This is a genomic window from Castellaniella sp. S9 (assembly GCF_027257175.1).
GTDB lineage: Bacteria > Pseudomonadota > Gammaproteobacteria > Burkholderiales > Burkholderiaceae_B > Castellaniella.
In genome coordinates this window covers 113258-226989 of record NZ_JAPFGD010000006.1, presented here as the reverse complement: position 1 = coordinate 226989, position 113732 = coordinate 113258, and the positions used below count along the sequence as shown (strand labels likewise).

Sequence of the window (113732 nt, the reverse complement as noted above, 5' to 3'; positions counted from 1 at the left end):
GAATCGCGCAGCGCCTGGGACAGCACGGCGGACCAGGACGAGCCGGCGCAATAGCCGGCGGGCAATTCGACCACGGCGCGGGCGCGCCAGTCGATCGCCCAGCGATTGGGCCGCAGGCTCGGGACATGGCGCAGGATGCGGTTTCCGGGGCCAAGGAACACCACGTCGATCGGGCCGCGCAGGCCTAGCGTATGCACGGCGCGGCAGGGCTGCAGGACCAGGGCGCGCGGCACCCCGGGATCCGCGGGCGGCAAGCCATGCAAGCCGTACAGTCGGCCGAGGACGCCGCGGGCGACGCGGACCTGAAGCACGCCCTTCATGCCATGTCCATCAGCTTGACCGCAACCGGAAAGCCGATGACCAGGAAGGTGCAGGGGAAAATGCAGAACACCATCGGGAACAGCATCTTGACGGGCGCCTCGAGGGCGAGCTTTTCGGCCCGCAGGAAGCGTTCGCTGCGCTGCTGGGCCGCCTGCGCCCGCAGGATCGGCCCGAGGCTCATGCCCAGATGATCGGCCTGGCCCAGTGCCAGCACCAGGCTGCGCACCGCGGGCACCATGCAGGCCTGAGCCCACTGGTCCAGTGCGCGGTCGCGGGCCACACCGGCGCGCATGGCCGCCAAGGCCTCGCGCAGGCTCTGGCGCAGCGGGCCCTGGGGCGCGTGCTCGGCCACCTGGCGCAGGGCCGCATGCAGGCTGAGGCCCGCCTCGACGCACAGCGTCATCAGGTCCAGCATGAAGGGCAGCTCGCGCTGCATGCGCGCCAGCCGCGAGGCCGTGCGCCGCCGCAGGCCTTGGTCCGGCAACCATGACCCACCCAACACCGCCAAGGCCGCCAGCACCACCGACGCGGCCCCATCCAGGCCGGCCAGCAGGCAGGCGGCGCCCAGCCCGATGCCCGTCGACGCGCCGGCCAACACGCGCAACGCCATCCACTGTTCGACCCGCCAGGCATCGCCCACGCCCGCCTGGCGCATGCGCGGACCGAATCGCCGCCGCATGCGCCAGGACACCAGCCAGACGCACCAAGGCTCGAGGGCACACACCCAGGGCCAGATCCACGCCCCTCGCGACATCGGGCCGGGATCGGCCGCCCGCCATCGCGCCCAGGGTCCACCCAGGCTCCAGCATCCCGCGATGACGGCCAGCACGGCCAGGACCAGACCCATCCAGAACATGGCCGGGCCCTCAGAGATCGATCGCCATGATGCGCTGGATCAGCACGATGCCCAGGACCTCGAGGGCCAGGACCGCCGACAGCACCATCCATCCCGGCACGGTCGTCCACAGCAGCGCCATGGCCTCGGGCTCGAGGCGATGCAGGATCGCGATCATGGCCAGCGGCAAGCCGGCCATGACCCAGCTCTGCAGGCGGCCCTGCGCGGTCAGGGCGCGCACCCTGCCCTGCCAATGGTGACGCGCCCGCAAGGTCTGCGCAATGCCCTCCAGGGTATCGGACAGGCCGCCGCCGCTTTGCGCCGCAACGCCCAGGGCGGACACCACCAGCCCGCAGGCCTCCGTCGGCATGCGCGTGCGCAGGTGCGCCAGCGCCTCTTGAAAACCGAGGCCCATGCGCTGTTCGCGCAGCAGCAAGCCGAACTCCTGGGACAGCGGCGCCGGGGAGCGCGACACGATGTGCCGCAAGGCGGGCTGCAGACCGGATCCCGCCCGCAAGGCGCCCGCCAGCGCCTGGACCAGTTCGGGCAATTGCTCGTCGAAGCGGCGGGCGCGCCGCGTCCTGAAGCGCCGCAAAGCAAGCCGCGGCATCGGCAGCGCCAGCGCCACGGCGGCGGGTCCCAGCCACCATTGCCCGGCGATCCAGGCCAGCAGGATCCCGACAGCAAGACCCGCAACGGTCAAGGCCGCCCACAGGTGCGCGGGATCCAGGAACAGGAAGAATTCATCGAGCTGGACACGAGCGTCCTCCTTCAGGCTGGTTTCATAGACCCGCCAGCCGCGCGCCAGGGCGCCCAGCGCCCACCAGGCGCCGCCCGCGGCCAGGCAGAAGACCGGGACCAGTGTCCACCACAAGCTCATGGAGATTCCCCGAAAGCGGCGGCCTGACCGTCCTCGCACACCGTACGACGCGAGAATAACGAGGCCTCGAAGGCATGGGGCTGCTGCGCGAAGCAATCCGGCAGGATGCCACAGCCCGCATACAGCGCGGGCGGCCCGGCCTGCCCATGGAAGAGTTCCTGCAGCTGGATGCGCCCGCCTTCCATGCCGGTGAGCTCCACCACGGAACTCACCATGCGGCGGCCGTCCGGCGTGCGCGACAACTGGACGATGACGTCGATGCTGGAGGCGACGTGCTCGCGCACCGCCGCCAACGGCAGGTCCATCCCGGCCATGAGGATCATGGTCTCGAGCCTGCCCAGCGCATCGCGCGGACTGTTCGCGTGCAGGGTAGTGAGGGATCCCTCGTGCCCCGTGTTCATGGCGGCCAGCATGTCGAAGGCCTCGCCGCCCCGGCATTCGCCGACGACGATACGGTCCGGCCGCATGCGCAGGGCATTGCGCACCAGATCGCGGATCTCGATCCGCCCGCGGCCCTCCAGGTTGGCCGGCCTGGCCTCCAGGCTGACCAGGTGCTGGTGATTCAGGCGAAGCTCCGCCGCATCCTCGATGGTCACCACGCGCTCGCCCTCCGGAATCGCATTCGAGAGAATATTGAGGAGGCTGGTCTTGCCGGACCCCGTCCCGCCGGAGACGATCAGGTTCTTTTTATGGCGCACGCAAGCCTGCAGGAATTCGGCGATGGACGCGTCCAGGGCGCCCACGGCCAGCAGATCCGCCATGCCCAGCCGCCGCGCGGGGAATTTGCGTATGGTGAGGCTGGCGCCCCGCAGGGCGATCGGGGCGATCACCGCATTGACCCGCGAACCGTCGCGCAGGCGCGCATCGACCATGGGCGAGCTGTCGTCGATGCGCCGGCCCAGAGGCGCCACGATGCGCTCGATCACCCCCAGCACGGCCTGCTCGCTGCTGAAGGCGCGCGGGTGGCGCCGCAGCCGGCCGCGGGCCTCGATGAAGATCTCGTCATGCCGGTTCACCATGATCTCGGTGATCTCTGGATCGGCCAGCAAAGCCTCCAGCGGTCCCAGACCCACGGCCTCGTCGAGCAGGTCACGCACGAGCGCGCCGCGCTCATGGTCCGGCGGCGGCGCCTCGTCCTCGGCAATCAGGGCCGACAGGACTTTTGCCGCCTCGGCCCGCAAGGCTTCGTCGCTCATCAGGCCGATGTCCCGGCGCCTGAGCTGCAAGGCCTCGATCAGGCGATCATGCAAGCGGCGGCGCAACGCCAGCCCCTCGGCCGCCGGCAAGCGCCTCTCGTGCGGCTCGGCGATCGGCGCCGGCGCATCCTCGGCAGAGATCGGTGTCGCCGGATCATTCCCATGCCGGGAGTCAGGACCGGGGACGGGGCCGGATACCGCAGCGCCGGAGGGCGCCCGCAGCGGACGACGCGACGAACCGGGCAAGGCCAGCACGCGCAACAGGCAAGGACCGATGACGATCTCGTCGTTCACATCCAGAGGGCCATACAGGGCGACGCGCCGTCCATTGACCTCCGTGCCCGCCAGCGAACCGAAATCCTCGATCCAGACTTCGCCCTCGCGCATCATGATGCACGCGTGGCGCCGGGCGACGCGCCAGGCGCGGATCCGCAGGCCGCTGTCCTCGTCCCGGCCGATGGACAAGGGCAGCGCGAGGCGTTGGGGAATCCGCCGGCCGTCCTCGAATTCCAGGACGACGTCCATCATGGTCCGCCCCCCGCGCGCCATTGGGATCCGGGACCACGGCCGCGCGGATCCCACCGGGCACCATCCCCGGTCGGCTGCGGCTGCGGCAGATCCGACATGGCCGGCAGCATGAGGCGCGTCGGTTCGGGAAACGCCTGGCGCAGAATCGAGGCGGCCCGCTCCGCGCGCAAGCGCGTACCGGGATGCTGGGCCGAAACCAGCACCGGCGTCACGAGAATGGCGAGCTCTGTTTCGTTGCGCTGGAAACGGGTCGACCGAAACAGCGCGCCCAAGACCGGCAGGTCGCCCAGGCCGGGAATCTTGTCGATATTGCTGGAAACATCACGCGACAGGAAGCCGGCCAATACCAGGGTTTCACCGGAGCGGACGTTGAATTCGGTGGCGGCGCGCCGGGTCTTGAGCGACGGGCCCTCGGGCACCGACAGCGTGGTATCGATGGAGCTGACTTCGACCTCGATGCGCGAGCGCACCGCGCCGCCGCGCTCGACCGAGGGGGTGATGCGCAAGGATACGCCGTAGGGCTTGAAGGCGGTGCGGGTCTGGCCATTCTGGTCCACCGTGCTGTAGGGCATTTCGCCCCCCGCGAGGAACTCGGCGGTGGCGCCGCTGCGCGCCAGCAGTTGCGGCTGTGCAAGCACCACGGCGCGCCCTTCCTGCGCCAGCGCCTCGATGCGGGCCGAGAGCAGCGCGTTGACCCCGAAGTAGCCCGCCAAGGCCCGCGCCGGGAAACCGATGGGCACCACGGTCTGGCCCGGGCGGTCCGCGTGGCGCGTGGAACCGCCGTCCCAGGCCAGCGATGCATTCACCCCGCCCTCGGGCGCGGCGGACCAGCGCAGCCCCAGTTCGCGCGCCAGCGAACGCGGGACCTCGACGACCTGCACATCGAGCAGGACCATCCGGTCCCAGCCGACCGTGCTGGTGAAATCCAGCAACTGGGGATAGCGCCGGCCGAGTTCGGCCACACGTTGGCGATCCGCATCGGACAGGTCATCGCCTTCGACCACCAGCTTGTCCCCGACGACACTGACCCGCGCGCCGGGAATGCGTTCGATCATGCCGCGCAGTTCGTGCTGCAATTGGCGTGCGCCCTCGGCGGCGACTTCGACCATGTAGCGATGGACGTGGCCATCGGCCGCCCAGACGTGCAGGGCGCTGGAACCCTGGCGGCGCGCGAAGACGATGACCTCGTGATCGTCCGTGCTGATGGCCTTGAGCACCTGCCCATCGCCCACGGCCACCCGCAGCGCGTCGGGAATGCCCAGCACGCGAACCTCGCCCACCTGCATCGGCAGCTGCGTATCGGCGAAGGCGACCGCCATACGGGCAGCCACGCATGCACAACACAAGAGGCCCAGCCAGCGGCCGCGCGCGCGTTGCGCGCGGCGCGGGATCCCGCCCGCGAGGCGGGGAGCCGCAATCCGGCGGGCGATCATGGTTCGGCCTCGTCGGACATGTCGCGCGCCGCCTGCATCCAGGCGCTGGCCAGCGCCTGGGCCTCGGGCAGGTCGAACAGGCCCGCCGGCCGCGCCGCGGAGGGCGCCGGGCTGTTCAGGCCCGGCACGCGTCCGCCCGCGTTCGTGCCATAGACGACCGTGGCACCCTTGCGGCGCGGCGGTGGCGGCGCCGAGGCCACGCCCAACAAGGCGGCCAGGTCGCCGCGTACCGCACGGCGGTCAGCCAGCGGATCGTCCGGATGCCGGAGGATGGCCGTGATCGAACCGCCCTGCCGGGCGGCGACGAGCTTGACCACATCCTCGGGCGCCGCATCGAGCGTCACAGTGGAATACGTGCCTTCCGCGCCCCCGTCGAAACGAGTGGCGCGGCCGGTCGCCAACACCAGCACCCCCTGCAGCAGCGGTGCCGTCATCCGGCGCCGCTGGTATTCGAAGGAGACATACAAATCGATCAGGTCCCCCGGCTGCAGCAGGCCCGACAAGGAATTGATCTGGTCGACCGGCAAGGTGATGGCACGCCTGCCCAGAGCCAGCTGGCTGGAGAACGCGGGGCCGGCGGCCTGGGTGTGTGCCAGCAGGACCGGATCGCCCGCCTTGAGCGGAGCCGTCAGTACGGTATCCAGCAGGCCGGCGTGGCGCGCGGCCGGCACACTGTCGCTGCTGAGCCATTCGAGCGGCATGCGACGCAAGGCCAGATGTTCGGCACGCAGGCGGGTGCCGGCCGGCAGATCGTGCGCAGCCACGACGCGTTCGGCCATGGGTACGCGGGCCCGCGCCTCGATGCCGGCGACCCGTTCGCGCACGTGGGCGTCGAGCGCCCAGGCCGCCAGCAAGCCCGCAGACAGGGCCAGCACGCCCAGCACGGCGCTGCGCGGCATCCGAAACCGTCTCATGGTTCGTCCCCCTCGCGATACCAGGTCCAGATGATCGAATGCGACCCCTGCGGCTGGATGCGCACCTGCAGGAATGCCCCCGGCCGCCGCCAGGCCTCGCCGCCGGGCCAACCGGCCTCGGCGGGACGCCAACCGTCATGAACCAGCAGCCGCCGGATCGCGGGCCGCAGGCCGGCCGCCTCGTCCGGATGCGCATGGCTGGCGATCGTGAGCCGTGCCGCGCCTTCGCGCTGGGTCACCCGGGTCAGTGTTCGCACGCCCGCGGGCAAGGGGACGCCGGCCCCCTGCCCGGAAGTCGGTATGGGCGTCAGCACCGACACCATGCCCCGTGTGCCTCGGGCGCCCGGACGCAACCAGCCGAACCAGTGGGCGCCGTCCCGGACACCGGACAGGACAATGCCGCCCTCGATGATCGCCAGTCGATCGAACACCATATCGCGTAGCCCCGCGAGCCGGCGGGCCGACTGGGCGGGTGGCGAGTCGGCCTCGAACGGGTGCTGGGTCAGCCGCGCGCCCGGGAGATCGACATCCTGCCGCGGCCCCCAGCGCCAATCCGGCCACGCATCGCCCGGCCCAGTCGTGAGCGCGCCGGCATGGGCGCAAAGGCTTGTGAGCGTCAACACGAGCACAAGGCCGCGGGACAGCCGGATGAGCCTCATGGCTGTTCCCCGATACGCAGGTGGCGGGCGGGCAGCATGCCCGCCCAGGGCGTCAGCCAGTCGTCCTGCAGGCCGGCCCGGCCCCAGGGCGCATCCACCGGCCGCATCCGCGCATCGACGCTGCGCCCAAGCCCCGCTGAATGGCCCGCCGCATCCGCCCACAGCGTGCCTGCGCCCGCCAGCACAGCCTGGACCTGCGCATCCCCCGGCGCCGCCCCCTCACCCCGCAGGATCGCGGTATGGCGCACCCACCGTAGCGCGCGGCGATCAAAGTCGCGCAGGCCGCCCTCGACGCCCTGGACGCCTGCGGTCGCCAGGTCGACCTCGGCGATCCGGACGGCCTCATCCCCCAGCCGCAGCTCGCGGCGGATCGCCGGCCCGGCAGCGACGGAATCGCCCAGCTGGCGATGAGGAGCCTGCGCCGCCTGGAGCCATCGAGCGCCGACGCCGGCAAGCACAGGGGCATCATGCCGGCTTGCCCAATGCTGCCCCGCACCCGTGAAATATGAATCCGCGGGCATCATCGCAGGCGCCGCCACGCCTTGATGCGCGTGAGCAAAAGCCTGATGGCGGCTCGCATGCAAAGCCTGCAAGTCGATGTCGCGCAAGCGGCCGAGCCAGGCGGCGGCCAGCCAGCCGCCGGCAAGAACGCCCATCACCACCAGGGCTTCGACCAGGGCCTGCCCGCGCTGCGCCGTCATCGCCATGTCAGCTCTCCGGCGGACGAGGCCGCGGACCGCATCGGCGCAAGCCGCGCCAACCAATAAGGTTGAAAGAGATTGGGGGCCTCGTCCAGGCCGTCCGCGCGGGGACCTGGCCGGACGAAGTAGCTGTGGGCGGCGCTGCGCGTCTGCACGACCAGGCCTTCCGGACCGTCGATGGACAAGTGCAGCTCGAATCCCGCCACGCCCTGGGGGCCGGTCGACGCCATGTCGTAATACGGCGCCAGGCCGCCGGCCTGCCATTTTGGCCTGGTCCGCACCGCATAGGAATTGGCGATCGGGTTGTCGCTTTGGTCGAGCAGGCTCCAGTCGGTGGCATCCTGGACCCAGCGCCAGAAGTCTTGTTCGGAGAAATCCTCGGGCGCGGCGTCCGAGTATTCCCCCGCCATGATCGCGCCGGCCTGCGCGGGGATCCAGGCCCAGCCCATGGCATATTCGCGGTAATAGCACCCTATCCAGCGATTGGCCCGCAAGGCATGGAAGGACTGGGTGTCCGTCGCCTGCCAGCGGCCGGCGGCATCCATGGCCGTCTGGCCGCGCCGCCGAAGCTGGTGGCGCAGCATCGGGCAACGGGCATCCACCGCCCAGGCGTTGCGGGCCGTATGATCGCGCGGTCCGAGGAAGGGATACAGGCCGGCGATGCCCTGCACCAGCTCGCGCAGATCCTGATCGGGTGCATGCCGCCGCAGCAGCGCGGGCCATTCGTCATGCAAGAGCGCCACGCGCAGGTCGCCCTCGGGCCGCTCGGGATAATGCGCCCGAAGAACCGCACGGATGGCCGCCATACGGGCCTCGGGCGCCGTCGTCGCGACATCGCGGGACAGCCCCGCATAGAGAGCGTGGACTTGGCGGTCATGGGCCGCGTGGGCGCGTCCCAGTGCCCCCTCCTCACGCGCCCATTCATCCAGCCCGGCCGCCCGGGCGGCGGCCAGGTAGGCCCGCCCGTGGTCGGCCCCGAACAGCATCCCGATCAGATGGGCCGGGGGATTGCCGCGCGCCACCTGCCCCGCCTCGGCCCCGCCGAACAAGGCCCAACTGCCCAAGGTCACCAGGTGCGCCATGGCCAGTTGGTGGGCAAGCTGCGCGCGGTTCAAATAGGCCAGCATGTTCAGCGCGCGGGCCTGGACCAGCGCGCCGCTATAGGCCGCGGCATCCAGGCCGTGAACCTGCCGCACCTTGGCCGCGAGCACCTGGCCCGCCGAGAAATAGCGCAGCAGCGCCAGCGACAGGGCGGCGGCCAGCAGCATGCCCAGCACCAGCACCTGGCCGTCCTGGCGACGACACGCAGCCATGTCACTGCGCCGCACCGGCGTTGCCGGTGAAGGACTTGAGGGTCTTGGCTGCTGCCTGCTCGGCCCCCGCCTCGGCGGCGGCCTGTGCCGCGCGCGATTGCGCCGTGCCGTCCTCGCCGGCGATTTCCTTGGCCATGGCGGCGGTCTGCGCGCGAATCACCTGACCGAAGGTCTGGTACACCGCGATGGCGGCCACCGCCACGAGGGCGACGACGATCATGTATTCGACCATGCCCTGGCCGCGCTGCCGTTTGCCTGTCTGGATGCGCCGCATGTCGGGCCCTCCTCGATCCTGTGAGGAGCCCAGTGTGCATCGCCCGCCACCGGCCGGCTATTCGCGCAAGCCGAGGCGGCCGCAAACGACACGGGGCGGCGCGCGAACGGATCGCGCCCCGCCCCGTCAGGGACCGGCCTAGCCGAAATCAGGCGCCGATGCGCACCTGCAGGGCGCCCAGCCCCTCGATCGTGCCCTCCAGCAGGTCGCCGGGCACCACCGCGCCCACGCCCGCGGGCGTACCGGTGAAGACCAGGTCGCCGGCCTTGAGTTCAAACAGGGTCGACAGGTAGGCGAGTGCCTCGGGCACCGACCAGATCATGTCGGACAGGTCGCCGACCTGGCGTTCCTGGCCGTTGACGGTCAGGGCGATGCGCCCCTGCGACAGCGCGCCGGTGGCGGCGATCGGGTGGACCGGGCCGATCGGGGCGCTGTGGTCGAAAGCCTTGCCGACCTCCCAGGGCCGGCCGGATTTCTTGGCCGCGCCCTGCAGGTCACGGCGCGTCATGTCCAGGCCAATGGCATAGCCCCAGACGCAGGCGGCCGCCTGCTCGGCCGTCAGGTCGCGCCCGCCCGAGCCCAGCGCGGCGACCAGTTCGATCTCGTGGTGCAGGTCCTGGGTGCGTGGCGGATACGGCATGGTGCCGACCTCGCCGTCGGCGATGCTGAGCACCGCGTCGCCCGGCTTGGCGAAGAAGAACGGAGGCTCGCGGCCCGAATCGCCCATTTCACGGGCATGATCGGCATAGTTGCGGCCCACGCAGTAGACGCGCCGCACGGGAAAGGCGGCGTCCGACCCCGCCACCAGTAGTGTGCCCCCCTCGGGCGTGGGGAATACGGTATTCATGCCGCCTGCCCCGATTGTTGATAGCGCGCCGCGGAATCGAGGATCTCGCGCTTGGCGGCGTCGATGCCGGCCCAGCCGGACACCTTGACCCACTTGCCTTTCTCGAGGTCCTTGTAGTGCTCGAAGAAGTGTTGGATGCGGGCCAGTTCCTCGGCCGGCAGGTCGTCGGTGGATTGGATGTCGCGGTAAGGGGGATAGAGCTTGTCGACGGGACGCGCCAGCAGCTTGGCGTCACCGCCGGCCTCGTCCTCCATCTGCATCACGCCCAGGGCGCGGCAGCGGATGACGGCGCCCACCTGGATGGGAAACGGCGCCATGACCAGCACGTCGACCGGATCGCCGTCGTCCGAGATCGTCTGCGGGATGTAGCCGTAATTGCAGGGGTAATGCATGGCCGTCATCATGAAACGGTCGACGAACACCGCGCCCGAGGTCTTGTCCACCTCGTATTTGACGGGATCCGCATTCATCGGGATCTCGATGATGACGTTGAATTCCTCCGGCACTTTTTCGCCGGCGGGTACGCGATCTAAACTCATGATTGACCTTGCTGTGATGATGATGGAAATGAGTGTGACGATGGGCGGGCGCGATCCTCAGCGCTTGTGCAGGCTGCGCGAACCGCCGTCCGAGGTCTGGGACATGTCCACGCCGGGGATCGGTGCGGTATCGAAGTAGTCGTCGCCGTGCGAGGCCTTGGCGGCCGGGGCGGATGCGGTGCCCGGCTCGGGGGGGCCGGCCACCGGCTGCGGCGTGCCGGATGGTTCCCCGTCATCGACGTAGACGCCGCTGGCGGCCTCTGGAATCCGCGATTCAGGCGCCTGCGGGGCCAGGGGATCCTGCCGCGCCTCGTCGAACCTGGGATCGCCGCGGGTATCGGCCGCCGGCAGCAGGCGGCCGACGGCCGGCACCGCCACACCGGCCTCCTGCGAGGCCTTGCGCCAATGTTCCAGCGCCAGGTCTGGGCGCCCCAGGGCGTCGTCCAGTGTCGCCAGCAGCGCATGCACGTGGGTGTCGGAACGCAGCGCGAGGCTGCGCTCGAGGTAGTGTTCGCCCTGTCCCCACAGCTGCGCGCCCAGGCAAAGCTGGCCCAGCGCGGCCAGCAGACTCGGATGATCGGGATTGGATTTCAGCCAGATTTCGGCGCGCGCCAGGCGATGCGCGGCCTGGTCGGGCTCGCACTGCGCGTAGGCGCGCAGCAGCCCGTCGTCCAGCGCGCGCCCCAGGGCCGCCTCGAGGATGCGCGCGGACTCGACGGCGTGCCCGAAACGGGCCTGGGCCTGAGCCGCCGCGAGGGCGATCGCCGGATCCAGGCGCTCGTCGGCGGTCAGGTCGGCCCACAGGGTCTTGATCGCCGCCTCGTCGTCGCACTGCGCGAAGCGCCGGGCGACCGCGCCGCGAATGAAGGTGTGCGCCTGGGTCGGGTCGATGGCGCTGCGGCGCAACAAGACCCGCGTCAGGGCATAGACCTGCTCGTCGTGGCCCAGTTGGCGATGGGCGCGCAACAGCAGGCGGGTGGAATGGAAATAGCGCGAGGAGGCATCCTGCAAGGGTTCGAGCAGCGCGAGCGCCTCCGCGGCGCGGCCCTGGTCCAGGTACATCTCGGCGGTCACGGTGTCGACAGCCTGGCGCAGGCGGTTGTCCTGGCCCGCGCCCTCCTGGGCCAGGCGCAGGACCTGGTCGCGGCGCTTGTATTCGCCCAGCAGGTGCAGCGCGCGCGCCGCGCTGAGGCCGGCCAGGACCTTGCGGTCGGCCGAGCGCGTGCGCGACAGCAGGTTGGACAGGTCTTTCTCGGCCTGCGCATAGCGGCCCTCGAGGACATTGATCCAGCCGCTTTCGAGGAGCTCGACGTCGCGGGTCTGGGCGCGGCGGCCGCGCCAGGCGCGAAAGCGCTCGGGCCCGGCGCCCAGCCAGCCCGCGCAGCGCAGCAGCCAGTGCAGGGCGACGAAGCCCGCCAGCAGCAGGACGACGGCCAGGGACAGGGACAATTCGATGCGCCAGGGATGGGCGACGATGAGGACGTTGCCGCCGTGTTCCCGCAGCACCAGGGCCAGCGCCACGGCGGCGACCAGCAGGATCAGGGTCCAGAACCAGCTCCGCATGGCCGTCCCCTATTGCCCGCCGTCCGCCGGGGCGCCACCGGGCGCCGCGGCGGGGGTGTCGGTCTCTGGCTCGGTGGACGGTGGATCCGCGGCATCCTGGGCGCTGAAGGCGTCGCGCGCGGCGGCGATGGCCTCGAGGCTGTTGTCCACCGTCGGCAGGCGGGTCTCGATCGCCGTATCGAGCAGGCCGCGGGCCAGGTCCAGCGCCTCACGCGATTGGCCGGAACGCATGTCGAAGCGGCGGTCGATGGCATCCGCGACGCGGCCCAGTTCGGTCTGCCAGATCTTGGACTGATGCATCAGCAAGGCCAGTTGGGCGGTCAGGGTGCGCTGCTGGAGGCCCTCGCGAAAACGCGCGGCCTGCTCGGGCGAGATCAGCAGCGCGGCCGCATCGTCGACGCGCCGCACCTCGAACAGGCCGCGCAGGTCATGCGACAGCATGGTCCCGGCGTTTTGCGTCCAGTCCCAGGCCTCGTGGCCCATGCGCCGCCACCACGGTGCGTCCGCGGCAAGGGGATCGGCGGCGGCCGGCGCCGGCGCGGGCTCGGCGGCGGGCGGCGTCGTCTGCGGCGCGGCGGCATCGGGCACCAGCAAGGGCGCCTCGCCCAGCAGGGTATACAGACGGTCGAGCCTGGCGGACAGGGTCGGCACGTCGACGGTGACCACGGCGCGCAGGCGGTCCACGTCGCCGTTGATGGTCTGCTGCAGGGATGCCAGCGCCGGACGATTGGCGCGCGCCAGCCTGGCCTGCGCGACCTCGAGCGAAATGATGGCGTTGGCGACGTTGCCCTCCAGGCCGAGCTGCTGCTGGGCGATGGACACCAGCCGGTCGATGTCGTTGAGCAACAGCAGATCCGAGCCGCTGTCGGTCATCATCTGCAGGGCCTGGTCCAGATCGTCGACCTGGGCCTGTGTCTCGTCCAGGACCTTGCGCAATTGGTCCAGCTGCGTGGCCTGGCTGCGCGCCTCCGCGCGCGCCTGGTCGGCCGCCGCTTGGGCAAGCTGCGCCGCGCGCGCCGCCTGGCCGCCCTGTTCGACCATGTCGGTGCGCAGGATCCGGTATTCGCGATTCTGATACCACAGGGCGCCGCCCAGCACGATCGCCAGCACCACCAGCAGCAACACGGCAACCGCCAGCGACGAGGACCTGCCCTTGCGCGGCGTAGGTTCGGCCACGTCGCCGGCCGGCGTCGATTGCGTAGGGGGCGTCTCGGGTTCGGCGGAATGCGTGCTGCGGTCTGGGTCGGTCATGACGGCGTAATGTTCCTTCTAACAACGCGAGCGCGATGCTGCCAATATAGCCTGAAATATCGCCTGCTCGTCAGGCGCGCAGATTTTTATATCGGGCGCCCGCCGGTGGCCGGGGCCCGGCGAATCGGCATCGATCAGACATTGTAGCCGCCGCGCAATACGCGCGTGGATCGTCACGACGCGCAGATGGGACGGCCACCCCTGACCATGGGTCTGGAAGCTGGCGGCGATCGCCTCCAGACCCTCCAGGCTGCTGACCAGCAGAATACAGGGGCGCGCGCCCAGGGCCGCCTGGCACTGGGCCGGGGTCCAGCGCACCGCATCGCGGCCATACAGGGCATGGCGCCGCACCTGGCAGCCGCGGCGCTCGAGCTGAGTGGCCAGCCATTCCCGGCCGCGCTGGCCGCGCAGGATCAGCGCGCACGCGGGCCGCAGGCCGCGCGCATCCAGCAGTGCCATCAAGGCCTCGGAATCCTGGGCGCTGTCGGCGGGCGGCGCGAGGATCCGGTCCGCCGGCACCCGCCGGCGCAGCGCGCGAGCCGTGGCCTGGCCGACCGCGGCGGCGAAAGTCGCTGCCGGCCACGCGTCGGCATGCTGGGCAAAATACTGGTCGGCCGCCTGGCGGCTGACGAACACCACCAGGTCATAGCCAGCCGGCGCCGGGGCCGGTTCGTCCAGTGGCCGCAAGACCAGCGCGGGCGCGATGATCGCCGCCAGACCCTCGGCCTCGAGGGCGCGGGCGATCGACTCGTTGCGTCCTTCGGGCCGTGTCAGGACGGCAAGGGGCAGGGCCGGCTGCGGCATGCGGCCGGCGCCTTCAGTGGGCGTCGGGCGCGGCCAGCAGGCGCGCAAGAATCACGTCCGCACCCTGCTCGAGCAAAGCCTGCGCCACTTCCGCCCCCAGGGCCTCGGCCTGGGCCGCAGCCCCCTGGGCACCGGCCCGCAACACGCGCGAGCCGTCGGGCTCGGCCACGAGGGCCTGCAGGTCCAGCCGTCCGCCGGACTCGGTCGCGTAAGCCGCCAGCGGCACCTGGCAGGAACCGCCCAGCGCCCGCGAGACGGCCCGCTCGGCCAATGCGCAGGCGGTGCTGCGATCGCAGGCCAAGGGGGACAGCCAGGCCTGCACATCGGTCCGATCGGCCATGATTTCGATTCCCAACGCACCCTGGCCCGCCGCCGGCAGGCTGTGTTGCGCGGGCAAGACTGCGCGGATGCGATCGCCCAGGCCCAGGCGGCGCAAGCCGGCCGCCGCCAGGATGATCGCCGCGTATTCGCCGCGATCGAGCTTGGCCAGGCGGGTATCGAGGTTGCCGCGCAGGGGCCGCACCCGCAGATGTGGAAAGCGTTCGCGCAACTGCGCCTCGCGCCGCAGGCTGGAGGTGCCGACCACGGCGCCGGCGGGCAGGTCCTCGAGACGCGGGTAATCGTTCGAGACCAGGGCGTCGAAAGGGTCCTCGCGCGCCATGATGGCGGCCAGCGCGAACGGCGGCCCGAGGTCGACGGGCACGTCCTTGAGGGAATGGACCGCCAGGTGCGCCCGGCCGTCCAGCAGCGCGGTCTCGAGTTCCTTGACGAACAGCCCCTTGCCGCCGATCTTGGACAAGGTTCGGTCCAGTATCTGGTCGCCGCGCGTGGTCATGTCCAGCAATTGGATGTCGCACTCGGGATACAAGGCCTGCAAGCGGTCGCGCACGTGCTGCGCCTGCCACAGCGCAAGGCGGCTGGCGCGCGTGGCGATCACGAGGCGGCTGGGCGATAGGGAAACAGTCATGCGGTGCACCTGGACAATAGGAGGCTGGCGACGATGCCCAGCACAGCCAGGATCGCCAGCCCCTGCAAAAGGGACAAGCGGGATTCGCGGGGCTTGCGGCCCGGTTGCGGATCGGTTGGTTTCATGAGCGATTCTCCGTCGAGGTCTGCGCGGCCTTTTTCCGGCGCGCGATCCAGGTGCCGATGGCCACCACCACCACGGCGCCGAGGGCCTCGGCGGCAAATTTGACCGAGGCGTCCTGCGGTCCCAGCCAACGATGCACCGCCACGTCGGTCACCAGCATGCCGCCCGCGATCCAGCCGAGCAGGGCCGCGCCCAGCGTCACGACGATGGGGAAGCGGTCGATGAGCTTGAGCACCAGTGTGCTGCCCCAGATGATGATGGGCACGCTCATCAGCAGGCCGAAGATGACGTAGCCCAGCTGGTGGTCGGGGATGGTGTTCTGCGCGGCGCCGGCGATGGCGATCACATTGTCCAGGCTCATCACGAAATCGGCGATGATGATCGTGCGGATGGCCGCCCACACCGAACTGGCGCCCTGGATGCTGTCGTGGTGCGTGTCGTCCGGCAGCATGAGCTTGATCCCGATCCACAGCAGCAGCAAGGCGCCGACGACCTTGAGGTACGGGATGGCCAGCAGCGTGAGGGCAAAGGCGATCAGGACGATGCGCAGCACGATGGCGCCGGCCGTGCCCCACAAGATGCCCTGGATGCGTCGCTTGTGATCGAGCTTGCGGCACGCCAGGGCGATCACCACGGCGTTGTCCCCGCCCAGCAGGATATCGATCAGGACGATCTGGAAAACCGCTCCCCAGTGCAGTTGCTGGATCAGTTCAAGCATTCATGGTCCTCGATGCGACGCCCCGCCCCGCGAAGCCGGCCATGCCGACAGCCGACAGCCGGCAGCGACGGCCGGCGTCGAGGCCGGCGCTGCCGGGATTGGTGCGCGCCCTGCCGTCCCGAGGGCTACAGGACGGTCTTGAGCAGCTTGCCCATCTCGGACGGATTGCGCGTGGTGCGGATTCCGCAGGCTTCCATGATCTCGAGCTTGGCGTCGGCCGTGTCGGCGCCGCCCGAGATCAGGGCGCCGGCATGCCCCATGCGCTTGCCCGCCGGCGCGGTCACGCCGGCGATGAAGCCGACCACCGGTTTTTTCATGTTGTCCTTGGCCCATTGCGCGGCTTCGACCTCGTCGGGCCCGCCGATCTCGCCGATCATGATCACCGCATCGGTGTCCGGATCGTCGTTGAACATCTTCAGCACGTCGATGTGCTTGAGGCCGTTGATCGGGTCGCCGCCGATGCCCACCGCGCTGGATTGGCCCAGGCCCAGTTCCGTCACCTGGGCGACGGCCTCATACGTGAGGGTGCCCGAGCGGCTGACCACGCCGATGCGGCCCTTGCGATGGATGTGTCCCGGCATGATGCCGATCTTGATTTCATCGGGCGTGATCAGGCCGGGGCAGTTGGGCCCCAGCAGCAGCGACTTGCGGTTCTCGGCGCGCATGCGGTTGCGCACCTCGAGCATGTCGCGCACGGGGATGCCTTCGGTGATGCAGATGACCAGGTCCAGATCCGCCTCGACGGCCTCCCAGATGGCGCCGGCCGCACCGGCCGGCGGCACGTAGATGACCGAAACCGTGGCGCCGGTCTGAGCCTTGGCGTCCTTGACGGAGGCATAGATGGGGATACCCTCGAAGTCCTCGCCGGCCTTCTTGGGATGCACGCCGGCGGCGAAGGCGGCGCGGCCGTTGCCATAGTCGCGGCACATGCGCGTGTGGAACTGGCCGGTCTTGCCGGTGATCCCTTGCGTGATGACCTTGGTGTCCTTATTGATCAGAATCGACATGTTTCTTCCTCGGATATGCTTATTTCGCGGCGGCGACGACCTGCGTCGCGGCTTCGGCCATGGTGTCGGCGCTGATGATGGGCAGCCCGGATTCGGCAAGCATGCGCTTGCCCTGTTCTTCGTTGGTGCCCTTCATGCGCACGACCAGCGGCACACTGAGGTTGACGGCCTTGCAGGCTGTGATCACGCCTTCGGCGATGACGTCGCAACGCATGATGCCGCCGAAGATATTGACCAGGATCGCCTTCACGCCTTTGTTCTTGAGCATGATCTTGAAGGCTTCGGTGACTTTTTCGGCCGAGGCGCCGCCGCCCACGTCCAGGAAGTTGGCGGGCTCGCCGCCGAACAGCTTGATGGTGTCCATGGTCGCCATGGCCAGGCCCGCGCCGTTGACCAGGCAGCCGATGTTGCCGTCCAGCTGGATGTAGGCCAGGTCGAACTTGCTGGCCTCGATCTCGGCAGGGTCTTCTTCGTCGAGGTCCCGGTACTCGAGAATCTCGGGATGGCGATACAGCGCGTTGGAATCGAAGTTGAATTTCGCATCCAGGGCCTTGATGCCGCCGTTGCCCTCGAGGATCAGCGGATTGATCTCGGCCAGCGAAGCGTCGGTGTCCCAATAGGCCTTGTAGAGCTTCTGGAATTCAGCGGCCGCGGCGGACACCGAGGCCTCGGGCACGCCGATGCCGCGCGCCAGGCCGGCGGCCTGCTCATCGGTGAGGCCGGTGGCCGGATCGACGAATACCTTGAGGATTTTTTCGGGGGTCTTTTCGGCGACCACCTCGATTTCCATGCCGCCCTCGCTCGAGGCCATGACGCAGACGCGCTGCGAGGCGCGGTCGGTCACGATCCCGACGTAGTATTCCTTCTTGATGTCGGCGCCTTCCTCGATCAGCAGGCGGCGCACCTTCTGGCCCTGCGGACCGGTCTGGTGCGTGACGAGCTGCATGCCGAGGATCTCGGATGCCAGCTGGCGCACCTCGTCGATCGAGCGCGCCAGTTTCACGCCGCCGCCCTTGCCGCGCCCGCCGGCATGGATCTGGGCCTTCACCACCCAGACAGGCCCACCGAGTTTTTCCGCCGCAGCCACCGCCTCCTCGACGGAAAACGCGGGAATCCCGCGCGGTACGGTCACGCCAAACTTCTTCAGCAATTCCTTGCCTTGATATTCGTGAATTTTCATGTGTTACCTGTCAAAGGAGAAAAAAAGAAGCCTCAATCCTCATGGCCGGCCGATCCTTTGGGGGCATACCATTGCGGATAGAACAGCCTGACGGCGGGAGCGTCCAGGTCCAGGGCGTGGCAGCCGCCGAGCTGGAAGGGGCGCTGCGAGGACGGCGGGGCCGCGCGGCGGCGCACGGCCATGGTCTGGATCGCGACGGTCGGCAGCACGGTGGTGAGCTCGGTGACGTGCGTGCAGCCTGCGGAGCGGCCAAAGCGCTCGCGCACGCGCTTGCGGAACTGGTCACGCAGGTTCAGGCCGACCAGCTCACCGTAGGCCGGCGCGATGGCGCTGCAGTATTCCCCATACGGCGCCGCCTCGTAGGCCGCCTCGGCCTCGAGGATATTGAGATCGTCGTCGATGGTGACGCGCAGGCGCATGTGATGCACCGGATCGCCCGCGCGGTGGGTGTCGCCGTTGCGGATCGGGAAATCGTAGGCCTTGGTGTCGACGAGTTCCGCCTCGAGGTCCCACAGGCCGTCCTCGCGCAAATACGAATCCACGCGGATGGACCGCGTGTGGATTGGCTGGCGAGCGCGAACGGGCGCGGACAGGGACATTGGCTTTTGTGTGGTACTGACGACATGCAGAACCCATCAAGTATAACGCACGGCCGGCGGCGGCCGCCGCCCCCGGCCCCGCCCCGCCGGCCGTCCCGCCCTCAGGCCGCGGCGCGCAAAGTCCGCGCGGCCTGCACCATGGACGCCAGGGCCGCGCGGGTCTCGGGCCAGCCTCGGGTCTTCAGCCCGCAGTCGGGATTGACCCAGAGCCGCTCCGCCGGCAGGCGCTGCGCCGCCCGGCGGATCAGGTCGACCATCCAGTCCTCGCGCGGCACGTTCGGCGAATGGATGTCGTAGACGCCCGGGCCGATGTCGTTCGGATAGGCGAAATCCTCGAACGCGCCCAGCAGCTCCATATTGGAGCGCGAGGTCTCGATGGTGATGACGTCGGCATCCATGCGGGCGATCGCCTCGATGATGTCGTTGAACTCGGAATAGCACATGTGCGTATGGATCTGCGTATCCTCGCGCACGCCCGAGGTCGAGAGGCGGAAGCAGTCGACGGCCCAGTCCAGATAGGCCGGCCAGTCCGCGCGGCGCAGCGGCAGGCCCTCGCGGAATGCGGGCTCGTCGATCTGGATCACCGTGATGCCCGCCTGCTCGAGGTCCTGGACCTCGTCGCGCAGCGCCAGCGCAATCTGGCGGCAGGTCAGCGCGCGCGGCTGGTCGTCGCGCACGAAGGACCATTGCAGGATGGTCACCGGCCCGGTCAGCATGCCTTTGACGGGCCGCTCGGTCAGGGATTGCGCGTAGGCGGACCAGGCGACCGTCATCGGCGCCAGGCGCGCCACGTCGCCGTAGATCAGGGGCGGCTTGACGCAGCGCGAACCATAGCTCTGCACCCAGCCGTATTCCGTGAAGGCGAATCCGTCGAGCAGTTCACCGAAATATTCCACCATGTCGTTGCGCTCGGGTTCGCCGTGGACCAGCACGTCCAGGCCGATGTCCTCCTGAAAACGGATGACGCGCTCGATTTCCGCGCGGATCGCGTTCTCGTAGGCCGCATCCGATATCCCGCCGCCACGCCAATCGCGGCGCAACGCGCGGATCTCGGGCGTCTGCGGAAAGGAACCGATGGTGGTCGTGGGATAGCTGGGCAGGCCCAGGCGCGCCTGCTGGCGGGCGATGCGCTGATCGAAGTGCGCCCGCTCGCGGCTGAGCGAGGCGGCCTCGTCCAGGCGCCGCGCCACCGCCGGGCGATGGATGCGCGGCGAGTCGCGGCGCGCCTGCAGGGCCGCGCGCTGCCGCGCCGCCGCCGCCAGCTCATCGCTGGTGGGCCGGCCGTCCGCAAGCGCGCCGAGCAGGCGCAACTCGTCGAGCTTCTGCACGGCAAAGGACAACCAGCTCTTGAGCTCCGCATCCAGCCCGCCTTCCCGCTCCAGGTCGATGGGCACGTGCAGCAAGGAGCACGAGGGCGCCAGCCACAGGCGCTCGCCCAGGCGCGCCTGCGCCTGCGTGGCGATCCGCAGCGCGGCATCCAGGTCCGTGCGCCAGATGTTGCGCCCGTCGACCAGGCCCAGCGACAGCACCTGATCGGCCCGCAGGGCGGCGAGGACGCCCTCGAGCTGGCCGGGCGCGCGCACCAGATCCACGTGCAATCCATGCACCGGCAGGCCGGGCAATAGATCCAGGTTCAAGTCCAGCCCCTGGAAATACGTGGCCAGCAGCACGCGCACGCCCTGCCCGGCCAGACGGCCGTAGACGGCGGGCAGGGCCGCGCGCCAGGCCTCGGGCAACTCCAGGCCCAGGATGGGCTCGTCGATCTGCACCCACTCGACCCCTTGTCCCGCCAAACGCCGCAACACGGCCTCATACACCGCCAGCAGGCCGGGCAACAGGGCGAGCTTGGCCTCGTCGGCCGCACCATGCGGGTAGGCGTCGCCCTTGCCCAGCCAGAGCCAGGTCAGCGGCCCGGGGATCACGGGCTTGGGACGATGGCCCAGGGCCAGCGCCTCGGCCACCTGCTCGAACAGGTCCTCGCGGGCGATCCGATAGGTCTGATCCGGGTGCAATTCCGGCACGATGTAGTGATAGTTGGTGTCGAACCACTTGGTCATCTCGCAGGCGGCGGCGGGCGTGCCGGAGGGCGCGCGGCCCCGTGCCATCCGGAACAGCGTATCCAGGCCGACCGGCTCGCCTTCGGGCTGGCCGAAGCGCGCCGGCACGGCCCCCAGCGTCGTCGTCCATTCGAGTATGTGGTCGTACCAGGCGAAATCCCCCACCGGCACGGTGGCCAGGCCGGCCCGTGCCTGGATGGCCCAGTGGCGGGCGCGCAATTCACGCCCCGTTTCCCGCAGCGCCGCCTGGTCGCCGCGCCCGGCCCAATAGGCCTCCTGGGCGCGCTTGAGTTCGCGGTCCGACCCGATCCGGGGGAAACCCAAATTATGAATAATCGTCATTCTTAAGCCCATTAATATAAAATTTCCTCAATGAACAGCATTGTGCATGGAAACACTCCCAGTAAAAAATCAAATGCACCATTCATAAGTTGAGGAAAATTCATGCTAGAGGTCAGGCATATGGAAACCCTGGTGGCCATCCGCGATGGCGGCAGCCTGCAGGAGGCCGCGGAGCGCCTGCATCTGACGCAATCGGCCCTGTCGCACCAATTGCGCGACCTCGAGGTTCGCCTGAAGGTGTCCCTGCTGAACCGGCGGACCCGGCCGGCGCGGTTGACGACGGCGGCGCTGCGCATCATCGAGCTGGCCGAGGACGTCCTGCCCCGGATCCGGGCCGCGGAGCGGGAGCTGCAGCGCCTGGCGGCGGGCCGCACGGGCCGCCTGCATGTGGCGATCGACTGCCACTCGTGTTTTCAATGGCTGATGCCGGCGCTCGACGCCTTCCGCCAGGCCTGGCCGGATGTGTCGCTGGACCTGTCGGCGGCATTTTCCTTCGGGCCCCTGCCCGCGTTGCTGCGCGGGGACCTGGACGTGGTGATCACCTCGGATCCGCAAACTTCCGAGGCGATCCGCTATGCGCCCTTGTTCAGCTACGAGCTGGTGCTGGCCGTCGCGCGCGGCGGGCCGCTGGCCGGCCTGTCCCACGTGGAGGCTCATCAATTGGCCGACCAGGTGCTGATCGCCTACCCCGTGGACCGCGACCGGCTGGACGTATTCACGGCCTTCATGGATCCGGCGGGCGTCGAGCCGGCGGCCTTGCGGACCGCCGAACTGACGCCGATGATCGTCCAGCTGGTCGCCAGCGGCCGGGGCGTGGCCGCCCTGCCCAACTGGGCGCTGACCGAGTACCTGGACCAGGGCTGGCTGCACGTCTGCCGCCTGGGTGCGGGGGGCGTCTGGCGCACCCTGTATGCGGCCACGCGCGCCGAGGATGCCGATGCGGGCTACGTGCAGGCGTTCCTGGCCCAGGCGCGCGAGACCTGCTTCGACACCTTGACGGGCATCCAGCCGGCATAGGCCGGATCGTCGGCGGGCATCAGTCCTCGATGTCGCGCCCGCCAAGGATCCGGCGCACGCAATCGGCCGAGAAGCCCCGGCCCGCCAGGAAGCGATATTGGCGGGCATAGTCCCGCGCGTCCGCCGGGGCTTGCCCGAATTTGCGCTGCCAGACCTCGCGCGCCCGGCCGGCCTCGGTGTCGGTCAAGCGGTCCGCGAGGGCGCGCAGGGACTCCTCGTCGACCCCCTGCCGGCGCAGGGATTGCAGGATGCGGGCCGCGCCCTGCCGCGGCGCCTGGCGCTGGGCGTAGGACTCGGCATAGCGCTGGTCGGATTGCCAATGCTGGCGCTGGATCTCGTCCAGGACGGCCTCGATCCGGTCGGGATCGTCACAATGGGCGGCGAGCTTGCGCCGCAGTTCCAGGCGCGAGTGTTCGCGCCTGGACAGGTAGGCGATGGCCCTGGCCTTCAGGCTGGGTCCGCCGCCGGGTGTGTCCTCATTGCCCATCGGCCTGCGCGGCGGGCGCGCGCGCCACGACGCCAAGCTGTTCGCGCACGCGGTTTTCGATCTCGAAGGCCATGTCCGGGTGCTCCTTGAGGTAGTCCCGCACGTTGTCCTTGCCCTGGCCGATGCGCTCGCCGTTGTAGCTGTACCAGGCGCCGGCCTTGTCCACGATGCCGGCCTGCACGCCCAGGTCGATGATCTCGCCCTCGCGCGAGATGCCGGCGCCGTACATGATATCGAACTCGACCTGTTTGAAGGGCGGCGCGACCTTGTTTTTCACCACCTTGACGCGGGTCTCGTTGCCGACCACCTCGTCGCCCTTCTTGATCGAGCCGATGCGGCGGATGTCCAGGCGGACCGAGGAATAGAACTTGAGCGCATTGCCGCCGGTGGTGGTTTCCGGGTTGCCGAACATGACGCCGATTTTCATCCGGATCTGGTTGATGAAGATCACCATGCAGTTGGCGCGCTTGATCGTGGCGGTCAATTTGCGCAGGGCCTGGCTCATGAGGCGGGCCTGCAGGCCCGGCAGCGAATCGCCCATGTCGCCTTCGATCTCGGCCTTGGGCACCAGCGCGGCCACCGAGTCGATCACGATCAGGTCCACGGAGCCCGAACGCACGAGGGCGTCGGTAATTTCAAGAGCCTGCTCGCCGGTGTCGGGCTGGGAGATCAGCAGGTCGGACAGGTTGACGCCCAGGCGCGCGGCATACTGCACGTCCAGCGCGTGCTCGGCGTCGATGAAGGCGCAGGTGCCGCCGATTTTCTGCATTTCCGCAATGACCTGCAGGGTCAGCGTGGTCTTGCCCGAGGATTCGGGACCGTAGACCTCGACCACGCGGCCGCGCGGCAGGCCGCCCACGCCCAGCGCGATGTCCAGCCCCAGGGAGCCGGTCGACACCACCTGGATGTCGTGCTCGACCTGATTGTCGCCGTAGCGCATGACCGAACCCTTGCCGAATTGCTTTTCGATCTGGGACAGCGCCGCGGCGAGCGCCTTGGCGCGCTCGGGGTTGGCCTTGCCGGTTTGTTCGTCCATGAAGGTTCCTTGAGTAGCGGTTTGGGCCGGCGGGGGGCGCCCCCGGCCGTGGTTTTCGACGATTATGGCATTAAATTATACTGTATGGAAATACAGATGTCGCAGGCGGCGGACCGGGACGACGCGGCGCCGGAACCCGCGCCCATCGTTAACCCCTAATGACCGTGCGCGCAGGGCGTGACAGAATGAAAGCACCGGCGCGCGGCGCGCCCTGCGCCCCGCCCTCGTCACCGTATCTCCCTAGTATCAACCTGCCCCTGGATGTCACTCCCGCCATGCGTATCCTGATCGCCGAAGACGACAGTATTCTTGCGGATGGACTTTCACGTTCACTGCGCTACGAAGGCTATGCGGTGGACGTGGTGCACGACGGCTCCAGCGCGGACTCCGCCCTGCAGCTCCAGACCTTCGACCTGCTGATCCTGGACCTGGGACTGCCCCGCATGAGCGGCCTGTCGGTCCTGCGCAAGCTGCGCCAGCGCCACACCGCCCTGCCGGTGCTGATCCTGACGGCGGCCGACTCCGTCGAGCAGCGGGTCGAGGGCCTGGACCTGGGCGCCGACGACTACATGTCCAAGCCCTTCGCCCTCAGCGAGCTCGAGGCCCGCGTGCGCGCCCTGATCCGCCGCAACGGCGGCGCCCGGACCTCGGTCCTGCACCACCACCGCCTGGCCTTCGACCTCAACGGACGCGTGGCCTTCATCGACGACCAGCCGCTCGAGCTCTCCGCGCGCGAGACCAGCCTGCTGGAGATATTCCTGTCGCGCAGCGGCCGCATGATCAGCAAGAGCCAACTCGTCGACCTCCTGTGCGAGTGGGGCGAGGAAGTCACCACCAACGCCATCGAGGTCTACATCCACCGGCTGCGCAAAAAGCTCGAGCCCAGCGGCGCCCGCATCCTCACGGTGCGCGGACTGGGCTACTGCCTCGAGCCCGAAACCAAGAGCGAATCCGCCGATTCGACGGCGACGATCTGACCCGGCGGCGGCATGTTTCCCTCACCGACCACCGGCCGCCGGAAGCGGCGCCGCACGCTGCTCAGCCGAATCCTGTCCTGGATGATCGTGCCGCTGTTCGTCATGTGGTCGATCGGCATCGTCATCACCTACTTCATCGCCCAGAACATCGCCAACGCGCCGTATGACCGCACGCTGGCGAGCCATCTGCGCCTGCTGCGCCACGAGGTCGAGCAGCAGCGCGTGCACGAGGGGGTGCGCCTGTCGGAATCGGCGCGTACCATCCTCGAAGGCGACACCGACCAGACGCCGACCATCTGGCAGATCCTCGACGCCAACGGCCATTCGCTGGCGGGCAATGCCGACATCCCCATTCCCGAAACCTGGGCCTACGACATCGACCAGATCCGCTATCGCAACGCCACCATGCAGCACCGCTCGGTGCGCGTGGCCTATGTATGGGGCGGACGCGACCGCGACGGCGTGGGCTTTCTCGCGGTGGTGGCCGAACCGGGCGAGGCGCGCGCCACCCTCCAGCAGGAGATCCTCACCGGGATGCTGACCCCGCAGCTGATCATCCTGCCCCTGGCCGCCATGCTGGCGGGCCTGGGTCTGACCCAGGGTCTGGAGCCGCTCAGCCTGCTGCAGGAACACATGCGCAGGCGCAAGCCCAGCGACCTGTCGCCGATCCGCGATGACCTCGCACCGGCCGAGATCGCACCGCTGATCGCAGCCATGAACAACGTGCTCAAGCGCCTGGCGGCCTCGCTGGAGTCCCAGCGGCGATTCGTCGCCAATGCGGCCCATCAGCTCAAGACCCCCCTGGCGGGCATCCGCACCCAATGCGAACTGGCCCTGCGGGAGCGCGACCCCGCTCTCATGGGCGACAGCCTGCACCAGCTCCTGGTCGGCTCGCAGCGCGCGACGCGCCTGGTCAATCAGTTGCTGCTGCTCGCACGCGCCGAGAGCATCGACGACACCGTGCCGCGCGCCACCGAGTCCCTGGACATCCGCCAGCTCGCCCAGCAGTGCACCACGCAATGGGTGCAAGCCGCCATGGACAAGCGCATCGACCTGGGCTTCGACGCCGCCGATGAACCGCTGCCCGTCTTCGGCAACCGGACCATGATCGGCGAGATGCTGAACAACCTGATCGACAACGCCCTGCTCTACACCCCCGCCGGCGGACGCGTCACCGTGCGCGCCATCGGCAACGGCGACGACGTGGCCCTCGAGGTCCAGGATACGGGCCCGGGCATCTCGCCTGAACACCAGAACCGGGTCTTCGACCGATTCTTTCGCGTGCTGGGCAATGAGGCCGAAGGCAGCGGCCTGGGCTTGTCCATCGTCAAGGAGGTCGCCGAGCATCACCAGGCCACGGTCCAGTTCCTGCCGCCAGGCAACCACCACGACTTCGACAGCGGCGGCACGCGCATCCGCGTGACCTTCCCGCGCGACAACGTTCCCAGGACCAGCCTATGAATCCGCCGACACGCAAAGGCGCGCTGAACGAGATTCCGGCAGACGCCGCGGACCGTCCGATGACCCACGAGGAACGCCGGGTGATCCTGGCCTCGTCCATGGGCGCCGTCTTCGAGTGGTACGACTTCTACGTCTACGGCTCGCTGGCCTCGATCATCGCGCTGCATTTCTTCTCCGGCCTCAACCCGACGGCGGGCTTCATCTTCGCCTTGTTGACCTTCGCCGCCGGTTTCGCGGTGCGCCCGTTCGGCGCCCTGGTGTTCGGCCGGATCGGCGACATGGTGGGCCGCAAATACGCCTTCGTGATCTCCATCCTCATCATGGGCCTGTCGACCTTTCTGGTGGGCGTCCTGCCCTCGTCGGCGTCGATCGGATCGGCCGCGCCCATCATCCTGCTGGTCCTGCGCCTGCTCCAGGGCCTGGCCCTGGGCGGCGAGTACGGCGGCGCGGCCGTCTACGTGGCCGAGCACGCGCCGCCGCACCGGCGCGGGTTCTTCACGAGCTGGATCCAGACCACCGCCACCACCGGCATGTTCCTGTCCCTGGTGGTGGTGCTGGGCACGCGGGCGACCCTGGGCGAGGAGGCCTTCACGTCCTGGGGCTGGCGCGTGCCCTTCCTGATCTCGGTGCTGCTGCTGGTGATCTCCGTCTGGATCCGGCTGCGCCTGCACGAATCGCCGGCCTTCAAGCGCATGAAGAGCGAAGGCAATATCTCCAAGGCCCCGATCAAGGAGTCCCTCGGGCGCTGGAAGAACCTGCGCGTCGTCCTGCTGGCCCTGATCGGCCTGACCGCCGGCCAGGCGGTGGTCTGGTACACCGGCCAGTTCTACGCGCTGTATTTCCTCACCCAGACGCTGGGCGTGGACGCCAACATCGCCAACATCCTGGTGGCGCTGGCCCTGCTGCTGGCCTGCCCGTTCTTCATCGTGTTCGGCTCGCTGTCCGACCGCGTCGGACGCAAGCCCATCATCATGGCGGGCTGCCTGATCGCGATCCTCACCTACTTCCCGGTGTTCAAGGGCCTCACCCATTACGCCAACCCCGCCCTCGAACGCGCACAAAGCCTCGCGCCCGTGGTGGTACAGGCCGACCCCGCCGATTGCTCGCTGCAATTCAATCCGGTGGGCACGGCCTCGTTCACCAGCTCCTGCGACCTGCTCAAGGCCTTCATGGCCACCAACTCGGTCAACTACGTGAACCAGCCGGCCGAGGCGGGTTCGGTGGCGCGCGCCGTCATCGGCGAACAGGTGGTGCTGTCCTTCGACGGCACCTCGCTCAGCCGGGTCGAATTCGCCGCCCGCAACCGCGTGCTGCAGTCCAGCCTCATGCAGGCGATCCGCGACCACGGCTATCCCCAGCGCGCCGACCCTTCGCAGATCAACTACATCATGGTCCTGCTGCTACTGTTCTTCCTGGTGCTGCAGGTGACGATGGTCTATGGCCCGATCGCGGCGATGCTGGTCGAGATGTTCCCCACCCGCATCCGCTACACATCCATGAGCGTGCCCTATCACATCGGCAACGGCTGGTTCGGCGGCTTCCTGCCGCCCGTGGCCTTCGCCACCGTGGCGGCGACCGGCAATATGTACGACGGGCTGTGGTATCCCATCATCATCGCGCTGATGACGCTGGTCGTCGGCACGCTGTTCGTCAAGGAAACCTATCGCAACGACCTGGATGCGACGCCCGATTGACACGCGCCAAGGCCCTGCGCATGCTGGGCCGATCGCTTGAAACCCAGACTATTCAGGTTTCAGATTGTCGTCAGCAAACCCTTGCTAGAATGGCCTCGCAGGGCTAGCCTGTCGTCTGGAACTTCGTTCCCCCTTGGCTTCTGGACGAAACTCAGGGCTGACCTGTCGCCGCCGCGCACTCCCCGCGAGCCTTACCTGTGCAACGGCGTGCGTTAATTGGCCCGGCCCCAGTGCCCGGGCCATTTTTTTCGGGCGGGGCCGCAAGCCCGGCACGCAGGAGGGCCAGTCATGTTCGACCTCAGCGCACTCGACCTTGCCCGCATCCAGTTCGGGTTCACGATTTCCTTCCACATCATATTCCCGGCCATCACGATCGGCCTGGCGGCGTATCTGACGGTGCTCGAAGGCCTGTGGCTGTGGAAGAAGGACGACGCCTATCTCGAGCTCTATCACTTCTGGTCGAGGATCTTTGCGGTGAACTTCGCCATGGGCGTCGTATCCGGGCTGGTCATGGCGTACCAGTTCGGCACCAACTGGAGCTTCTACTCGCAGTTCGCCGGCAGCATCACCGGCCCGCTGCTGGCCTACGAAGTACTGACCGCATTCTTCCTGGAGGCGGGCTTTCTCGGCGTGATGCTTTTCGGCTGGAACAAGGTCGGGCGCGGCCTGCATTTCTTCGCCACGGCGATGGTGGCGCTGGGGACCATGATCTCGGCCACCTGGATCCTGGCCTCCAACAGCTGGATGCAGACGCCCCAGGGCCACGAGGTGATTGACGGCGTGGTGGTCCCGGTGGACTGGCTGGCGGTGATCTTCAATCCATCCTTCCCGTATCGGCTGGCGCACATGCTGACTGCGGCGATGCTGGCGACCGCGCTATTCGTCGGCGCGTCCGGCGCCTGGCACCTGCTGCGCGGCAAGCGGCAGCCGGCGGTCAGGCGCATGTTTTCGATGGCGCTGTGGATGGTGCTCTTTACCGCGCCGCTGCAGATCTTCATCGGCGACCGGCACGGCCTCAATACGCTGGAGCATCAGCCGGCCAAGATCGCGGCCATCGAGGGCCACTGGGAGAACACCCCCGGCGAAGGCGTGCCGCTGATCCTGTTCGGCCTGCCCGACATGCAGGCCGAGACCACCCGCTACAAAATCGAGATCCCCGACCTGGCCAGCCTGATCCTCACCCACAGCTGGGACGGCCACTTCCCGGGCCTCAAGGCATTTCCCCCGGAAGACCGTCCGAACTCGCTGATCCTGTTCTGGTGTTTCCGGATCATGGTGGGCCTGGGCATGCTGATGCTGCTGCTGGGCGTATGCGGCGCGTGGATGCGCTGGCGCGGACGCCTCTATGATTCGCCGCTGCTGGCCCGCTACGCCTTGTGGATGGGGCCCTCGGGGCTGATCGCCATCCTGGCCGGCTGGTACGTGACCGAGATCGGCCGCCAGCCGTGGGTGGTCTATGGGCTGATGAGGACGGCGGACGCCGTCTCCAGGCATTCGGCCGCCACGCTGTCCGTGAGCCTCGCGGCCCTCGTGGTGATGTATGTGGCGATCTTCGGACTGGGCATCGCCTACGTGCTGAAGCTGGTCAAGCGGGGCCCGGCCGCGCTCGGCGAGGACGTGGCCGCGCACGGCCCCTCCCTCAACCAGCGGCCCGCGCGGCCGCTATCGGCGGCGGGCGACGAGCCCCCGCCGTCCAACCGAGACGCCTCGTAGAAAGAGGGATTGCCATGGACATCGACCTCCCCCTCATCTGGTTCCTGGTCATCGGCTTCGGCATCATGATGTACGTGATCATGGACGGCTTCGACCTCGGCATCGGCATTCTGTTTCCCTTCATCCCGGGTCGGGAAGACCGCGACACCATGGTCAACACCGTCGCGCCGGTCTGGGACGGCAACGAAACCTGGCTGGTCCTCGGAGGCGCCGGCCTGCTGGCCGCCTTCCCCAAGGCCTACGCCGTCCTGCTCAGCGCGCTCTACATTCCGGCCTTGTGCTTTCTGGCCGGCCTGATCTGGCGCGGCGTATCCTTCGAATTCCGCTTCAAGGCGGACGAGGCCCACAAGCCGTTCTGGGACAAGGCCTTCATGGCCGGCTCGTTCGTTGCGGCGTTCTTCCAGGGCGCGATGCTGGGCGCCTTCCTGGACGGGCACACGGTCGTCGACGGCGTCGCCCTGGGCGACGCCATGAGCTGGCTCACCCCCTTCAGCGTCTTCACCGGCCTGGGTGTCGTGGTCGCCTACGCGCTGCTGGGCGCCACCTGGCTGGTGCTGAAGACCGAAGGGGCGCTGCAGCGCCGGATGATCGCCATGGCACATCCCATCCTGCTGGGGATGCTCGCCATCATCGCGCTCGTCAGCGTCTGGACGCCGCTGCGGCATCCGGCGATCGCGGCCCGCTGGTTCGACCTGCCGAACATCCTGTTCCTCGCGCCGGTGCCGCTCCTGGTGCTGGTCTCGGCCTACGCCATGCTGCGCTCGCTGCGGCGCACGCCCCACGCCGCACCGTTCGTGTGGTCGCTGGTGCTGGTGTTCCTGGGGTATTCCGGCCTGGTCATCAGCATCTGGCCGAACATCCTGCCGCCCGACATCTCCATCTGGGACGCGGCCGCGCCGCCGCAAAGCCTGGGCTTTGCCTTGGTGGGCGCGCTGCTGATCATCCCCTTCATCCTCGCCTATACCGCCTGGTCCTACTACGTGTTCCGCGGCAAGGTGAAGGCCGGCGAGGGATATCACTAGGTTGATGAAAAAACCGGTGCCCCCGCCCTACGGCTGGCTCAAGCGGCTCTTGTGGCTGGGAGCGATCTGGCTGTGCAGCGTCGCGGCGCTGGGCGTGGTCGCCTTCCTCATGCGCCTGCTGATGCAGGCGGCCGGCATGACGCGCTGAGCCCTGTACAATCGGAACCCGACTCCCGGGGCGCCGCCCCCTCCTCTATCCGATATTCTCATGTGGTTCAAGAATCTCAAGCTCTACCGCCTCGCCCCCAATGCCGCCCTGACCGCCGCCGATCTCGAAGCCGCCCTGGAGCCGCTGGCCTTCCGCCCCGGCGGCAGCCAGGACAGCCAGTCTTCGGGCTGGATGCCGCCGCGCGAGGACGCGGGCCTGGCGTACGCCTCGCATGGCCAGGTCCTGCTGCGGCTGCACACTGAAAAGAAACTGCTGCCGGCCACCGTCATCAACCAGGCCAGCCGCGCCCGCGCCCTGCAGATCGAGGAACAGCAGGGCTACAAACCCGGGCGCAAGCAGATGAAAGAGATCAAGGAGCAGCTCACCCTCGAACTGCTGCCCCGCGCCTTCGTGATCGCGCACGACACCCACGTCTGGATCGACACCGTCAACGGCTGGGTCGCCATCGACGCGGCGGCCACCGCCAAGAGCGACGAGGTCCTGGGCCTGCTCGCCAAGACTCTCACGCCCTTTCCCATCGTGCCGCTGCACGTGGAAATGTCGCCGGCCGCGGCCATGACGCAATGGCTGTACGAGGACGAGGCGCCGGCCGGTTTCACCATCGACCAGGACACCGAACTGCGCGCCTCGGGCGAAAGCCGGGCCACGGTGCGCTATGTGCGCCAGAGCGTGGAACTGGAGGACGTGCGCAAGCACGTGCAGGCGGGCAAACAATGCACGCGCCTGGCCCTCACCTGGAACGATCGCGTCTCGTTCGTGCTGACGGAAAACCTGGACATCAAGCGCGTGGCACCCCTGGACGTGCTGAAAGAGCACCAGGACGCCCAGGCCGCCAACGAGGCCGAGCAGTTCGACGCCGACATGGCGCTGATGTGCGGCGAACTGGCGCGCCTGCTGGCCGACCTGGTGGCGGCGCTGGGCGGCGAGCGCGGGACGCGCTAGCGCGCCTCAGTACATCCCGTGGAACACGCTGTCGTCGGGGCCGATGTGCGACGGCGGCGTCCAGGTGACGTCACGCAATGAATGCTGCACCAGGCCTTCGACGCCCATCAGCACGGCGAAGATCGCCATGCGCACGGGGATGCCGTTGTCCGTCTGGCGGAAGATCGCCAGGCGGGGATCGTGATTCAGGTCGGTGCTGAGGTCATTGGCGCCCTCGCGGCTGTCGCGCGGCAGCGGATGCATGACGATCACGTCGGGTCCGCAGCAGGCGTCGACGATCGCGCGATTGACCTGGAAGTCCGCGGAATAACCTTCCAGCGCCTCGCCGGCGAAGCGTTCTTTCTGGACTCGTGTGGCATAGATCACGTCGGCCCCTTTCAGGCCTGAAAGGAGGTCGTGCGTCTGCTCGATGGTGTGGCCGTTGCGCCCGGCCTGCTCGACGATATGGTCGGGCATCTCGAGCCCGGGCGGCGAGATGAGCGTGAAGCGCATGCCGCGATACAGGGCCAGCAGCTTGATCAGCGAATGCACGGTGCGCCCGTACTTCAGGTCGCCGGCCAGGGCGATGTGCGCGCCGTCCAGCAGCTTGCCCAGGCGCGAGAACTCGGTGAGGATGGTGTAGAGATCCAGCAGCGCCTGGCTGGGGTGTTCGCCCGCGCCGTCGCCGCCGTTGACGACCGGGATATTGGTGGCTGCCGCGAATTCCGCCACTGAACCCTGCTCGGGGTGGCGGATCACCATGGCGTCGACGTAACCGCTCATCACGCGGCTGGTGTCGTAGATGGACTCGCCCTTGGCCATCGAGGAAAAGGTGAAACCGGTGGTATCGCACACCGAACCGCCCAGCCGGCAAAAGGCCGCGCCGAAACTGACGCGGGTGCGTGTACTGGCCTCGAAGAACAGGTTGCCGAGCACCGCACCCTCGAGCACCCGCGAGACTTTCTGGCGCCGCGCGATGGGCTGCATCAGGTCGGCCACCCGGAACAGCTCCTCGACGGATTCCCGCGTGAACTGGTCGACCGACAAGAGCTGGTGCTTGTTGTCGATCGCGATCCGGTCACGCAAGGGGCCCGATTGTGCGCTTTGCGCATACTTCTGCATCAGGGTGTCGTTTTCGACGATCTCGGTGACGAAGCGGCCGACCACCTCGGGCATGGCCCGCGCCTCTTGCGAGCCTTCAGGCAGCAGCCAGGTGTCCAGGGCCCGCCGCTTGACACCGATGCGGGCGGCAAAGACGTCGCGCGTCAGGTTCAGCCGACGCATGGCGTCGCGCAGGAAGACTTGTTGAGAGACGGCCATGTCGGGCTCCAATATACGCAATGCGTATATTTTCCAGGAAGCCGCCCTCAACCTGCAAGCGAAAAATAGCCTCTCATAGAAAAAACAACAGCCGGCCAGGCCGGAGACCGGATCTTACAGCCCGGAGTCGGGCACGGCAGCAGGCTCTGCACCAGGCGCGGCCGCGGGCCCCACACCGGCCACCGCGCGCGCGGCGATCTCGGCATTGCGACGGGATCCCACGCCGAAGGCCAGCTGCTGTTCCCGGATCGGTGCCGTATAACCCGGCGCCGCCAGCATGGTGTGCCCCACCACGAGCGCCAGCCGCAGGCCCGGATTGGCCGCCGTGGCGGCATGGAGCTTGCGCAAGCCCTCGTCGCTGAGCACGACCACCAGGATTCCGCCGCCCGACTGGTCCGTACCGGACTGGATGCCGATCAGATCGTCGCGTGTAATCACCGGCGTGGTGCGGACGTACAGCACGCCGGAGGGTTTGAGGCTGACTGCCGTCCACCCCGGACGCGGCTGGGTATCCGCCAGGAATATCCGCAGATCGGCCGCTTGCGCATTGTCGTGGATGGGCTGGCGCTCATCCGTTGTGCGCGGCGCGGATTCCAGCTGCGTTTGCGCCTGGCTTGCCGTCGAAGAACCCTGGGGCGCCGTCTGGCATCCCGAAATCGCCAGGGCCACCCCCGCCATCACCATCCAGTTACTCGCCATCGACATACGACGTCCTCCAACTGACTGCAAACCTGTATCCTCATTGAGCCATCGGCGGCTCGCCGGCGGGTGCCCCGCCCAGGAAACGACCGCCGCGCACGACGACCCGCGCATGATCGAGCACCTGGTCGTCAGGGCCGCGCAGCTCGAATACGTGGCGTCCGGGCCGGGGCAACCACTCATCCCCCTGCAAACGCTCCCCATCCAGGACCCAGCGCGCCGTGGCGACCCGGCGGGCCGCTGCATCGATCGCCCGTAGCCGCAGGCGCTGCCGCTCGATGGGAATATCCGGATCCAGCGCCATGATCGTGCCGTCCATGGGCTCGGCGATGCGCAAGGCGCGTGCCTCCGCCGCCGCCACCCGCCCGACTGCCCGGTTCGCATCCTCCTCGAACGACTCGCGGGTCGGTCCGGCCGCGAAGATCGCCTGCGCGGTATCTCCCAGGAAAAATTCCTCGCGGTCGGGTTCCAGGCCCGGGGAAAAATGCACAGGGGCATGCACGACGCCAGCGGGCTTGGGAGGCGGGGCGGCGCCGCGGCCGCGGTGCAGCCAGGCCATCAGGTCGTGCCAGATCGGGCCTGCCCCGCTGACGCCGGACACCTCGCGCATGCTTGCGCCCGCGCTGTTGCCCACCCAGACGCCCACGGTGTAGTCGGGCGACCAGCCGACGCACCAGTTGTCACGCATGTCGCGGCTGGTGCCGGTCTTGACCGCCGTCCAGAATGGGGTCGACAGAGGGCTGTCCAGTCCGAAGGTCCGGGCGCGCGCCTGCCGGTCGGCCAGGATGTCGCCCACGATCCAGGCCGCTCCCGGCGAAAAGAGCGGCGTGCCGGTCTGCGGACCTGCGCGCCCGGCCCATGCGGCGGCATCCAGGTCCACCGGCGCATGGCGGCCGCCGCGCGCCAGCGTGCGGTAGGCATTGGCGAGCGACAGAAGGCTGACGTCCGCGCTGCCCAGCGCCAGGCTGTAGCCGTAGTAATCGCCATCGTGGGTCAGCGGCAGTCCCAGGGCCGACAGGCGGCGTGCCAGGGCCTCGGGCGTCACCATCATGGCCACACGCACCGCCGGGATGTTCAACGACGAGGCCAGTGCCAGCCTGGCGCTGACCCAGCCGCTGAAGCGTCCGTCGTAATTGCCGGGAATGTAGAGGCCGCCACCACCGTCCAGGTCCAGGGGACGGTCATCCAGCAGTGAGGCGGCCGTCAGGCGCGCCTCGTCCAAGGCCATGCCGTACAGGAAAGGTTTGAGCGTCGAGCCCGCCTGGCGCAGGGCCCGCGCATGATCCACCGCGCGGGCATCCGAAAATTCGCCGGAGGATCCCACATAGGCCAGGACCGCGCCGCTGCGATTGTCCAACACCACGGCCGCCGCATCGGTGACGCCGGTCCCCCGCAAGTCCCGCAGGTGCCGGCGGATCGAGGCCAGGGCTGCCTGCTGTAAATCCCGGTCCAGGGCGCTGGGCAGCACATCGCCGCCCCTTGCCGTCCGATGCGCGACCAGCAGGCGCGCGAAATGCGGCGCCAGGCCAGGCGCATCCCGACGGTGCGCCGCCGTGCGGCGCAGGGCGCGTTCGACGAGGTCGCGCAGTCCGGCGCAATCCCCTGGATGTCCGAGTTCGCGCAATAATGCGCAGCCGCGCCGGGTCAGAACCGTCGGTGTAGCGTTCGGCCCGCGCAGCATCACCGCGGCCAGGGCCGACTCCCGGTCGTCCAGCGCCGCGGCGCGCTTCTGGAACATCACCCGCGCCAAGGCATCGATCCCGACCAGCTCGCCTCGAAACGCGACCAGGTTCAAATAAGCCTCGAGGATCTGCTGCTTGGTCCAGCCGTCCTCGAGTGCCCGGGCCGCCAGGACCTGGTCGATCTTTTGCATGAGCCCCCGGCCCCCGGGACCGCGCCGCAGATCATCGTCCAACAGCGCGGCAAGCTGCATGCTGAGGGTCGAAGCCCCCTGGACATCGCCGCTGACCACGGTGCGCCAGGCGGCGCGCGCCATGGCCAGCCAATCCATGCCGGCGTGCTCATAGAAGCGGCTGTCCTCGGAGCGCAGCACCGCCCGCTGCAAAGCCACGGAGACATCCTCCAGCGCCACCCAGTCCCCGCGACGGCCGGAAAAATCCATGCGTACCCGCTGGACGACCTCGCCATCGGAGGCCAGCACGCGCACGTCGGACGGCCGATGGGCCGCGCGCACCGCCTCATAGCCGGGCAAGGCCCACCCCTGCGCCGCCCATACGCACAGGGCCAGGCCCGCCAGCAGACGGGCGCCCGCCATCAGGGCGCCTCGACATCGAAGGGCGCATTGGGCACGCTGCCATGGACCTCGGGCTGGTACAAGGCCTCGATGCGCGTGGGCGGCATCTGGAAACGTCCGGGCGCGTCGACCCGCACGGTGTACTCGACGTCGTGGACCCCGCGCGGCAGCACCTCGAAATACGCCCGGTACATGCCGGCATCGCGCTCGACGAAGGTGGGCCTGATGCCCTCGTCCGGCGCCTGTTCGCCGCGGGTGGCGATGGCGGAATCGCGCCCGAGGCCGCCACCCAGGATGGATGCGCCGGCGGGCACCGGATCGCTGAGCACCGCCCACACCGTCGCAGCCCCGGCCTCGATGCGCAGGTGGACGCGATACACATCGCCCGGCGACCAGCGCTCGGGGTGCGCCCGCGACACCGCCGTGATCCGGCGCTCGAGGCGCAGGCCGGCATCTTCGGGCTGATCGGCCGCCACGGCCGTCAATGTGCTGACGGTGGCCCAGCCGCCGCCCGTGCCGTGCGCCTCCAGGCGCAGCACATCCCGTCCGGGGCCGGCCCACGGCAGGTCGATGGTTTGCGTGCGCACGCCGTCGTGCTCGGGCATCGCCTGCCAGGAGAGCGTCTGCGGCGGCGCACCGCCCACGAGACCGATGCGGATATCCCCCTCGCCCGCCTGCTGTTCGAAGGCCTGCGCAAAACGCGCCATCGCCAGGGTGCCCAGCGCGTTGGACGTGGTGGTCGGCCATGCGCCCTGCCGCTGCATGCCCACCAGGCCCATGGCCAGGCGCGGCAGATCCTCGCGCCAGTCCGCCTCGCCCAGCAGCGCCATGATCAGGCGTGCCTGGGTGCCCTCGGCGGAACTCATCAGCCACCAACCGCTGTCGGCCGTGGGGTCGTTCAGCACCAATGTGGTGCCGTGGCGTGCGAGGCGTCCCCGCAGCAGGGCCTTGACCTCGGCCAGACGCTTGGCATGCCGGTCGATGCCGGGCGCATGGCGCAGGATCGACAGCCAGTCCACGAGGGCCGGGCTGGGCCAGTCCGCCACGTGGAGGTCGATACTGTCGAGCATGCCCGGCCGATAGCCGCCGTTGCGCGCCAGGGCCTCGATGGCAATCACCTTGCGCCAGGCCTCGTCGCGCACGGGCGCCCAGGCGGGCGATTCGATCCGGCCCAGCACGAAATCCTGCAGGGCCGCCACCATGCGCTCGCGCAGCGCCGCGGGCAGCTCGTAGGGCCATCCCAGCGCGCGGGCCTCGGCCGTGATCGACAGCAGGTGCGCCGTCAGGGCCACGCTGCCCGTTCCGCCGGGAAAATACGCCGCCAAGCCATGCGCGTCCAGGTAGCCGGGCAGGCGCTGCATCAGGGCCTCCCAGGCCGCCGGATCGCGCAGGCCCAGGGCCTTGGCGCTGAGCTGTTCCACGCAGGTATAGGGATAGTCGGCCAACCAGGCGCGCACGCCGGGCATGACGCCCGCCAGGCTGGATTGCAGGCCGACCCGCACCGCGCCGCGAACCTGGCCGGCCGCATCCTCGAGCGCCGCCGGCGTCGGGTCCACGGGAATCCGCAGCGGCTCGCCGGCCCGCAGCGGCATCAGGCTGGCCTGACGCACCCGGATCGGCACGGCCGGGACCAGTTGCTGGGTGACGACGAGACGGTCCGCCGCGCCATCGCCCCCGCCCGCCGGGGCGCCACGGGCCCGGATATCCCACTCGAGCGTCCCGCGGCCGGCATCATCGGACGCCGCCGGCGCGGTGACCGGCCATTCGAGGACACCGGCCCCACCCGGCTGCAGGCTGAGCGAGCGGGCCTCGAGATCCCGCGCCGCGCCCCCGGCGAGCCCCATCCTCGCCTCGGCATGCACCTCCATGGCTTGATCGGTCCGGTTGCGCACCGTCACGCGCGCCGTGTAAGCATCGCCGCCGCGCACCAGCCGGGGCAGACCGGCGATGAGCTGCAGGTCTTGCGTGACGACGACGTCGGCCTGCCCGGTGCCGAACAGCGAGGGCCCCGAATCGGCGATCGCCACCAGCCGGAAGCGGGTCAGGGAGTCGTTCAGCGGCACTTCGATGCGGGCGCGGCCGTCGCCATCCAGCACCACCTCGCCGCGCCACAGCAACAGGGTGTCGAAGAGCTCGCGCGTCGGGCTGAAACCCCCGCCGCCGCCGTCAGGCACCGCCTTGCGGCCGTAGTGCCGGCGCCCCACGACCTCGCCCATCCCGGTGGCGGTCTCGACCCCGTAGCCGCGCGGGACGCGCATGGCCGAGGACACGTCCCAACTGGCGTTGCCCATCAGCTCCAGCAGCGCCTCGTCCACGGCGGCAAAGGCGACGCTGGCGCCCGCCGCCGGCGCGCCGTCGGGGAGTTTGACCTCGACGTCCACCTGCGCCGTCTCGCGGACCTGATATTGGGGCCGGTCCGCGCGTACCGCCACCTGCAGGCGGTCGCTGCCGTCATCGACCCGGATCTCGGCCAGCCCGAAACGAAACGAGGGCTTGGCCAAATCCACCAACCCGGTCGGCGCGGGGACGTCCTCGGCATCGCGAGACCAGGCCCGGTACCAATCCAGCGGCTCGCGCCAGCCCCACGACAGAAAGGAGGACCAGGGAATTTCGCGGATGCGGCCGCGGACCGCCAGCACCGAGACATAGACATTCGGTCCCCATTCGGCCTTGACCGGCAGCCGGATGACGGGCTGCTCGCCGTCGAGCTCGACCACGCGGGTCTCGAGCACGCCCTCGCGCTCCACCGCCACCAGCGCCTGCGCATGCCTGAACGGCATACGGACCTGGAACTGCGCGGTCTCGCCGGGTTTCCAGGTCTTGCGCTCGGGGATCACGTCGATGCGATCATCCTCGCCACCGCCGAACCAGGTCTCGCCCCCCCAGACCCAGACCGAGGCGGCCGCGCGCGACGCGCGGCCCTGCGCATCCGCGGCGGTGGCAAAGAGCTGGATCTCGCCGGACCGGTCCATGCGCAATAGGCAGGCGAGCACGCCGCGCTCGTCGGTCCTGCCCTGGCACAGCGTGCCCAGATCGTCGACCTTGTCGTAGGAGTCGTAGCGGTAGAAACCGCCCACCAGGCGCTTGCGCGTCGAGTAGACCGTGCGCACACGGCCGTCCAGACTGACCTCGACATCCCGCAGCGGACGACCCGAGGGGTCCAGCGCCACGACGGTGATCTGCGCCTCCTTGCCGCTGGCCACGGAGCCGCCGGCGCGCAGGCCGACCACCACCGCCGAGGGCCAGACCGGCACCGCCCGCGCAAGGGTCTGGACCCGGCCATTGGGATCGGTGAAACTGGCCTCGACCAGCCAGGACTGGGGCTCGAGCGGCACGGGCAGATCCGGCAGGTCGACCCGCGCACCGCCCTGCTCGTCGAGCCGCAGCGCGCGCTTGTCGAGGATCAGCCGGCGCAGGCCCTGGATGCTGTCCCGATCCTCGTCGGTACGCATGCCGTCGGGCACGCCGAATGCAAAATCCTCGTAGCCGTCGAATTCGACATCCCGCGGCCGGGAGACCGCGGACAGCAGGACCTCCTGCCCGGCCGCCGGGCCGCCCGACACGTAGGCGAGCTGCACGTCGGCCCGCACCGATTCGGGCGCAATCAGGGCGCCTGCGGATGCCTGCGGGCCGTCGAGCTTGAGGCTGCCCGTCAGCACTGGCAGTTCGAAAGACTCGACCCGGAATTCACCGGCCTCGTAGGCGGGCGCACCCATCCAGCGGTCCGCCTCGTCCGGCGGCGGTCCCTCCAGCCTCACGGCGTAGCGCCCGAGTTTGGCCGTGGGCGGCAACGCGTAGTGCGCCAGCGCATACTGACCGCCGCTGGGGCTCAAGACCCAGTCCAGGTCGATCTCGGTCCGCTCGCCGGAGCCTTCGTGCTCGATCACGGCCTGCGGCGGCAGGCGCGAGGCCGGGGGATTGTCCAGGCCGGCACGCGTCAGGGTGCGCGCAAAGAGCTTCATCGACACGGTTTCACCCGGATGCAGCAGGGTCCGGTCAAATACGGCATGCGCCGCCAGGTCGGGCGTGTGCGACGTGTCGGTCGACACCGGGAAGCGCCAGGATTCGATGCCGCGATTCCAGGACGTCCAGGCGAAGGAAAAATCCGCCTGGCCATCGGCATCGGGGTGGCCGGCGGGTATGCGCGCCGTCACGAACAGGCCCGAGGACTGGCCGAGGCAATCCCTGGATTCTTCGAGGGCCCCCATGCGATGCCACAGCCCGTCGGCGTCGGTTTCGCCCCGGTCCAGCCGCGCGCCGGCGCAATCGAGGACCGACACCCGCGCATTCGCGACCGACCGCCCGTCATCCAGCGAGGTCACCCACACCAGCATGTCGTCGCGACCGGTCTTGATATGCACGGCTAGATTGGTCACCAGGACGGCGGTGCGCACATGGACGGATGCCTGCTCGCCCAACAGCGCGGCGCCGAGCTGCGGGGACTCGACCTCGATCACGTGAAAGCCCGGTTCGGCCACAGGCACGCCCACCACCTCGATCGTCGGATCCTGCGACACGCCCGGCAGCCGCAGGGTGCGCGCCGCATCCGCCGCATCGAACAGCGACACCTTGCGCAGGTCGATGCGGGGCGCCTCGGGCGCCTCGTCGCGCAGCGGCCGCAAGGCGCGCGCATCCTCGATCTGTCCGGCGGTCAGCGCGCCCCCATCGAACAGCGCGACCTTGGCATACCAGCGCAACGCCTCGACATCATCGGTGGTCACATGGTCCCGTGCCGTCCCTGCCGACAAGGTCAATTCGCGCGTCAACAGGTCCGGCCCGACGCGGCGCAGCGCCAGCGGCACCGCGGCGATCGCCTCGTCGGAGGCGGCCGGCGCCTCGGCAAATCGTTCGATGAGCCCGAAAGTCCCCGACGCGAATTTCACCAGAGGCGGCAGGGCCGCGGTCCGGATCGACAGCGGGAACCGGGAGCGGTTCGTCAGGCGGCGGCCCGCATCGTCGCGGACATCCGCGGGCAAGGCCAGGCGCAGGGCCGCGTTCTCGGGGAACGGCGCCTCGAAACGCAGCTCGTCGACGACGTCGGGCGCGTCCTCCCCCAGGGCCGCCGGGCGGCGCTCGCCCTGCGGGGTCTGCAGCGTCGCGGCCATCGCCAGCTCAGCCGGCACCGGGGCGGAGAACCGGAGCACGATATCGCCCAGCGGCGAGCAGTCGGCCTGCGCATGCTCGCGCAGGCAGCGCATGCCGGCCGAAAACGACTCGCGCACCTGGAAATCGAAACCGCGGGCTTGCGTGCCGGCCACCGCCGCACCCCCGGCGGCCGCCAGCGTCCGGACCCCGCGCCCCACCTCCAGCCTGACCCCGCCCTTTGCGGGCAGCATGCGCTTGCACTGCACCAGTTGCGTGCCGGCATCGGCGACGGCGTCCTCCATGCCTGTCGCGGAAAGAATCTGGCGCCGGGCCTCCCCCTCGATCAGGCGCACCGCCACGGCCTCGCCCATGCCCTGCACGCGGCACACCGTATGCGCGGCCACCGACTGCGCGGCCACCGGCGCATCAAAGGACAGGACGAACACCTGGTCCTCGTCGATCGTCGAGCCCCATGGCCGGCGCAGCGTAGGGCGCGGCCCCCCTGTCGTGAACGCATAGGGCGCCGCCTGGGGGAGCGGCCAGCCGTCCAGGTCACGAAAATCGGGGTTGACGCTGGCCGAGCACGACGCCGCAGCGGCCAGCGGCTTGCGGAAGGTATAGACCCAATGCTGCGGATCGACCCAGCGACCCGTCCCGGCGGACGCCCCGGCATCGCACTGAATCAGGAACGGGTCGAGGGCCTCGTCGTCGCCCAGGGCGACGGCCGGCGCCGTGAAATCGGCCTGGACTTGCGCCACACGGGCGGCCACGCCTTGGGGGGTGAACCGGGCGACTTCGACGGCGCCGGCCGCGCAGGCCCCCGCCATGGCCAACACCCCTGCCAGGAGTCCTCCGGCAATCCGCCCCATATGCCCTCCGTCCTTGTTGTTCCGGCGAGCTTACCATCCATGCGGGGATGGCACGCAAGCCAGTGGTGACAGATTGCGAGACGCCCGGCGCCCAGCCGGCGCTTGCCCGTAGGGCATCGTCTTGTGCCATAATTGCCTGCTTCGCCCTGGCGTCTGGCAGCAGGCAGACAGTCGCCGAGCGGCGGATCCGGGCCTCTAGCTCATGCTTGGTTAGAGCAGCGGACTCATAATCCGTTGGTGCCGTGTTCGACTCACGGGGGGCCCACCAGGATGCGCAGGGAATTCAGCCGCCGATGGCTGGTTTCCCTTTTTTGTGCGCGGCGTGATGCCGCGGCGCCTGCGCCTGCCCCACCCCTCGATGCGACTTGTTTCCCGGCCAAAATTGTAGTAATGCAACTACATAAATTGGTGCAGGAGGCGCCCTATGACCATCACACCCTATCCAGTCGCGAGCTGAACCAGGACGTGACGCGGGCAAAGAAGGCCACCAAGAGCGGCCCGGTGTTCATCACGGATCGCGGCAAGCCCGCGCATGTACTGTTGAGCTTCGAGGACTATCAGCGGCTGACGCAGCAGCGGCGCAACATTGCCGATGCGTTGGCGATGCCGGGTGTCGCGGACATCGAGTTTGAACTGCCGCGCGTGACCATTGGAGTCCGGCCGGCCGATCTCTCATGATGTACGTGCTTGACACCAACGTGCTGTCGGAACTGCGCAAGCTGCGGCTTGGCAAGGCCGATGTGAATGTGGCGGCATGGACGGAAGGCGTTGATACCGCCGACCTCTTCGTATCGGCCATCACCGTCATGGAACTGGAACTCGGCGTTCTATCGATCGAACGCAAGGACGCTGCCCAGGGGGCCCTGCTGCGCTCGTGGCTGGAGCAGCACGTGCTACCCGAGTTCTCCGAGCGCACCTTGCCTATCGATACCGCTGTGGCACAGCGCTGCGCCCGCTTGCATGTACCAGACAAGCACGGCGAGCGCGACGCGCTCATCGCGGCAACGGCGCTGGTGCACGGCATGACAGTGGTCACGCGCAACGTGGCGGACTTCGAGCCGACGGGTGTGGCCGTCGTCGATCCATGGGAATCAATCAGCGCGTGATTGGTTTCCGGCTCTTTCGTCGGGCAACCCGACTTCGCCCGCGCATCAGTCCTGGATCTCGGCCGGCGAATAAAAGCAGTAGCCCCGGTTGCGCAGCATCTTGACCGGCAGGATCTGGCCGCAGTCGTCCTGGATCTTGCGCCGCAGCCGGCTCATCTGGGCATCCAGGCGCTGTTGCTCGTCGTCGCGGGCCTGCGCGCCGAGCGCCCGGTTGATTTCCTGGTGGCCCACGACCGTGCCGGCCTGTTGCATCAGGCAGTGCAGCACCGCCGCATCCTGTTGCGACAGCGTGACGGGCGGCGCCGAGGGGGCATGCAGGCGTCTGGCACCGACCTCGAGCCGCCAGCGCTCCCGCGGGCGCAGGTCCAGGCGCTTGGCCAGGGCCGACAGCGTCGAGGCCAGCTCGTCCAGGTCGCAGCCTTTGCCCAGATAGTGGTCGGCCCCGACGTCCAGACCGGCGATCTTGTCCGTGCTGGTTCCGCGCGCGCTGAACACGACGATACCCAGGCCCAGGCCGGTGGCGCGCAGGCGCTCGATCAATTGCAAGCCGTTGCCGTCCGGCAGCCCGATGTCTATGATGGCCACCCGGTGGCGCCCTGGATCGAACCGCTGCTCGAACTCGGCCATGCTGGCGGCACACGTCGCCTCATAACCGCGCGATTCCAGAAATTCCGCGATCTCCTCGCGCAAGGTGGGCTCGTCTTCGAGCAGGATCAGATCGACCATGAGCGCGTCGTCGATGTTAAAAATGAATGCGCACCAAGCATGCCATCGATTACAACACGAATTTCGCATCTTGTCGGATCAGGAGGAGCGCGCTGGACATGCATTACTTTCATGCGATCGGGGGGCTTCGGCGCCTGGCCCTGGGCGGCCTGCTGTGGGCCGCCCTGACGGCCGTCGCGGCCTCGGCCCCGCTGCGCCTGACCAGTGAGGAACCTGTTTTCCATGCGGCCGGCCACCTCGAGATGCTGGTGGATGCGGGCGGCAGCCTCGATGCCGCGCAGGCCCGGCAATCCGACGCCTGGACCGCCCTGCCCGGCAGCCTGAGCGCCGGTTTCACCGACGCGGCGATCTGGCTGCGGCTGCCGCTGGACGTGGGGTTCCGGCCCCCCGGCGGCTGGATCCTGCGCCTGAACAATGCCCTGATCGACGACGTGCGGCTCTATGGCGAGCGGGACGGCGCATGGACATTGCTGGGCACGGGCGGCGAGAACGTGCCGCGCGACCGCTGGTCGGTCGGCTACCGCAGCCCGGCGTTCCTGTTCCTGCCCCAGCACGAGGGGCCCCAGACGCTGCTGGTCCGGCTGCAGTCCAAGAACGCGCTGGCCACGCAGGCCGAGATCTGGCAACGATTGGATTTCGACAATGTCACGCGGCGCGAAGGCCTGTTCTTCGGCCTGTACTTCGGCTTTTACCTGCTGCTCATCTGCGTGCATGCCGTCTTCTGGCTCGCCACCCGCGCGCCCCTGAGCGGCCTGTTCCTCGCCTACCTCGGCGGCTGCGTGTTCAACGAGGCCATGTCGCTGGGCCTGATCCAACAGATCACCAACCTGCCGGTCTGGCTCAGCGACCGCCTGCTGGGCGTCAGCATCGCCTGCAGTCTGGTCATCGCCTCCCTGATGACCCTGCGCCAGCTGGCGCTTGAAACAGTCTATCCGCGCCTGGACCGAGCACTGGCGATCACCGTCGCCGTCATCGCCGCCGGCTGCGCGCTACTGATAGTCGTGGGCCGCTATGCGGCGGGGATCCTGCCGGTCCAGTGGGCCGCCCTGCTGCTGATCCTGGTCTTCAGCGCACTGGCGGTGCATCTGCTGATGCGCGGCCATCGACCCGCGCGGGCCTTCCTCCTGATCTTTGGCGTTTTCTACCTGGGCGTGCTGATCAGTTTCCTGCGCAACCTGGGCATCCTGCCGGTCAATGCCTGGACCGAGCACGCCTCGGCCCTGGGGACCATGCTGCACATGGTCCTGCTGGGCAGCGCCATCATCGGCGGCCACGAGCGCGCCCGCCGCGCCCGCGAGCGGCAACAGGCCAACCTGGTCGCGGAACTGGCCATGCAGGACAACCAGCGGCTCGAGCAAAAGGTGACGCGCCGCACGGCCGCGCTGCGCGATGAAATCCGGCGCCGCGAGGTCCTCGAGGAGGAACTGCGCGCCGCCCTGCAACTCGAGCGCAGGGTGCGCGAGGAGCAGCGCGACTTCGTCGCCATGGTCTCGCATGAATTCCGCACCCCGCTGGCCGTCATCGGCACGTCGGCCCAGCAGCTGGGCAACAACCTGGACGCCCCCGCCGAAAAAAACCTGCAGCGCTGCCAGAACATCCGGGACGCCGCCAAGCGCCTCCTCACCTTGGTGGACGACTACCTCACCGACCACCGCATGGGGGAAACCCAGGTGGAGCCGCTGCTGCAGGCCTGCGACCCCCATGCCCTGATCGAACGTCTGCGCCTGGAATTCCCCGCCGAGCGCCTGGCCTGCGCGCCCGCGCCGCGGATCGAGGGCCTGGTCAGCGACGCCAGCCTGCTGCACATCGCCCTGCGCAACCTGCTCTCCAATGCCGACCGCCACGCCCCGCCTGCCACGGCCATCGACGTCACCCTGCGGACCGAAGGCGGCCGGGTCTTGTTCGACGTGGCCCATCCGGGCGCGCCGATCTCGCCGCAGGAGCGAGACCATCTCTTCCAGAAATACTTCCGCGGCCGCAACGCCCAGCACCGCCCGGGCGCCGGCCTGGGCCTGTATCTGGTGCGCACGATCGCCCGCAAGCTGGGGGGCGACGTCGAGCTGACGGGCTGCGGCGGCCAGGCGCCCATTTGCTTTCGCCTGAGCGTGCCATTGACGGCCCAGGGCGGCTCGCCGCCAAGCCCCGCCGCGCCGGACTGAGCGTGCGCGAACCCGGACGGCCGCCCCCGGCCCGGCCCTTCACCCGATTGCCCACTCGACTGATACTAAATCTATAATATGCAACCGCCTCATACGGACACTCAAACACAGCATGAAGCGTAACAACAGCATAATGACCCGGAGACACGCCCATGGGGCCGACAGCCACGCTCGCTGAAACTGGCGCACCCAGCCAGGAATCCGCCCCGCCGCCTTGCGTGATGCGGCGCGAGCCCCTCCTGGACAAGAACCGCGGGCTGGTCGGATACCTGCTGCAGCCCCTGTGGCTGGAGGACGGACGGCACGACCCGGGCGAGGCGATCATCGCGCACTGCCGGACCCACGACGTCAACCGGGTCCTGGGCTTCCTGCCGCATCAGTTCGCGGCCAGCCCCGGGCTGCTGCGCCAGTCCTTTACCCACATGCTGCCCCACAATCAAACGCTGCTCGAGATCCCCGAGGGGCTCGAGATCACGCCGGAACAGGTCCAGGCCTTTGCGGGAATCTCGCGCTCGGGGCTGCGCTTTACGCTGCGCGCGGACCTGGCTGCCAGCCCGGCCTACGAGCCCCTGCTGCCGTTCTGCCGGGCGATCTGGTTCGATCCCGAGCGCAGTTCCAAGGCCGAGATCTTTCGTCAAAGCCTGCCGCACAAGCAGGCGGGGCGCCAGCTGCACCTGGGCCAGGTCCGCTCGCACGAAGAGTTCGAAACCTCGCTGCTGCTGGGCTTCACGCGCTTCCAGGGCGCCTGGCCCGCGCCCGGACAGGCGGCGGGGACGGCCATCAGCGCCCGGCAGAAACTGCTGCTCAAGCTCGTCACCCTCATCATGGGCGACAGCGAGATTCCCGAGATCCAGGCCTGCCTCGAACAGGATCCGGAGCTCGTCAGGACCTTGTTGAACATGGTCAACACGCCGGCCTTCGGCCTGCCCAAGGAAGTCGAGTCGCTGAACCAGGCGATCATGCTGCTGGGCCGCCGCCAGTTGCAGCGCTGGATCCAGATGCTGATGTACACCGAGGCGGGCCAGCCCAAAGGCTACCTCTCGCCCATCCTGGTCCAGGCCTGCGCCCGTGCCCACTTCCTCGAGCACCTCTCGCTGCTGCGCCATCCCGAGCAGCACGTGCGCGCCGAGGCGGCCTTCACCACCGGCATGCTGTCGACCATGGATCATCTGTTCGTCGGCCTTTCCATGTCCGTCCTCCTTGGCCAGATCACGGTCGACGCCCCGATCCGCCAGGCCCTGATCGACCGCTCGGGGCCGCTGGGGCCGGACCTGCGCCTCGCCGCCCTGGTATTCCCCATGGCGGGCGATGCCGCCGAGGATCCGGCGCCGCTCACGCAGGCGCTGGGCGTCGATGCCGGAGCACTCGCAGGCCTGATCCAGCAAGCCTTCGAATGGAGCCACGCCATCACCCAGGCGGCGCAATAGGCGGACGGACCCTTCATGCAACAAGCCCTGGCGTTCCTTGGCCGCTGGCTGCGGATTTCGCACGTCTCTTCAGGCTTCATCGCCGTGCTGGTCGGATACACCAGCTCCGTGGCCATCGTGTTCCAGGCCGCCAGCGCCGCGGGCGCCGATCCGGCTCAATTGGGCTCGTGGATGTGGGCGCTGGGCATCGGCATGGGCGTGACCTGCATCGGGTTGTCGCTGGCCTGGCGCACGCCCGTCCTGACCGCCTGGTCCACGCCGGGCGCCGCCCTGCTGGCCACCAGCCTGGGCGACATCGGCATGTCGCAGGCGATCGGCGTGTTCCTGTTCTCGTCCGCATTGATCACGCTCAGCGGAGTCACCGGATGGTTCCAGCGGATCATGGACCACATGCCGCGCAATCTGGCCAACGCCATGCTGGCGGGCATACTCCTGCAATTCGGCCTGGCGCTGTTCGGCGCGGTACGCGAGCAGGCGGCGCTGGTCCTGCTGATGTTCGCGACGTTCATCGTCGCCCGTCGCCTGCTGCCGCGCTATGCGGTGCCGTTGGCCTTCCTGGCGGGCATCCTGTGGGCCGCCGGTGCGGGCATGCTGCACCTGGGCGGCCTGGACTGGACGCCGACGCGGCCGGTCTGGATGGCGCCCGAATTCTCGTGGCCGGCGCTGCTGGGGATCGGCATCCCGCTGTTCATCGTCACCATGACGTCGCAGAACGTGCCGGGCCTGGCCGTGCTGCGCGCCAACGGCTACGACACGCCGGCCTCGCCGCTGATCACCTGGACCGGCCTGGCGGGCGTCGCGCTGGCGCCCCTGGGGGGGTTTTCCTTCAACCTGGCGGCGATCACAGCCGCCATCTGCATGAGTCCCGATGCCGATCCCGATGCCGCGCAACGCTACAAGGCCTCGGTCTGGGCGGGCTTGTTCTACCTCGCCACGGGTGTCTTCGGCGCGACCGTCGTCGGCCTGTTCGCCGCTTTCCCGGCGGCGCTCGTGGCCGCCATCGCCGGCCTCGCGCTGCTGGGCACGCTGGGAGCCGGCATCTCGGAAGCCTTGCGCGAGCCCGAGGGCCGCGAGGCGGCGCTGGTCACGTTCCTGGCGACCGCCTCGGGCATGAGCCTGCTGGGCGTGGGCAGCGCATTCTGGGGACTGGTGCTGGGCGGCCTCTGCCACGCGCTGGCGCGCCGGCGCCGCTGAGCGCCCGGACGCCCCGCCGATGGGCGGGCGCATGATCCGAACGGAACAGGCGGCGCGGAAAGATCCGCGCCGCCTCGGACATCAGGCGTCGCCGGCCGGTGCCGTGCCCAGGCCGAGGGGCGCGGGCGCCAGGTTGGCGATGCGCTTGAAGAGCTCGGCATACTGGTTGTGCTCGCCCTTCCAGGGGTCGCCATTGCGGGCGAAATCCTGGTTGATCACCCGCCAGTCCTCGGCGCTCAACAGCCGTCGGGCGGCGGGCAGGATGTAGCGCTCTTCCTTGCCCAGGTGCACCCACTCGTCGGCGATGTAGGCGCGCACCGCGTCGCGAAAGACGCCGAATCCCTCGGCGCCCGCCTGCACATAATGCACCAGTGCGCGGTCCATGCTGGCGGTGGCCTTGGTCGCCACCGCGTGCTCGGCCTCGAGCTGATCCAAGTGTGCGTCGACCTCGCTGGTGTACTGGCGCAGGCGCGCAAAGATCTGGTCCTCTTTGGGATGGTGGATCTTGTCGGGCATCTCGGAGATGTATTCGATCAGGCTCGCCAGCAGCTTGAAGTCGGGCTCGAGGCGGCCCGCCTCGATCTCGTCGATCAAATGGGTCAGGCATTGCAGCACGGCGGCCAGGGCGCGGTGTTCCTCGCGGATCATCTCGATCGCGGGGATGCGGGCGGGCTGGCCATCCGGCTCCGGCGCCTCGGCGGTCTGCGCGTCGGAGGATACGACACCCAGCCAGCGATCCAGCGCCCTGGGATTGTCCAGCAGCTCGGCGCTGGCCCCCTGGTAGACGATGCGTCCGCGCTCGAGGATGAGGGCCTGCCGGGTGATGGGCAGGATCTGCCGGGCATGCTGTTCGACCAGGATGACGGCCATGCTGCCCTCGGCGACCATGCGGTCGATGATGTGCAGCAGTTCCTGGGCGATCAGCGGCGCCAGCCCCTCGAGGGGTTCGTCCAGCAGCAGCAGGCGGGGATTGAGCATCAACGCGCGGCCCATGGCCAGCATCTGCTGCTCGCCGCCCGAGAGCTGGCTGCCGAGGTTGGCGCGGCGCTCGCGCAGCCGCGGAAACATGTCGTAGACGCGATCCAGCGTCCAGTCGCCCGGGCGCGCGATCACCTGCAGGTTTTCCTCGACGGTGAGGGAGCGGAAGACCTCGCGTTCCTGCGGGACCCAGCCCAGGCCCGCGTGGGCCCGCTTGTGGCTGGGCACCTGCGCGATGTCCCGGCCTTCGTAGACGATGCGCCCCTTGCGCATGCGCGTCGCCCCCATGAGGGTGGCCAGCAAGGTGGTCTTGCCCATGCCGTTGCGGCCGAGCAGGGCCAGGCTCTCGCCGGCATTCAGGGACAGCGAAATGTCCTCGAGGATCGTGGCGTCCCCGTAACCCGCCCAGACGTTCTCCAGGCGCAGCAGCTCAGCCATGGGTGTTTTCTCCGAGATAGACTTCCTTGACGCGCGGATGATGCGCGATCACGTCGGGGGTGTCCTCGACCAGCAGGGCGCCGTTGACCAGCACCGAGATGCGTTCGGCGAACTTGAATACCAGATTCATGTCGTGCTCGATCAGCAGGATGGTCACGTCCCGGGGCAGCTGGGCGATCGTTTCGAACAGTTCCTGGCTTTCGCTGGTGGGCACGCCGGCCGCGGGCTCGTCGAGCAGCAGCACCTTGGGTTGCAGCGCGAGGGCCAGGGCGATCTCGATCAGGCGCTGGCGGCCGTAGGCCAGGTTGCGCGTGACCTCGTAGGCATCGTCGATGAGCTTAAGTCGGCGCAGGATCTCGGCCGCCTCGTCCACCGCCTCGGCATACGAGCCGACGGGATTCCACCAGCGGCTGCCAAGGCCCATGCGCTCGCAGACCGCCATGGTGACCGATTCCAGCACCGTCATGCCGACGAACAGCTGATTGATCTGGAACGTGCGCACCAGCCCCTTGCGGCAGCGCTCGTGCTGCGACATCTGGGTGACGTCCGCGCCCATGAGCTCGATGCTGCCGGAGGTCGGCGCGAGGAACCCGGTCAGCAGGTTGATCAGCGTGGTCTTGCCGGCCCCGTTGGGGCCGATCAGGGCATGGCGCGCGCCCTGCTGGATCGACAGGCTGACGTCGTCGGTCACGACGAAGCCGCCGAAACGCTTGACCAGATTGTGGGTCTTGAGAACGGTGTTCATGATTGACCCTCCTGGCCACGGTCCCGGTCCCGGGCCCGGTGTCGCGCGTTCTCGATCCATTGCAGCGCCGTGCCCATGATGCCGCCGCGAGCGAACAGCACCACCAGGACCAGGATCAGGCCCAGCCAGAACTGCCAGTACTGCGGATTCATGTCGGACAGCAGATAATTCATCACCACGAACACGATCGAACCGAAGATCGCCCCATAGAGATACCCCGCGCCGCCCAGGATCAGGATCAGCAGCAAGTCGGCCGAGCGCTGGAAGCCCAGCACGTCGATCGAGACGAACTGGTTGGTCTGCGTGAGCAGGGCCCCCGCCACGCCGGCATAGGCGGCGCCGATCGTATAGACCTTGACCAGGCGGCGCGTGACCGGCACGCCCAGCGCCGGCATGCGCAGCGTGTTCATGTGGATGCCGCGCAGGCTTTGTCCGAAGGGCGAATGCACCAGCCGGCGCGCCACCCAGAACAGCACGAACAGCACCACGGCCGAATAGACGTAGGCGACCCGCCCGTACATGTCGAACTCGAACAGGCCCAGGATGGGCTTGACCTCGACGCCCGGCAGCCCGTCGACGCCGCCGGTGATGTCGGTGAACTTGTTGGCCAGCTCGTAGAGCATGAGAGCGACGCCCAAGGTCACCATCAGGCGCGAGAGGTCGTTGCCGCGCAGCAGCAGGAAACTGCTGAGAAAGCCCACGAAGCCGGCGACGATCGCCCCCAGCAGCAGGCCCAGCAGCGGATCGCCCAGGCCGTAGATTCCGAGCATCCCGGCGACATAGGCGCCAACGCCGAAGAATGCCGCATGGCCCAGGGAAATCACGCCGGCATAACCGAAGATGAGGTCCAGCGATATGGCGAACAGCGCCGTGATCGCGATCTGGCTGAGCAGGAGATAATTGTCGGTGAACAGGAAATAGGCCGCCACCGGAATACACCAGAACAGGTATTCCAGGGGGTGCCAGCGCGCCCCCTGGCGGAAGCGCCTCAGGAAGTCCGGCCGGTCGGCAGCGCGGGGGGCCGCGCCCGTCGTCGTTGCATTGGTAGTCATTTGTCTGGGCCCTATTTATGAGAGCGACCGAACAGGCCTTGGGGACGGAAGATCAGGGTCGCGACCATGACGGCGTAGATGATGAATGCACCGATCTGCGGGACGTAGTATTTCCCCGCGACGTCGGCGACACCCAGGATGATGGCCGCGTACAGCGAGCCCATGATGTTGCCGCTGCCGCCCACCGACACCACGATCAGGAAGTACACCAGGTACTTGGCCGGAAATTCGGGATCGAGGCCGAGCATTTCAACGCCCAGCGCGCCGCCCAGGCCCGCCAGGGCCGAGCCCAGTGCGAACGTCAGGCTGAATACGCGGTTCACGTCGATGCCCATGCCGCGCGCCACGCGCTGGTTGTCGACCGAGGCCCGCAGGCGCGCGCCGAACGGCGTGTTGACGACCGACCATTGCAGCATGACGGCGATGATCAGGCCGACGATGATCAGGAACAGACGATAAATGCCGACATCCAGACCCGGCAGATGGATCTGGCCCGTCAGGAAATCGGGCAGATGCAGCGGCTGCTGCTGTGCGCCGAAGAAATAATGCGCCGCCGCGATCGCCATGAACATCAGGCCGATGGAGAACAGCACCTGGTCCAGTTCGGAGGCGGCGTACAGGCGCCGGTACAGGGTGCGCTCGAGGATCATGCCGGCGATCGCAGGCAGGAGTATGGCCACGGGCAGCGTTGCAAGGAACGGCACGCCGTAGCTGTTGAGCAGCACCACGGAGGCATAACCGCCCAGCATGGCGAACGCGCCATGCGCGAGATTCACGAAGTTCATCAGCCCGAGGGTCACCGAGAGCCCTACGCTGATCAGGAAAAGCAGCATGCCCGAGGCAATGCCGTCAAAGAATATAGTCATTTGGATCGTCCCCTGCCATGAGACGGGCGGGCCGCCGGTTCCCCGATGGCGTCCCGCCCGCGGGCGATGTGTTTACTGCTTGCCCGGGTCCTTCACCGCTTCGATCTTGTCGAATTCGACGTTCTGCAGCACGCCGTCGACGCGCTCGACCTTGCGGATATAGACGTCCTGGATGATGTCGCGGGTGTCGGGATCGATCTGGACCGGACCGCGCGGGCTCATCCACTTCATGCCCTTGACGGCCGCCATGAAGGCGTCGGCGCTGGCATCGCCCTTGGTCTGCTCCAGGGCCTGGTAGATCATGTGCATGCCGTCATAAGCCGCCACCGCCATGAAATTGGGCCGGTCGTTCGGATAGGCCTTGGCATAGGCCTCGGTAAAAGCCTTGTTCTCGGGCGACTCGTGCACCTGCGAATAGTGGAACGAGTTGATCATGCCGATGGCGGCATCGCCCATCGCGTCGATGACGTCCTCGTCGGTCACGTCGCCGGTGGCCAGGGCCTTGATGCCGGCCTCCTCGAGGCCGCGTTCTTTATAGCCTTTGGCCAGGGCCACGCCCTGCTCGCCGTTGGGCACGAACAGGAACACCGCCTCGGGCTTGAGGTCCTTGATGCGCTGCAGGTACGGCGCGAAGTCGGGGTTCTTGACCGGCGTGCGCACCTCGCCGACGATCGTGCCGCCGAGCTCGGTGAAGGTCTTCTTGAATTGCTTCTCGGCATCGTGGCCCGGGCCGTAGTCGGCGACCAGGGTGTAGATGTTCTTGATGCCGTTGTCATAGGCCCACTGCGCCATGGGCGCGGTGACCTGCGGGAGCGTCATCGACACGCGCACGATGTTGGGCGACTTTTCAGTGATCGAGGACGTGGCGGCATTGAGGATCACCATCGGCACCTTGGCTTCGGTGGCCAGCGGCGCAACCGAGAACGCGTTCGGGGTCAGGGTGAAGCCGGCCAGGATGTCGACCTTGTCCTTGATCAGGAGTTCCTGGGCCTGGCGCTTGGCCACCGCCGGCGCGACGCCGGTGTCGTCCTTGATGATCAGCTTGACCTTGCGGCCGGCGACCGTGTCGCCGTTCTGGGCGAGGAACAGGTTCAGGCCGTTGGTCATCTGTTTGCCGTGCGAGGCGAAGGGCCCGGACATCGGGATGACGACGCCGATCTTGAGGTCATCGGCCGCCTGCGCGCCGGTGGCCATGGTCATGGCGCCCAGCGCCAGTGTCAGCATGCCGAATTTTTTAGTGAAATTCATGTGGGTTCTCCTGCTCCTTGTGGAAACGATGTTGCTTGGGGGGGGGGCTTCGGCCGGACCGTTACTGCCGAAGTTGTTGCTCGAGTTGGTGCAGAACGCGGTAGCACGGCAGCACCTGGCGCACGCTGGCGTTGGGCTCGCGCCCCTCGCGGATCGCGGCGAAGAATTCGCGATCCTGCAGCTCGATGCCGTTCATCGATACCGCCACCTTGCTGACGTCGATCGCCTCTTCCTTGCCGTTGAACAGATCGTCGTAGCGCGCGATATAGGTCGCCGTGTCACCGATATAGCGGAAGAACGTGCCCAGCGGACCGTCGTTGTTGAAGCTGAGCGACAGCGTGCAGATCGCGCCGTTCTCGGCCTTGAGCTGGATGGACATGTCCATCGCAATGCCGAGTTCCGGATGAATGGGGCCCTGCAAGGCGTTGGCCTGCACGACGGGGCTACCCGCCTGGTAGGCGAACAGGTCGACGGTGTGCGCCGCATGATGCCACAGCAGGTGGTCGGTCCAGCTGCGCGGCTCGCCCAGGGCGTTCATGTTGGTGCGACGGAAGAAATACGTCTGGACGTCCATCTGCTGGATATTGAATTCGCCGCGTGTCACCCGGCCGTGCACATACTGGTGGCTGGGGTTGAAACGCCGGGTATGGCCGCACATCGCGACCTTGCCGCTGCCGGCCGCCAGCGCGACCAGCGCCTCGGCGTCCTCGAGACTGTCGGCCATGGGGATCTCGACCTGCACGTGCTTGCCCGCGCGCAGGCAGGCCATGGCCTGAGAGGCGTGCATCTGGGTGGGCGTGCACAGGATCACCGCGTCGACCTCGGGGCGCGACAGCGCCTCGTCCAGCTCGGTCGTGGCGTGCCCGATGCCGTACTTGTCGGCGACTGTGCGGGTCTTGTCGATGTCGCGGCTGACCAGCGAGACCACCTCGACGCCCTCGATGTTGCGGATGCCGTCCAGATGCTTGATGCCGAAGGCCCCGGCCCCGGCCAGGGCGACCTTGATCGTTGTTTGGCTCATGCCTGTTCCTCCAGAATCAGGTGCCCCACCGCCGTGTTGGACGCCGGGACATGATAGAAACGGTGGACGACCTTGGGCGGCGGGCCGCCGACGCCATCGGCCATCGCGCCGCGCGCGATCAGCCACATGACCAGTTCGATGCCCTCGGACCCGGCCTCGCGCACGTAATCGATGTGCGGCACTGCGGCCTGGCCCTCGGGGTCGGCGATCAGGCGGTCCAGGAATGCCTGGTCGAAGGCCTTGTTGATCAGGCCGGCGCGTGGTCCCTGCAGTTGATGGCTCATGCCGCCCGTGCCCCAGATGTGGACGTTCAGGGGCTCGTCGTAGGACTCGATGGCGCGGCGGATCGCGCGGCCCAGTTCAAAGCAGCGGCGGCCCGAGGGCACCGGATACTGCACCACGTTGACGGCGAACGGGATCACCGGGCAGGGCCAGGCCTCGGGCTGGCCGCACATCAGCGACAGCGGCACCGTCAGGCCATGGTCCACGTCCATCTTGTTGACGATGGTCAGGTCGAAATCCTGCTGGATGACCGACTGGGCGATGTGCGCGGCGAGTTCGGGGTGGCCCACCACGGTGGGCACCGGACGCGGGCCCCAGCCCTCGTCGGCGGGTTGGAATTCCGCCGCGCAGCCGATGGCGAAGGTCGGGATGAATTCGAGGCTGAAGGCCGTGGCGTGATCGTTGTAGACCAGGAAGATCACGTCGGGCTTGTTGTCGCGCATCCACTGCTTGGAAGGCTCGTAGCCCTGGAACAGCGGCGCCCAGTAGGGCTCGGCCGTCTTGCCCAGGTCGAGCGCCGCCCCGATGGCCGGCACGTGCGAGGTATAGACGCTGGCGCTGATGCGCGCATGCTGCTTGGTCATGACTTGGATTCTCCCGTCCTGCGATTGCCTTCGATGCTGCGGCCGCCCGCCACCATCATGTCGCGGTATTCCTCCTGGGACATGCCGGTCATGCTGGCCGCCATGTACTGGAAGGAGCGGCCGTCGGTCGCACCGATCTTGGCCAGAAAATAGATGTTCCCGCCCAGGGCCAGGCAGCGGTTCAGGTCGCGGTCCAGCACGGCCTGCTTCTGCGCCTCGGTCATGGGCCACTCGTCCAGGTAGGCGCGCTCGTCGGCCTTGAAGCGCTCGCGGTTCTCGGCCTTCATCAGCGACATGCAGAACTGGTTCAGGTGATAGCCCTCGCGCGATCGGTCGGCGTCGAAAATGATCGTGCCGGGGACATCGGTATAGGGTTTATCGAGTGACATGGCTCACCTCCAATACAAGCGGTTCGGGTTGTCGACCAGGAGCCTGCGCTGCAGTTCCCCGGTCGGCGCAATCTGGGGGATGTAGTCCACCAGCAGTCCGTCATCGGGCATGTGGTTCTTCAGATTGGGATGCGGCCAGTCGGTGCCCCACAGCACGCGGTCGGGAAAGGTCTCGACCAGGCGGCGCGCGAACGGCACCACGTCCAGGTAGGCGTGCTGTTGCCCGTCCAGCGCCGGGGGGCCGGATTTGCTGAGGCGTTCCGGGCAGCTGACCTTGCTCCAGATGTTCGGATGGTCGTGCATCATGCGCACGAAGCGCTGGAACTCGGGGCCGTCCACCGGCTGGGCCACGTCGGGCCGCCCCATGTGGTCGACCACCACCGTGGTGGGCAGGGTGGTGAAGAAATCATACAGTTCGGGCAGGTCCTGGGCCTCGAAGTAGACGACGACGTGCCAGCCCAGCGGCGCGATGCGCGCGGCGATCTCGGCCAGGACCTCGCGCGGGGTGAAGTCGGCCAGGCGGCGCACGAAATTGAAGCGCGTGCCGCGCACGCCCGCCTCGTGCATGTCCTGCAGTTCGGTGTCCGTGACGTCGCGCGACACCGTGGCCACGCCGCGCGCGCGGCCCTCGGAGGCGCGCAGCGCATCGACCAGGGCGCGGTTGTCGGTGCCGTGGCAGGTCGCCTGGACGATCACGTTCTTGGAAAATCCCAGGTGGTCGCGCAAGGCGAACAAGGCCTCCTTGGGCGCGTCGCAAGGCGTGTACTTGCGCTCGGGGGCGTAGGGAAAGACGGCGCCCGGCCCGAAGACGTGGCAGTGCGCGTCCACCGCACCCTCGGGGACGCGGAAACGGGGCGTGCTGGGACCGTCGTAGTAGTCCAGCCAGCCCGGGGTCTTGGTGAAAGTTTCGATCGCGGTGTGCGGCATCGTGCGTCCTTGGGGTCGTTCAGTCGATGTACTTGAGGCCGGCCTTCTCGAGGCCCTCGCGCATCTTGTAGTAGTCCAGCCCCAGCACGCCCGAGGCGAAGATGTCGCGCTTGCCACCCTCGTTGTCCTCGCGGGCCTGGGCGCGATCGGCCACCTCGCCGGCGATCGCCGCGGGCACCACCACCACGCCGTCGGCATCGGCGATGACCACGTCGCCCGGCATCACCTGGGCGCCGGCGCACACCACGGGCACGTTCACCGAACCCAGGGTGGCCTTGACGGTGCCCTTGGCGCTGATGGCGCGGCTGAAGACCGGAAAGTCCATCTCCTCGAGGGTGTCGACGTCGCGCACGCCGCCGTCGATGATGAGGCCGTGCGCGCCGCGCGCCTTGAAGGACGTCGCCAGCAGGTCGCCGAAGAAGCCGTCGGTGCTGTCGGCCGTGCAGGCCGCCACCACCACGTCGCCGGGCCGGATCTGCTCGGCCACCACGTGCATCATCCAGTTGTCGCCGGGCTGCAGCAGCACGGTGACGGCGGTGCCGCACATGCGCGCGCCGCGATAGACGGGACGCATATAGGGTTTCATCAGGCCGACGCGCCCCATGGCCTCGTGGATGGTGGCCACGCCGAATGCCGAAAGGCGCTTGGCGGCGGCCGGATCGGCGCGCTGGATGTTGCGGTAGACGACGCCCAGGTTGTTCAGGGGAGGTGCCATGTCAGTAGTCCTTATTCGTGATGCCGAGGGTCAGAGGCCCTTGGCCTTCAGCGCGGCATCGAGCCGCGGATAGACGCGTCGCGCATTGCCTTCGTAGATCTGGAACCGGTCCGCGTCGCTGAGCGTGGTCGCAGCCTCGATGTAGCGCTTGGTGTCGTCGAAATAGTGGCCGGTCTCGGGATCGATGCCGCGCACCGCGCCGATCATCTCGGAGGCGAACAGCACGTTCTTGACCGGAATCACCTTGGTCAGCAGGTCGATGCCCGGCTGGTGATAGACGCAGGTATCGAAATAGATGTTGTTCAGCAGGTGCTCGTCGAGCAGGGGCTTTTTCAGGGCCTGGGCCAGCCCGCGGAAGCGTCCCCAATGATACGGCGCGGCGCCGCCGCCATGCGGAATGACGAAGCGCAACGTAGGGAAATCCTTGAACAGGTCCGAGGTCAGGCACTGCATGAAGGCGGTGGTGTCCGCGTTCAAGTAGTGCGAGCCGGTCGTGTGGAAGCACGGATTGCAGCTCGTGGACACGTGGATCATGGCCGGGATGTCGTACTCGACCATTTTTTCGTAGATGGGATACCAGGACCGGTCCGACAGCGGCGGCGCGGTCCAGTGGCCGCCCGAGGGGTCGGGGTTCAGGTTGATGCCGACCGCGCCGTATTGCTGCACGCATTTCTCGAGTTCGGGGATGCAGGTGGCCGGGTCGACGCCGGGCGACTGGGGCAGCATGGCCGCCGTGGCGAACTGGTCGGGAAAGAGCTGCGAGACGCGATAGCAGAGCTCGTTGCAGATCGCGGCCCAGGTGCTGGAGACCTGGAAGTCGCCGATGTGGTGGGCCATGAAGCTGGCGCGCGGCGAGAAGATCGTCAGGTCGGAGCCCCGCTCGCGCATCAGCCGCAGTTGATTGGCCTCGATCGTTTCGCGCAGATCGTCGTCGCTGATCCGCAGGTCGGACGCCTTGGGCATGACCGAGGGATCCGCGATCCCGGCGATCTGGCGGTCGCGCCAGTCGGCCAGCGCCTGGGGCGCCGTCGTGTAGTGGCCGTGACAGTCGATAATCAGGGGATTTCTGCTCATCTCAAACGTGTCCTTCTAAGCTAGCGGGTTTCAGGATATGCGGACGCCGGCACCATGACCTCGCCGCGCATGATCAGGCGCGCGGTGCGCAACAGGGCCGCGCGCGACACTGTCTGGTCGTCGTCGGGATCGAGTTCGAGTTCGACGCTGAACTCGCCGCTGGGGTGTTCGATCGAGACGGTCTTGCGGGCGCCCTCGGGCATGCGCGCGATCCCCTGGGTGACCGATCCCTCGAGCACGCAGGCCGTGCCGACGGTGACCGCGGCCAGCACGCCGATGGCCTCGTGGCAGACGTGCGGGATGAAGCAGCGCGTGCTGATGCTGCCGCCGGCGCGCGGCTCGGACACCATGGTCATCTTGGGATAGTTGCGGCTGCGGACGTCGCCCAGGCCCATGAGCTCGCTGGCGCGCAGGCGCAGGGCCTCGATGCGGGCCTTGAGCGGGGCGTCGGCATTGAGCTCCGCCGGGGTCTCGTAGCCGCTGCGGCCCAGGTCGGCCGCGCGGAACATCACCAGCGGCATGCCGTTGTCGATACAGGTCACCTCGATGTCGAAGGCCTCGAAGTCCTCGCCCTCGCCGGGTTCCACACGGACGGTGTCGAGCACCCGCCCCGTGGGCAACAGGCCGGAGCAGACGGAGCCGGCGGTGTCCAGGAAATTGATGGTGATGGGCGCCGAACGGCCCGGCACGCCGTCGATGCGCGCATCGCCCTCGTAGCTGACGCGGCGGCCCTCGGGCGTCATCGGCGTGCGCACCGTGATGTCGCACTGCATGCCGGTATTGCGGGTCAGCACCCGCACCGTGGTCTCGTCGCCCTGGGGCAGGACCAGGCCGCGCTCGATGGCGAAGGGCACGACCGCCGCCAGCATGTTGCCGCAATTGGGGGTGGTGTCCACGGTGTCCCGATCGGGCTGCAGCTGGGCGAACAGAAATTCCACGTCCACGCCCGGCGCGGTGCCGCGACGCACGATGCCGACCTTGCTGGTCAAGGGGTGGGCACCGCCCAGCCCATCGATCTGGCGCGGGTCGGGCGAACCCATGACCGCCAGCAGCACCCGGTCGCGCGCGGCCGTGTCGGCCGGCAGGTCGGACTCGAGGAAAAAGGGCCCGCGCGACGTGCCGCCGCGCATGAACAAGGCAGGAATGGCTTTTTGCATGATGAGGCCATTATGGGCGCAAGCAGACATTCGGATAAGGCCTGTTACTCACTATCAGCTATGCCGAGATGTTATGATACGCCGCAGATCATGCCGTTCATAGACAGATGATATGGACCTCAAGCAACTCGAATATTTTCTCCGGGTGGCCGAGCTGGGCAGCTTCACTCAAGCCTCCCGCGCCCTCAACATCGCGCAGCCGGCCCTCAGCCGGCAGGTGCGGATGCTCGAGGTCGAGTTGCGGCAGAACCTCCTCAATCGCAACGGCCGCGGGGTGACCACCACCGAGGCCGGCAAGCTCCTGCTCGAGCACTGCCGGGGCATCCTGCACCAGGTCGAGCGCGCCAAGGAGGACCTGGGCCGTGTACAGGGCGCGCTGGCCGGGCGGGTCGCCCTGGGGATCGCGCCCAGCGCATCAAAAATGATGACGGTGCGCCTGACACGCAAGGCGCGCAAACACCTGCCCAACGCCTCGCTGTCGATCAGCGAAGGGCTGTCCTTCGTCATGCAGGAATGGCTGCTGGCGGGCCGCCTGGACATCGCCCTGCTCTATAACCCCAGCCCCTCGGCAGAACTGGACATCGCCCCGCTGACCTGCGAGTCGCTGTACCTGGTGGGGCCGCGCGGTCCCCACCCCTCGGACAAACCCATGGCGCTGGAGTCGCTGACCCACATCCCGCTGGTGATTCCCAACCGTCCGCACACGATCCGGATGCTGCTCGAGGCCGAGATGTCGGCCATCGGCCACAAGCCCAATATCCGCCTGGAGATCGACGGTGTGCCGGCGATCCTGGACCTGGTGGCGGACGGCGCGGGCTATGCGGTGCTGACCGAGCACGCGGTGCTGACCTCGGCCCGCCCCGAGCTCTATCACATCCGTCCCATCGTGCGGCCGCAACTGATCAGCCGCTTGTGCATGGCCACGGCATCGGGCCGCATCACGACCCTGACGCAAAACGCGATGCTGGGCCTTATCCGCGAGACGGCGCGGCAAGTCTATCCGCCGACGATGATTCAAACAGCCTGAACGAATTGACCAGCGCGCCGAGCTTTTCCGCCTGATGGCGGATATTGCCCGCCGCCGCCGCGGCCTGGGCCACCAGCGCGGCATTGCTGCGGGTCGCACCGTCGATCTCGGTCATCGCGAGGTTGACCTGCTCGATGCCCTGCCCTTGCTCCTGGCTGGCCAGCGCGATCTCGTGGACGATGGCGACGAACTGCTGCACGGCCTCGCGCGCCTGGCCCGAGATCCGGCCCGCCTCGCCGACCATGTCGGCCCCCTCGCCGATGGCCTGCACCGACTGGCTGATCAGGGTTTCGATCTCGCGCGCCGCCTCGCCCGTGCGCTGGGCGAGGTTGCGGACCTCGGCGGCGACCACGGCGAAGCCCCGCCCCTCCTCGCCCGCCCGCGCCGCCTCGACAGCCGCGTTCAGCGCCAGGATGTTGGTCTGAAAGGCGATGCTGTTGATGACACCCGAGATGTCGGCCACCCGGCGCGCGCTGTCCTGGATGCGCGTCATGGTGTCGACCGCCCTGCGCATCGAGGACTCGCTTTGCGAGACCTGCTGCTCGGAACCCGAGGCGAGTTCGCTGGCCTGGCCGGCATGGGCGGCGTTTTGCTTGACGGTGCTGGCGAGCTGTTCGATCGAGGCCGCGGTTTCCTCGAGGGAGCTTGCCTGGGTATCGGTACGCCGCGACAGGTCGTCATTGCCCTGGGCGATCTCGCGCACGCCATGGACGACGATCGAGGCGGATTCCTTGATGCGCACGATCAGCAGTTTCATGTTGATCTGCAGGATGCGCAGGCCGTGGGCGAGGTTCGAGAGTTCGGCCGCCCCGTCGACACGGACCCGCCCGGACAAGTCGCCGGAACTGATGCGCTCGATGTCGGCGCGCATGTGGCGCATGGCGCCGGCCATCGGGCGATACAGCGCCAGCCCGCCGAACAAGGCCCAGGCGGCACCGGCGGCCGCCAGCCCAAGGGCCGGCGGGCTGCCGGCGCCCAGGACGCCGAGCGCCGCGAACAGGCCCGCGCCGACCACGGCCTGCACCGCCACCCGGGCGCGCAAGGATATGCCCGCCATGGCGCCCAGGAGGCGCGTCAACGGACCCGCCGTCGAGATCGCGCCCTCGCGGATGCGGACCCCGCGCCGCCCCTCGGCCATGGCCCGGTAGGCCTGCTCGGCCGCCTCGACCTGGTCGCGTGACGGTCGCGTGCGGATGGAGGTGAAGCCCGCGACCTGGCCGTCCTGGAAAATCGGCGCCGCCTGGATGTCGACCCAGTAGTGATCCCCGTTTTTGCAGCGGTTCTTCATCAACCCCGACCAGGATTTGCCGCGCCTCACCGTGCGCATCAGGTCGGCAAAGGGCTCGCGCGGCATCTCGGGATGGCGCAGGATGCTCTGCTGGGCGCCGATCACCTCGGCGGGCTCGTGCCCGCTGATGCGCAGGAAGTCCTCGTTGACATAGGTGATGCGGCCTTCGAGATCGGTCGCCAGCACGATGGTCTCGCCCTCGCGCAGCACATATTCCCGGCCGCTGACATGCAGGTCTTCGCTCATTTCCCCCCCTTCGCGCAGGCCTTTTTATCGGCCCTTTGCGTGCGCGATCAGCCGATCGGCATACGCCTGCCAGCCGCCGGCCTTGTCGACGTCGGCGAACAGGCCCTCGGCGGCCAGGCCGGCCACCCAATCCTGCTTGGCCGCGGTCGCGCTGGCCATGAATGGTTCGAACCCCGCCTCGCGCACCGTGTTGGCCACCTCGCGCATTTCCTCGGCGCGCCGGCGTCCGTGCTGGACGACACGGCTATAGAAATAAGCGCCCTGCCCGGACCAATCGATCGAGGGGAAGGTTTCCTGCAGCGTCGGCAGCACGTGATCCTCGACACCGTAGGCCCGCGCGGCGGTGTAGCTTTCGATCACCAGGGCCTCGAGGCCCTTGATCATGACGCTGCGGCACATCTTGATCGCCGAGGCCACCCCCAGTTCGGGCGACACGGCGGTCGCATCCATGCCGGCGTCGCGCAGGCGCGCAGCCAGGGATTCGGCATGGGATCCGCCCAGCAGCATGGGCACCCGGATGCCGTAGGGCGGCACGGAAGTCATGACCCCCGCCTCGACGTACAGGCCGGCGGCCGCCTCGATCAGGGCGGCGGCCTCGCGCTTGGCGCCCGGCGAGGCGGAATTCAGGTCGAGGAAGACGGTGCCCGGCCGGATGTGGCGCGCGACTTCGCGGGCCACGTCGACGGTGCTCGAGGCGGTCACCGCGGACATGATGAGGTCGCTGCGGCTGCACAGTTCGGCCGCCGAGCCGCACAGCGGCACGCCGTCGTGCTCGGCGCGAGCCCTCAGCGGCGCGCCCGCGCCGTCGGCGGCGAGCTTGATGTCCCAGGCCTGCACGCTGGCCGCCTGGTCCTTCAGCCCGGCGCAGAATATGCCGCCGACCTCGCCATAGCCCATCAAACCCAGATTCATGCTTTGCATCACGGTGCTCCTTGAAACGATTCGGTGTCGACCTCGGCGATATTCGCCGCGCCGTGGCGCGCGCCCTCGACCGTGCGATCGTTGATCAGGGCGTCGAGCTCGGCCAGCGTGGCCTCGTCGAGCACGATGTCGGCCGCGCCCAGGTTGTCCGCCAGGTGATGGAGGCGGGTCGTGCCGGGAATCGGGATGATGTCCTCACCCTGGTGCAACAGCCACGCCAGCGCCAACTGGGCGGGCGAACACCCCACGCGGGCAGCGATCCGGCGGTAGGGCTCGAGCAGGCGCAGGTTGCGGGTGTAGGCCTCGGGCTGGAAACGCGGCATGCGCCGGCGCAGATCGCCCTCGTCGAGCACGGCCGGATCCGGCAGGCCGTCGGCCAGGAACGCGCGCGCCAGGGGACTGTAGGGAACGAACGCCGCGCCGATCTCGCGGCAGGCGGCGAGGACCGCGATCTCGGGATTGCGCGTCCAGAGGGAATATTCGCTCTGCACGGCGGCCACCGGATGCACGGCATGCGCCCGGCGCAAGGTCTGGGCGGACACCTCGGACAGGCCGATGTGGCGGATCTTGCCGGCCTGCGCCAGTTCGGCCAGCGCCCCGACACTGTCCTCGATAGGGACGGATTTATCCCACCGGTGCAGATAATAGAGGTCGATCACGTCGGTGCGCAGACGGCTGAGGGCCTCCTCGCAGGTGCGGCGCAAGGTGTCCGGCCGGCCGTCGATGCGCCGCTTGCCATCCTCGCGGAAGATCCCGCATTTGCTGGCCAGCACGTAGCGGCTGCGGTGCGGCGCCAGCACCCGGCCCAGCAATTCCTCGTTGTGGCCGAACCCATACAAAGCAGCGGTATCGAACAGCGTCACGCCGCGGTCCAGCGCACCCAGCAGCAGCGCCTCGGCCTGGGCCGGATCGGCGGACGGGCCGTAGCCATGGCTCAGGCTCATGCATCCGAGGCCGATCGGAAAGACCTCGAGGTCGGCGATTTTACGTAATGTCGTCATATCGAATCATTATGCGGACAAGCCCACCAATTGTTAAGCCGGCCTTGGGGACTAGCAGCTATGCCGGACCGCTATGGAAAGCAAATCGCAGCCCCAAAATGCAGCACACCCGGCTGCTAACCGGGTGTGCTGTTTTGTTGCGAGACGATGTTACGACATGAATACCGCCCGAGGCGGCAAAGCCTACTCTTTGCCGGGGTCTTTGAAGTCGGCGATCTTGTCGAACTCGACGTTCTGCAGCACGCCGTCGACGCGCTCGACCTTGCGGATGTAGACGTTCTGCACGATGTCGCGCGTGGCCGGATCGATCGAGACCGGGCCGCGCGGGCTCATCCAGCTCATGCCCTTGACCGCCGCCATGAACGCCTCGCCGCCGGCATCGCCGCCGGTCTTTTTCAGTGCCTCGTAGATCAGGTGCATCCCGTCGTAGGAGGCGGCGCCGACCATATTGGGTCGCACGCCCGGATAGGCCTGGGTATAGGCCGCCACGAAGGCCTTGTTCTCGGGCGAGTCATGCGCCTCGGAATAATGGAAGGACGTGATCATCCCGACGGCGTTGTCGCCCATGGCCTCGAGCACGTCCTCGGTCACCACGTCGCCGGTGGCCAGCAGCTTGATCCCGGCCTCGTCCAGGCCGCGTTCCTTATAGCCCTTGGCGAAGGCCACGCCCTGGTCGCCGTTGGGCACGAACAGGAACAGCGCATCGGGGGCCGCGTCCTTGATCTTTTGCAGGAAGGGCGCGAAGTCGGGCTTGGTCATCGGCGTATGCAATTCGCCGATGACTTCGCCGCCCGCGGCGGTGAAGGTCTTTTTGAACTGCGCCGCCGCATCATGGCCCGGGCCGTAATCGGCCGTGATGGTGTAGACCTTCTTGATGCCGTTCTGGGCCGCCCAGGTCGCCATGGGCGCGGACACCTGCGGCAGGGTCATCGACGTGCGCACGACGTAGTCGGACTTGGTGGTGATCGAGGAGGTGGCGGCATTGAGCACCACCATCGGCACCTTGGCCTCGGTGGCCAGCGGCGCGACGGCGAAGGCCGCGGGGGTCAGGCCAAAGCCCGCGAACAGGTCGACCTTGTCCTTGATCAGCAGTTCCTGCGCCTGGCGCTTGCTGATGGCCGGATTGACGCCGGTGTCGTCCTTGGCGATCAGCACGACCTTGCGGCCGGCCACCGTGTCGCCATGCTCTTTCAGATAGAGCTGCGCGCCGTTCATCATCTGCTGGCCCGTCGAGGCGAAGGGCCCCGACAACGGCACGATCATGCCGATCTTCAGGTCCTGCGCCTGGGCCGCGCCGAGCGCGCCGCCGGCCAGCGCAAAGGCTGCCAGCGTCTTCAGTAGATTGAATTTCAAGCTTGTCTCCTTGGTTTTGGAAAGCGCGCATGCGCCGGACTAGAGGTCGATGACCAGCATCGGGGTTTTCGAGCGGGAACAGCACGGGGTGAACTGGTCGTTTGCCGCATGCTCCTCATCGGTCAGATAGCTGTCGCGGTGGTCCGGGTCGCCCTCGACCACGCCGGTCAGGCACGTGCCGCAAATGCCTTCCTCGCAAGACACCGGGATGAAGACCCCGTGCCGGTCGAGGGCCTTGGTCACCGGCTCGTCGGCCGGGATGTCGAAGACCTCGCCGGTGCTGGCCAACCGGACCTGGAAGGCCTGGTCGCCCTGGACCGGCGCCACCGGTTCGGAGGCGGCGAAGCGCTCGAAGTGAATGCGCGAGTCCTCGAACCCGGCCGCCCGGGCAAGGGCGACGACATGATCGATGAAACCCGCCGGCCCGCACACGTACACGTGGGTGTCCGCGCCGGCCGAGGCCAGCAGGGCCGGCGCGTCCAGCGCCGTGTCAGGCTCGTCGTCGAAATGCAGCCGCGTACGCGCGGCCAGCGCGGAGCCGCCGATGTCATCGAGGAACGCGGCGCGCGCCCGGGTGCGGCAACTGTAATGAAACTCGAAATCGGCGCCCGCCGCGTGCAGTTGGCGGGCCATGCACAGGATCGGCGTCACGCCGATGCCGCCGGCCAGCAGCAGGCTGCGCGGCGCCGCCTGCAGGGCGAAGCGGTTGCGCGGCTCGCTGATGCGCAGGACGTCGCCCACCTCGATGCGGTCGTGCACGACAAGCGAGCCGCCGCGGGAGGCGGCCTCGCGCAGTACGCCGATCCGGTAGCGCGTGCGTTCGGCGGAATCGTTCAACAGGGAATATTGGCGGATCAGCCCGCCGGGCAGATGCACGTCGATATGCGCGCCCGCCGTGAAGGCAGGCAGCGGCGCGCCTTGGGCGTCGACCAGCTCGAGGCTGACGACGTCCTGCGCCTCGCGGCGCTTGTCGGCGACTCTGACGGACAATTCTTGCATGTCGAAGGCAACCTGTATGTGGGAATCGCGCGGCGCGCCGTCGTCCGGGCGCCTCGAGTATACGTCAAGCATACGTCAGGCGAGCTGCGCCTCGGCGGCATCCGCGGCCGTCGTCATGGTTTTTTCCGCCTGCACGAGCCGATCGATGATGCGCCGCGCCTGCACGCCGCCGGCATCGATGTTCAGGGCCAGCAGGCGCCGGTCGGGAAAGGTCCGCAGGTTGCGCTGCTGCGCCTCGAGCACGTCGAGGTCCTGGCTGAAGATCCGCCCCTGCCCTTCGCGGATCGTTGCGGTGAGCGCCGCGTCCTCGGGCTTGAAATGCCGCGCCATGCCCCAGAAATACCAGTGCGAGGTCTCGGTCTCGGGCGTCATGAAATCGACCACCACCGCCGACGCCTTGTATTCGGGCGCAGCCTCGAACCCGCCCTTGCCCGCCAGCGCGACACCCACGTCGATCAGCACGTGGCTGGGCGCGGTAAAGCGCGAAATCTGCCAGCGGTCCACGGGCGCATCGGGATCCAGGCCGTTGGCCCGCATCGCATCCTGCCAGAAGGGCGGCGCGGTGACGTTCTGCATGATCCGGCTGGTGACCACGGTCTCGCCCTCCATGCGCGTCCTGACCGGCGAGGCGTCGATCTCGTCCTGGCCGATGCTGCCGACGTGCACATAGGCCTCGTGCGTCAGGTCCATGAGGTTGTCCACCATCAGCCGGTAGTCGCAACCGATGTGGTAGAGGCCGCCGCCAAAGGCCCATTCCGGATTGTCCGACCATGGCAGCGCCGGGATCGCCGCCTCATCGGCCAGGGCCGCATCCCCGGGCCACAGCCAGACGAAACCGTGGCGCTCGACCACGGGATAGCTGCGGATACAGGGGAAGCCGCCCACGCGCTGCATGGGCATGGACACCGTCTTGCCGTCGCAGCCCATCACCAGGCCGTGGTAGCCGCACATCAGGTTGTCGCCCACCACACGGCCCAGGGACAGCGCGGCGCCGCGATGCGGACAGAAATCCTCGAGCGCCGCCACCTGACCGCCGGCACCGCGGTACAGGGCCACCCGCTGGCCGCACAAGCTGCGGCCCAGCGGTCCGTCGGCGAGTTCGTCGGGGGTACAGGCGATGTACCAGGCATTCTTCGGAAACATGTGATTCTCCTTGCATTGCGCCCGCCGTGGCCGCTCCCCGACCGCCACAAGCTTCAATATCTAATATTCAGCACACTGAACGTTAAGATCAATTCTATTTTTTCGACAGGGATATGCCATCGGTATAAACCCTAGATCACCGGCCGGCGCGCGGTGTCGGCACCAGCGGCGCGCGGCTCTGGTGATTGTTGACGTCGACGAGCTTTTGCAAGAGGTCCATGAACACCGCCTCCTCGTCGGCGGTGAATTTTTCGAAGATCCGGCGGTGCAGGCGCTCGATGGCGTCGTTCGCCTCGACGAGCAGCGCCCGCCCCTGCGCGGTCAGTTCGAGGATGCGCTGGCGGCGGTTGGCCGGATCGACGCGGCGCGTCAGCAAGCCCTTTTCCTCGAGCCGCATCGCCACGCTGGCCGCCGTCGAGGTGTCGATGGCGGCCAGGCCCGCCAGCGAGACCTGGTCTATGCCGGGATGCGTCAGCAGCACGCACAGCACCGCGTATTGAATGGGTGTGGCGAGCGTCCCGAGTTCGTCATGGAAGATGGATGCTGAAATCTGCTGGGCCCGCCTGAGCAGGTGGCCGGGCTGGACGTACAGGGGTTCGCGCAAAACGGGATCTGACATGAAAGGCCTCGCAGGATGTCGCGGCATAGAGTAGCGTATCCTAACGTGCAACACGACCACTCTGGAGCATGCCATGGCGGCATCCACGCCCACCCCCACCTTCGTCCTGCTGCATGGCCTGCTGTGCGACGGCCAGACCTGGTCCCACCTCGCCGGTCCGCTGTCGCGCCTGGGGCCGGTCCTGATTCCGCGCCTGAGCGGGCTGGACTCGCTGCCCGGCGCCGCCGCCGAGACGCTGGCGCACACCCGGGGCCCCCTGGTCGTGGTGGGCCATTCGATGGGTGGGCGCATCGCCTTCGAGATGGCGCGCCAGGCGCCCGGGCGCTGTGCGGGCCTGGTGCTGATGAATACCGGCTACCGGGGACTGGGCGACGGCGAGACGCCGCGCCGGATGGCCCAGGTCGAGGCGGCACGGGCCGGCGGCATCGAGGCCATCGTCGACGCCTGGCTGGACGGCATGATCGCTCCGCGCACGCGCAACGATGCGGCATTGATGCGCTCGATGCGCGACATGGTCCTGCGCTCCAGCCCGGAATCCTTCGCCGGCCAGATCCAGGCCTTGATCGGACGCCCCGATGCCACGGAGGTGCTGGGCCGCATCGCCTGCCCCACCCTGCTCATGAGCGGCGAGGAAGACAGCTGGAGCCCGCTGGCCCAGCATCACGACATGGCCGCGCGCATTCCCGATTCAGAGGTGGCGGCGATCCCGGCGGCGGGCCACATGGCGCCCTTCGAGGCGCCCGAGGCCGTCACGCGGACCATCCTGGAATGGCTGGACCGCCGGGGACTGGCGTCCGCGGCGGCCCGTTAGGGATCCCTCGAGGGATCCCCGACCCCAGGCTCGACGGCTGTCAGGCGGCTTCGAGGACCAGCAGTCCGGTCGCCGTGTTCGAGATGGGGATGTGGTAGTTGGAATGCTTTTTGGTGACGGAGGCGGCCCCGTCCAGGGCGCCGCGCGCCGCCACCCACATCAGCAGCTCGATGCCTTGGGTGCCGGTGAGCTCGACCAGTTCGTCGTTCGAGTACTGCGTGACCCATTCCGGATCGTGGACCAGGCTGTCCATGAACTTCAGGTCGAATTCCTTGTTGAGGAAGCCCGCGCGCTCGCCGTCGAGCTGGTGCGACAGGCCGCCGCTGCCGATGATGAGGACGCGCTTGTCGCTGTCCCAGGATTCGACGGCGCGGCCGATGGACTGCCCCAGGCGCCAGCAGCGGGCGGCCGAGGGGTACGGGGCCTGCACGGTGTTGATGCACACCGGGACGATCTCGACCGGCCACTCGCCGCGCGCCTGATGCTCGGGCCACAGCAGCGCCAGCGGCAGCGACACGGCATGATCGATCTGGGCCTCCTGGCAGGTGGTGATGTCGAACTCGTCGGCGACCAGGGACTCGACCATGTGCCAGGCCAGTTCCGGATTGCCGGGTGCCGGCGCCAGCGCCGGAATGCCCCAGCCTTCGTCGGCGGTATCGTAGACCGCGGCCGTGCCCACCGAGAACGTGGGCATCTTGTCGAGGAAGAAATTCAGGCCGTGGTCGTTATGGATGATCACAACCACGTCGGGACGGGCCCCCTGCACCCATTCGCGCGCGGCGGGATAGCCGTCGAAGAAGGGTTTCCAGTACGGTTCCTGCTGGAGGTTGCGGGCGATCGCCCCCCCGATGGCGGGGACGTGGGAAGTGCTGACGCTGCCGATGATGTGAGCCATGATTATTGCCCCGCTGCGATGAGTTTGGCCTTGAAGGCGTCCTTGGTCATGCCGGTCTGCTGAGCGCCGATGTCCTGCATGTCGAGTTTGAAGATGCCGGCGAACTTCGCCAGGTAATAGGGATGGCCGCCGGCCGCGATCAGCTCGAGCACGTTGCGGTTGCGGATCGCCTGTTTTTGCGCGTCGTTGAGCTTGTATTTGCTCATGTAGGCTTCCTCGTCGCGCTGGAACGCCTCGCGGCATTCGGCGGAATTGAAACTGAAGCACATCTTGTTGAGGGCATAGCCGATGCGGGCCTGGTCGCCGTCGAAGATGACGGTTCCCGGGATGTCCCGCTTGAGTCGGGGGGTGCTCATGCGTGTCTCCTGGTGGGTGCCTGCGGCACGGGGTTGTGAACACCGTCATGATGCGCCAGGCCCGGGTTGTACAGAATGGACTTTTCTGTTTTAAAAAAGTACATTTCGCGTATATGAAGATATTAAGGGGAAAACCCTTGGACGACTTGCGCCCCGGCCCGCCCGCTCACGACCACACGTCGATTCCCATATACAAGCTGTATGGTTATGGCAATGTCTGGACCACCCCGGATCCGATGTACTGCGAAACGATCGCTGCGCAGCAAAAACTGCACAATTGGCATGTCAAGCCGCACAAGCACGCGGACCTGTTCCAGATCCTCTGCCTGATATCCGGGAACGTCGTCGTGCACCTGGACGGATCGATCCACACCATGGGCGGCGGCCAGATGGTCCTGGTGCCCCAGATGGCGGTGCACGGCTTCCAGTTCGACCCGAACGCCGAAGGCTACATCCTGACCATGACCTACGGCCTGATGGCCGAAGTCTGCGAGCGCATGGGCCTGACCCTGACCGCCCTGTCGGAGCCGTCGTTCCTCACCCTGGGCGAGGATGACGAAAGCCGCCACACGCGCCTGGCCTTCACGCGCCTGGACCAGGAGTACCGCAGCCCGTATTCGCCGCAGCGCGGCGCGCTGCTCGAAGCCCTGCTGTCATGCATTCTCGCCTGGGTGCACCGCCGCAGCCTGGCCGGACGCGCGGCGCCCTCGGCCGCGGCGCCCGGCCAGGACGTCGGCAGCCCGCACCTCGCCCGCTTCACGCAATTGATCGAGGCCCACTACAAGACCCGGCACCAGGTGGCCTGGTACGCCTCGCGCCTGGGCATCACCGCGGCGCACCTCAACGTCGTGTGCCAGGCCCTGGCCGGCAAGTCGGCCCTGCGCCTGATCCACGAACGCCTGCTGCTGGAGGCGCGGCGCGAATTGATCTATACCCCCCGGACCGTCAGCACCATATCCGATTCGCTGGGCTTTGCCGATCCGGGGTATTTCACGCGCTTTTTCAAGCGCGTGTCGGGACAGTCCCCCAAGGCGTTCCGGCGGCTTACTCTTTCTCCGGATCCTTGACCGCCTCGAAGGTGTGGAATTCGACGTTCTGCAGCACGCCGTCGACGCGCTCGACCTTGCGGATGTAGACGTTCTGCACGATGTCGCGCGTGGCCGGATCGATCGAGACCGGGCCGCGCGGGCTCATCCAGCTCATGCCCTTGACCGCCGCCATGAACGCCTCGCCGCCGGCATCGCCGCCGGTCTTTTTCAGCGCCTCGTAGATCAGGTGCATCCCGTCGTAGCCGGCCACCGAAATCATGTTGGGACGGACCTGGGGGTAGGCCTTGGCGTAGGCGGCGACGTAGGCCTTGTTCTCGGGCGAATCGTGCGCCTGGGCGTAGTAGTACGAGGTGATGATCCCCAGGGCGCTGTCGCCCATGGCGTCGATCATGTCCTCGGTGGCGATGTCGCCGGTGGCCAGCAGCTTGATTCCGGCCCGGTCCAGGCCCCGTTCCTTGTAGCCCTTGGCGAAGGCCACGCCCTGGTCGCCGTTGGGAATGAACAGGAACAGCGCATCGGGGGCCGCGTCCTTGATCTTTTGCAGGAAGGGCGCGAAGTCGGGCTTGGTCAGCGGCGTATGCACCTCGCCGATGATCTCGCCGCCCGCCGCGGTGAAGGTCTTTTTGAACTGGGCGGCCGCGTCGTGCCCCGGCCCGTAATCCGCGACGATGACGTAGACTTTCTGCACGCCGTTGTCCTTGGCCCAGGTGGCCATGGGGGCCGCGACCTGCGGCAGGGTCGTCGAGGTGCGCGTGATGTAGTCCGATTTGGTCGTGATGGCCGAGGTGGCCGCGTTCATCACCACCATCGGGGTTTCGGTCTGCTCGGCCAGCGGTGCGGTGGCGAAGGCGCCGGGCGTCAGGCCGAAGCCGGCCAGCACGTCGACCTCGTCCTTGATCAGGAGCTCCTGCGCCTGGCGCTTGGTGATGGCCGGGGACACGCCGGTGTCGTCCTTGACGATCAGCACGACCTTGCGCCCCGCCACCGTGGCGCCGTGCTCCTGGACGTACAGGTTCACGCCGTTCATCATCTGCTGGCCCGTCGAGGCGAAAGGCCCCGACAAGGGGACCACCAGTCCCACTTTCAAGTCCTTGGCCTGGGATACGCCCGAGGCCATGGCGGCCAGCGTGAACGCAGCCAGCGCACATTTCAGCGTTTGCTTCAAGGTTGTCTCCTTTGATGTACGGCCGGCGCCTGTCGCCGGACCGGTCCGCCCCACCGGGTCCGCGGCCGCCGTGTCTGCGCACGATCCGGGCCGCGCCCGCGGCAAAAATGCTAGCCTATGCGCGCTCGGTGCGCCAGCCCGAGGCATAGTGCTCGCGCGCCACCTCCGAATAAGGGGCTGAGCTGACGACCACGCGGATCTCGGTCTGGCGATGGCGCTCGACCGTCGCCTTGCGCGTGCCGCCGTCCTCCTCGCCCCAGACGACCCGCAGCTCGGCGCCCAGGGGCACCTCGTGGTCGACGACGGCCAGGGACAGGCCGCTGCGCTCGTTGTAGCTGTAGCCCGTGAACATCGACAGCCCGACCGTGCGGCCGCCGGCGTCGACCACCCGGTCGTAGTTCGAGAATGCGTAGTTCGCCTGGGGCAGGTCGAAGTATTTGAAATTGTGGCCCTCCGGCTCGAACATCGAGGCCAGGACGCGCGTCAGGTCCTCGCGATTCCAGGCCAGCGTGACCTTCTTGCGCTGGGTCGCCGGATCCAGGGCCTCGAGAGCGTCGCGGCCGTGGAAGTCGTGATCGAACTTCATGAAGGAGCCGTAGCCGAGCTCGTAGGGATTGAGGTAGTAGTCCTCGATGTTGTCCGACACGAAGCTGCCGCCGATGCTGCCGGTGGCCTCATAGCTGTCCGCACCCAGCCAGCGGCGGTAGTCCTCGAGCTTGTCGCCGGTATAGATGGCGGGCAGCGGCGAGGGAATCCAGCCGGACTCCAGGGTATTGGTGGAATATGCGCGCGCGCCCACCGGCAGCAGGCCGTGGTCGGCGCCGGCGTCCAGAATGGCCTGGCGGATCTCGTCGCCCTCCTCGTACGGCCCCCAGACCTCGAGGCCGGGCTCGCCCGCCATGCCGTGGCGCAGGGCGCGCACGCGGCGCCCGGCGATGTTGATCTCGCCGATGTGGAAGAACTTGATCGGGTCGATCTTGCCCCCGTTGAGCTGTTCGAGGATGGGCCAGGCGTTCGGGCCCTGGACTTGATAGCGGTACAGGCGGCGCAGGACCGGCTTGCCCATCGGCCGCGAGGGCGAGCGGCCGTCCCTGACGAGTTCGACGTCATATTGGCCGGTCTGGGCCTGGTACATCAGCCAGTTGGTCACGGGCGCGCGTCCCACATAGATGAAGGTGTCGCCGGGCTCCCAGAACAGGATGCCGTCGCCGATCACGTGCCCGTACGGGGTGGTGGGGACGTATTGCTTGGCGCGGCCCGGGTTGAAGTTCGAGAACGTGTTGATGGTCGTCTCGGACAACATCTTCAGTGCGTCGCGCCCGCGGATGAACAGATTGTCCATGTGATGCGACTGGTCGTACAGGACGGCGGTTTCACGCCAGGCGAGCTGCTCGCTGCGCCAGTTGGAGAACTCTGGCGCAACGACCGGGTACACATAGGCGCCCACGCGCGAATTGCGCAGCATGTCGACGGTATTGCCCTGTTGCCGCAGCAGTTCTTCGAGGTTTTTGGCAGTCATCTCTCTCACCTTTGATTGTCGGTATGGAACGTTGGGGGGATGGGTACGGATGGGTGGAACCGGGTCCTAGAACACGACCGTCTTGCCGCCGTTGAGCAGCACGCGGTCCTCGAGGTGGTAGCGCACGGCGCGCGCCAGCACGCGGCGCTCGATGTCGCGCCCCTTGCGCACCAGGTCGTCGGGGCCGTCGGCATGCGTGATCTGCTCGACCTCCTGGGCGATGATCGGCCCTTCGTCGAGGTCGGCGGTCACGTAGTGCGCAGTCGCGCCGATCATCTTGACCCCGCGCGCATGGGCCTGGTGATAGGGCCGCGCGCCCTTGAAGCCCGGCAGGAAGCTGTGGTGGATGTTGATGCACCGGCCCTCGAGCCAGGCGGCGAACGCATCCGACAGGATCTGCATATAGCGGGCCAGGACGACGAGCTCGGCGCCGGAGTCCGCGATCAGGCGCATGACCCGGGCTTCCTGCTCGGCCTTGCGGCCGGGCTCGACCGGCAGGTGATGAAACGGGATCGCCCCGATCAGCGAGATATTGAGGGATTCCCGCGGATGATTCGAGACGATGCCCACCACCTCCATGTCGAGCTCGCCCACGCGGCAGCGATACAGGAGATCGCCCAGACAGTGGTCGAAGCGCGACACCATGAGCAGCACGCGGCGGCGCTGGCCGACGGGACGGATGCGCCAGCTCATCGCGCCCGCATCCACCGCGCCGGGGAATTCGGCGCACAGGCGCTCGAGCTGTTGGCCGCCGTCCAGGTCGAACACCACACGCATGAAGAACCGGCCCGACAGCAAGTCGTCGAACTGCTGGGCCTCGAGGATGTTGCCCCCGTGGCGCGCCAGCGTCCCGGCCACGGCGGCCACCAGCCCCGGCCTGTCCTCGCAGGACAGGGTGAGGACGTGGCCGCGCGCCGAGGCCGCATCGGCCTTCGGGTGTTCAGCGGGCGCCGCTTCGGGCACGGCCGTTGCGCGCGCGGGCACGGCTGCCGGGGGCCTCAGCGGGCTATCCATGGCGAGCCTCGCGAAAGGAACGGATCCATTCAGCGGTGTTCTGGAAGCCGCCGAAGGCATAGAAATGCAGGGCTGTGTCCGGCGCCCCGCCCAGGCCAGCCATCAGGTCGGCCACCAGGGTGGCCGGACCGACGGTGTTGACCAGGCGCGTGATGGACAGGCCATAGCGGCTCATGACGCGTGCCGACGCGCCCACGCCGCACTGGGCCGCATAGCGCAGCAAAGTCCCCATCCGCGCCGGACCGGGCACGCCGATGCGCACCGGGCAGGTCATGCCTCGCGCCCGCAATTCGCTGTACCAGGCCAGGATGGGCGCGGCCTCGAAGCCGAACTGCGTCACGATGAAGGGGTGGATGTCCTGCTGGGACAGCGCGGCGGACTTGGCCGCCAGCGCGTCCCACAGGCGGTCGCACGGGATCGCGGGATGCCCCTCGGGATACGCGGCGATCCCAGCCTGGCGTATGCCGTGGCGCACCAGCGTGCCGCTGCGGATCAGCGCCAGGGCGTCGGCATACGGCCCGAGCGGACGGTCGGGGTCGCCGCCGACCACGAAGACGCGGTCGACCTGCGCGGCGTCGACGAGCGCCCCCAGGAAATCGTCGAGCTCGGCCGCCGCGCCAATGCGGCGCGCCGATAGATGGGGGACCGGCGTGAAACCCAGGCGGCGCACCCCTCGCGCCGCCGCCACGCGCGCCGCGTAGTCCTCACCGGGGAGGAAGGTGATCGCGATCGGCGTACCGGGCGCGATCGCATAGGCGGCCTTTTCGAGCGCCGACAGGCCGTGCGCGGTCATCTCGAGGGAATATCCCGTGAGCAGGACGGACGGGGCCGGGCCGTCGCAGACCCGGGAACGGGTCAATTCCATTTCCATGGCTGTCTCCTTTTATTGTATACAAGTAGTATACATTCAATTGGAGCGGGTGCAAGCCCTTTCGAACCTCATCCCGGCGCTGGTTATAATTCCTCCAATCGCTCGCGCGCCACGCCCGGCCACCGGCCGGCGGCGCCGAACGCAATCACGCACCGGCCGGCACACCGACCCGGCCCCGACGCAATGGCCGCTACCGACTTTCCCTCATCGACCCCCAACCAGACCACCCGCGCATTGCTGGAATTGCGCAATCTGATCCTGAATGGCGAACTGGCGCCCAACGAGCGCCTATCGGAACTGGCGGTGGTCGAGCGCCTGGGAGTGTCGCGCACGCCGGTGCGGGCCGCCCTGCAGCGGCTGGCCGAGGAAGGCCTGCTCGAAGAGATCGTGGGCGGCGGCTATGCCGTCAAGACCTTCACCGAACGCGACGTATACGACGCGATCGAGCTGCGCGGCACCCTGGAGGGCATGGCGGCGCGTTTTGCCGCCGAACACGGCGCCAGCCCCGTGCTGCTGTCCAAGGCGAACGAGATCGTCGCCGCGGTGGACCGGATCATCGGGCAGGCCGAGATCACGGCCGAGGATTTCGAGCGCTACATCAAGTACAACGAACAGTTCCACAAGCTGTTGATCGCCATGTCGGGCAGCGAGCTGCTGGCCCGCGAGTTCGACCGCATGACGCGCCTGCCGTTCGCCTCGCCCAGCGGCTTCGTCAAGGCGCAGGTCGACGCCCCCCAGGCGCGGCTGATCCTCACACTGGCCCAGGAGGGCCACCGCGCCGTGGTCGAGGCGATCGAGCTGCGCCAAGGGGACCGGGCCGAGTCGCTGATGCGCGAGCACGCCCGGCTGGCCCATCGCAACCTGCGCTATGCGCTGGCCAACCGCACGGCCATCCGGCTGGTGCACGGGGGCGCGCTGATCCAGGCGCCGGTCGCGCCCTGAAAAGACGAGCGGGCCGCCACGGCGGCCCGCTCGTCTTGCGATCCGGCGGTTTCGATTATTCCTTGCCGGGATCCTTGAAGTCGGCGATCTTGTCGAATTCGACGTTCTGCAGCTGATCGCCCACCCGTTCCACCTTGCGGATGTACACGTTCTGGACGATGTCGCGCGTCGCCGGATCGATCGAGACCGGGCCGCGCGGGCTGGTCCAGCGCATGCCCTTGGCCGCTGCGATGAACGTGTCGCCGCTGGCATCGCCGCCGGTCTTCTTCAGTGCCTCGTAGATCAGGTGCATGCCGTCATAGCCGGCCACCGACATGAAGTTCGGACGATGGTCCTTGCCGGGATGGGCCTTGAGATAGGCCGAGACATAGGCCTGGTTTTCCGGCGAATCATGCGCCTGCGAGTAGTGGAATGACGTGATCACGCCCACCGCCGCATCACCCATGGCATCGAGCACATCCTCGTCGGTCAGGTCCCCGGTGGCGATCAGGCGGATGCCGGCCCGGTCCAGGCCGCGCTCTTTGAATCCCTTGGCAAAGGCCACCCCCTGCTCGCCCGCGGGAATGAACAGGAAGACCGCGTCGGGCTTGGCATCCTTGGCCCTTTGCAGGAAAGGCGCGAAGTCCGGCGTCTTGACCGGGGTGCGCGATTCGCCGACGATCGTGCCGCCGCCGGCCGTGAAGGTCTTCTTGAATTGCGCCTCGGCGTCATGGCCGGGGCCGTAATCGGCAACGACGGTATACACCGACTTGATGCCGTTGTTCAGGGCCCAAGTGGCGATGGGGGCCGTCACCTGCGGCAGGGTCATCGACGTGCGGACGATGTAATCGGACTTGGTCGTGATGGCCGAGGTCGCGGCGTTCATGACGACCATGGGGGTCCGGGTCTCGGTCGCGAGCGGCGCCACGGCAAAGGCCGAGGGCGTGAGGCCGAAGCCGGCCAGCACATCGACCTTGTCCTGGATCAGGAGGTTCTGCGCCTGGCGCTTGCTGACGGCCGGGGCCACGCCCGTATCGTCCTTGGTGATCAGCACGAGCTTGCGGCCGGCCACCGTATCGCCGTGCTCGGCGATGTACAGCCGCGCGCCGCGCTCGATCTGCTCGCCGTAGGCCGCGAAGGGGCCGGACAGCGGCAGCACCATGCCGACCTTGACATCGGCGGCTTGAGCCGAAGCCGCCGCGGCCACGACGGCGAGTGTCGCGAACGACCTCAGTGTAGTTTTAAGCATGTTTCCTCCTGTAGTAATATGCCCGGCCTCGAAGGTGAGCCCGGATTGTTGCCCATGCCCCGGAAAACGGGATGCAGGTGGCCCCGCATCGATCGTCGTTTACTCGATGATCTCGTAGGGCAAGCCCACGTAGTTCTCGGCGATGCTGGTGCGCGCGGCCACCGTGCTGATGCAGTACGCCGCCTCGGCCTGCTGGATGCGCTCGGAAAACGGGTCGTGGTCGAACCGATGCAGCACCGAGGTCATCCACCACGAGAAGCGCTCGGCCTTCCAGATGCGCCGCAGGCAGATCTCGGAATAGCGCCGCAGCATCTCGGGACGATCCTCGAAGTAGGCCTTGCACAATAGCTTATACAAAGTATAGACGTCACTGGCTGCCAGATTCAGGCCCTTGGCGCCGGTGGGCGGCACGATGTGAGCCGCGTCGCCCACCAGGAACAGCCGTCCGTGCTGCATGGGCTCGACCACGAAACTGCGCAGGGGCGCGATGCTCTTTTCCAGGGAGGGGCCGGTTTCCAGCTTGTCCGCCACGTCCGCGGGCAGGCGCGCGCGCAGTTCGCCCCAAAAACGCTCGTCGGACCAGTCCTCGACCTTCTCGGTCAGCGGCACCTGCACGTAGTAGCGGCTGCGGGTGGGCGAGCGCATGCTGCACAGAGCGAAGCCGCGCGGATGGCTGACGTAGATGAGTTCGTCCTCGACCGGGTGGGTGTCGGACAGCAAGCCCAGCCAGCCGAAGGGATAGACGCGCTCGTACTCGCGAATCACGTCGTGCGGGATGGCCTGCCGCGAAGGTCCGTGGAAGCCGTCGCAGCCGGCAATATAATCGCACTCGAGCGAGAGTTCGCGCCCGTCCTTGCGGAAGGTGACCCTGGGATGCCCGGAATCGATGTCATGCAGCGCCACGTTCTCGGCTTCATAGAACGACGGTGCGCCGCTTGCGGCGCGCGCGGCCATCAGATCGCGCGTCACCTCGGTCTGGCCGTAGATCATCACGGTATGGCCGCCGGTCAGGCCCTTCAGATCGATGCGTTCGCGCCGGCCGTTGAACAGGATCGAGAACCCGTCGTGGATGTGGCCCTCGCGTTCCATGTGCTCGGTCACCCCGGCCTCGCGCATCAGGTCCACGAAGCCGTGCTCGAGCACGCCGGCGCGGATCCGGCTCAGGACATAATCGGGGCTGCGCCGCTCGAGGACGACATTGTCGATGCCGCGCTTGTGCAGCAGCTGGCCGAGCAGCAGGCCCGAGGGCCCGGCGCCGATGATGGCGACTTGAGTTTTCATGGTGATCTCCGTGGGAACGGGCTTGCGTCCCGCCTGGATCACCATCTTGCACCCGCCCCGATACTTTTTGAATGGATTTTTGACAGTTAAAATTGTGAATATGGAATACGCGCGCCAGGTTCCGATCTTCAAACTGTACGGCGGCCATGACGAATGGCCGACGCCGGACCTGGTCCATTGCGAAACCATCGCCTCGCGCAGCAAGTTGCACAATTGGCATATCCGCCCTCACCGGCACACCGGGCTCTACCAAATCCTCTACCTGCACCAGGGCAATGCGGTCGTGCAGCTCGACGAGCGTCGTCACCGGCTGGCGGGGCGCCAGGTCGTGGAAGTCCCGCAGACCATCGTCCACGGCTTCGAGTTCGACCACGACTGCCAGGGCTATGTGATGACGATCGCCTATCCGCTGCTGACGCAGCTGGCGCGCAATCTCGACGAGAGCGCGCCCCTGCCCACCCTGCCCCACATCCACGTGCTGGAGCGCCGCCTCGACCAGGACGCCATACGCAATGCCTTTACCCGCCTGAACGCCGAGTACACCGCGCAGGCGCCTTACCGCGGCATCCAGATCGAGGCCTTGCTGACACTGGTCTATGTCTGGCTGCGGCGCAATCGGCCGATCGGCCAGCGCATCGCCCCGCGGCCGCGCAGCCACGAGCATTTCAGCCGCTTCGGCGAATTGCTGGATCAATCCCACACGGCCCATCACGACGTGGCCTGGTACGCCCGCAGCCTGGGGATCACCCCCGCCCACCTGAACGTGGTGACGCGCGGCCATGCCGGCAAGTCCCCGCTCGAGCTGATCCATGAACGGCTGCTGCTGGAGGCCGGCCGCAGTCTGGTCTATACCTCGATGACCATCAGCGAGATCTCGTACGAGCTGGGATTCTCGGACCCGGCGTATTTCACGCGCTTCTTCAAGAAAGCCTCGGGCCTGTCGCCCAAGGCCTTCCGCCTGCGCGCCGGCACTTGAAGGCGCGCAAGGCGCCCGGGCGGGCGGCCCGGGCCCGCCCTCAAAAGAAGCCGAGGGCGTCGGGGCTGTAGCTGACCAGCAGGCACTTGGTCTGCTGATAGGCGTTGAGCGCCATCTTGTGGTTTTCCCGGCCGATGCCGGACTGCTTGTAGCCGCCGAAGGCGGCGTGCGCCGGATACAGGTGATAGCAGTTGGTCCAGACGCGGCCGGCCTGGATGGCGCGGCCCATCCGGTAGGCGCGTGATCCATCGCGCGTCCAGACACCCGCGCCCAGGCCGTAGAACGTGTCGTTGGCGAGTTCCACCGCCTCCTCCTCGTCCTTGAACGTCATCACCGAGGCCACCGGCCCGAAGATTTCCTCCTGGAAGACGCGCATGCTGTTCTCGCCGAACAGCAGCGTCGGCTTGACATAGAAGCCCTCGTCCAGGCCTTGGCCGGGGGCATTGCGCGCCCCGCCCGTCAGGCAGCGCGCGCCTTCCTCGCGGCCGATGTCGATGTAGCCGAGGATCTTGTCGAGCTGCGCCTGGGAGACCTGGGCCCCCACCATGGTGCCCGCATCGAGGGGATGGCCGGTCTTCATGCCCTCGACGCGCTTGACGGCCCGTTCGATGAAGCGCTCGTAGATCGATTCCTGGATGAGGATGCGCGACGGGCAGGTGCACACCTCGCCCTGATTCAGCGCGAACATGCTCAGGCCTTCGAGCGCCTTGTCGAAGTAGGCGTCGTCCTGGTCCATCACATCGGCGAAAAAGATGTTGGGGCTCTTGCCGCCGAGCTCGACCGTGCTGGGGATCAGATTGTCGGCGGCCGCATGCAGGATATGCCGCCCCGTCGGCGTGGAGCCGGTGAAGGCGATCTTGGCGATGCGCTTGCTGCCGGCAAGCGCCGCGCCGGCCTCCTTGCCGAAACCGTTGACGATATTGAGCACGCCGGGCGGCAGCAGATCGCCCACGAGTTCCATCAGGACCAGGATGGAGGCCGGGGTCTGCTCGGCCGGCTTGAGGACCACGCAGTTGCCGGCGGCCAGTGCGGGGCCGAGCTTCCAGGCCGCCATCAGCAGCGGGAAGTTCCAGGGAATGATCTGGCCCACCACGCCCATGGGCTCATGGAAATGGTAGGCGACCGTCGTCTTGTCGATTTCGGAGATGCCGCCTTCCTGGGCCCGGATGCAGCCGGCGAAATAGCGCAGGTGATCGATGGCCAGCGGCAGGTCGGCGGCCATGGTCTCGCGCAGGGGCTTGCCGTTGTCGATGGTTTCGGCCACCGCCAGCATGCGCAGGTTCTGCTCCATGCGGTCGGCCACACGCAACAGCACGCCCGCGCGTTCCGTCACGGAGGTTTCGCCCCAGGCCTTGCGGGCGGCATGCGCCGCGTCCAGCGCGGCATCGACGTCCGCGGCATCCGAGCGCGGCACCTCGCAGAACGCCTGTCCGGTGATGGGCGAGAGGTTGTCGAAATACTGACCGGCCGAGGGCGCCACCCAGCGCCCGCCGATATAGTTCTCGTAGTGCTTCTTGTAGGGGAAGCCGATGTCGATGCCAAAGTTCTGCAGATCGCTCATGTCCATAATGGGTCTCCTGTTCGAATGACCGGCCCGGGGGCCGGGGCCCGGCCGCGCCTGCGGCGGGTCGCGTCTTCATTCAAAGCAATAAGCGTGCCGGGTCTTGGGCACCAGGCGACAACGCCGGCGAAATCCCGGACCCTGCTTCCCATCGAGGGTCCCGGATGGCATACTTGTCTTGCAAAAACAAGGAATTAACTCAAAACGCGACACCGCGCTGCCGCATTCTGCGACACCCTGCTGTCGCAATCCTGGACCTGGGAGGCCCCATGCCGACACCCCCGCCCTTGAGCCTGTCGCCCCGCGCACACCAGGATCCGCTGGCCCGCATTCAACAATCCTGGGCGCGCTGCGCCCAGCTGGACCCGGCCCTGCTGGCCGATCCCAACCCGCTGGCGCGTGCCGACCTGAGCGCGCGCCGCGAGGCGAACCGGCATCTGCTGCATCATGCCGGGCCGGGGATCGGCGCCTTGGGCGCCATGGCCGGCGCGGCACGCGGCATCGTCCTGCTGACCGACCCCAGCGGCCTCATCCTGCACGAGGAAGGCTGCAAATCCTTCCTCGACAAGGCGCGGCGCGTCGCACTGCAGCCCGGTGTGAACTGGGCCGAAACCATGCGCGGCACCAACGCCATCGGCACGGCGCTGCACGACGGCAGGCCGGTGCGTGTGCACGGTTCCGAGCACTTCCTGCGCTGCAACAGCATCCTCAGCTGCCACGCGGCGCCGATCTTTTCGGCCACCGGCGACATCCTCGGCATCCTGGACCTGTCCGGTCCCGCCGACGACGTCCAGGACTACGCATTGGGCCTGGTCTGGACGTACGCCCGCCAGATCGCCGACCGCCTGCTGTGCGACACCGCCTACACCCGCCTCGAATTCGCGCCCGAGGCCGCGCGCCATGGCGAGGCCGGCCGCGCCATCCTGCTGCTGGACGACGACCGTCGCATCACCGGCGCCAATGAGGCGGCGCTGGCGGCGCTGGAGACGGACTGGGGCCTGATCGGCACCCCGGTGGACCGGTGGCTCGACGGCCAGCTCGATACGCGCGAAGGCCTCTTGCGCCGGCAGGACGGGCGGCGCATGGCCGGCCGCCTGCACGCCTCCGCCCCCGCGCCCCTTCGAGGCTCCACTGCCGCGCGCCCGGCCCGGACGGCACCCGCCGCGCACGGCCTGCCCGCGCCCGATGCGGTCAGCCGCCCCTTGCTCGAGCAGGCCGTGCGGGCCGTGGACATGGGCCTTGCCGTCCTGCTGCAAGGCGAAACCGGCACCGGCAAGGAGGTCCTGGCGCGCCATGTCCATGCGCACAGCGCCTGGCGCGCCGGCCCCTTCGTCGCCATCAACTGCGCCGCCCTGCCCGAACACTTGATCGAGTCCGAGCTGTTCGGCTACGAACCGGGCGCCTTCACCGGCGCGCGGCGCGAAGGCGCGCGCGGCCTGCTGCGCCAGGCGCAAGGCGGCGTGCTGTTCCTGGACGAGATCGGCGACATGCCGCTGGCGCTGCAGACCCGGCTGCTGCGGGTCCTGCAGGAACGCGAAGTCCAGCCCCTGGGCTCCGACAAGCGCGTACCGCTGGAATTCGGCCTGGTCAGCGCCAGCCATCAGGACCTGAAGGCACTGGTGGCGCAGGGCCGGTTTCGCGCCGACCTGTACTACCGGCTGCAGGACATGCCGATCCAGCTGCCGCCCCTGCGTAGCCGGCCCGACCTGGCCACGTACCTGGACCAGGGCTATGCCGCGCTGGGCGGCCGTTTGACGCCCGCCGCGCTGGCGCTGCTCTCGGGATTGCCATGGCCCGGCAACTACCGGGAAATGCGCAGCCTGCTCAGCCGCCTGCGCTGCCTCCATCCCGGGGCCGAGCCCGTCGACGTCCACATGCTGCCCACGGACGTGCTGGATCCGCTGCCGGCCGGCGCGGCGGCCGCGGCGCAGGACGGGGCACCGGCCGGCAGCGCCGCCCGGATGCCGGACGCCGGCGCGATGCCGGCGGCGCCCACCCTGCGCCAGATCGAACACCAGGCCATCGAGCAGGCCCTGCAGGCCTGCCAGGGCAACATCAGCCGCGCAGCCCGGCTGCTGGGCATGCACCGCAGCACGCTGCACCGCCGCCTGCGCCGCTGACGCCGGTGCCGTCCGTAGACGCGGAAAGGCCGCCCGATTGAGCGGCCTTTCTACTTTCCAGCACATGCCGAGGCAACCCGCCCCGGCGGGCCGCCGTCACTGGCTCTCGAGGAAGCTCTTGAGTTTGTCGGCGCGGCTGGGATGGCGCAGCTTGCGCAGGGCCTTGGCCTCGATCTGACGGATGCGCTCGCGCGTGACGTCGAACTGCTTGCCGACTTCCTCGAGGGTCTGGTCGGTGCTCATCTCGATGCCGAAGCGCATGCGCAGCACCTTGGCCTCGCGCGGCGTGAGCGAGTCCAGGACCTCTTTCACCACGTCGCGCATCGAGCCGTGCAGGGCCGAGTCCGAGGGCGACACCGTGCCGGTGTCCTCGATGAAGTCGCCCAGGTGGGAATCGTCGTCATCGCCGATGGGCGTTTCCATCGAGATCGGCTCCTTGGCGATCTTGAGGATCTTGCGGACCTTGTCCTCGGGCATGTCCATCTTTTGCGCCAGAGTGGCGGGATCGGGCTCGGCGCCGGTTTCCTGCAGGATCTGGCGATTGATGCGGTTCATCTTGTTGATGGTCTCGATCATGTGCACCGGGATGCGGATGGTGCGCGCCTGGTCGGCGATCGAGCGGGTGATGGCCTGCCGGATCCACCAGGTGGCGTAGGTCGAGAACTTGTAGCCGCGCCGGTATTCGAACTTGTCCACGGCCTTCATCAGACCGATGTTGCCTTCCTGGATCAGGTCGAGGAACTGCAGGCCGCGGTTGGTGTATTTTTTCGCGATGGAAATCACCAGGCGCAGGTTGGCCTCGGTCATCTCGCGCTTGGCCTTGCGGGCCTTGGCCTCGCCGGTGGCCATGCGCTTGTTGACGTCCTTGAGATCCTTGAGAGGCAGCACGACGTTGTGCTGCAGCTCGATGAGCTTTTGCTGGATCTCCTGGATGGCCGGCACGTGGCGCTCGAGCGTCTCGGAGTAGCCATGGCCCGCGGCGACTTCCTCGAGCACCCACTCCAGGTTGGTCTCGTTGCCGGGGAACACCTTGATGAAATGCGCACGCGGCATCCCTGCGCGGGTCACGCAGATGTGCATGGCGGCGCGCTCGTGCATGCGCACCTCGGCAACCTGGGCGCGCAGGGTATCGGCCAGGCGCTCGACCATCTTGGCGGTGAAGCGCACGCCCATGAGTTCGTTGAGGATGGCCTCGCGCGCGGCGATGTAGTTGGCCGACTTGTAGCCCTCGGTCTCGAAGGCGACGCGCATCTTGTCGAACCAGGCGGCGATCGTCTCGAATTTCTTGAGCGACTTGGTGCGCAGGTACTCGAGCTGCTTGCTGCTCATGCCGCCGGCCGGACCATCGTCCTCGTCGTCGCCGCTGACCCCCGAGCCCGCGTAGTCCTCGCCTTCCTCGTCGATCAGGCCGTCGACGACCTCGTCGATCTGCGCCGAGCCGTCGCGCACGCGCTGGATGTGGTCGAGGATCTCGTTGACCGTGGTCGGGCAGGCGGCAATCGCCATCACCATGTGCTTGAGCCCGTCCTCGATGCGCTTGGCGATCTCGATCTCGCCCTCGCGGGTGAGAAGCTCGACGGTGCCCATCTCGCGCATGTACATGCGGACCGGATCGGTGGTGCGGCCGAAGTCGGAATCCACCGTCGTCAGCGCGGCCTCGGCCTCGTCCTCGACATCGTCGTCGCTGGAGGCCATGGGCGCGTTGTCGCTCATCAGGAGGGTTTCGGCGTCGGGCGCCTGGTCGTAGACCGAGATCCCCATGTCGCTGAAGGTGCTGATGATGCCGTCGATCGCCTCGGCGTCGACCAGGTCGTCGGGCAGGTGGTCGTTGATCTCGCCGTAGGTCAGGTAGCCGCGGTCCTTGCCGAGCTTGATGAGGATCTTGAGGCGGTTGCGGCGGGCTTCCTGTTCCTCGGGGCTCATCTGGCTGCGCGAGGGCGCGTCCTTTTCGGCCTTGCCGCGCTTGCCGCGCTTGGGCAAGGGCTTGAGGTCGGGAATGACCTCGCCGTCACCCGCGTCGTCGTCGACGAAATCGCCGGCATCGCTATTGGCGTTCTTGGCCGGGCGGCCCGGCTTGCGGCCCGAGGGCGCCTTGGCGGCGCGCTTGGCCGCCTTGGGCGCAGCCGCGCCCTGGTCGGCCGCCGCGGCGGTCTTGCGCGCGGCCTTGGCCGTCGTGGTCTTGGCGGTCGCTGTCTTTGCGGCCGCCGTCTTGGCCGTCGTCGTCCTGGCCGCCTTCACCGCCGCCTCGAGCTCGGCGCTCGCCGCTTTGGTTTGCTTGGCTGCCGTTTTCTTGGCGGCCTGGGAGGTCTTGCCAGTTCCTTGGGTCATGAGTGCCTTTCCATAGATGCTTGCAAGGGCGCGACGCGCGCGCCCGGCCCGACCGCAATGATCGGGGCCAGCATGCCGAGCCCGGCATGCCTAAGACGCAATGACGAAAAACGCGCACGGCAGCGCCGCCCAAAAGACGGCAATCGGCGCGGGATTCGCACATTACTCATTGAAAACTCTGCATTTTACTTCACTTGCATAGAAGATTCATCCTTGTCCCGCCTTCAGCCTGGCCAAACGGCGCGACAGGGCCTGGTAGCGCCGCTGGTCGTCCTCGGTCAGCAGCCCGCCGGCGATGAGCTGGCTGCATTGGTCCTGCACCGCCTGCAGCTCGATCTGACGCAAGGCGTCGTTCCATTCGGCCTGCGGGTCGGGCAGGTCCTGCCCCAGAACCTCGCCGGACAGATCGAGCATGGCCTGTGCGAGATCGGAATCCGGATCGGCGGCCTCGATGAGCGCGCCGGCATGGGTCGCGCCCAAGGTGCTGGCCAGTTCGATCAAGTCCCGCACAAGAACCAGATGGGGGCTGCGGGCCAGAAGTTCAAGCTGCTGGTCGCCCAGCTCGGCGACCAGCTCGGGATGCGCCAGCAGCAGGCGCAGCAACCGGCGCGCCATCGGCGTGACCATGCGCGAGCCCCGACGCCCCGCGCGGGGGCGCGGCGGCTCGCCGGAGGGTGCGCGGCCCGCCGCCCGCCCCTCGATCGGGGGAAAGGCGAACGGCGACTCGTGCGCCGCGTCGGGCGCCTCGGCGCCGGTGGACCGTGCCTCGGGCGCCCCGCCGGATGGGCCCGCGCGTTCCATCGCGGCGCGCCGCGCCTCGGAGAAGTCCCGGGCGAGCTCCTCGGGCGTCAGGCGCACCCGCGCGGCCAGTTCGCGTTCCATCTGCAGGCGGAACCCCCCTTCGGGCATCTGCACGAACAGGGGGCGCGCCTCGTGCATGCACGCCGCGCGGCCCTCGGCCTCGTCCAGGTCGTGACGCAGGGCGAGCTCATCGAGCATGAAGCGCGACAAGGGAATAGCCTCGTCCAGCGTGGCACGGAATGCCTCGACCCCGTAGGTCCTGACGTAGGAATCCGGATCCTGGCCCTCGGGCAGGAACAGAAAGCGGATCGCCACGTCCTCCGCCACCCACGGCAGGCAGGCATTCAAGGCCCGCCACGCGGCCTTGCGTCCGGCCGCATCGCCGTCGAAGCCGAAGACGATGCGATCGCTGGCGCGCCGCAATTTCTGCACGTGGTTCGGCGTGGTGGACGTCCCCAGCGTCGCGACCGCATTGCGCAACCCATGCTGCGCGAGGGCCACCACGTCCATGTAGCCCTCGACCACGAGGACGCAGCCTTCTGTGTGGATGCCCGCCCGCGCCTCGTACAGGCCGTAGAGTTCCTTGCCTTTTGAGAACAGGCCGGTTTCGGGGGAGTTCAGGTATTTGGGCTCGCCGGCCTCGATCAGGCGGCCGCCGAAGCCCACCAGCGCGCCACGCGTATTGCGGATGGGAAACATCACCCGGCCGCGAAAGCGGTCGTGCCGGCGCCCGTCCTCGGACTCGACCACCAGGCCGGACTCGAGCAGGGCCGGATCCTCGTAACGCTCGAAGACGGCGGCCAGGCCGCGGCGGTCACGGCCGGCCCAGCCCAAACCGAAATGCGCGGCGATCTCGCCGCTGAGCCCTCGGCGCTTGAGATAGGCCACGGCCTCGGGCGTGTCCTTCAGGGCGCGCCGGTAGTGCGCCTGAGCCTGGTCGAGGATCTGCTGCTGGCGCGAGGCTTCCTGACGCCGCTGGCGATCCGCCTCGCGCTGCCGGGGACTGCGGGGTTCCTCGGGCACGGTCATGCCCACGCTCGCGGCCAGGCTGCGAACGGCCTCGGGAAAAGAGGCGCCGGTGTGCTCGGTCAGGAAGCGAATGGCGCTGCCGTGCGCGCCGCAACCGAAGCAGTGATAGAACTGCTTGGTGGGGCTGACGGTGAAGGAGGGGGTCTTTTCGTTGTGAAAAGGGCACAAACCCAGCAGGTTCGCGCCCCCTTTTCGTAGCTGCACATGCCGGCCGACCACGTCGGCGATGTCAATGCGCGCCAGCAGCTCCTGGACGAAAGACTCGGGGATCAATCAATAGAGGCGCGGCGGCAGTTGCTGGCTGCGGATGCGCTTGTAGTGGCGCTTGACAGCGGCGGCGCGCTTGCGCTTGCGCTCGGCGGTGGGCTTTTCGTAGAACTCGCGCGAACGCAGTTCGGTCAAGAGGCCGGTCTTTTCGATGGTGCGCTTGAAGCGGCGCAGTGCAGCCTCGAAAGGCTCGTTTTCTTTCAGGCGAACAATAGGCATGTATTTCCTTGAGCCCTTGGATAATGTGTTGGAGACGATTTGAGGTAACACGAGATTCTAGCATAAAAACCGCTGGAATCATCAGCCGCCCGTCCCCATCAGGCTTGCCTATTTCGGGTGCGCGGTGCGCAAGCCCTTGCGGATCCAGGATTCCAGCTGATGCGGACGCAGGCTGTCATAGTCCTCGAACGGTTGGTGGATCCAGGGATTGGTGGGGAGCTGTTCGACGTAGTAGTCGGGCTGGATCTGGGCGTGCCCCTTCCACCACAATACGCCGGTGCGCAATTCCGTCACGCCGGGGAACTGCCGAAGCAGATGGTCATGCACGCGGCTGAAGGTCAGGCCGGTGTCGACCATGTCGTCCAGCAGCAGGACCCGTCCGTCCAGGGTGCCGCGCGTGATCGTGATGAACTGGGCAATGTCGAGCTGGCCCTGGACGGTGCCGGCCGCCTCGCGATAGCTGCTGGTCGCCAGGATGCCCAGCGGCACGTCGAAGATGCGCGACAGCACGTCGCCCACCCGCACGCCGCCGCGCGCCAGACAGAGAATCTTGTCGAAGACCCACCCCGACTCGTGGACCTGCAGTGCCAGGCGCTCGATCAGGCCATGGTATTGCTCCCAGCTGACCCAGAGGTCGCGGTCGGTGCTCGGCGGCAGATTCATGATGGATTCCGATGGTCGATGGTCGATGACGGTCAGCCCTGGAACGGATGCCGCAGGACGATGGTTTCGAGGCGGTCGGGTCCGGTGGACACCATATCGATGGGCACGTCGCAGATCTCGGCGATGCGCTCGAGGTAGCGACGGGCGTTGACCGGAAGCTTGTCGTATTCGGTGATGCCCACCGTGGACTCGGACCAGCCCGCCATTTCCTCGAGCACGGGTTCGGCCTCGGCCGCGGCGTGCGCCCCATAGGGCAGCACGTCGAGGAATTTGCCTTTATAGCGATAGCCCACGCCGATCTTGATGTGCTCGACGCCGTCGAGCACGTCGAGCTTGGTGATGCACAGGCCGGTCACGCCATTGATCATGACCGAGCGTTTCATCGCGGCGGCGTCGAACCATCCGCAGCGGCGGGGACGGCCGGTGACCGAGCCGAATTCCTTGCCCACCGTGGCCAGGCGCAGGCCGGTGTCGTCGAGCAGTTCGGTGGGAAACGGCCCCGAGCCCACGCGCGTGGTGTAGGCCTTGGCGATGCCCAGTACATAATCCAGGATCTGTGGCCCGATCCCCGCGCCCGCCGAGGCGGTGCCGGCCACGCAATTGCTGCTGGTGACGAAGGGATACGTGCCGTGGTCGATGTCGAGCATCGAGCCCTGCGCGCCCTCGAACAGCAGGCCATGGCCCGCGCGATGCGCCACGTGCAGGCTGCTGGAGACGTCGGCGACCATGGGCTCGAGTTCGGGGGCGAGCGCCATCACCCGGTCGCGCACCTCGTCGGCCGACAGCGCCTTGGCCCCCAGGTATTGCGTCAGCACGAAATTGTGGTAATCCAGGACCTCGGCGAGCTTTTCATCGAAGATCTCGGGGTCGTACAGGTCCTGGACGCGCAGCGCACGGCGCGCGACCTTGTCCTCGTAGGCGGGGCCGATGCCGCGGCCGGTGGTGCCGATCTTGCCCTCGCCCTTGCGCGCCTCGCGCGCCTGGTCCAGCGCCACGTGATAGGGCAGGATCAGTGGGCAGGCGGCCGAAATCTGCAGGCGCGGCCGCACCTCGAGGCCGGCGGCCTCGAGTTCCTTGATTTCGGTCAGCAGCGCCTCGGGCGACAGCACCACGCCGTTGCCGATGTAGCAGGTCACGTGGGGGTGCATGATGCCCGAGGGGATCAAGCGCAGGATGGTCTTGTGGCCGTTGATCCAGAGGGTATGGCCGGCATTGTGCCCGCCCTGGAAACGCACCACCCCTTGGGCGGACTCGGCGAGCCAGTCGACGATCTTGCCTTTGCCCTCGTCACCCCACTGGGTCCCGATCACGACGATGTTCTTGCTCATATGCACCAATCAATAGGCGACGAATGACCGCCGCAGGAAACGAAGTAGTTTAAACCATTGAGCCGGATCTTCAATCCGGACGGAATCCTGGGTTTCCCTCAAATATCCTTGAGAATCCAGGCACCGCCCTCGAGAACGAGTTCGCGGTCGACGAGGAACTCGTCGAGCGGCTGCGCCTGACCGGCAGGCGTCTGGATGACGATCGCGCCTTGCGCGCGCAAAGCATCCACCGCCTCGGCAAGCGCCGCGTCGCGCCCCCATGGCGCCCGGACGGCCCGCGCGGGCCGGGCCTCGGGCAGTCCCGACGACAATTTCCGCAGGTCGAGGCTGAAGCCGGTCGCCGGACGGATCCGGCCGAACTTGCGGCCGATGCCGTCGTAGCGCCCTCCCCTGACCAAAGCGTCATGCCAGCCCTGGGCGTAGATCGAGAACACGACACCCGAGTGATAGCCGTAGCTGTCGCCCATGTCGGCCAGGTCGATGGCCAGCGCATGGTCGGGCAGCGCGGCGCACAGGCCGGCCAATTCGTCGAGTGCGGCGCGCACCGCCGGCAGCGGCGGCAGGCATTGCGTGGCCCGCTCGATCACCTCGATGCCGCCATACAGCGTGGTCAGCGTCCGCAGCGCCTCGATGCTGTCGGGGCGCGCACCCCGCTCGGCCAGCAGGGCCTCGATCCCCGGCACGTCCTTGGCGCTGAGCAGGTCGTAGATCTGGCCCGCGGCCTCGGCGAGCGCCGGATCGTCATCGACCAGCGCACGGCCTACGCCCCGATGGTTCAGGTCCAGGCGCGCCTCGCGCACGCCCGCCCGCCGCACGGACTCCATGGCGAGCTGTATGGCTTCGATATCCGCCTCGACCCCGGCATGGCCGAAGATCTCGGCACCGATCTGCAACAGTTCGCGATCCGACAGCAAGCCCGAGGGGCGCGCATGGATGACCGGCCCGCAATAGCACAAGCGCGTGATGCCCTCGCGATTGAGCAGATGGGCGTCGATGCGCGAGACCTGCAGCGTCATGTCGGCACGCACGCCCATGGTCAGGCCCGAGAGCTGGTCGACCAGTTTGCAGGTGCGCAGCCTGAGCGCCTCGTCGTCGGCGAACATCAGCGAGTCCAGGTATTCGACCATGGGCGGCGCCACGAGCTCGAAGCCGTAGGTGCGATACAGGTCGAGCAGGTCGCGACGCAGTTCCTCGATGCGGCGCGCCTCGGCAGGCAAGACGTCCGACAGGTTTTCCGGCAACAGCCAGTTCGACATCATGGCAGCGGTCCGATTCGTCCTCAACGCGCCGGCGCGGCGTCCAGCGCCCCGCCGCGGGCATCGTTCCAGAATCGGAAGAACTCGGAATCGGGGCTGAGCACCAGGGTGTTGCCCTGCTCGGCAAAGCTCGAACGGTAGGCCTCGAGGCTCTTGTAGAAGCTGTAGAACTCCTCGTTGCGCCCATAGGATTTCGCATAGATCGCCGCGGCCTGCGCATCGCCTTCGCCGCGCGTCGCCTGCGCCTCGGCATAGGCCTTGGCGAGGATCTCGAGGCGCTTGCGGTCGGCCTCGGCGCGGATGCGCTCGCTGTCGGCGGCACCGGTCGCACGCAGACGGTTGGCTTCTTGTTTGCGCTCGGCCTCCATGCGCCGATAGACCGATTCGGAAATCTCGGGGGCGAAATCGATGCGGCGCAGACGCACGTCCACCACGTCCACGCCCAGCGGCGAGGCGCGGCGCGCCACCGAGGTCTGGATTTCCTTCATGATGGTGTCGCGGTCGCTCGAGACGACCTGCTTGACCGTGCGCACGTTGACCGCCGCGTTCAGGGCATCGCGGATCTGCGCCTGCAGGCGCTCGACCGCGGCGCTGCTGTTGGCGCCGAAAGTCACGTAGTACTGACGCGGATCCGAAATGCGCCACTTGACGAACGAGTCGATCAGCAGGTTTTTCTTTTCGGCCGTCTGGATGCGCTCGGGATCGCGGGTCTCGATCGTCTGCAGGCGCTTGTCGAGGTAGACCACGTTCTCGAACGGCGGTGGATACTTGAAATACAGGCCGGGCTTGGTGATGGTCTCGCGCACCTCGCCCAGGGCGAAGAGCAGCGCGGAGTCACGTTCGCGCACAATGAACATGCACGAGGACAGCACCGCGATCACCACGAGGAGGCCGACCAGGACAGGAAAGAAACGTTGCATCGAAGGGCTCCTAGCGCGAATACGGGCTGACCATCAGCGAATCCAGGCCGGACGGCCCGGTGCCGCGCCGCGCCGCCGAACCGTTGTTCGCCGATCCGCTGGCCTGGGCGCCGGCGGCCGCCTGCGCGGGCGCCGTGTTCGCCCCCGAGCCCGAACTCGATGAGTTCGAGCCGGCCGAGGCGCCGTGCGCGGAGGTGCCGGCCGCCTGCTTCATGATCTGGTCCAGGGGCAGGTACAGCATGTTGTTGCCCACCTCGGCATCGATCATGACCTTGCTGCTGGCCGTCATGATGTCCTGCATGGTTTCCAGGTACAGGCGCTCGCGGGTGATCGACGGCGCCTTGGCGAACTCGGATTCGATGCTGTCGAAGCGCGCCGTGTTGCCCTGGGCCTGGCCCAGGATCTGGGCGCTGTAGCCTTCGGCGTCCTGGATCATGCGGGCGGCCTGGCCTTCGGCCTCGGGCACCACGCGGCTGGCATAGGCATTGCCCTCGTTGATCTGGCGCTCGCGGTCCTGCCCCGCCTTGACGGCGTCGTCGAACGCCGCCTGCACCTGTTCGGGCGGCTGGACGTTCTGGATCGCCACGGTGCTGATCTGGATGCCGGTCCGGTAGCGGTCGAGGATGCTCTGGGCCAGGGCCTGGACCTCGGAAGCCACCTCGGTACGGCCCGAATACAGCACGAAGTCCATGTGCTTGCGGCCGACGATCTCGCGCATGGCGGTTTCCGCCGCCTGCCGCACGGACTCGTCGGGCTGGCTGGTGTTGAACAGATAGGCCGGCGCCCCGTCGGGCAGCAGGCGATACTGGACCACGAACTGCACGTCGACGATGTTTTCGTCGTGCGTGAGCATGAGCGATTCCGGCAGGACCTTGTTGCGCGCCGAACCCCGGAAGCCGACCTCGAAGGTCCGCAACTGGGAGATGTTGACGTCCTGGGAGTCCTCGATCGGATACGGCATGCGCCACTGCAGGCCGGGATTGAGGGTATGGGTGTACTTGCCGAAGCGCGTCACGACCGCGACCTGGCCTTCCTGGACGATCATGAAGCCGCTGGCGAGCCACAGCAGCACCGCCACCATGAACAGGCCCAGCAGGAACTTGGGCGAGGGACCGGGCAATTGGGGCAGGCCGCCGCCACCGCCCGAAGGCGGGCCGCCGCGCCGGGAAGAACGTTTGCCCAGCAGGCCGCCCAGGCGCTTGTTGAAGTCGCGCCAGACCTCGTCCAGGTCCGGCGGCCCGCCCGACTGGCCGGGCTTTTTGCGCGAAGAATCGGGATCCTCGTTGTTGCCCCGGCCCCAGCCCGGGTCATTCAGATTGAATAATTTCATTGACCGTATCGTTTCCCGTCATTCCTGCCGACTCGGCGATCGCCTGCCGCAAACCATCCAGTCCGCTGCGTTGCAGCGCACTCACAAAGACTCGCGCAATCGTACCATGTTCGTCTCGCTCGACCCGGGGTTCATATCCCGCGGTGTCGATTTTGTTATAGACCAGGATCTGCCTGATCCCGTCGGCGCCGATCTCGTGCAGCACCTTGTTGACCTCGGCCACCTGTTCGTCGCGCTGCGGGCTGGCGGCGTCGATCACGTGCAGCAGCAGGTCCGCGTGCACGGTTTCCTCGAGGGTCGCCCGGAAGGCTGCGATCAGCGTGGTCGGCAGGTCGCGGATGAACCCCACGGTGTCGGACACCACGACCTGGCCGGCGCCCTCGATCCAGGTGCGCCGCGTGGTGGTGTCCAGGGTCGCAAAGAGCTGGTCGGCGGCGTAGGTGTCCGCGCGGGTCAGGGCGTTGAACAGCGTCGACTTGCCGGCGTTGGTATAACCGACCAGGGACACGGACAGGGTCTGTCCGCGCGCGCGCGCCCGCCGCTGGGTCAGGCGTTGGCGCTGGACCCGGACGAGGCGCTCTCGCAGGGCGCGCACGCGCATGCCGATCAGGCGGCGGTCGGTCTCGAGCTGCGACTCGCCGGGGCCGCGCACGCCGATCCCCCCGCGCTGACGCTCGAGGTGGGTCCACATCCGCGTCAAGCGTGTCGAGAGGTGCTGGAGCTGGGCGAGCTCGACCTGTAGCTTGCCCTCGTGGCTTTTGGCCCGCAGGGCAAAGATATCCAGGATGAGGCTCACGCGGTCGACCACCCTGACCTCGAGGCGGCGCTCGAGATTGCGCTGCTGGGCCGGGCTCAGGGGCTGGTCGAAGAGCACGACTTCGGCCTCGACGGCCTTGACCAGCGCCGCCGCCTCGTCGATCTTGCCCGAGCCGATGAAGCCCGCGGCGTCGGGGCGGGCGCGCCGCACCGTCAGCACCTCGAGAACCTCGGCGCCCGCCCCGCGGGCAAGCATGAGGAATTCTTCGGCATGCGCCGCGTAATCGGGTTCCCCTAGGTCGACGCTGATGACCAAAGACTTCATGGATATCTCATTAAAAGCAACGCCCGCCGGCGCGGTCCGCGCGGCGGGCGATGCGATCCGGAAGGGACGAAAGGATATCAGTCCGCCGAATCATCAACCTGGAACGCAACGGGGCGCGCCGGCACCACGGTCGAGATGGCGTGCTTGTAGACCATTTGAGTCACGGTATTGCGCAGCAGGACGACATACTGGTCGAAGGACTCGACCTGGCCCTGCAGCTTGATGCCGTTGACGAGATAGATGGATACGGGCACGTGATCCTTGCGCAAGGCGTTGAGGAAGGGATCTTGTAGTATTTGCCCTTTGTTGCTCATGGATGAGGCTCCGGTTATTTAATTTATAGTCAGGGATTCCACTGTACAGGGTTTTCCCGCATCCTGCTTGCGCAATATGCGGCCCATACCGCCGGAATCAATTTTAATGCGATTCGGACAGGATTTGAGCGAGCGCGCGGCACAGGCGCGCGCATTCTTCGGGCGTGCCCACGGTGATCCGCAGAAACTGCTCGATCCGCGGCGATTTGAAATGCCGCACCAGGATGGCCTGTTCGCGCAGAGCCCGCTGGATGGCCGCCGCATCCCGGGCGGGATGGCGCGCGAACACGAAATTGGCCTCGGACGGCAAAACCTCGAAACCCAGTGCGCGCAGTTCGCCGGCGAGGGTCTGGCGCGCGTCCATCACCGCGCGGCGGCTCTGTTCGAAATAGGCCTCGTCCTCGATGGCCGCCTGCGCCCCCGCGAGCGCAATGCGGTCCATGGGATAGGAGTTGAAGCTGTCCTTGACGCGCGAGAGCGCCTCGACCACCGGGGGATGCGCAAGCGCGTAGCCCACCCGCAGACCGGCGAGTGAACGGGACTTGGACAAGGTATGGATGACGACGAGGTTGTCGTGGCGGTCCATGAGCGCGGCGGCCGAATCGGCGCCGAAATCCACGTAAGCCTCGTCCACCACCACGGCGGAATCGGGGCGCGCGCGCGCGATGGCATCGATCGACGCCAGGGGCAGCGCACAGCCGGTGGGGGCGTTGGGATTGGCGAATATGATGCCCGAGGGCTCGACCGCCATCGGCCCGGCGTAATCCTCGACCCGGATCGCAAATTGCGCGTCCAGGGGAACCAGCCGGTGGGGCACCTGGTAGAGCCGGCAATAAGTCCGGTAAAAGCTGTACGTGATGTCGGGCACCAGCAGCGGACGGCCCGCGCGCAGGAACAGGGCGTTGAACACATGCGCGAGGATCTCGTCGGAACCGTTGCCGAGGAAGACCTGGCCGGCGTCCAGCCCGTGATGCCGCGCGATCGTCTGGCGCAGCGCCAGCGCGCTGTAGTCCGGATACAGGCGCAAGTCGTCGCCCAAGGCGGCCCGCATGGCCTCGAGCGCCCTGGGCGACGGCCCATAGGGGTTTTCATTGGTGTTGAGCTTGAGCAGGTTGGGCATGCGCGCCTGCTCGCCCGGGACGTAGGGCACCAGTCCGGCGACGTGGTCGCTCCAGAGCTTGCTCACCTCATTCATCCTTCAGATAGGGGTTGCGGGAAGACTTGAATTCGATGGACAAAGGCGTGCCGGCGAGCTTGAACGCCTCGCGGAACTGTCCCTCGAGATAACGGCGATACGAATCCGGCACGGCGTCCAGGGCGTTGCCGTGGATGATGATGCGCGGCGGATTCTGGCCGCCCTGGTGGGCATAGCGCATCTTGGGGCGGAAGATGCCCTTGCGCGGCGGCGGCTGCTGCTCGACGGCGGCCTGCAGCGTGCGCGTCAGGCGCGGCGTGGAGAGCTTGGCGAAGGCCGCGGCGTGGGCCGCGTCGACCGCCTGCATCACCGGCCCCAGGCCCTGCCCCTTGAGCGCCGACAGGTGCAGCACCTTGGCGAACGACAGGAAGCGCAGCTTGCGCTCGTATTCGCGCTGGACCCACGCGCGCTGCTCGGCGTCCACGGCGTCCCATTTGTTCAGCCCCACCACCAGCGCCCGGCCCGCCTCCACCGCGAAACCCGCGATATGGGCGTCCTGGTCCGAGATGCCTTCCCGGGCGTCCAGCAGCAGCAGGACCACGTTGGCGGCCTCGATGGCCTGCAGGGTCTTGATGACGGAGAATTTTTCGACGGTCTCGAACACCTTGCCGCGGCGGCGCAGGCCGGCGGTATCGATGAGGGTGTAGCGGCGTCCCTTGCGCTCGAATTCGATCTCGATGGCGTCGCGCGTCGTGCCCGGCAAGTCGTAGGCAATGACGCGTTCCTCGCCGACCAGGGTATTGATCAGGGTGGATTTGCCGACGTTCGGCCGGCCGGCGATGGCTAGCTTGATGCGATGGTCGACCGCCTCGTCCGCCTCATCCGCCTCATCCGCCGCATCGGCCTCCTCATCCGGCGGCGCCGGATGGGCGGCCGCCAAGGGCGCCAGGGCCAGCTCGATCAGGTCGGCCACCCCGTCGCCATGGGCCGCCGAAATCGGCAGGGGTTCGCCCAGGCCGAGTTCGTAGAACTGGGCCATGTCGGCATGATGGCGCATGCCCTCGGCCTTGTTCACCGCGAGCACCACGCGCTGCCCGGTCTTGCGCAGCAAGCGAGCGATCTCGTGGTCGTGCGCATTGGCCCCCTCGCGCGCATCGACGAGAAACACCACGACGTCGGCCTCGGCAATGGCCTGCTCGGTCTGGCGTGCCATCTCGACGAGAATGCCGCGTGTGGCGACAGGCTCGAAACCGCCGGTGTCGACGACGATGAATGGGTGGTCGCCCACCCTGCCCTCGCCATAATGGCGATCGCGGGTCAGGCCCGAAATATTCGCCACCAGCGCCGCGCGCGAACGCGTCAGGCGATTGAACAGCGTGGACTTGCCGACGTTCGTGCGCCCCACCAGGGCCACGACGGGCTTGAGCAGCGTGTCAGTCACGGACGCCCACCAGCATCACGGCACCGCTGCCGGTCTGCACCAGCGCGCCCTGGTCGGTCGTCTGGGGAGGCGAGGTGAGCGCGCCCCCGCCAACCTGCAACCGGGCCATCAGGCGGCCATCGGTGCGCGACAGGAAATGCAGGTAGCCCTCGTAATCGCCCATGGCAATGGCCGGGCCGACCACGGCCGGCGCGCTCAGGCGCCGGTTCAGCAGCGCGGATTGTTTCCAGAGCTCCTCACCGCCCCGGACATCGAGGGCGTACACCACGTCGCGGCCTCCGGGAACGTAGATGCGCTGGCCATCGGTGGCCATGCCGGTGGAGGTGGAAATCTGGCGATCCCAGATCAGCCGTCCGCCCTGGGACACGTCGAAGCACGCCACCCTGCCCTGGTAGCTGGCGCCGCATAGCAGCGGGCCCAGGGGCAGCGGCGCGCCGACCACGTCGCTGATGCGCTCGAGGTCGGAGGCGCCGCGCGACACCGAGACCGAGCCCTCCCAGCGCACCGCGCCGGACGCCGCGTCGATCACCATGAGCCGCCCATTGGGCATGCCGGTGATGAGCACATTCTGCACGATCAGCATCCGCATGCTGGTGCGCAGGGCCAGCGCCGGTCCCGGACGCTGGACCTCCCAGCGCAGCTTGCCCGTGTCGGCATCGAACGCCTGCACGCGATAGTCGGTGCTGCGCACCGCCACGATCCCGCTGCCGACGACCGGCGGAATGTTGACCGCGCTCGCGGCCTGCGCGCGCCAGCGCTCGGCGCCCTGCTCGGCATCCAGGGCGATGACCTCGCCGGTGTCGCTCACGACCGCCACGGTCCGGCCGTCGCTGCCCGCCCCGGCGCTGAGTTTGTCGATGTTGGCCTGCCAGCGGACCGCGCCGGTGGACAGCGCCAGCGCCGCCACACCGCCTGAAGGCGTCGCCGCATACACGGTGTCGCCGATCGCCTGCGGCGCAAATCCATAGCCGCCGCCGCTGCCGATCGAGGCGTTCCAGCGGACCGCCACGGCGAGTTCGGGCGCATACTCGGTCAGGGGCGCAGGATCGTAGCGTGCATCAGTATGCGAAAACAGGCCGCAGCCCGACAGGATCGCCAGACCCAGGCCGAGTGCGGCGATGCGAAACAGACGAGCGGGGGTACGCATGGGGTCAGGCTCCGTTCAGGGCGTCGATCTTCAGTTGCACGATCTGGGTGGCGGGGTCGGCGCCCAGGGCCTGGATCGCGTCGCGCCAGGCCTGGACCGCTTCGGCGGCCTTGCCCTGCGCCGCCAGGATGTCGCCGCGCCGATCGGCATACAAGGCGGCAAAGCCCTCGGGCGCCTCGCCCTGCACCAGCGACAGGGCCTCATCGTATTTCTTTTCCTGCAACAGCACGCCGGCCAGGCGCAAGCGCGCCACCGGCGCCAGCGCGGGCGCGGACGAGTTCTTCGCGAGCCACTGCAACTGCTCGCGGGCGCCCTCCAGGTCGCCGCGCTGCTCGAGCGCCCAGGCCGCCACCAGGACACCGCGCGCGGCATAGCCGGAATCGGGATAGTCCTCGCGCAGCGTGGCGCTGGCGGCCTTGACGCGCGCCACGGCATCCTCGCCTTGCTGGCCGGCGGCAGCCTCGAGCGCCTCGAAATAGCCCATGGCCTGGCTGGCCTGGTGACCCTGGTACCACTGCCAGCCGCGCCACCCCGCAAAGCCGGCGACCACGACGAACACCAGCGCCATGCTGATCGTGCCGTAGCGGTCCCACCAAGCCTTCAGCGCGTCCAGTTTTTCCTGTTCTTCGAGATCGTATGCCATGCCTTTTCAAATCCTCGATTGCAATTCTTCGGCCAGTCGATCGAAGGGGATCGACTCTTGCTGTTCGCCTTCGGGCGCCCCCCGGCGCAGCCACTTGACCGTCGCCCGGCCCGAAGCCAGCTCGTCGCCGCCGACGACGACCGCCACGGCCGCGCCACTGGCGTCGGCGCGGCGAAATTGTGATTTAAACCCAGTCGAACCCGCGTGGACAAGTACCCGCAGTCCGGCGTCGCGCAGGGCCTCGGCCAGGGACGCGGCGCGGCGCTGGCCGTCCTCGCCCTGGTGCGCCACGTAGACCTGGCACTCCGCCGGATGCGCGTACTGGTCCTTTTGCGACCAGAGGTCGAGCAGGCGCTCCATGCCGATGGCGAAGCCCACGGCCGGCGCGGGCTTGCCGCCCAGGAGCTCGATCAGGCCATCATAGCGGCCGCCGCCGCAGACCGTGCCCTGGGCGCCCAGCCGATCGGTCACCCACTCGAACACGGTGAGGTTGTAATAGTCCAGGCCGCGCACCAGGCGCGGATTGAGCGTATAGGTGATGCCCGCGTCCTCGAGGCGCGCGCACAGGCCGCGATAATGGGCCAGGGACTCCTCGCCGAGGAAATCGAACAGGCGCGGCGCACTGTTGGCCATGTCCTGCATCGCGGGATTCTTGGTGTCGAGCACGCGCAGCGGATTCGAGTGCATGCGGCGGCGTGCCTCGTCATCGAGCACGTCGACGTGGCGCTGCAGGTGCTCGATCAGGGCGGCCCGGTGGGCCGCGCGCTCGGCCGCCTGGCCCAGGGAATTGATCTCGAGCCGGATATCGTCCAGGCCCAGCCGCCGCCACAGGCGCGACAGCATCACGATGAGTTCGGCATCCACGTCGGGGCCGGGGAAGCCCAGCGCCTCGACGTCGATCTGGTGGAATTGCCGGTAGCGCCCCCGCTGGGGGCGCTCGTGGCGGAACACCGGCCCCAAGGCATAGACGCGGCGCGGCCGGTCATAGAGGACGTTGTGCTCGATGACGGCGCGCACCATGCCGGCGGTGAACTCGGGACGCAGGGTCAGGCGCTCGTCGTTCAAGGGATCGACGAAAGAATACATTTCCTTTTCGACGATGTCGGTGACCTCGCCGATGCCGCGCGCAAACAAGCGCGTGTGCTCGAGCACCGGCGTGCGCAGGTTCTGGTAGCCGTAGGCGGCCAGCCAGTCCCGCACGATGGCCTCGAGGGCCTCCCACTGGACGCTTTCGGGCGGCAGCGCATCCTTCATGCCCGTCAGGGCACGGACTTTCTTGAAATCGGACATGTCGATCAATCCGGATGGCGCGCCACGACGCCCGGACGGCGCGCGGGCGGCTCGCCCGGCTCCTGTCCGAAACGCCGGGCGACGTAATGTTCCACGATCGCCTTGAATTCCTCGGCGATGGTATCGCCCTTAAGGGTCACCGTGCGCTCGCCGTCGACATAGACCGGTGCGGCGGGCACCTCGCCGGTGCCCGGCAGGCTGATGCCGATATCGGCGTGGCGGCTTTCGCCCGGGCCGTTCACCACGCAGCCCATGACGGCGACGTTCAGCGTTTCGACCCCGGGATAGCGGGTCTTCCAGACCGGCATCTGGTCGCGCAGGAACCCCTGGATGCTGGCCGCGAGTTCCTGGAAGACGGTGCTGCTGGTGCGCCCGCAGCCCGGACACGCCACCACCATGGGGGTGAAGGCGCGCAGGCCCATGGTCTGGAGGATTTCCTGGGCGACGACGACCTCGCGGGCGCGGTCCCCGCCGGGTTCCGGCGTGAGCGAAATGCGGATGGTGTCGCCAATGCCGCGCTGCAACAGCACGGCCAGGGCGGCGGTCGAGGCGACGATGCCCTTGCTGCCCATGCCCGCCTCGGTCAGGCCCAGATGCAGCGGGTAGTCGCAGCGCGCCGACAGGTCGGTATAGACGGCGATCAGGTCCTGCACGTGGCTGACCTTGCAGGACAGGACGATGGCGTCGCCGCGCAGGCCGAGTTCCTCGGCGCGGCGCGCGTTGCTGATGGCCGAAACCACCAGGGCCTCGCGCATCACGGCGTTGGCCGTCAAGGGCTGCGCGCTGGCGGCGTTCTCGTCCATCATCCGCGCCAGCAGCTCGTGGTCGAGGCTGCCCCAATTCACGCCGATCCGGATCGGCTTGTCGTGACGGCAGGCGACCTCGATCATCTGCGCGAAATTGTCGTCGCGCCGCTTGCCGCCGCCCATATTGCCGGGGTTGATGCGGTATTTCGAGAGCGCCTGCGCGCAATCGGGAAACTGGGTGAGGAGCTTGTGGCCGTTGTAGTGGAAGTCGCCCACCAGCGGCACCTGGACGCCCATGCGGTCCAGGGCGTTGCGCAGCGCCGCCACCTGGGCGGCCGCCTCGGGCGTGTTGACCGTCACGCGCACGATCTCGGAACCGGCACGCGCCAGGTCGCGCACCTGCAGCGCGGTGGCCTGCGGATCGGCGGTGTCGGTGTTGGTCATGGACTGCACCACCACGGGCGCCCCGCCGCCGACCTGAACGGCATGGTCGCCCCAGCGCACGACGACCGCGCGGGTGGGCCGGCGCGCAGCCGCGCAGGGCTCGGCGCCCGATACAGTGGAACTCATGGCTTCAAGGCCTTCAACCAATCGAAAATCAGCCATTCATCGGGCACCCAGCCGCGATTGATCGCATAGAGGCCGGCTACGCACAGCAGCACGAGGATCAGCAGCAGCCAGCTCCAGGTGCGATGGGCGGGTTCGCCTTTGGGGGCCATGTCGGCGGCACGCAGGGTCTGCGAGGCGCCCAGCGAGGCGACCGTGGGACTGGGCCGTGTCGGCCCGACCTCGTCATCGAGCAAGCGCAGCATGGCCTCCACGTCGGCATCGAGGAAACGGGCGTAGTTGCGAACCAGCCCCCGCAGCGGCACGCCCCCCGGCAGACGGGCCCATTCGTGGGCCTCGAGGTATCCCAGCTGCACGGCGGAATACTTGATGCGCGCGGAAACCTCCTGAAGGGTGAACCCCCGGGCCTCGCGCATGCGCCTGAGAGCCTCGCCGATTCCCAGCGGCGCGTCCTCGGGCGCCGACTCCCGCATCCGCATATCGAACTCGGGGACTTGGTTCATCCATGCTCCTTTTTTCTGATGACGATGCGCGCCCGATCGGGCAGGCGTTCGTCGATGCGCGTGCGGTCCCGAACCTCGCCAGCCAATTGGCCACAGGCCGCATCGATGTCGTCGCCGCGCGTCTTGCGCACCGTCACCACCAAGCCGGCGTCGACGAGACGCTGGGAGAACAAGCGGATCCTCGCCGCCGGCGAGCGTCGCAGCCCGGATTGCGGAAAGGGGTTGAACGGAATCAGATTGAACTTGCAGCGCACTTGCCGTGCGATCTGAATCAACTGGCGCGCGTGCTCGTCCGTATCGTTGATGCCATCGAGCATAATGTACTCGAATGTAATGAAGTCGCGGGGCGCATGCTCCAGGTATCGGTTGCACGCAGCCAATAACTCAGCCAGCGGGTGCTTGCGATTCAGCGGCACCAGCCGATCGCGCAATTCATCGTTGGGCGCGTGCAGGGACACCGCCAGCGCCACCGGACAGTCGCGCGCGAGGCGGTCGATCATGGGCACCACCCCCGAGGTCGACACCGTCACGCGGCGCCGCGACAGGCCGTAGGCATGGTCATCGAGCATCAGGCGCAAGGCGCCCAGGACCTGGTCGTAATTCAGCAGGGGCTCGCCCATGCCCATCATGACCACGTTGCTGACGGCGCGCCCGGCCTCGCCCGCCGCCCCCTCGAGGCGTGCCGCCGACGGATCATCGCGCAGGGCGCGGTTCGCATGCCAAAGCTGGCCGATGATCTCGGCCGTGGTCAGGTTGCGGCTGAAGCCCTGGTACCCCGTGGAGCAGAACGGGCAGGCCACGGTGCAGCCGGCCTGGCTGGAGATGCACAGGGTGCCGCGGTCGTCCTCGGGAATGAAGACGGTCTCGATGGCATTGCCCTGCCCCATGTCGAACAGCCACTTGCGCGTGCCGTCCGCCGAGCGCTTTTCCAGATTGACCACCGGCCCGCCGACCGTGCAGTTGGCCTCGAGGCGCGTCCGGAAATCGCGCGCCAGGTCGGTCATCGCCTCGAAACGGTCCTCGCCGCGCTGATGGATCCAGCGCGAGAGCTGGCGCGCGCGAAAGGGCTTGCCGCCCCACTGGGCGACCAGGCTGGTCAGGGCGTCGGGATCGAGCCCGAGGACATTGATGGATGGAACGGCGGACATGCGGTGTTCGGCGATGCGGGGGCGCCCAACGAGGGGCGCCCGGCCGCGTCAGCGGCTGTGGATGTTGCTTTCGGGGAAAAAGAAGGCGATCTCGACGGCCGCGGTCTCGGGCGCGTCGGAGCCGTGGACGGCATTGGCGTCGATGCTCTCGGCGAAATCGGCGCGGATGGTGCCCGCGGCGGCCTTCTTGGGATCGGTGGCACCCATCAGGTCGCGGTTCTTGGCAATCGCGTCCTCGCCTTCGAGCACTTGGACGAACACCGGACCCGAGACCATGAAGTCGACCAGATCCTTGTAGAAGGGGCGTTCCTTGTGGACGGCATAGAAACGCTCGGCCTCGTCGCGCGAGAGCTGCTGCAGGCGGGCGGCGGCGACCTTCAGGCCGGCCTGTTCGAAACGGGCGACGATCTGGCCGATCGCGTTCTTGGCGACGGCATCGGGTTTGATGATGGAAAGAGTACGTTCAATAGCCATGAAGAATCCGCAATGAAGGTTGGGACGGCGGGAAATCGGTTTTCCCAATGAAAACAATCACTTTATTCAAGTTTATGTCAACCGCGCATTTTACCATGCCACACCCGTCTCCCCAGCGCATAAAATGAGCCTTTTTGCGTCCATCGCGCCCCGCGCACAACTTCCCACCGACATGACCGCCTCAGCCGAATCGCCCAGCCAGTTGCCCAAGAGTTTCGAACCGCAGGACATCGAGTCCCGCTGGTATGCGCAATGGGAACGCAGCGGCGTATTCGCCGGCGGCCGGCATGCGCCGCCGCCCGACGGCCGCGCGCCGGCCTCTTTCGCCATCCAGTTCCCGCCGCCGAACGTCACGGGGACGCTGCACATGGGGCATGCCTTCAACCAGACCATCATGGACGGCCTGATCCGCTATCACCGCATGCGCGGCGACGACACGGTGTTCATCCCGGGCACCGACCACGCCGGCATCGCGACGCAGATCGTCGTCGAACGCCAGCTGGACGCGGAAAAGATCTCGCGCCACGACCTCGGCCGCGAAAAATTCCTCGAGCGGGTCTGGGCCTGGAAGGAAAAATCCGGCAGCACCATCACCGGCCAGTTCCGCCGCCTGGGCTCGTCGTGCGACTGGTCGCGTGAATACTTCACCATGGACGAGCGCCTGTCGCGCGGCGTGGTCGAAGTCTTCGTGCGCCTCTACGAACAAGGCCTGATCTACCGCGGCAAGCGCCTGGTGAACTGGGACCCGATCCTGGGCACTGCGGTGTCCGACCTCGAGGTCGTCAGCACCGAGGAAGACGGCCACATGTGGGAAATCCGCTATCCCCTGACCCAACCCTCCGGCGGACTGGATCACCTGGTGGTCGCCACCACGCGGCCCGAGACCATGCTGGGCGACGTGGCCGTCATGGTCCACCCCGAGGACGAGCGCTATGCGCACCTGATCGGGCGGACCGTGACCCTGCCCCTGGTGGGACGCGAAATCCCGGTCATCGCCGACGATTACGTGGACCGCGAGTTCGGCACCGGCGTGGTCAAGGTCACCCCGGCCCACGACTTCAATGACTACGCGGTGGGCCAGCGCCACGGCCTGCCGATGATCAGCATCCTGACGCTGGACGCCCGCATCTCGGACGAGGCGCCCGAAACCTACCGGGGCCTGGACCGCTTCGAGGCGCGCAAGCGCGTCGTCGCCGACCTCGAGGCCCAGGGCCTGCTGCAGGCCGTGCGGGCGCACAAACTCATGGTGCCGCGCGGTGACCGCACCCACTCCATCATCGAGCCCATGCTGACCGACCAGTGGTTCGTCGCCATGAGCCGTCCGGCGCCCGAGGGCAGCCTGCATCCGGGCAAGAGCATCACCGAGGTCGCCCTCGAGGTGGTGGCCGACGGCCAGGTGCGCTTCGTGCCCGAGAACTGGACCACCACTTACAACCAGTGGCTCGAGAACATCCAGGACTGGTGCATTTCGCGCCAGCTCTGGTGGGGCCACCAGATCCCCGCCTGGCATGCGCCCGACGGGCGGATCTTCGTCGCGCGCAACGCGGACGAGGCCCAGCGCCAGGCGCGCGAGGCCGGCATCGAGGGCCCGCTCACGCGCGATGCCGACGTGCTCGACACCTGGTTCTCGTCGGCGCTGGTGCCCTTCACCGACCTGGGCTGGCCCGAGCAAACCCCCGACCTGGCACGCTATCTGCCCTCGGCCGTGCTGGTGACCGGCTTCGACATCATTTTCTTCTGGGTCGCCCGCATGATCATGATGAGCATGCACCACACCGGGCAGGTCCCCTTCCGCACCGTCTACGTGCACGGGCTGGTGTGCGACATGGAAGGCAAGAAAATGTCCAAGTCCAAGGGCAACACCATCGATCCCGTCGACCTGATCGACGGCATCGGCGTGGACGCCCTGGTTGAAAAACGCACCGCGGGCCTGATGAATCCCCGCCAGGCCGAGGCCATCCGCAAGCGCACGCGCAAGGACTACCCCGACGGCATCCCCGCCTACGGCGCCGATGCGCTGCGCTTCACCATGGCGGCCTACGCGACGCTCGGCCGCAACATCAATTTCGATCTCAAGCGCTGCGAAGGCTACCGCAATTTCTGCAACAAGCTCTGGAACGCCACGCGCTTCGTGCTGATGAACGTCGAGGGCCACGACCTGGGCCGGGCCCAGGCCGGCGACCTGTCCTTTGCCGACCGCTGGATCATCGACGGCCTGCAGGAGCTGATCGACGAGGTCCACACGGGATTCGAGCAATACCGCTTCGACCAGGTGGCCGACCGCCTGTACCACTTCATCTGGGACGAGTACTGCGACTGGTACGTCGAGCTGGCCAAGGTCCGTCTGCAATCCGGCGACGCGGTGCAGCAGGCGGCCACGCGCCGCACCTTGATCCACGTGCTCGAGACCCTGCTGCGGATGATCCATCCGATCATGCCCTTCATCACCGAGGAACTTTGGCAAAAGGTGTCCGTGGCGGCCGGCCTGCGCGGCGGCCAGGCCGAGGCCAGCATCAGCACCCAGCCCTACCCGACGGCCCGCGGCGACCTGCGCGATGCGGCCGCCGCGGCGCGCATGGCCGAATTCAAGTCACTGACCGACGCCATCCGGGCGCTGCGCGGCGAAATGGGCCTGGCCCCAGGCCAGCGCGTGCCGTTGCTGATCCAGGGTGAGATCACCGACCTCGACGATCTACGCCCCTACCTGATGGCCCTGGCGCGGCTCGACAGCGTCCAGGCGGCGGCGCAACTGCCCGACCTGGGCGCGCCGGTCCAGGTCCTGGGTGCCGTACAGCTCATGCTCCACGTCGAGATCGACGTGGCGGCCGAACAAGCGCGTCTGGACAAGGAAATCGACCGGCTGGACAAGGAAATCGCCAAGGCGCGCGGCAAGCTCGGCAACGCCAGCTTCGTCGAACGCGCGCCCGCCGCGGTGGTCGAGCAGGAAAAGGCCCGTCTCGCCCAATTCGGCGACATGCTGGACAAGGTCCGCGCCCAGCGCGCGCGCCTGGACGCGTAACAGCGGGCGCGCGCAGCAACCCCGGGCACCCCTCGGCGCACGGGGCGCCCGGGCGGCCCGGGGGGCATCGTCATACGCCCTGCGGCATCAGCCCCGCGGCTTCAGCCCCGCAGCATCAGCCCCGCGGCTTCAGCGGGCACGTCCGGATGCCCAGCAGAGCATACATGGGGCAAAAGCGAAACAGGCCGGTGGCCAGCGGGATCACGCCCAGCCAGCCCCACCAGCCCACCGTTCCGGTTGCCGCGAGCGCGATGAGGACGATGCCGACGATGATCCGCAGGATGCGGTCGGCCGTGCCGATATTGAATGTCATGGTGACTCCTTCGTGGGGGGGGAATCGTCGGCGGCCCCGCGCATCGAGGCAAAGGCCGCGCGTTGCCGCGCACCCTCCTCGATCTGGCGCAGGATGCTGCCGCAGACCAGATCGCACAGCGCCTCCACAGACGGATCGGCAATCTGGTAATAGACACTGTTGCCGCGCGCCGCGCGCACGACCAGGCCGTGTTTTTTCAGCACGGACAAGTGGCGCGAGACGTTGGCCGTGGTATAGCCGCATAGCTCGGCGAGCTCGCCGACATTGTGCTCGCCTTGCCGCAGCAGGCTGAGAATGTGCAGTCGCGTCGGCTCGGACAAGGCGCGGAAGTAAGCCGCGACAGGCTCGAGCACTTCGGGCGGAAGTAGACCCATGTCAATAAAGTCGGAAGGATATGAGCGCATAGTGTACGCCAGGCGTTCAACTGAGTGACTTATATATTAATTGACTATTTGCGTAATTAGTTAAATAATAACATGCAATCGCAGGTTTGTCTTCCACGATTTTTCGACCCTCCATGAGAGCAGACGATCACCCCGCACTCCCGCCACCGGCCACGCTCCGATGGCCGATCCCCTGGATGCCCGGCCCCGCCTGGCTGCTGGCCGTCCTGCTGGGGCTCGGCGCCGGGGCCCAGGCCGCCACCCTGGAAACCGCCGCCGTGGAATCCGTCATGGCCGCCGATCGGCTGGAGGTCGACGGCACGGTCGTAGCGGTGCGCGACACCACGATCTCGGCGCAGGTCGCCGGCGAGGTCGCGGACGTCGGGGCGCGGGCCGGCCAGGCCGTGCGCGCCGGCCAGCTCCTGCTGCGCCTGGACGCCGAGGGCGCCCGGCAGGCCCGGGCGGCGGCCGACGCGCAGGTGCGCGAGGCCGAGTCGGCCCTCGCCCTGGCTCGGGCCGACCTCAAGCGTCAACAGGCGCTGCGCGAACAGCAATACATCAGCCAGGCCGCCTACGAGCAGGCCCGCGCCCGCTACCAGGCCGCGCAGGCCCGGGTCGCTGCGCAGCGGGCGCAGGCGCTGGCCGCCGGCGCCCAGGCCGATCACTTCCTGATCCAGGCGCCCTACGATGGCGTCATCGCCTCCTTCGAGGCCCATCAAGGCGACATGGTGATGCCCGGCCGTCCGCTGGCGACGATGTTCGATCCCTCTGCCCTGCGGATCGAGGCCCGGGTCCCCCAATACCTGCTCCATCGGCTGGCCGGCCGGGCCTGGATCCGCTGGCCGTCGGAGCTCGCCCCGACGCTGCCGGACACGCTGGCCATCGAGGTCCTGCCCACCCGCCAGGCGGCCAGCCTGACCGGCACCATACGCCTCGAACTGCCCCGCGGCGCCGCGGGCCCGGTTCCCGGCATGCCCGTGCGCCTGTCCATCGAGATCCCGGACAGCCTGCGCGAGCGCCTGCGGATCCCATCGGGCGCCGTGCTGCGCCGCGGCGAGCTGACCGGCGCCTACGTGCTGGACGGCCAAGGCGCCGCACACCTGCGCCAGATCCGCACCGGACCGGCGGACGGTCCATGGGTCGAGGTGCTCTCGGGTCTGCAGGCGTCCGAACGCGTGCTCGTCGACCCGGCACGCGCCCCGGGCGGGGGTTGAGGCCATGGGGACCAGGCTCGGCATCGCAGGCCGGATCACGGCCCTGTTCCAGGACAACCGCCTGACCCCGCTGCTGGCGGGCGCGCTGCTGCTGATGGGCGTGTTCGCCCTCCTGGCCACACCACGCGAGGAGGAGCCGCAGATCGACGTGACCATGGCCACCGTATCGATCGCCTGGCCTGGCGCGTCGGTGGGCGAGATCGAACGGATCGTCGCGGGCCCGGCCGAGCGGATCCTCGCGCGCATCGACGGCATGGATCACGTCATGACGCTGTCCACGCCGGGCCTGGCGGTGCTGACCGCGCAGTTCCAGGTCGGCGTCCCGCGCACCGACGCCCTCGTGCGGCTGCACGACACCTTGCGCACGCACGGCGACTGGCTGCCCATGGATCTGGGCGTCCTCGCACCCACGATCCGGCCCAAGGGGGTGGACGATGTGCCTATCGTCACACTGACCCTGCACGCCGCACACGCGGACACGCATGCCCTGCAGCGGGTCGCCCGCAGCATCGAAACCGATCTCAAGCGCGTCTCCGGCACGCGCGACGTCTGGCTGATCGGGGGGGCGCCCCATACCGTGCGGGTGGACCTGGACACCGCGCGCATGGCCGCCGCCGACATCTCCCCGGACGAGGTCGTTCAAGCCCTGGGCGCCGCCAACGCCGGCGTGCGCGCGGGCGAATTGCTGTCGGGCAATCGCAGCATCATCGTGGATGCGGGCCGGTTCCTGCGTCGTGGCGAGGATGTCGCGAGCCTCATCGTGGGACTGCGCGACGGTCGCCCGGTCTATTTGCGCGAACTGGCCCGGATCCGCGAGGGTGCGCCGCCGCCCGAGGACTACGTGACGCATCGCAGCGTGGCGGACGGCGGCGATACGGCCCGCCCCGCCGTGACCCTGGCCATCACCAAGAAACCCGGCGAGAACGCCATCGAGGTGGCCGACGCGGTGATGCAAAGGGTGTCCGAGCTGCGCGGACAGGTGATCCCGGACGGGATCGAGGTCGCGGAGACCCGCAACTACGGCGCCACCGCCGACGACAAGGCCCGCACCCTGATCCAGAAGCTGGTCTTCGCCACCCTGTCCGTGGTGCTGCTGGTCATGGTGGCGCTGGGCCGGCGCGAGGCCCTGATCGTGGGCCTCGCGGTCGGGCTGACCCTGGCGGCCACCCTGTTCGCCTCCTGGGCCTGGGGGTTCACATTGAATCGGGTGTCGCTGTTCGCCCTGATCTTCTCGATCGGCATCCTGGTCGACGATGCCATCGTAGTGGTCGAGAACATCCACCGGCACGGTATCCTCCACCCCGAGGCGCCCCTGCTCGAGCGCATCCCGGCGGCGGTGGACGAGGTCGGCGGGCCGACCATCCTCGCCACCTTCACGGTGATCGCAGCCCTGCTGCCCATGGCATTCGTCAGCGGGCTGATGGGCCCCTACATGAGCCCCATCCCCATCAACGCCAGCATGGGCATGCTCATTTCGCTGCTCATCGCGCTGACGCTGACCCCGTGGCTGGCGATCCATGTCGGACGCCATGGCCCGGCCGTGCCCGGACGCGCCGCGCCGGGCCGCGGCCGGGCCTGGTTCGGACGGATCTTCGCACCCTTCCTGGACGGGCCACGCGCGGGCCTGCACCGCCGCCTGATGGGGCTGGCGGTGCTGGGCCTGATCGCCGCCTCGGCCCTGCTGCCGGTGGTGGGCTGGGTGGAGCTCAAGATGCTGCCCTTCGACGACAAGTCGGAATTCCAGGTGGTGGTCGACATGCCGGCCGGCACGCCCCTCGAGCGGACCGAGGCCGTGCTGCAGGAACTCGCGGACCACCTGCTGGCCCTCCCCGAGGTGAACAACGTCCAGACCTATGCCGGCACGGCCTCGCCGATCAATTTCAACGGCCTGGTGCGCCAGTACGACCTGCGCCGGGATCCGGCCCTGGGCGATCTGCAGGTCAATCTGGCGGACAAGGGCGAGCGCAGCGCGCAAAGCCATGACATCGCCATGCGCGCGCGCCCCGCCCTCGCCGCCATCGCCGCGCGCCACGGCGCGGTCCTCCAGGTGGTCGAGGTCCCGCCCGGCCCGCCGGTGCTGGCCCCGATCGTCGCCCAGGTCTACGGCCCCGAGGCCGAGGGCCGCCTGGCCCTGGCACGCGCCGTGCGCGGCGTCTTCGAGCGCACCGAGGGCATGGTGGACGTCCACGACAGCACCATCGCCACGGCCCCGCGCCTGAGGCTCGAGATCGATCGCGAGCGCGCGGCGCGCGCCGGCGTGCCACAGGCGACCATCGTCGAGGCGCTGCGCACCGGCCTGGGCGGCGCCGTGGCCGGCTATCTGCGCGATGGCGCGACACGGCCGACGCCCATCGTCCTGCGGCTGCCGCCGCAGCGCCACGGCGACCTGGGCGCGCTGCTGCAGTTGCGCGTGCGCGGCGCGGGCGGCGAGGCGGTGCCCATCGGGGAGCTGCTGCGCGCGGTCCGCGACACGCGCGAACAGCCCGCGCACCGCAAGGATCTGCTGCCCGTCCAGTACGTGACCGCCGACATGGCCGGTGCGGTGGACAGCCCGCTGTACGGCATGTTCGCCGCGCGCCAGGCGATCCTGGCGCTGCCCACGCCCGATGGCAAGCCCTTGCGGGAACACTTCATCGCCGCCCCCGGGAATCCCTACGCCGGCTATGCCATCAAATGGGACGGCGAGTGGCAGATCACCTATGAGACCTTCCGCGACATGGGCCTGGCCTATGCGGTGGGCCTGCTGCTGATCTACCTGCTGGTGGTGGCCCATTTCGGCTCCTACCTGATCCCGCTGATCATCATGGCGCCCATCCCCCTGACCCTCATCGGCGTGATGCCGGGCCACGCGCTGCTGGGCAAGCAGTTCACCGCCACCAGCATGATCGGGATGATCGCGCTGGCCGGCATCATCGTGCGCAACTCCATCCTGCTGGTCGACTTCATCGCCCTGCGCCTGCGCGCAGGCGCAGCCTTCGGCACGGCCGTGACCGAGTCGGCCGCCGCGCGCGCGCGGCCCATCGTACTGACGGGGCTGGCGGCCATGCTGGGCGCCTTCTTCATCCTCGACGATCCAATCTTCAACGGACTGGCGATCGCCCTGATCTTCGGCATCCTGGTCTCCACCGCACTCACCCTGGTGCTCATCCCGCTGATGGTCTACAGCGCCTACCGCAAACATCCGCAAGCCCTTTTTCATCAAGGAGACTGACATGACTTCCTGGCAACTCGTACGCCTGTTCGCGGGGTTCTTCATCCTGCTCTCGCTGCTCCTGGGCGCCCCCGCCAGCCCCTGGTTCACCAGCCAGTGGTGGCTCGCGTTCACGGTCTTCGTCGGCCTGAACATCCTCCAGAGCGGCGTGACCCGGTGGTGCCTGCTCGAACGCATCATGCGCCGCCTCGGGGCGCGCCAGGCCGACTGAGCCGGCGAGGCGATGGTGAAACCCTCCGATTCCACCGCCGGGCGCCCGCGCGAACCGCGGACGCATCCGGGCCGCCGGCTCGGCCTCGTCCTGGGCCTGGCCGGCGCCCTCGCGCTGGGCGCGTCCGCGCACGCCACGGACCTGCTGCAGGCCTGGCGGGCGGCGCAGGAACACGATCCGGAACTGGCCGCCGCGCAGCAGGCGCTGGCGGCGGGCGAGACCCGGATCGAACAGGGCAAGAGCCTCTGGCGGCCGACCATCGAGGCGCGCGCCTCGGCCGGATACGGCACCCAGGAAAGCCGCACGCGGGGCGCCGAATTCGCCGCGCCGGGCTTCGGCGGCGCGACCGGGGCCGAGTTCAACACCTCGGTGCGCGGCGGCACCCGGACCGAGTACGGCATCCACCTGCGCCAGCCGCTGATCGATCCCGCGCGCCAGGCTGCGCAACGGCAGCTGGAGCACTCGGCAGCACAGGCGCGGGCCGCGTGGGAGGCGGCCACGCA

At 68.1% G+C, this 113732-nt stretch carries 103 protein-coding genes, 1 tRNA gene and 1 pseudogene (3 of these 105 only partly in view); 26 read left to right on the top strand and 79 right to left on the bottom strand.

Annotated features, from left to right (window positions below):
- Positions 1–54: the 3' portion of a BPSS1780 family membrane protein gene (locus tag OOZ48_RS11950; protein WP_269498583.1), read on the top strand. 747 nt of this gene lie to the left of the window's left edge; the window shows 54 of its 801 coding nt (coding positions 748–801); its start codon lies beyond the left edge, outside the window; it ends in the stop codon at positions 52–54.
- Here the strand turns inward: OOZ48_RS11950 and OOZ48_RS11945 are convergent.
- The 22 genes from OOZ48_RS11945 to metE all read right to left on the bottom strand — a co-directional run.
- Positions 1–320 carry the 5' portion of a DUF192 domain-containing protein gene (locus OOZ48_RS11945; RefSeq protein WP_269498581.1) on the bottom strand. The gene continues 16 nt to the left of window position 1, outside the view, so the window shows 320 of its 336 coding nt (coding positions 1–320); the start codon lies at positions 318–320; its stop codon lies off the left edge, out of view. The genes OOZ48_RS11950 and OOZ48_RS11945 overlap by 70 nt on opposite strands.
- Positions 317–1177 carry a type II secretion system F family protein gene (locus OOZ48_RS11940; RefSeq protein ID WP_269498579.1) on the bottom strand — a complete coding sequence of 287 codons (861 nt, stop codon included), beginning with the start codon at positions 1175–1177 and terminating at the stop codon, positions 317–319. The genes OOZ48_RS11945 and OOZ48_RS11940 overlap by 4 nt, the downstream gene beginning before the upstream one ends.
- A gap of 10 nt (positions 1178–1187) precedes the next feature.
- A complete protein-coding gene (locus tag OOZ48_RS11935; RefSeq protein ID WP_269498577.1) occupies positions 1188–2036 on the bottom strand; it encodes a type II secretion system F family protein in 849 nt (282 codons plus the stop codon).
- Entirely contained in the window at positions 2033–3760 is a 1728-nt protein-coding gene (locus tag OOZ48_RS11930) for an ATPase, T2SS/T4P/T4SS family (protein ID WP_269498575.1), read from the bottom strand. Before OOZ48_RS11930 ends, OOZ48_RS11935 begins: the two co-directional genes overlap by 4 nt.
- Positions 3757–5079 carry a type II and III secretion system protein family protein gene (locus tag OOZ48_RS11925; protein WP_269498573.1) on the bottom strand — a complete coding sequence of 441 codons (1323 nt, stop codon included), beginning with the start codon at positions 5077–5079 and terminating at the stop codon, positions 3757–3759. Before OOZ48_RS11925 ends, OOZ48_RS11930 begins: the two co-directional genes overlap by 4 nt.
- Positions 5080–5189: 110 nt before the next feature.
- The gene (gene cpaB / locus OOZ48_RS11920) at positions 5190–6107 is read right to left on the bottom strand and encodes a Flp pilus assembly protein CpaB (RefSeq protein WP_269498572.1); all 918 of its coding nucleotides are present in this window, start codon (positions 6105–6107) and stop codon (positions 5190–5192) included.
- Positions 6104–6766, bottom strand: a complete 663-nt coding sequence (locus OOZ48_RS11915; protein WP_269498570.1) for a hypothetical protein — start codon at positions 6764–6766, stop codon at positions 6104–6106. Before OOZ48_RS11915 ends, cpaB begins: the two co-directional genes overlap by 4 nt.
- Positions 6763–7473, bottom strand: coding sequence for a hypothetical protein (locus OOZ48_RS11910; RefSeq protein WP_269498568.1), 711 nt, complete (start codon positions 7471–7473; stop codon positions 6763–6765). The genes OOZ48_RS11915 and OOZ48_RS11910 overlap by 4 nt, the downstream gene beginning before the upstream one ends.
- Entirely contained in the window at positions 7464–8780 is a 1317-nt protein-coding gene (locus OOZ48_RS11905; RefSeq protein ID WP_269498566.1) for a hypothetical protein, read from the bottom strand. The genes OOZ48_RS11910 and OOZ48_RS11905 overlap by 10 nt, the downstream gene beginning before the upstream one ends.
- Before the next feature lies 1 nt (position 8781).
- Positions 8782–9054 (bottom strand): hypothetical protein, encoded by a 273-nt coding sequence (locus OOZ48_RS11900; RefSeq protein WP_442867576.1) that lies wholly within the window; start codon positions 9052–9054, stop codon positions 8782–8784.
- Positions 9055–9202: 148 nt separating this feature from the next.
- The gene (locus OOZ48_RS11895; RefSeq protein ID WP_269498563.1) at positions 9203–9901 is read right to left on the bottom strand and encodes a fumarylacetoacetate hydrolase family protein; all 699 of its coding nucleotides are present in this window, start codon (positions 9899–9901) and stop codon (positions 9203–9205) included.
- Entirely contained in the window at positions 9898–10440 is a 543-nt protein-coding gene (gene ppa, locus OOZ48_RS11890; RefSeq protein ID WP_269498561.1) for an inorganic diphosphatase, read from the bottom strand. Before ppa ends, OOZ48_RS11895 begins: the two co-directional genes overlap by 4 nt.
- Before the next feature lie 57 nt (positions 10441–10497).
- The gene (locus OOZ48_RS11885; RefSeq protein ID WP_269498559.1) at positions 10498–12003 is read right to left on the bottom strand and encodes a heme biosynthesis HemY N-terminal domain-containing protein; all 1506 of its coding nucleotides are present in this window, start codon (positions 12001–12003) and stop codon (positions 10498–10500) included.
- A gap of 9 nt (positions 12004–12012) precedes the next feature.
- Entirely contained in the window at positions 12013–13254 is a 1242-nt protein-coding gene (locus OOZ48_RS11880) for a uroporphyrinogen-III C-methyltransferase (RefSeq protein ID WP_269498557.1), read from the bottom strand.
- An 18-nt stretch (positions 13255–13272) separates the two neighbouring features.
- Positions 13273–14058: a uroporphyrinogen-III synthase gene (locus OOZ48_RS11875; protein WP_269498555.1), complete on the bottom strand. Its 786-nt coding sequence runs from the start codon at positions 14056–14058 to the stop codon at positions 13273–13275.
- 13 nt (positions 14059–14071) lie between these two features.
- On the bottom strand, positions 14072–15025 hold the full coding sequence (gene hemC / locus OOZ48_RS11870) for a hydroxymethylbilane synthase (protein WP_269498554.1): 954 nt from the start codon (positions 15023–15025) through the stop codon (positions 14072–14074).
- The gene (locus OOZ48_RS11865; RefSeq protein ID WP_269498552.1) at positions 15022–15150 is read right to left on the bottom strand and encodes a hypothetical protein; all 129 of its coding nucleotides are present in this window, start codon (positions 15148–15150) and stop codon (positions 15022–15024) included. The genes hemC and OOZ48_RS11865 overlap by 4 nt, the downstream gene beginning before the upstream one ends.
- Positions 15147–15866 carry a TerC family protein gene (locus OOZ48_RS11860; RefSeq protein WP_269498550.1) on the bottom strand — a complete coding sequence of 240 codons (720 nt, stop codon included), beginning with the start codon at positions 15864–15866 and terminating at the stop codon, positions 15147–15149. The genes OOZ48_RS11865 and OOZ48_RS11860 overlap by 4 nt, the downstream gene beginning before the upstream one ends.
- Before the next feature lie 125 nt (positions 15867–15991).
- The gene (sucD, locus tag OOZ48_RS11855) at positions 15992–16873 is read right to left on the bottom strand and encodes a succinate--CoA ligase subunit alpha (RefSeq protein WP_269498548.1); all 882 of its coding nucleotides are present in this window, start codon (positions 16871–16873) and stop codon (positions 15992–15994) included.
- A gap of 19 nt (positions 16874–16892) precedes the next feature.
- Positions 16893–18053, bottom strand: a complete 1161-nt coding sequence (gene sucC, locus OOZ48_RS11850) for an ADP-forming succinate--CoA ligase subunit beta (RefSeq protein WP_269498545.1) — start codon at positions 18051–18053, stop codon at positions 16893–16895.
- 32 nt (positions 18054–18085) lie between these two features.
- Positions 18086–18652: a DUF2889 domain-containing protein gene (locus OOZ48_RS11845; protein WP_269498544.1), complete on the bottom strand. Its 567-nt coding sequence runs from the start codon at positions 18650–18652 to the stop codon at positions 18086–18088.
- Between the two features lie 101 nt (positions 18653–18753).
- Positions 18754–21051, bottom strand: coding sequence for a 5-methyltetrahydropteroyltriglutamate--homocysteine S-methyltransferase (gene metE / locus OOZ48_RS11840; protein WP_269498542.1), 2298 nt, complete (start codon positions 21049–21051; stop codon positions 18754–18756).
- 102 nt (positions 21052–21153) lie between these two features.
- Here metE and OOZ48_RS11835 point away from each other — a divergent pair, with 102 nt between their 5' ends.
- Positions 21154–22068 (top strand): LysR family transcriptional regulator, encoded by a 915-nt coding sequence (locus OOZ48_RS11835; protein ID WP_269498540.1) that lies wholly within the window; start codon positions 21154–21156, stop codon positions 22066–22068.
- A 19-nt stretch (positions 22069–22087) separates the two neighbouring features.
- Here OOZ48_RS11835 and recX read toward each other — a convergent pair whose 3' ends face one another.
- Both recX and recA read right to left on the bottom strand, forming a co-directional pair.
- Positions 22088–22555 (bottom strand): recombination regulator RecX, encoded by a 468-nt coding sequence (recX, locus tag OOZ48_RS11830; RefSeq protein WP_269498539.1) that lies wholly within the window; start codon positions 22553–22555, stop codon positions 22088–22090.
- A complete protein-coding gene (gene recA, locus OOZ48_RS11825) occupies positions 22545–23591 on the bottom strand; it encodes a recombinase RecA (protein WP_269498537.1) in 1047 nt (348 codons plus the stop codon). Before recA ends, recX begins: the two co-directional genes overlap by 11 nt.
- A gap of 275 nt (positions 23592–23866) precedes the next feature.
- On the opposite strand from recA, the gene OOZ48_RS11820 reads away from it, so the two are divergent.
- The 7 genes from OOZ48_RS11820 to OOZ48_RS11790 all read left to right on the top strand — a co-directional run bounded on the left by OOZ48_RS11820 (position 23867) and on the right by OOZ48_RS11790 (position 31569).
- Complete coding sequence (locus tag OOZ48_RS11820; RefSeq protein WP_269498706.1) at positions 23867–24568, top strand: response regulator; 702 nt, start codon at positions 23867–23869, stop codon at positions 24566–24568.
- Between the two features lie 12 nt (positions 24569–24580).
- The gene (locus OOZ48_RS11815) at positions 24581–26029 is read left to right on the top strand and encodes a sensor histidine kinase (RefSeq protein WP_269498536.1); all 1449 of its coding nucleotides are present in this window, start codon (positions 24581–24583) and stop codon (positions 26027–26029) included.
- Between the two features lie 59 nt (positions 26030–26088).
- On the top strand, positions 26089–27723 hold the full coding sequence (locus OOZ48_RS11810; protein WP_269498703.1) for an MFS transporter: 1635 nt from the start codon (positions 26089–26091) through the stop codon (positions 27721–27723).
- Positions 27724–28011: 288 nt separating this feature from the next.
- Positions 28012–29436, top strand: coding sequence for a cytochrome ubiquinol oxidase subunit I (locus OOZ48_RS11805; RefSeq protein WP_269498535.1), 1425 nt, complete (start codon positions 28012–28014; stop codon positions 29434–29436).
- Between the two features lie 14 nt (positions 29437–29450).
- Positions 29451–30458 (top strand): cytochrome d ubiquinol oxidase subunit II, encoded by a 1008-nt coding sequence (gene cydB, locus OOZ48_RS11800; RefSeq protein ID WP_269498533.1) that lies wholly within the window; start codon positions 29451–29453, stop codon positions 30456–30458.
- A 4-nt stretch (positions 30459–30462) separates the two neighbouring features.
- A complete protein-coding gene (locus OOZ48_RS11795) occupies positions 30463–30606 on the top strand; it encodes a DUF2474 domain-containing protein (protein ID WP_269498531.1) in 144 nt (47 codons plus the stop codon).
- Between the two features lie 60 nt (positions 30607–30666).
- A complete protein-coding gene (locus OOZ48_RS11790) occupies positions 30667–31569 on the top strand; it encodes a recombination-associated protein RdgC (RefSeq protein ID WP_269498529.1) in 903 nt (300 codons plus the stop codon).
- 6 nt (positions 31570–31575) lie between these two features.
- Here the strand turns inward: OOZ48_RS11790 and OOZ48_RS11785 are convergent, their stop codons facing one another.
- The 4 genes from OOZ48_RS11785 to OOZ48_RS11770 all read right to left on the bottom strand — a co-directional run bounded on the left by OOZ48_RS11785 (position 31576) and on the right by OOZ48_RS11770 (position 41733).
- Entirely contained in the window at positions 31576–32868 is a 1293-nt protein-coding gene (locus OOZ48_RS11785; protein ID WP_269498527.1) for an aspartate carbamoyltransferase, read from the bottom strand.
- Positions 32869–32982: 114 nt separating this feature from the next.
- Complete coding sequence (locus OOZ48_RS11780; protein ID WP_269498525.1) at positions 32983–33573, bottom strand: hypothetical protein; 591 nt, start codon at positions 33571–33573, stop codon at positions 32983–32985.
- 34 nt (positions 33574–33607) lie between these two features.
- On the bottom strand, positions 33608–35842 hold the full coding sequence (gene pbpC / locus OOZ48_RS11775) for a penicillin-binding protein 1C (RefSeq protein ID WP_269498523.1): 2235 nt from the start codon (positions 35840–35842) through the stop codon (positions 33608–33610).
- Positions 35842–41733 carry an alpha-2-macroglobulin family protein gene (locus OOZ48_RS11770; protein ID WP_269498520.1) on the bottom strand — a complete coding sequence of 1964 codons (5892 nt, stop codon included), beginning with the start codon at positions 41731–41733 and terminating at the stop codon, positions 35842–35844. The genes pbpC and OOZ48_RS11770 overlap by 1 nt, the downstream gene beginning before the upstream one ends.
- A gap of 231 nt (positions 41734–41964) precedes the next feature.
- On the opposite strand from OOZ48_RS11770, the gene OOZ48_RS11765 reads away from it, so the two are divergent.
- From OOZ48_RS11765 to OOZ48_RS11755, 3 genes are all read left to right on the top strand, one after another.
- A tRNA-Ile gene (locus tag OOZ48_RS11765) sits at positions 41965–42043 on the top strand.
- Between the two features lie 122 nt (positions 42044–42165).
- A complete protein-coding gene (locus OOZ48_RS11760; protein ID WP_269498519.1) occupies positions 42166–42453 on the top strand; it encodes a type II toxin-antitoxin system Phd/YefM family antitoxin in 288 nt (95 codons plus the stop codon).
- Entirely contained in the window at positions 42450–42881 is a 432-nt protein-coding gene (locus tag OOZ48_RS11755) for a type II toxin-antitoxin system VapC family toxin (RefSeq protein WP_269498517.1), read from the top strand. The genes OOZ48_RS11760 and OOZ48_RS11755 overlap by 4 nt, the downstream gene beginning before the upstream one ends.
- 45 nt (positions 42882–42926) lie before the next feature.
- On the opposite strand, the gene OOZ48_RS11750 is transcribed toward OOZ48_RS11755, so the two are convergent.
- Positions 42927–43607, bottom strand: a complete 681-nt coding sequence (locus OOZ48_RS11750; protein WP_269498515.1) for a response regulator transcription factor — start codon at positions 43605–43607, stop codon at positions 42927–42929.
- A 98-nt stretch (positions 43608–43705) separates the two neighbouring features.
- Here OOZ48_RS11750 and OOZ48_RS11745 point away from each other — a divergent pair, with 98 nt between their 5' ends.
- The 3 genes from OOZ48_RS11745 to OOZ48_RS11735 all read left to right on the top strand — a co-directional run bounded on the left by OOZ48_RS11745 (position 43706) and on the right by OOZ48_RS11735 (position 48387).
- The gene (locus OOZ48_RS11745; RefSeq protein WP_269498513.1) at positions 43706–45766 is read left to right on the top strand and encodes a sensor histidine kinase; all 2061 of its coding nucleotides are present in this window, start codon (positions 43706–43708) and stop codon (positions 45764–45766) included.
- Between the two features lie 152 nt (positions 45767–45918).
- Entirely contained in the window at positions 45919–47193 is a 1275-nt protein-coding gene (locus tag OOZ48_RS11740) for an EAL and HDOD domain-containing protein (RefSeq protein WP_269498510.1), read from the top strand.
- 15 nt (positions 47194–47208) lie between these two features.
- Positions 47209–48387 carry a benzoate/H(+) symporter BenE family transporter gene (locus OOZ48_RS11735; protein WP_269498508.1) on the top strand — a complete coding sequence of 393 codons (1179 nt, stop codon included), beginning with the start codon at positions 47209–47211 and terminating at the stop codon, positions 48385–48387.
- An 81-nt stretch (positions 48388–48468) separates the two neighbouring features.
- Here the strand turns inward: OOZ48_RS11735 and OOZ48_RS11730 are convergent, their stop codons facing one another.
- From OOZ48_RS11730 to OOZ48_RS11670, 13 genes and pseudogenes are all read right to left on the bottom strand, one after another.
- On the bottom strand, positions 48469–49035 hold the full coding sequence (locus OOZ48_RS11730) for a hemerythrin domain-containing protein (RefSeq protein ID WP_269498701.1): 567 nt from the start codon (positions 49033–49035) through the stop codon (positions 48469–48471).
- A 72-nt stretch (positions 49036–49107) separates the two neighbouring features.
- A pseudogene (locus tag OOZ48_RS11725) lies at positions 49108–49803 on the bottom strand (ABC transporter ATP-binding protein); the annotation flags it as partial.
- On the bottom strand, positions 49796–50548 hold the full coding sequence (locus OOZ48_RS11720; protein WP_269498506.1) for an ABC transporter ATP-binding protein: 753 nt from the start codon (positions 50546–50548) through the stop codon (positions 49796–49798). The pseudogene OOZ48_RS11725 and the gene OOZ48_RS11720, both read right to left, overlap by 8 nt.
- Positions 50545–51600 carry a branched-chain amino acid ABC transporter permease gene (locus OOZ48_RS11715; protein WP_269498505.1) on the bottom strand — a complete coding sequence of 352 codons (1056 nt, stop codon included), beginning with the start codon at positions 51598–51600 and terminating at the stop codon, positions 50545–50547. Before OOZ48_RS11715 ends, OOZ48_RS11720 begins: the two co-directional genes overlap by 4 nt.
- Positions 51601–51611: 11 nt before the next feature.
- The gene (locus tag OOZ48_RS11710; protein WP_269498503.1) at positions 51612–52466 is read right to left on the bottom strand and encodes a branched-chain amino acid ABC transporter permease; all 855 of its coding nucleotides are present in this window, start codon (positions 52464–52466) and stop codon (positions 51612–51614) included.
- Between the two features lie 72 nt (positions 52467–52538).
- Entirely contained in the window at positions 52539–53714 is a 1176-nt protein-coding gene (locus tag OOZ48_RS11705) for an ABC transporter substrate-binding protein (protein ID WP_269498501.1), read from the bottom strand.
- A 61-nt stretch (positions 53715–53775) separates the two neighbouring features.
- Entirely contained in the window at positions 53776–54735 is a 960-nt protein-coding gene (locus tag OOZ48_RS11700; RefSeq protein WP_269498499.1) for a Gfo/Idh/MocA family oxidoreductase, read from the bottom strand.
- Positions 54732–55601: a class III extradiol dioxygenase subunit beta gene (locus OOZ48_RS11695; RefSeq protein WP_269498498.1), complete on the bottom strand. Its 870-nt coding sequence runs from the start codon at positions 55599–55601 to the stop codon at positions 54732–54734. Before OOZ48_RS11695 ends, OOZ48_RS11700 begins: the two co-directional genes overlap by 4 nt.
- Complete coding sequence (ligA, locus tag OOZ48_RS11690; RefSeq protein ID WP_269498496.1) at positions 55598–55990, bottom strand: protocatechuate 4,5-dioxygenase subunit alpha; 393 nt, start codon at positions 55988–55990, stop codon at positions 55598–55600. Before ligA ends, OOZ48_RS11695 begins: the two co-directional genes overlap by 4 nt.
- 3 nt (positions 55991–55993) lie before the next feature.
- On the bottom strand, positions 55994–56902 hold the full coding sequence (locus tag OOZ48_RS11685) for an amidohydrolase family protein (protein ID WP_269498697.1): 909 nt from the start codon (positions 56900–56902) through the stop codon (positions 55994–55996).
- 34 nt (positions 56903–56936) lie between these two features.
- Entirely contained in the window at positions 56937–57632 is a 696-nt protein-coding gene (gene ligK, locus OOZ48_RS11680) for a 4-carboxy-4-hydroxy-2-oxoadipate aldolase/oxaloacetate decarboxylase (protein WP_269498494.1), read from the bottom strand.
- A 30-nt stretch (positions 57633–57662) separates the two neighbouring features.
- Positions 57663–58691, bottom strand: a complete 1029-nt coding sequence (locus OOZ48_RS11675) for an amidohydrolase family protein (RefSeq protein ID WP_269498694.1) — start codon at positions 58689–58691, stop codon at positions 57663–57665.
- Positions 58692–58726: 35 nt separating this feature from the next.
- Complete coding sequence (locus OOZ48_RS11670; RefSeq protein ID WP_269498492.1) at positions 58727–59863, bottom strand: 4-oxalomesaconate tautomerase; 1137 nt, start codon at positions 59861–59863, stop codon at positions 58727–58729.
- A gap of 112 nt (positions 59864–59975) precedes the next feature.
- Between OOZ48_RS11670 and OOZ48_RS11665 the strand changes: the two genes are divergently transcribed.
- The gene (locus OOZ48_RS11665) at positions 59976–60890 is read left to right on the top strand and encodes a LysR family transcriptional regulator (RefSeq protein WP_269498490.1); all 915 of its coding nucleotides are present in this window, start codon (positions 59976–59978) and stop codon (positions 60888–60890) included.
- On the opposite strand, the gene OOZ48_RS11660 is transcribed toward OOZ48_RS11665, so the two are convergent.
- From OOZ48_RS11660 to OOZ48_RS11630, 7 genes are all read right to left on the bottom strand, one after another.
- Positions 60835–62424 (bottom strand): methyl-accepting chemotaxis protein, encoded by a 1590-nt coding sequence (locus OOZ48_RS11660; protein ID WP_269498489.1) that lies wholly within the window; start codon positions 62422–62424, stop codon positions 60835–60837. The two genes, OOZ48_RS11665 and OOZ48_RS11660, sit on opposite strands and share 56 nt — an antisense overlap.
- 24 nt (positions 62425–62448) lie before the next feature.
- On the bottom strand, positions 62449–63345 hold the full coding sequence (locus OOZ48_RS11655) for a DUF1932 domain-containing protein (protein WP_269498487.1): 897 nt from the start codon (positions 63343–63345) through the stop codon (positions 62449–62451).
- On the bottom strand, positions 63345–64346 hold the full coding sequence (locus tag OOZ48_RS11650) for an aldo/keto reductase (RefSeq protein WP_269498485.1): 1002 nt from the start codon (positions 64344–64346) through the stop codon (positions 63345–63347). The genes OOZ48_RS11655 and OOZ48_RS11650 overlap by 1 nt, the downstream gene beginning before the upstream one ends.
- Before the next feature lie 183 nt (positions 64347–64529).
- Complete coding sequence (locus OOZ48_RS11645; RefSeq protein WP_269498484.1) at positions 64530–65699, bottom strand: ABC transporter substrate-binding protein; 1170 nt, start codon at positions 65697–65699, stop codon at positions 64530–64532.
- A gap of 39 nt (positions 65700–65738) precedes the next feature.
- Complete coding sequence (locus OOZ48_RS11640; protein ID WP_269498482.1) at positions 65739–66698, bottom strand: PDR/VanB family oxidoreductase; 960 nt, start codon at positions 66696–66698, stop codon at positions 65739–65741.
- A gap of 75 nt (positions 66699–66773) precedes the next feature.
- Positions 66774–67841 carry an aromatic ring-hydroxylating dioxygenase subunit alpha gene (locus tag OOZ48_RS11635; RefSeq protein ID WP_269498480.1) on the bottom strand — a complete coding sequence of 356 codons (1068 nt, stop codon included), beginning with the start codon at positions 67839–67841 and terminating at the stop codon, positions 66774–66776.
- Between the two features lie 136 nt (positions 67842–67977).
- Positions 67978–68460 (bottom strand): MarR family winged helix-turn-helix transcriptional regulator, encoded by a 483-nt coding sequence (locus OOZ48_RS11630; protein ID WP_269498478.1) that lies wholly within the window; start codon positions 68458–68460, stop codon positions 67978–67980.
- A gap of 73 nt (positions 68461–68533) precedes the next feature.
- Here OOZ48_RS11630 and OOZ48_RS11625 point away from each other — a divergent pair, with 73 nt between their 5' ends.
- Complete coding sequence (locus OOZ48_RS11625; RefSeq protein WP_269498477.1) at positions 68534–69271, top strand: alpha/beta fold hydrolase; 738 nt, start codon at positions 68534–68536, stop codon at positions 69269–69271.
- 40 nt (positions 69272–69311) lie between these two features.
- On the opposite strand, the gene OOZ48_RS11620 is transcribed toward OOZ48_RS11625, so the two are convergent.
- On the bottom strand, positions 69312–70166 hold the full coding sequence (locus OOZ48_RS11620; RefSeq protein ID WP_269498476.1) for a class III extradiol dioxygenase family protein: 855 nt from the start codon (positions 70164–70166) through the stop codon (positions 69312–69314).
- Between the two features lie 2 nt (positions 70167–70168).
- Positions 70169–70522: a protocatechuate 4,5-dioxygenase subunit alpha gene (locus OOZ48_RS11615; protein WP_269498475.1), complete on the bottom strand. Its 354-nt coding sequence runs from the start codon at positions 70520–70522 to the stop codon at positions 70169–70171.
- A gap of 137 nt (positions 70523–70659) precedes the next feature.
- Between OOZ48_RS11615 and OOZ48_RS11610 the strand changes: the two genes are divergently transcribed.
- Positions 70660–71589, top strand: a complete 930-nt coding sequence (locus OOZ48_RS11610) for a helix-turn-helix domain-containing protein (protein WP_269498472.1) — start codon at positions 70660–70662, stop codon at positions 71587–71589.
- On the opposite strand, the gene OOZ48_RS11605 is transcribed toward OOZ48_RS11610, so the two are convergent.
- The 4 genes from OOZ48_RS11605 to OOZ48_RS11590 form a co-directional block, all read right to left on the bottom strand.
- Positions 71567–72688: an ABC transporter substrate-binding protein gene (locus OOZ48_RS11605; protein ID WP_442867580.1), complete on the bottom strand. Its 1122-nt coding sequence runs from the start codon at positions 72686–72688 to the stop codon at positions 71567–71569. The genes OOZ48_RS11610 and OOZ48_RS11605 overlap by 23 nt on opposite strands.
- 163 nt (positions 72689–72851) lie before the next feature.
- Positions 72852–74255 (bottom strand): vanillate/3-O-methylgallate O-demethylase, encoded by a 1404-nt coding sequence (gene ligM, locus OOZ48_RS11600; protein ID WP_269498469.1) that lies wholly within the window; start codon positions 74253–74255, stop codon positions 72852–72854.
- 66 nt (positions 74256–74321) lie between these two features.
- Positions 74322–75269 (bottom strand): formyltetrahydrofolate deformylase, encoded by a 948-nt coding sequence (gene purU, locus OOZ48_RS11595; RefSeq protein ID WP_269498468.1) that lies wholly within the window; start codon positions 75267–75269, stop codon positions 74322–74324.
- Complete coding sequence (locus tag OOZ48_RS11590; RefSeq protein WP_269498467.1) at positions 75262–76140, bottom strand: methylenetetrahydrofolate reductase; 879 nt, start codon at positions 76138–76140, stop codon at positions 75262–75264. The genes purU and OOZ48_RS11590 overlap by 8 nt, the downstream gene beginning before the upstream one ends.
- A gap of 183 nt (positions 76141–76323) precedes the next feature.
- Here OOZ48_RS11590 and OOZ48_RS11585 point away from each other — a divergent pair, with 183 nt between their 5' ends.
- Complete coding sequence (locus tag OOZ48_RS11585; RefSeq protein WP_269498466.1) at positions 76324–77082, top strand: GntR family transcriptional regulator; 759 nt, start codon at positions 76324–76326, stop codon at positions 77080–77082.
- A gap of 55 nt (positions 77083–77137) precedes the next feature.
- Here the strand turns inward: OOZ48_RS11585 and OOZ48_RS11580 are convergent, their stop codons facing one another.
- The gene (locus OOZ48_RS11580; RefSeq protein WP_269498465.1) at positions 77138–78310 is read right to left on the bottom strand and encodes an ABC transporter substrate-binding protein; all 1173 of its coding nucleotides are present in this window, start codon (positions 78308–78310) and stop codon (positions 77138–77140) included.
- A 99-nt stretch (positions 78311–78409) separates the two neighbouring features.
- A complete protein-coding gene (gene pobA / locus OOZ48_RS11575) occupies positions 78410–79591 on the bottom strand; it encodes a 4-hydroxybenzoate 3-monooxygenase (RefSeq protein WP_269498463.1) in 1182 nt (393 codons plus the stop codon).
- A gap of 79 nt (positions 79592–79670) precedes the next feature.
- Between pobA and OOZ48_RS11570 the strand changes: the two genes are divergently transcribed.
- Complete coding sequence (locus OOZ48_RS11570) at positions 79671–80567, top strand: helix-turn-helix domain-containing protein (protein ID WP_269498461.1); 897 nt, start codon at positions 79671–79673, stop codon at positions 80565–80567.
- 40 nt (positions 80568–80607) lie between these two features.
- Here the strand turns inward: OOZ48_RS11570 and exaC are convergent, their stop codons facing one another.
- Positions 80608–82134 (bottom strand): acetaldehyde dehydrogenase ExaC, encoded by a 1527-nt coding sequence (gene exaC, locus OOZ48_RS11565; protein ID WP_269498459.1) that lies wholly within the window; start codon positions 82132–82134, stop codon positions 80608–80610.
- 263 nt (positions 82135–82397) lie between these two features.
- Between exaC and OOZ48_RS11560 the strand changes: the two genes are divergently transcribed.
- Complete coding sequence (locus OOZ48_RS11560) at positions 82398–84248, top strand: sigma-54-dependent Fis family transcriptional regulator (RefSeq protein ID WP_269498457.1); 1851 nt, start codon at positions 82398–82400, stop codon at positions 84246–84248.
- 96 nt (positions 84249–84344) lie between these two features.
- On the opposite strand, the gene rpoD is transcribed toward OOZ48_RS11560, so the two are convergent.
- The 19 genes from rpoD to ndk form a co-directional block, all read right to left on the bottom strand.
- A complete protein-coding gene (gene rpoD, locus OOZ48_RS11555) occupies positions 84345–86576 on the bottom strand; it encodes an RNA polymerase sigma factor RpoD (RefSeq protein WP_269498455.1) in 2232 nt (743 codons plus the stop codon).
- 207 nt (positions 86577–86783) lie between these two features.
- Positions 86784–88679 carry a DNA primase gene (dnaG, locus tag OOZ48_RS11550; protein ID WP_269498451.1) on the bottom strand — a complete coding sequence of 632 codons (1896 nt, stop codon included), beginning with the start codon at positions 88677–88679 and terminating at the stop codon, positions 86784–86786.
- On the bottom strand, positions 88680–88892 hold the full coding sequence (gene rpsU / locus OOZ48_RS11545; protein ID WP_043681943.1) for a 30S ribosomal protein S21: 213 nt from the start codon (positions 88890–88892) through the stop codon (positions 88680–88682). It abuts the gene before it with no gap.
- A gap of 108 nt (positions 88893–89000) precedes the next feature.
- Entirely contained in the window at positions 89001–89555 is a 555-nt protein-coding gene (locus tag OOZ48_RS11540) for a phosphoribosyltransferase (protein WP_269498444.1), read from the bottom strand.
- 32 nt (positions 89556–89587) lie between these two features.
- Positions 89588–90883 carry an adenylosuccinate synthase gene (locus OOZ48_RS11535; RefSeq protein WP_269498441.1) on the bottom strand — a complete coding sequence of 432 codons (1296 nt, stop codon included), beginning with the start codon at positions 90881–90883 and terminating at the stop codon, positions 89588–89590.
- A 98-nt stretch (positions 90884–90981) separates the two neighbouring features.
- Positions 90982–92139, bottom strand: coding sequence for an ATP phosphoribosyltransferase regulatory subunit (locus tag OOZ48_RS11530; RefSeq protein ID WP_269498690.1), 1158 nt, complete (start codon positions 92137–92139; stop codon positions 90982–90984).
- A 23-nt stretch (positions 92140–92162) separates the two neighbouring features.
- Positions 92163–93059, bottom strand: a complete 897-nt coding sequence (hflC, locus tag OOZ48_RS11525; RefSeq protein WP_269498439.1) for a protease modulator HflC — start codon at positions 93057–93059, stop codon at positions 92163–92165.
- Positions 93060–93069: 10 nt separating this feature from the next.
- Entirely contained in the window at positions 93070–94389 is a 1320-nt protein-coding gene (hflK, locus tag OOZ48_RS11520; protein ID WP_269498436.1) for an FtsH protease activity modulator HflK, read from the bottom strand.
- A complete protein-coding gene (gene hflX, locus OOZ48_RS11515; protein ID WP_269498435.1) occupies positions 94367–95470 on the bottom strand; it encodes a GTPase HflX in 1104 nt (367 codons plus the stop codon). The genes hflK and hflX overlap by 23 nt, the downstream gene beginning before the upstream one ends.
- A 77-nt stretch (positions 95471–95547) precedes the next feature.
- Positions 95548–95784, bottom strand: a complete 237-nt coding sequence (gene hfq, locus OOZ48_RS11510; protein WP_269498433.1) for an RNA chaperone Hfq — start codon at positions 95782–95784, stop codon at positions 95548–95550.
- A gap of 103 nt (positions 95785–95887) precedes the next feature.
- The gene (gene hisC, locus OOZ48_RS11505; RefSeq protein WP_269498431.1) at positions 95888–96970 is read right to left on the bottom strand and encodes a histidinol-phosphate transaminase; all 1083 of its coding nucleotides are present in this window, start codon (positions 96968–96970) and stop codon (positions 95888–95890) included.
- 1 nt (position 96971) lies between these two features.
- Positions 96972–98360, bottom strand: a complete 1389-nt coding sequence (gene der, locus OOZ48_RS11500) for a ribosome biogenesis GTPase Der (RefSeq protein WP_269498430.1) — start codon at positions 98358–98360, stop codon at positions 96972–96974.
- On the bottom strand, positions 98353–99507 hold the full coding sequence (bamB, locus tag OOZ48_RS11495; RefSeq protein ID WP_269498428.1) for an outer membrane protein assembly factor BamB: 1155 nt from the start codon (positions 99505–99507) through the stop codon (positions 98353–98355). Before bamB ends, der begins: the two co-directional genes overlap by 8 nt.
- Before the next feature lie 4 nt (positions 99508–99511).
- The gene (locus tag OOZ48_RS11490; RefSeq protein ID WP_269498426.1) at positions 99512–100150 is read right to left on the bottom strand and encodes a YfgM family protein; all 639 of its coding nucleotides are present in this window, start codon (positions 100148–100150) and stop codon (positions 99512–99514) included.
- A 6-nt stretch (positions 100151–100156) separates the two neighbouring features.
- On the bottom strand, positions 100157–101440 hold the full coding sequence (hisS, locus tag OOZ48_RS11485; RefSeq protein WP_269498425.1) for a histidine--tRNA ligase: 1284 nt from the start codon (positions 101438–101440) through the stop codon (positions 100157–100159).
- Positions 101441–101445: 5 nt separating this feature from the next.
- On the bottom strand, positions 101446–102756 hold the full coding sequence (gene ispG, locus OOZ48_RS11480; protein WP_269498423.1) for a flavodoxin-dependent (E)-4-hydroxy-3-methylbut-2-enyl-diphosphate synthase: 1311 nt from the start codon (positions 102754–102756) through the stop codon (positions 101446–101448).
- Complete coding sequence (locus tag OOZ48_RS11475; RefSeq protein ID WP_269498422.1) at positions 102753–103256, bottom strand: helix-turn-helix domain-containing protein; 504 nt, start codon at positions 103254–103256, stop codon at positions 102753–102755. Before OOZ48_RS11475 ends, ispG begins: the two co-directional genes overlap by 4 nt.
- Positions 103253–104404: a 23S rRNA (adenine(2503)-C(2))-methyltransferase RlmN gene (gene rlmN / locus OOZ48_RS11470; protein WP_269498420.1), complete on the bottom strand. Its 1152-nt coding sequence runs from the start codon at positions 104402–104404 to the stop codon at positions 103253–103255. The genes OOZ48_RS11475 and rlmN overlap by 4 nt, the downstream gene beginning before the upstream one ends.
- Before the next feature lie 48 nt (positions 104405–104452).
- Entirely contained in the window at positions 104453–104878 is a 426-nt protein-coding gene (gene ndk / locus OOZ48_RS11465; RefSeq protein WP_269498418.1) for a nucleoside-diphosphate kinase, read from the bottom strand.
- 172 nt (positions 104879–105050) lie between these two features.
- Between ndk and OOZ48_RS11460 the strand changes: the two genes are divergently transcribed.
- A complete protein-coding gene (locus OOZ48_RS11460; RefSeq protein ID WP_269498416.1) occupies positions 105051–107897 on the top strand; it encodes a valine--tRNA ligase in 2847 nt (948 codons plus the stop codon).
- 115 nt (positions 107898–108012) lie between these two features.
- Here OOZ48_RS11460 and OOZ48_RS11455 read toward each other — a convergent pair whose 3' ends face one another.
- Together OOZ48_RS11455 and OOZ48_RS11450 are read right to left on the bottom strand one after the other, a co-directional pair.
- Positions 108013–108210, bottom strand: a complete 198-nt coding sequence (locus tag OOZ48_RS11455; RefSeq protein WP_269498412.1) for a YgaP family membrane protein — start codon at positions 108208–108210, stop codon at positions 108013–108015.
- Positions 108207–108584: an ArsR/SmtB family transcription factor gene (locus OOZ48_RS11450; protein ID WP_269498410.1), complete on the bottom strand. Its 378-nt coding sequence runs from the start codon at positions 108582–108584 to the stop codon at positions 108207–108209. The genes OOZ48_RS11455 and OOZ48_RS11450 overlap by 4 nt, the downstream gene beginning before the upstream one ends.
- A gap of 206 nt (positions 108585–108790) precedes the next feature.
- On the opposite strand from OOZ48_RS11450, the gene OOZ48_RS11445 reads away from it, so the two are divergent.
- The 4 genes in view from OOZ48_RS11445 to OOZ48_RS11430 are tightly spaced (at most 12 nt apart) and all read left to right on the top strand, a layout consistent with a single transcriptional unit that may run on beyond the window.
- On the top strand, positions 108791–109807 hold the full coding sequence (locus tag OOZ48_RS11445) for an efflux RND transporter periplasmic adaptor subunit (RefSeq protein ID WP_269498408.1): 1017 nt from the start codon (positions 108791–108793) through the stop codon (positions 109805–109807).
- Positions 109808–109811: 4 nt separating this feature from the next.
- Complete coding sequence (locus tag OOZ48_RS11440; RefSeq protein ID WP_269498407.1) at positions 109812–113018, top strand: efflux RND transporter permease subunit; 3207 nt, start codon at positions 109812–109814, stop codon at positions 113016–113018.
- A gap of 1 nt (position 113019) precedes the next feature.
- Complete coding sequence (locus tag OOZ48_RS11435; RefSeq protein ID WP_269498404.1) at positions 113020–113229, top strand: YgaP family membrane protein; 210 nt, start codon at positions 113020–113022, stop codon at positions 113227–113229.
- A gap of 12 nt (positions 113230–113241) precedes the next feature.
- Positions 113242–113732, top strand: partial view of a TolC family outer membrane protein gene (locus OOZ48_RS11430; RefSeq protein ID WP_269498402.1) — the beginning only. 955 nt of this gene lie beyond the right edge of the window; only the first 491 of its 1446 coding nucleotides appear in the window; its start codon is at positions 113242–113244; its stop codon lies beyond the right edge, outside the window.

Coding starts and splice junctions, on each gene's coding strand:
- OOZ48_RS11940 (WP_269498579.1), bottom strand. CDS start 1,177: ATGTTCTGGATGGGTCTGGTCCTGGCCGTGCTGGCCGTCATCGCGGGA.
- OOZ48_RS11935 (WP_269498577.1), bottom strand. CDS start 2,036: ATGAGCTTGTGGTGGACACTGGTCCCGGTCTTCTGCCTGGCCGCGGGC.
- OOZ48_RS11930 (WP_269498575.1), bottom strand. CDS start 3,760: ATGATGGACGTCGTCCTGGAATTCGAGGACGGCCGGCGGATTCCCCAA.
- OOZ48_RS11925 (WP_269498573.1), bottom strand. CDS start 5,079: ATGGCGGTCGCCTTCGCCGATACGCAGCTGCCGATGCAGGTGGGCGAG.
- cpaB (WP_269498572.1), bottom strand. CDS start 6,107: ATGAGACGGTTTCGGATGCCGCGCAGCGCCGTGCTGGGCGTGCTGGCC.
- OOZ48_RS11915 (WP_269498570.1), bottom strand. CDS start 6,766: ATGAGGCTCATCCGGCTGTCCCGCGGCCTTGTGCTCGTGTTGACGCTC.
- OOZ48_RS11910 (WP_269498568.1), bottom strand. CDS start 7,473: ATGGCGATGACGGCGCAGCGCGGGCAGGCCCTGGTCGAAGCCCTGGTG.
- OOZ48_RS11905 (WP_269498566.1), bottom strand. CDS start 8,780: ATGGCTGCGTGTCGTCGCCAGGACGGCCAGGTGCTGGTGCTGGGCATG.
- OOZ48_RS11900 (WP_442867576.1), bottom strand. CDS start 9,054: ATGCGGCGCATCCAGACAGGCAAACGGCAGCGCGGCCAGGGCATGGTC.
- OOZ48_RS11895 (WP_269498563.1), bottom strand. CDS start 9,901: ATGAATACCGTATTCCCCACGCCCGAGGGGGGCACACTACTGGTGGCG.
- ppa (WP_269498561.1), bottom strand. CDS start 10,440: ATGAGTTTAGATCGCGTACCCGCCGGCGAAAAAGTGCCGGAGGAATTC.
- OOZ48_RS11885 (WP_269498559.1), bottom strand. CDS start 12,003: ATGCGGAGCTGGTTCTGGACCCTGATCCTGCTGGTCGCCGCCGTGGCG.
- OOZ48_RS11880 (WP_269498557.1), bottom strand. CDS start 13,254: ATGACCGACCCAGACCGCAGCACGCATTCCGCCGAACCCGAGACGCCC.
- OOZ48_RS11875 (WP_269498555.1), bottom strand. CDS start 14,058: ATGCCGCAGCCGGCCCTGCCCCTTGCCGTCCTGACACGGCCCGAAGGA.
- hemC (WP_269498554.1), bottom strand. CDS start 15,025: ATGACTGTTTCCCTATCGCCCAGCCGCCTCGTGATCGCCACGCGCGCC.
- OOZ48_RS11865 (WP_269498552.1), bottom strand. CDS start 15,150: ATGAAACCAACCGATCCGCAACCGGGCCGCAAGCCCCGCGAATCCCGC.
- OOZ48_RS11860 (WP_269498550.1), bottom strand. CDS start 15,866: ATGCTTGAACTGATCCAGCAACTGCACTGGGGAGCGGTTTTCCAGATC.
- sucD (WP_269498548.1), bottom strand. CDS start 16,873: ATGTCGATTCTGATCAATAAGGACACCAAGGTCATCACGCAAGGGATC.
- sucC (WP_269498545.1), bottom strand. CDS start 18,053: ATGAAAATTCACGAATATCAAGGCAAGGAATTGCTGAAGAAGTTTGGC.
- OOZ48_RS11845 (WP_269498544.1), bottom strand. CDS start 18,652: ATGTCCCTGTCCGCGCCCGTTCGCGCTCGCCAGCCAATCCACACGCGG.
- metE (WP_269498542.1), bottom strand. CDS start 21,051: ATGACGATTATTCATAATTTGGGTTTCCCCCGGATCGGGTCGGACCGC.
- OOZ48_RS11835 (WP_269498540.1), top strand. CDS start 21,154: ATGCTAGAGGTCAGGCATATGGAAACCCTGGTGGCCATCCGCGATGGC.
- recX (WP_269498539.1), bottom strand. CDS start 22,555: ATGGGCAATGAGGACACACCCGGCGGCGGACCCAGCCTGAAGGCCAGG.
- recA (WP_269498537.1), bottom strand. CDS start 23,591: ATGGACGAACAAACCGGCAAGGCCAACCCCGAGCGCGCCAAGGCGCTC.
- OOZ48_RS11820 (WP_269498706.1), top strand. CDS start 23,867: ATGCGTATCCTGATCGCCGAAGACGACAGTATTCTTGCGGATGGACTT.
- OOZ48_RS11815 (WP_269498536.1), top strand. CDS start 24,581: ATGTTTCCCTCACCGACCACCGGCCGCCGGAAGCGGCGCCGCACGCTG.
- OOZ48_RS11810 (WP_269498703.1), top strand. CDS start 26,089: ATGACCCACGAGGAACGCCGGGTGATCCTGGCCTCGTCCATGGGCGCC.
- OOZ48_RS11805 (WP_269498535.1), top strand. CDS start 28,012: ATGTTCGACCTCAGCGCACTCGACCTTGCCCGCATCCAGTTCGGGTTC.
- cydB (WP_269498533.1), top strand. CDS start 29,451: ATGGACATCGACCTCCCCCTCATCTGGTTCCTGGTCATCGGCTTCGGC.
- OOZ48_RS11795 (WP_269498531.1), top strand. CDS start 30,463: ATGAAAAAACCGGTGCCCCCGCCCTACGGCTGGCTCAAGCGGCTCTTG.
- OOZ48_RS11790 (WP_269498529.1), top strand. CDS start 30,667: ATGTGGTTCAAGAATCTCAAGCTCTACCGCCTCGCCCCCAATGCCGCC.
- OOZ48_RS11785 (WP_269498527.1), bottom strand. CDS start 32,868: ATGGCCGTCTCTCAACAAGTCTTCCTGCGCGACGCCATGCGTCGGCTG.
- OOZ48_RS11780 (WP_269498525.1), bottom strand. CDS start 33,573: ATGTCGATGGCGAGTAACTGGATGGTGATGGCGGGGGTGGCCCTGGCG.
- pbpC (WP_269498523.1), bottom strand. CDS start 35,842: ATGGCGGGCGCCCGTCTGCTGGCGGGCCTGGCCCTGTGCGTATGGGCG.
- OOZ48_RS11770 (WP_269498520.1), bottom strand. CDS start 41,733: ATGGCGGGGGCCTGCGCGGCCGGCGCCGTCGAAGTCGCCCGGTTCACC.
- OOZ48_RS11760 (WP_269498519.1), top strand. CDS start 42,166: ATGCAACTACATAAATTGGTGCAGGAGGCGCCCTATGACCATCACACC.
- OOZ48_RS11755 (WP_269498517.1), top strand. CDS start 42,450: ATGATGTACGTGCTTGACACCAACGTGCTGTCGGAACTGCGCAAGCTG.
- OOZ48_RS11750 (WP_269498515.1), bottom strand. CDS start 43,607: ATGGTCGATCTGATCCTGCTCGAAGACGAGCCCACCTTGCGCGAGGAG.
- OOZ48_RS11745 (WP_269498513.1), top strand. CDS start 43,706: ATGCATTACTTTCATGCGATCGGGGGGCTTCGGCGCCTGGCCCTGGGC.
- OOZ48_RS11740 (WP_269498510.1), top strand. CDS start 45,919: ATGGGGCCGACAGCCACGCTCGCTGAAACTGGCGCACCCAGCCAGGAA.
- OOZ48_RS11735 (WP_269498508.1), top strand. CDS start 47,209: ATGCAACAAGCCCTGGCGTTCCTTGGCCGCTGGCTGCGGATTTCGCAC.
- OOZ48_RS11730 (WP_269498701.1), bottom strand. CDS start 49,035: ATGATCCGCGAGGAACACCGCGCCCTGGCCGCCGTGCTGCAATGCCTG.
- OOZ48_RS11720 (WP_269498506.1), bottom strand. CDS start 50,548: ATGAACACCGTTCTCAAGACCCACAATCTGGTCAAGCGTTTCGGCGGC.
- OOZ48_RS11715 (WP_269498505.1), bottom strand. CDS start 51,600: ATGACTACCAATGCAACGACGACGGGCGCGGCCCCCCGCGCTGCCGAC.
- OOZ48_RS11710 (WP_269498503.1), bottom strand. CDS start 52,466: ATGACTATATTCTTTGACGGCATTGCCTCGGGCATGCTGCTTTTCCTG.
- OOZ48_RS11705 (WP_269498501.1), bottom strand. CDS start 53,714: ATGAATTTCACTAAAAAATTCGGCATGCTGACACTGGCGCTGGGCGCC.
- OOZ48_RS11700 (WP_269498499.1), bottom strand. CDS start 54,735: ATGAGCCAAACAACGATCAAGGTCGCCCTGGCCGGGGCCGGGGCCTTC.
- OOZ48_RS11695 (WP_269498498.1), bottom strand. CDS start 55,601: ATGACCAAGCAGCATGCGCGCATCAGCGCCAGCGTCTATACCTCGCAC.
- ligA (WP_269498496.1), bottom strand. CDS start 55,990: ATGTCACTCGATAAACCCTATACCGATGTCCCCGGCACGATCATTTTC.
- ligK (WP_269498494.1), bottom strand. CDS start 57,632: ATGGCACCTCCCCTGAACAACCTGGGCGTCGTCTACCGCAACATCCAG.
- OOZ48_RS11670 (WP_269498492.1), bottom strand. CDS start 59,863: ATGCAAAAAGCCATTCCTGCCTTGTTCATGCGCGGCGGCACGTCGCGC.
- OOZ48_RS11665 (WP_269498490.1), top strand. CDS start 59,976: ATGGACCTCAAGCAACTCGAATATTTTCTCCGGGTGGCCGAGCTGGGC.
- OOZ48_RS11660 (WP_269498489.1), bottom strand. CDS start 62,424: ATGAGCGAAGACCTGCATGTCAGCGGCCGGGAATATGTGCTGCGCGAG.
- OOZ48_RS11655 (WP_269498487.1), bottom strand. CDS start 63,345: ATGCAAAGCATGAATCTGGGTTTGATGGGCTATGGCGAGGTCGGCGGC.
- OOZ48_RS11650 (WP_269498485.1), bottom strand. CDS start 64,346: ATGACGACATTACGTAAAATCGCCGACCTCGAGGTCTTTCCGATCGGC.
- OOZ48_RS11640 (WP_269498482.1), bottom strand. CDS start 66,698: ATGCAAGAATTGTCCGTCAGAGTCGCCGACAAGCGCCGCGAGGCGCAG.
- OOZ48_RS11635 (WP_269498480.1), bottom strand. CDS start 67,841: ATGTTTCCGAAGAATGCCTGGTACATCGCCTGTACCCCCGACGAACTC.
- OOZ48_RS11630 (WP_269498478.1), bottom strand. CDS start 68,460: ATGTCAGATCCCGTTTTGCGCGAACCCCTGTACGTCCAGCCCGGCCAC.
- OOZ48_RS11625 (WP_269498477.1), top strand. CDS start 68,534: ATGGCGGCATCCACGCCCACCCCCACCTTCGTCCTGCTGCATGGCCTG.
- OOZ48_RS11620 (WP_269498476.1), bottom strand. CDS start 70,166: ATGGCTCACATCATCGGCAGCGTCAGCACTTCCCACGTCCCCGCCATC.
- OOZ48_RS11615 (WP_269498475.1), bottom strand. CDS start 70,522: ATGAGCACCCCCCGACTCAAGCGGGACATCCCGGGAACCGTCATCTTC.
- OOZ48_RS11605 (WP_442867580.1), bottom strand. CDS start 72,688: ATGGCCTCGGGCGTATCCCAGGCCAAGGACTTGAAAGTGGGACTGGTG.
- ligM (WP_269498469.1), bottom strand. CDS start 74,255: ATGACTGCCAAAAACCTCGAAGAACTGCTGCGGCAACAGGGCAATACC.
- purU (WP_269498468.1), bottom strand. CDS start 75,269: ATGGATAGCCCGCTGAGGCCCCCGGCAGCCGTGCCCGCGCGCGCAACG.
- OOZ48_RS11590 (WP_269498467.1), bottom strand. CDS start 76,140: ATGGAAATGGAATTGACCCGTTCCCGGGTCTGCGACGGCCCGGCCCCG.
- OOZ48_RS11585 (WP_269498466.1), top strand. CDS start 76,324: ATGGCCGCTACCGACTTTCCCTCATCGACCCCCAACCAGACCACCCGC.
- OOZ48_RS11580 (WP_269498465.1), bottom strand. CDS start 78,310: ATGCTTAAAACTACACTGAGGTCGTTCGCGACACTCGCCGTCGTGGCC.
- pobA (WP_269498463.1), bottom strand. CDS start 79,591: ATGAAAACTCAAGTCGCCATCATCGGCGCCGGGCCCTCGGGCCTGCTG.
- exaC (WP_269498459.1), bottom strand. CDS start 82,134: ATGGACATGAGCGATCTGCAGAACTTTGGCATCGACATCGGCTTCCCC.
- OOZ48_RS11560 (WP_269498457.1), top strand. CDS start 82,398: ATGCCGACACCCCCGCCCTTGAGCCTGTCGCCCCGCGCACACCAGGAT.
- rpoD (WP_269498455.1), bottom strand. CDS start 86,576: ATGACCCAAGGAACTGGCAAGACCTCCCAGGCCGCCAAGAAAACGGCA.
- rpsU (WP_043681943.1), bottom strand. CDS start 88,892: ATGCCTATTGTTCGCCTGAAAGAAAACGAGCCTTTCGAGGCTGCACTG.
- OOZ48_RS11540 (WP_269498444.1), bottom strand. CDS start 89,555: ATGAATCTGCCGCCGAGCACCGACCGCGACCTCTGGGTCAGCTGGGAG.
- OOZ48_RS11535 (WP_269498441.1), bottom strand. CDS start 90,883: ATGAGCAAGAACATCGTCGTGATCGGGACCCAGTGGGGTGACGAGGGC.
- OOZ48_RS11530 (WP_269498690.1), bottom strand. CDS start 92,139: ATGTCGAACTGGCTGTTGCCGGAAAACCTGTCGGACGTCTTGCCTGCC.
- hflC (WP_269498439.1), bottom strand. CDS start 93,059: ATGCAACGTTTCTTTCCTGTCCTGGTCGGCCTCCTCGTGGTGATCGCG.
- hflK (WP_269498436.1), bottom strand. CDS start 94,389: ATGAAATTATTCAATCTGAATGACCCGGGCTGGGGCCGGGGCAACAAC.
- hflX (WP_269498435.1), bottom strand. CDS start 95,470: ATGAAGTCTTTGGTCATCAGCGTCGACCTAGGGGAACCCGATTACGCG.
- hfq (WP_269498433.1), bottom strand. CDS start 95,784: ATGAGCAACAAAGGGCAAATACTACAAGATCCCTTCCTCAACGCCTTG.
- bamB (WP_269498428.1), bottom strand. CDS start 99,507: ATGCGTACCCCCGCTCGTCTGTTTCGCATCGCCGCACTCGGCCTGGGT.
- OOZ48_RS11490 (WP_269498426.1), bottom strand. CDS start 100,150: ATGGCATACGATCTCGAAGAACAGGAAAAACTGGACGCGCTGAAGGCT.
- hisS (WP_269498425.1), bottom strand. CDS start 101,440: ATGTCCGATTTCAAGAAAGTCCGTGCCCTGACGGGCATGAAGGATGCG.
- ispG (WP_269498423.1), bottom strand. CDS start 102,756: ATGAGTTCCACTGTATCGGGCGCCGAGCCCTGCGCGGCTGCGCGCCGG.
- OOZ48_RS11475 (WP_269498422.1), bottom strand. CDS start 103,256: ATGAACCAAGTCCCCGAGTTCGATATGCGGATGCGGGAGTCGGCGCCC.
- rlmN (WP_269498420.1), bottom strand. CDS start 104,404: ATGTCCGCCGTTCCATCCATCAATGTCCTCGGGCTCGATCCCGACGCC.
- ndk (WP_269498418.1), bottom strand. CDS start 104,878: ATGGCTATTGAACGTACTCTTTCCATCATCAAACCCGATGCCGTCGCC.
- OOZ48_RS11460 (WP_269498416.1), top strand. CDS start 105,051: ATGACCGCCTCAGCCGAATCGCCCAGCCAGTTGCCCAAGAGTTTCGAA.
- OOZ48_RS11455 (WP_269498412.1), bottom strand. CDS start 108,210: ATGACATTCAATATCGGCACGGCCGACCGCATCCTGCGGATCATCGTC.
- OOZ48_RS11450 (WP_269498410.1), bottom strand. CDS start 108,584: ATGGGTCTACTTCCGCCCGAAGTGCTCGAGCCTGTCGCGGCTTACTTC.
- OOZ48_RS11445 (WP_269498408.1), top strand. CDS start 108,791: ATGCCCGGCCCCGCCTGGCTGCTGGCCGTCCTGCTGGGGCTCGGCGCC.
- OOZ48_RS11440 (WP_269498407.1), top strand. CDS start 109,812: ATGGGGACCAGGCTCGGCATCGCAGGCCGGATCACGGCCCTGTTCCAG.
- OOZ48_RS11435 (WP_269498404.1), top strand. CDS start 113,020: ATGACTTCCTGGCAACTCGTACGCCTGTTCGCGGGGTTCTTCATCCTG.